This is a genomic window from Burkholderia sp. SRS-W-2-2016 (assembly GCF_001931485.1).
Taxonomy (GTDB): domain Bacteria; phylum Pseudomonadota; class Gammaproteobacteria; order Burkholderiales; family Burkholderiaceae; genus Paraburkholderia.
On the sequence record NZ_MSDV01000052.1, the window covers coordinates 56,273 to 171,615 of the forward strand.

Here is a 115,343-nt window from a genome sequence, read left to right on the forward strand (position 1 = left end):
CGGACCGGTACGACAGCTGTAACGGTCGATGTTTCGCGCTGTAACAACATTAAGCGTTTGAAAAATAACTCGAATTAGCGCGGTCGATCCCGATAATGAAGCTAAGGGATAACCCGATACAGATTCGGCTCACCCCCGGGCGGGGGCACACCGCGCCCAACCGTCCGTCCGGCATTCGCTGCGCGCTAATCGAGCGCCACCGCGCGAAGCCCTGGCAAAAAACAGGAGAAACCGTATGCGAATCGCACAAATCGCGCCGCTTTATGAAGCAGTCCCCCCGAAACTCTATGGCGGCACCGAACGCGTCGTGTCGTATCTGACTGAAGCGCTGGTCGACCTCGGCCACGACGTGACGCTGTTCGCGAGCGGCGATTCGGTCACCTCGGCGAATCTGGAGGCCTGCTGGCCGCGCGCGCTGCGACTCGATCCGACGATCCGCGACGCCTTGGCGCCGCACGTGCTGATGATGGAAAAGGTCCGCAAGGTCGCGCACGAATTCGACGTGCTGCACTTTCACCTCGACTACATGCCGTTCCCGCTGTTCACGACCATGGACACGCCGTTCGTGACGACGCTGCACGGCCGTCTGGACCTGCCGGAGTTGCAGCCGGTATTCGATGCGTTCTCGCATGTGCCGGTCGTGTCGATTTCCGATTCGCAGCGTCTGCCGCTGCAACAGGCCAACTGGCTCAACACGATCTATCACGGTCTGCCGGAGCAACTGCTGACGCCGCAAACGCACAAGAAGCCCGAGTACCTCGCGTTCCTCGGCCGCATCTGTCCGGAAAAGCGCGTCGATACAGCTATCAGGATCGCCGCGCAAAGCGGTCTGCCGCTGAAGATCGCCGCCAAGGTGGACAAGGTCGACATGGAGTACTTCAAGCGCGAGATCGAGCCGCTGCTGTCGATGGCGCATGTGGAGTTCGTCGGCGAGATCAACGAGGCGCAGAAGCCCGAGTTTCTGTCGGGCGCGAAGGCGCTGCTGTTCCCGATCGACTGGTCGGAGCCGTTCGGCCTTGTGATGATCGAGTCGATGGCGTGCGGCACGCCGGTGATCGCGTACAACCGCGGTTCGGTGCCGGAAGTGATCGACCACGGCGTGACCGGTTATATCGTCGAGGACGTGCAAGGCGCGGTGGCCGCGCTGCAGCGTCTGGACGAACTGTCGCGAACGGAAATACGCGCGCAGTTCGAACGCCGCTTCAGCTCGAAAACGATGGCGCAGAACTATGTCGACGGCTATACGGCATTGATTGAAACGCAGCGGCGCCCGGTATTGCGCCAGGTGGCGGTCGGCTAACTCGCGTGAAAGCGGCTTGTCATTTGCGACCGGCCGCTTTCCATCCGCTTTGAACCGGCGCTTTGAACCTTCGCTTTGAACGGTCATTAGCCGGACGAATCCGCCAGCTGAATCGTTTGCGCGAGCGCAAATTGCGAATTTCGCCCCAGCCGACGAGAAAAAGCCGCCCCGCATGGGCGGCTTTTTAATACGCGATTGACGACACTCGATCTCGTATTAGTACGCGGCCAATACGCATCGCCATCTAACGATCTTCAGCCCGCTTTCACGCTTCCCACGTGGCTGACAGTCGCGGCGTTCATGCCGAACCGATCAAAAAGCGTTCGCGATTCTTGCCGACGATCCATTTCGGCGGCTTGCCGCGCCCACTCCACGTATTGCCCGATTTCGGATCCTGGTACTTGGCCGGCAGCGGCGTCTTCTTCGGCGGCCGGCCGCGCTTGGCGGCGACCGCAAAGCCGAGGTCCTGCGCCGTCAGACCATATTCGGCGATCTTCTGGCGGATGTCAGCGATTACGTTGTCGACTTCGGTGCGCCGCGCTTCGTCCGCTTGCGCCTGCAATTTGGCGATCTGCGCTTTCAGATCTGCATATTGAGACATTCGGTTCTCCCTTTTCCAGAACTCATTTGACCGCAGACTAGCTGCAATTATAAAAATCCGCAATGGCTAATAATACCGGCATAGCAAATTTCCTCTGATAATTATTAAAAATCAGGGAAATGTTAAAGCGACACTTTATCGCGCAATAGTTTCTAAATGCTGTTCACATTGACAATCCTTGACACCCGATTTGGCACTGCCTACCTAGAATTGCGCGCTCAAGGTGCGTACTCGTCGTTATCGATGCGCGCTACCGGCGTCGCCAATTCTTTTCGGGAATACCAATCATGCAGTTGTCAAAACGCCTCGTCGCCGAACTGTTCGGCACTTTCTGGCTCGTGCTCGGCGGTTGCGGCAGCGCGGTCCTCGCCGCGAACTTCGCCGGACCTGTTCACGGTCTGGGCATCGGCTTCGTCGGCGTGTCGCTGGCGTTCGGCCTGACGGTGCTGACGATGGCTTATGCGATCGGGCATATCTCGGGCTGTCACCTGAACCCGGCCGTCAGCGTCGGCCTGACCGTCGCCGGCCGCTTTCCCGCCCGCGACCTGGTGCCATACATCATCGCCCAGGTGATCGGCGCGGTGCTCGGCGCGTTCGTGCTGTCGCTGATCGCGTCGGGCAAGCCCGGCTTCGATCTGGTCGCCAGCGGCTTCGCGACGAACGGCTACGGCGAGCAATCGCCCGGCCATTACGCGCTCGGCGCGGCGTTCATCTGCGAAGCGGTGCTGACCGGCTTCTTCCTGTTCGTGATTCTCGGCGCGACCGACCGCCGCGCGCCGGCCGGCTTCGCGCCGATCGCGATCGGCCTGTGCCTGACGCTGATCCACCTGATCTCGATTCCGGTCACCAACACGTCGGTCAACCCGGCGCGTTCGACGGGCCCGGCGCTGTTCGTCGGCGGCGCTGCGATCGATCAGCTGTGGCTGTTCTGGCTCGCGCCGATCGTCGGCGCGGTGATCGCCGGTATCGTGTATCCGCTGATCGCGGAAGACCGCAGCGAGAATGCGCGGACGCTCGCGCTCGATTGACGCGGTGGTTTGAGCGGACGGCCGGGTGGTCTTTACTACACGGCCGGTGAAAAAACGGGTGCCGCGGCACCCGTTTTTTATTGACGAAACGGTGTGGGATGCGGGCGATGACGAAGCCGGTTCGATTCGCGAGCGCTGCTAGAATCGGGCGACTTCCAGCCTCGTACAGGTGCTAGCGATGAACCGCTTTCGCGTATTTCTGCATGGCGTCGCACTGTCGCTCGTCGGCTTGTGTGTGGGTATGGGCGTGAACGCGCTGGTGGTGCGCGGCGCTGAGGCGGCCACGGTTGTGGTCGCGAATAGCGCGGCTGTCGTTGCTAACGGCACGACGCCGGCCGCGACTTCCGCCGCAACTGCCGCTGCGGTCGACGGCAACATCGAGACGCTGGTGTTCGTGCGGCACGGCGAGAAACCGCGCGAAGGCTATGGCCAGTTGAACTGCCAGGGGCTTAACCGGGCGCTCGCGTTGCCGGCCGTGATCGCCGCCAAGTTCGGCAAGCCCGATGCGATCTATGCGCCGGATCCCGGCCAGCAGAAAAACGATAACGGTCATCCGTACTACTACGTGCGGCCGCTCGCGACGATCGAGCCGACCGCGATTCAATTCCAGATGCCGGTGCAAACGCCGTACGGTCTCGAACAGATCGACCAGCTCGGCAACGCGCTCGTCGCGCCGGCCAATCGCGGCAAGCTGATCGTGATTGCTTGGGAGCATCGGCTGATCGAGCAGTTGCTGCGGCAGATGCTCGCCGCGCACGGCGGCAACGCCGCCGACGTGCCGAAGTGGCAAAGCGACGATTTCGACAGCATCTATATCGTACGGCTCGACTGGCGCGACGGCACGCCGCGCGCGAGTTTCAGGCATGAGCATCAAGGGCTCGACGGGCGTCCGACCGATTGTCCGTGCGCGGCTTTGCCGGGGGTGGCGGCGTCGGAGCCGGCGGCCGTGTCTAATTAGGCGGTGGGTTTCGCTTCCGCTTCTGCTTTTTGTGACTTCTACGACTGCCGCGATTCGGGCTGCTTCCGCAGAGGCATCGGATTAATCGGGTAATACAGATGTAAGCCTCGATTACGCGCGGGCTGACGCAAATCGCCGCGCATCGGCGAGAAACCGCTTGGTCCAGCTGGGCCAGTCGTCGCAAAGCCTTATAAGACGGGATTTAGCGATAAGCGGCGCATCTTCGCACCGCGAACCCGCAATCTTTTCCATCCCCTTTCATTGCTGCGACGATGCTTGCAGTCCGTAACATCTCGTCGCAGTCCACCTGGCAGCGAGTGCGTACATTGGTCCTGTGCGACAAACCTACGTCGCTTCACAGGAGAGCTACATGAAACGCATCGTCACTCACTTGCTGGTTGCTGGCGGTCTCGCGGCGGGCGCATGCGGCGTCGCGCAGGCGCACACGGGTCTGAACGTCGGGCTGTCGATCGGCGCGCCGGTTTATGCGGCGCCCGCGCCGGTCTACGCGGCACCGCAGCCGGTGTACTACGGCGGCTGGCATCAGCGCTACGGGCGCGGCGACTACTATCGCGACTATCACCGCAATGACCGTTACGGCCGCGGCTGGGGGCACGACAACGGCCGGTGGGGACATGGCGATCGCGGCGAGCATCGCGGCTGGCGCGATTGACGGCGGACGGTTCGCGTCCCGCGCCGAAAGTCCCGGCGCTGCGTGACGCGCGCCATGCTAAACGGCCCGCATCCACTCAAGTGGCTGCGGGCCGTCTTCGTTTCCGGTTGCGTTAAGGCGCCGGGCGCTCAGGACGCCAGTTCGTCGTCCAGCGAGAACAGCTTGCGCAGATGATGCGCGACACCCGCCTCGAAGTTGTTGCCGATACGCGGCACGTTCGGCAGCCGCGTGATCAGATCGGGGTTCGCGTTGTTCATCATGAACGGATGGCCGGCCGTCTCGAGCAGATCGATGTCGTTCATGTTGTCGCCGAACGCGACGCAATCCGCGGCATCGACGCCGAGACGTTCGAGCACGATCTGCAACGCGCGGCCCTTCGACACGTTGGCCGTCATCACTTCCAGACAGTCCGGCAGCGAATACGTCACGTACAGGCGCTCGCCGAATTCGCGCTCGAGGTTGGCGGCGACCTGCGCGAGGTCGGCGGGCTCGCCGATGTACAGCGCCTTCGCGATGTCGTCGCCATTGTGAGCGGGCAGATCGGTGACTTCGTAAGTGAAGCCCGAGTCCTGGTGAAACTTCAGCAGATCCGGCGCATCGCGGTCGATCAGCCACGCCTGATCGGCGAACAGATTGACGATCACGCGGCCATGCGCGCCGACGATTTCGGGCTGCACCAGACGCTGGACGATCGGCGGCGGCAGGTCGTCGGCATGGATCACCGTGTGGTCCGGCGCGTGGACGCGGGCGCCGTTCGACGTAATCAGATACGGGCTGATGCCGAGCAGATCGCGGATGCCCGCGACGTCGCAGTAATGCCGCCCGGTGGCGATCACGAACCGCAGTCCGTCGCTTTCGAGCTTGCGCACCGTGGCGATCGTGAACGGGTCGACCTGGTGGTCGGCGTTGAGCAGCGTGCCGTCGAGATCGGTGGCGATGACTTTGTACATGGTGAAGGCCGACGGGGAGAACCGCCGAGGCAGCGTCAAAGTGCGTATTTTACAGATCCGCGGGTAGCGGCCGGCGTTGCCGCTGCCCCAGCCTTGGCCGAAACACTGGCCGCGGGCCGTTACAGTTCCTGCCCTCATCGCCCGCCAAGCCGCTGCAACTCCAGTCGCGCGAGGTACAGCCCGCCATGCGCCGAATCGGCCAACGGCTCGCGCAGGCGCCGCTGATACGCGCGCGGCACGTAGTCGCGCAGCGGCGCGCCGAGGCCGCCGCACAGCGCGACCGGCAACTTGCCGGTGGGGTCCAGCGCCGCGATCATCTTGCCGATTTCGACGCCGGCCTCGTCGAGCAGGCGCGCGACGAACGGATTCTTGCGATGTTCGATCGCTAGCGGCGCGAGCCGCGCGTAAGCGGTCTGATTGGCCTCGCACGACCACACGACGAGGCCGTCGTGATCCTGCACGCCGGTATAGGCGAGCAGGTCATGCACCAGATCGTCCCGCGGTCCGCGGCCGTCGAGCGCATGTTGCGCGTGAACGATCAGCCGCAGGCCGAGCCACGCGCCGCTCGCTTCGTCGCCCGACGGAAAGCCATAGCCGCTGACCGCGCGGAAGTCGCCCTCGTCCGACAGCGCGGCCGCCACGCTGCCGGTGCCGAGCGCGACCATCACGCCCGGCGCGCCGCCGTGCGCGCCGAGCAGCGTCGTGTACGCGTCCCATTCGATCGCCAGCGCCGCGGTCTTCGGCGCCTGCGCCTGAAACGCGTTGAGCCAGTCGCGATTATTGACGCCGGCAAGTCCGCAGCCGATCACGCAGCGCGACCAGTCGAGCGCGATGCCGGCGCGCCCGAACGCGTCGGCGCAGGCGGTCTGAATGGATTGCCATGCGTTGGTCACACCGAGCCCGAGTCCCGACGGGCCGGCCGTTGCCTGCGCGAGTTCGCGTCCCTGGATGTCGCCGAGTACGACGCGCGTACCGGTCCCGCCGCCGTCGACGCCGATCAGATAGAGGTGGTCTTGGTTCATCGAATCGAATGCTCTTGTGAGTAAGGAACGGGTAGCGTCGCAGGTCCGTTTCGATCCCGCAATTAGCCGAACGGCCAGGCTTGCGGCGCCGGACGCTTCCGCTATGCTGGCGAACGACATTGCCATACGGGAGCGCGACAGTGACACAACGATGCAACTGGGTATCGAGCGAAGCGCTCGCACAGTACCACGACGACGAATGGGGCGTGCCGTCGCACGACGACCGGCATCTGTTCGAGATGCTCGTGCTCGAAGGCGCGCAGGCCGGGCTGTCGTGGTCGACGATCCTCAACAAGCGGGCCGGCTACCGGCGCGCGTTCGCGAACTTCGAGATCGACAAGGTCGCGCGCTTCACGCCGCAGCAGGTGGACACGCTCGTCACGGACGAAAGCATCGTGCGTCATCGCGGCAAGATCGAGGCGGCCATTCTGAACGCGCGCGCGGTGCAGCAGATCCAGGCCGAGCATGGCTCGCTGGCGAACTTCGTGTGGTCGTTCGTCGACGATACGCCGATCCAGAACGAGTGGGCGTCGTACAAGCACGCGCCGGCATCGACCGAAATCTCGGACGCGTTGAGCAAGGCGCTCAAACGCTATGGCTGCAAGTTCGTCGGCTCGACGATCTGCTACGCGTTCATGCAGGCGGTCGGCATGGTCAACGATCACGAGACGACCTGTATGTGCCGCGCGCATTGCGCGTCGCTCGGAAAAAAACGGCAACGGCGCAAGGCCGGTTGACGCGGCAGCGGTCTCTCACGGCGTCTGGTTTTGGTTCTGGTATAGCCCCTCTACGCTTTTCGCGCAGCTCGGCCGTTATACGGTTATGAGCGCCGCGGCACCGCTCGCGCTAAATCGCGCGAGCGTGACGGCTCAACCGGCAAAGGTGCGAATTGAAGCCTCTTTACGGCGCTAGTCCGCCCTTCGCCGGGCGACGCACGCCGGATACTGGCGATGATCCGCACACACGATGCGCGCTCAACTACAAAGAACCACCGCTCGATGCGCGGGAGACCAACCATGACATCACTGAGCTTCCTGACCCATCAGGACATCTTCGATCGCGCGGTCGCGCACCTGTTCGGCCAGAAGCGCGCCGCATTGCTGCCGCGCGGCGGCGGCGCGTATCGCGGCTATTGCGGCGGCTGCCCGGTCGGCAGTCTGATCGCGCCGCGCGACTATATGACCGCGATGGAAGGCGTGCCGGTGCGCTTCATCGGCAAGCCGCCGGGCGAAGTGCCCGCCTATATGGACGTGGGTGTCGCCGCGCTGAAGAAAGCGCTGCTGCGCGCCCGCGTGAACGTGTACGACCGGGCGACCATCGATCTGCTCAGCTGCCTGCAAAACGTGCACGACGTATTCGGCACCTGGGAATGGCGCGAGCGGCTGGGATCGATCGCGAAAGAATTCAACCTGTCCGCCGAACGACTGAAAAGCGCGGCGTAATACCCAAAACGGCACCCCAAAAAGCAAAACGGCGATGTGGCTTCTTGCGAAGCTCACACCGCCGTTTGGCGTGCGTGAAAAGCGTGCTTAGTGCAGCTTTTTCGGCAGCATCTGGCTACGCAGACGCTTGTGCAGACGCTTGACGGCTGCTGCCTTCTTGCGCTTGCGAGCCGTGGTCGGCTTTTCGTACGACTGGCGCTCACGCAGTTCAGCGATCAGGCCATTCTTTTCGATTGCGCGACGAAAGCGGCGAATTGCCACTTCGAACGGCTCGTTTTCCTTCAGAAGAATCGTCGTCATGTAATTCCTAACTCAATCACTAGATACGGGTTTAATTGCGTGGCGATAACCGCTTTTGGTACCACTCACGCGCCGGCCCTCCGGTCGCTCCGATTCATGGCCAGTAACAGGCAAACGCGAGGAAGATGGACAACCCCGGCCAAACCACGAATGAAGCGAGAGGCTAACGGCCACGGAGGCCGGAAAAGAGAGGTGGGGAGTTCACCGCGGAACGCGGACAGACGTAATGCAAATGCCGCGTCTGTTGCCGTTTCGCCAACCTTTCATCAATGCGAACACTGACGAAACAGGCAAAGATCTCAATTCACTCCCGATGATATCAGGAAACTCTCCATCCTACCAGGGGTTTACCGATTACGCCAGGCTTTTCCCTGGCCATCGCGCCGCCACTTCCGTGACAAACCGCCTCTCCCCCGAGCCCCGCCCGTACCCGGCCGCTCAGGCGCTTGCCGCGTCCAGTTCGCGGACATCGTCGGCGCTCAATTTGAGCCGGACGGCGTCGGCGAGACTGCGCAGTTGCTCGACCGAGGTCGCGCTCGCAATTGGGGCCGTAACGCTCGGTCGCGCGATCAGCCACGCGAGCGCGACCGCCGCCGGCGTGCTGCCGAGCCGCTCGGCAACGCGGTCGAGCGCACCGAGAATCCGCAGGCCGCGCTCATTCAGGTATTTTTCGACCCGGCTACCGCGCGCCTTGCCGGCCAGATCCGCCTGGCTACGGTACTTGCCGGACAGGAAACCGCTCGCGAGGCTGTAATACACAACCACGCCGAGCCGGTTCGCGAGCGCCACCGGCTCGGTGTCGCGCTCGTATTCGGCGCGGTCGTACAGGTTGTATTCGGGCTGCAGCAGCTGGTACTCGGGCAGCCCGTGCTGGCGCGAGACCGCGAGCGCCTCCTCGATGCGCGCGCCGCTGTAGTTCGACGCACCGATCACCCGCACCTTGCCCGCGTCGATCAGCTTCTGGTACGCGCCCAGCGTTTCGGTGAGCGGCGTCGCGGTGTCGTCGTCGTGGGAGAAATAGACGTCGATGTAGTCGGTTTGCAGGCGGCGCAGCGAATCTTCGACCGCGGCCTCGATGTTCGCGGCCGACAGCCCCTTGCGCTGCGGATGCTTCGACACCTTGGTCGCGAGCACGATGCGCTCGCGCTTGCCGCTGCGGCGAAACCACTTGCCGATGATCGTCTCCGACTCGCCGCCCGAGTTGCCCGGCACCCACGCGGAGTAGACGTCGGCGGTATCGATGAAATTCAGGCCGGCGTCGACGAACGCATCGAGAATCGAAAACGACGTCGCTTCGTCGGCGGTCCAGCCAAATACATTGCCGCCGAACATCAGCGGGGCGACCTGCAAGGAGGAAGTGCCGATCCTGCGTAGTTCCATGATGGCTCCAGGTGTGAGTGGGCTGACTCGGGATGGGGACCGGGTGCGAACCCGGGAGCGTCGAGGATACGCCGCCTCGCACTTCGTTGCTGGCGGCAAAGAAAACGAAAAGCAAAAAGAAAAAGCCCGCACAAGGCGGGCTCGAATACGCACTTGCGCCGCGAACGGCGCAATAAATCGCGGCTCCTGCTTCAGTACCGCGCCATGTTCAGATACTGCCCGGCATTGCGGCTCGCCTGCATGCTCGTCCGATACTCCGCGCCCAGCACCTGCTGCGCGGCCTGCGCGGCTTCGACGATGACGCTGTCGATCGCGTGGATCTGCTTGAGCCGCGCCATCACTTCCGGCGACTGCGGCGTACCGAGCGCCGTCAGAAGCGGCGAGCGTTCGTCCGCGAGCTGCGCGGCCCGCTCCCACTCGCCGACGGCGACCGCCAGCTCGAGGTCTTTCGTGATCTGCCAGATACGCTCGATCGGGGCTACGTTCTGCATCGCTCTCTCCTCGTTGCGCTCAGCTCTTGTTCGATTCCAGCGCGCCCGCGCTGTTGGTGCCGCCGAACAGTTGCGTGAGGTACTGCGAGTTGTTGTTCATCGTGGCCATCAGCGTGTTGAGCGCGGTGAACTGCGCGGTGTAGGTGCTGGTGAGCTGGGCCTGCCACGCGGTGAGCACCGTCTGCTGATTCGTCAGACTCGTGAGGTCGTTGTTGATCGCATCCGTGCGGTTCTTGATGATGCCGCTGGACGACGTGTAATTCGTGATGTTGTTGTTCAGTTGCGCGGCGATGCCGTCCGTCGAGTTGAACAGCGAGGCCACCACCGACTGGTTGCTCTGCAACGCATCGCTGAGCGTCGTGTCGTCGATCGACAGCGTGCCGTCCGCCTGCAGCGTGATGCCGATCGACGCGAGCGTCGTCTTCGTGCTGCCGCTGCCCACACCGCCGCCGACGATCTTGGCGAGCTGATTCTGGATCATGCCCAACGTGGAATCGCCGAGCAGCACGCCCTGCGACGTCGAATCCGCGTTGTACGAGGTCAGCGAACCCATCGTCGTGACCAGCGTGTTGTACAGGCTGACGAAATTGTTGATCGCCGACGACTCCGCGCTCGTGTTCTGCGCGATCGTGAGCGCCTGCGTGGTGCCGACGGCCGCCGACGTGAGGTTCAGCGTCACGCCGGACACGGCCGACTTCACGCTGTTCGTCGAGCTGGTGACGCCGACGCCGCCCAGCGTGAAGTACGCATCCTCGGCGGCCTGGGTCTGGGTCCAGCCCGAACCGCTGATGGTCGACTGGCTGGGGTTGTAGGTCTGCGTGTTGCCGCTGCTGTCGAGCACCGGGTCGCCATTGCTATCCACGACCTGTGCGCTGAGGTCGCTCGCGTCGGTGATCGCGCCGCCGTTCGTCGTCGACACCGCGAGCTTGTTCAGGTCGTCGCTCGAGTTCGTATCGCTGATCGTGATGCTGATGCCGTTCGAGCCACCGGTCGACGTCGATTGCAGCACGAGGTACGCGCCGTTCGCGCCGTTCACCACGGTCGCGGCTACGCCGGGATTGTCGCTGGCGGAATTGATCGCCGACGCGATGTCGGAAATCTTGCTGTTCGAGCTGCCGAGGGAAATCGTCGTGCTTTTGCCGTTGACCGACAGGGTCATCGACGCCGTGCCGGAAGCCAGGTTTTTGGTCGCGCTATAGGCCGACGAGGTCAGCACCTGCGACGTCGCAACCTGCGACACGTTCAGCGAGTACGAACCCGCCACCGCGCCGGTGCTGGCCGTTGCGGTCACGCCGCTGCCGCTCAGCGTGGAGGAAAAACTGTTGAGTGTGGTGCCGTCGCTGAGCGGCTCGACGGCTGCCTGCAACGCGGACAGTGCCGCGGAGAGCGTGCCGTACGCCGAAATCAGCGTGTTGTCCGCGGTCTGCTCGGCGGCGATGGTCGCGGCCTGACCGGCGGTCTTGGAATTGACGAGCGCGGTGACGAGCGAACTTGTGTCCATCGACGAATTGGTCGAGCCGCTGATGATCGACTGTGCGGCGGCCTGCACCGTGGCGTTGGCGCTGGCGGTCGTGGTGGCGACTGCACTCGCGATCGCGCTGGAGGTGGATCCGGTTACGGTGGACATGAAGAGGCTCCGTGCATCGGCAATGCCGGTTAAAGCGATCTGATACGCGCTTTAACGCTGGAAATGACAATCGGGAGGCAAGCCTCCCGAAGGGTTTTCGTCCGGCGCGCATCAAGCCGCGCGCCGGACGTCTGCAGCGGGAAGCGTCTTACTGGAGAAGCTTCAGGATCTGCTGCGGCTGCGAGTTCGCTTGCGACAGAACCGAGATACCGGCTTGTTGCAGAACTTGAGCCTTCGACAGGTTGGCCGTTTCTTGCGCGAAGTCGGCGTCCTGGATCGACGATTGTGCCGACGACAGGTCGGTCGATTGCGCTTGCTGCGCCGTGCCGATCGCGGTGAAGCGGTTTTGTGCGGCGCCCAGCGTTGCCTGCAGGTTGTTGACCGCGTTCAGCGCGTTGTCGATGGTCAGCATTGCTGCCGATGCGCCGTCCTTGGTCGAGATGTCGATCTGCGAAACCGTGTTCGACTTGCTCAGCTTGTCGATGGTCGCGCCGACAGCGTCGGTCGCCTTGCCCGCTGCGTCGAGGTTCACGTCATCGCCGGCCACTTGGGACGCGACCGCGATACCACCCGTGATCGTTTCGATGTCGGTCGCCATCGAAGCACCGGTTTCGCCGGTCAGCGTGGTATTGCCGTCGCTGTCCGTAGCAACAGTACCGCCCGCGAAGACTGCGGTAGCAACAGCGCTATCCAGGGCCTGACCGTTCTGGTCGGTGAGCGTGAAACCGCCCTTACCGTCGGCGATCACGTTGATCTGGGAGACAGTAGCGTTCTCGCTGCCGTCGGTAGCAAGCGTGTACGTAGCCGAGGCCTGGCCCGCTGCAGTCGGGGCCGTAGCCTTGGTGCCGAAGAAGGTAATCGTGGATGCGTCGGTGATCGAGTTGCCGTTCTGGTCCGTGTACGAGACCGCATTCGTGGAGTCATCCCACGAAGCCGTGATCGACGTAATGCCCGCGGCAGCCACTGCGGCGCCGGTGTCATCCAGCGAGACCGAGAACGAGCCGAGCGTGTTGCCAGCTGCCGGGACGCCGCCGCCGATCGAAGCAGCGGACATCGACTGCGACAGATTCAGCGAGATCGACTGACCGACGTTTGCGCCGACCTGGAAGCCCACGGTGCCCAGCGAGCCGTCGAGGACGTTCATGCCGTTGTACGTCGTTTGCGACGCGATACGGTTGATTTCCGAGACTTGCTGGTTCACTTCCTGTTGAAGTGCAGCACGGTCGTTGTCGGTCATCGAGCCGTTCGACGCTTGCGTCGCCAGCTGGCGGATACGTTGCAGGCTGCTGGTCAGCGACGACAGGCCGCTCGACGCGGTTTGCACCATCGACACGCCGTCGTTCGAGTTCGACACGCCCTGGTTCAGACCGTTGATCTGGGTCTGCATGATGTTCGAGATCGCAAGACCTGCCGCGTCGTCTGCTGCGCTGTTGATACGCTTACCCGACGACAGACGCGTGATCGCTTGCGACAGCGCGCTACCCGAACCGGTCAGGTTTTGTTGCGCGACGAGCGAGTTGATGTTGCTGTTGATTCCGAGCATTGAGATTCTCCTGATGGGGCCACTGGCCCAGTAACGGCAGCGGTTCGTTAGCCGGCCGCCTTGTTTGTGATAACGACCCCACCTGGAGAAACTTTAGCTACGTGTTGATGCGCTGTTGCACGGGCGCGCTTCGCGGCGCGATGCCGGTCGCACAGCGGATTGCCCGCGATGGACGCCCGGCCCGCGCCCGGCCTTACGGCTTCGCAAGACGGCCAGCGCGGCACGCCATCGGTCGAATTGAGCCGCGTTGCCCGCTCAGTTCCGGCCGTCACCGCGGCGGCGCATCGCTTAAGCTGCCAGTCCACCGCCCTTCCACGACCACCGTGACCGCTACGAGCCCACTCGCCCCCGCGCGCCCGCACGTTCTTCTGAGCGAAGCCACCGCCCTCAGCGCCGCCGGCCAGTTCGCCGACGCGCTGGCGCTGCTCGCCCCGCTCGTCGGCGCGAACGCCGGCGCCGAAGATGCGGAGCACACCGATGCGCTCAATCTCGCGGCGATGTGCGCGATGGGTACAGGCCAGCCCGCGCACGCGCAGGCGCTATGGCTGCGCTGCATCCACGCGAAGCCGGATTTCGCCGACGCGTATCTGGGCCTCGGCGCGATGCTCGCGACGCTCAACCAGCTTGCCGAAGCGGAAGCGGTTTACGGCCAGCTTGCCGCGCTACGTCCCGCCGACGCCGACGTCCACAGCAATCGCGGGATCGTGCTGCACCGGCTCGGACGGCACGACGCGGCCGAGACCGCGTACCGCGCGGCGCTCGCACTGCGTCCGGATCACGTCGACGCGCACTACAACCTCGGCATCGCGCTTCACGAACAGCGCCGTCTCGACGACGCGGAGGCGGCCTATCGCGCGGCGCTCGCCGCGAATCCCCAGTTTGCGAAAGCGCACAACAACCTCGGCAACCTGTTGCGCGAACGCGGCCGCATCGAAGACGCTGAAGAAGCCTATCGGCAGGCGCTGCTCGCGCACCCTCACTACCCGGAGGCACTGAACAACCTCGGCGCTCTATACAGATCGCTCGGCCGCCTCCGCGAAGCCGAACTCGCCTGCCGCCTCGCGCTGCAAATCCGCCCGGCCTACCCGGAGGCGCTCAACAATCTCGGCTGCGTGCTCACCGAGCTCAAGCGTCTGCCCGAGGCCGAAAGCGCGTACCGGCAGACGCTCGCGTTGCGCCCCGCGTTCGCCGACGCGCATTACAACCTCGGCTGCGTGCTGCACGCACTGGACCAGCCGGTCGATGCCGAAGCCGCGTATCGGGAAGCGCTCCGGCTTGCGCCGGACCGCGTCGAAGCGGCCAATAACCTCGGCTGCGCGCTGCTAACGCAAGCGCGCCTGCCCGACGCACTCGCGGCGTTTCAGCACGCGCTCGGCTTGCGCGACGACATCGCGGAAACGCACTTCAACATCGGCAGCATCGTGAAAGAACTCGGCGAGCTGGAGCAAGCCGAAGCCGCCTACCGCCGCGCGCTCGCGTTGCGCCCCGACTACGGCGACGCGAAGTTCCGTCTCGCTACGCTGCTCATCGGCATGGGCCGCTTCGAGGAAGGCTTTCTGCTGTATGAATGCCGCTACGAGATGGTCGGGTTCGCGCATCACGCCACGCAGTCGATGCTGCAATGCCCGCGCTGGCGCGGCGAGCCGCTCGCCGGCAAATCGCTGCTCGTCTGGCAGGAAGATGGACTCGGCGACATGCTGCAGTTCGGACGTTATCTGCGCCTGCTGAAAGCTCAGGGCGCCGCGCACGTCGCGTTTGCCTGTACGGCGCCGCTCCAGCGCCTGTTCACCGAGGTCGATGGCGTCGACGCCGTGCTCACTCACGACGAAGCCGCGGCGCGCGCCGGCACGTTCGATTACTGGACCAGCCTGCTCAGCGCACCGCTGTATCTGGGCACGACGCCCGACACGATTCCGCCGCCGCTGCGCGTCACCGTCGATCCAGCGCGCATCGAGCATTGGCGCGAGCGCCTTGCCGCGCTAGGCGCGGGACCCCGGGTGGGTCTCGTCTGGAAGGGCAACCCGAAGCACCACAACGACGCGCACCGTTCGCTGCCGTTGCTGAACACGTTGGCGCCGCTCTGGAGCGTGCCGGGCGTGAAGTTCGTGAGCCTGCAGAAAGGCGCGGGGGAAGACGAAGCGCTGTCGTTTCCCGCGAGCCTGCCGATCCTGCCGCTGGGCGCCGATCTCGCAGACTTCACCGACACCGCCGCGGTCATCTCGCAACTCGATCTGCTGATCTGCGTGGATACATCGACGGCGCATCTGGCCGCCTCGCTCGGCAAACCGTGCTGGGTACTGCTGCCGGCGCGCGATGTGGACTGGCGCTGGATGCACGACCGCGACGACTCGCCGTGGTATCCCGGGACGGTCCGGCTGTTCCGGCGAGGCCTGGATGAACCGTGGCTCGCCGTCGCGGAGCGCGTGCGGCAGGCGTGCGCCGCGTGGTTCGACGCGCGGTTCGACGCGTGACGGCAGCGCCGCGTTTGCCGCAGCGCCCGGTCACGCGACCGCTGCGAAGACGCCGCTGAAACCATGCTTGATCAGATCAGCGGCGAGACTTCAGCCAACGCGGCCGCACGCGCTCAACGCGTCAACGTCACCGCCAGATACGTCGCATACAACACGCCGCACACCAGCAACGCCCACACCCTCACGCCCTGTTCGCGCACGTTGATACGCAGCCACGCGGACGCGGCCAGCGTGATCATCACGCCGGTCAGCACTTCGATGCGCGGCGTCCACGGCGTCAGCAAAATGCCGATCGCGGGCAACAGCGTGCCCTGAAACACCATTGCGCCGGTGATGTTGCCGAACGCGAGCGTGTCCTTGCCGCGGCGGATCCACAGAATGCTGTTGACCTTCTCGGGCAACTCGGTCGCGATCGGAATGATCAGCAGCGACAGCAGCAGCGGCGACACCTGGAACACCTCGGACACGCCCCGCACGCCTTCGATAAAGCCTTCCGCGCCCCACACCAGCAAGGCGACCGCGAGCACCAGCTGCACGCCGATCGTCGCGAGATTGGTCGGGATGCCGAAGCGCGCGAGAAACATCTTGCCGGGCGCCTCGGTGCCATGACCGGCATCGACCAGCCCGCTCGACGCGCGGAACGTCTTCACGACATACATCACATAGACGCCGACCAGCGCGATGCTGAACAGCGCGCGCACGATCATCTGCTCGTGCGGCACGTACATCGCGACGGCCGCGAGCGCGAATGCGCACAGGAAGTAGTTCAGATCGCGCGTGAAGCCGCTGCGCTCGGGCGCGACCCAGCCGTTGACGCCGCGCGTGCGCAGGATCGCGAGCGTCATCAGAAACGTGGAGAGCGTGGACAGCATCAGCGGCGCGCCGAGAATCGCGCCGACGCCGATTTCCTGATTGACGGTGCCGCCGGTCTTGCTGCCGGCGATCGCGAGCAGCGGCACCAGCGTTTCGGGCAGCGCGGTGCCGACCGCCGCGAACAGCGAGCCGGTCACGCCTTCGGAGATTTTCAGACGCTCGCCGAGATGTTCGAGCGCATTGGTGAAGAGTTCGGCCGCCACCAGGATGACGACCAGCATGATTGCGAGTTCGAGCAGCAGACCTGTCATGCGGCGCTCCCGGCCGACGTGCGGCAAACACGGCAATTCACCGACACCGGCCGGCGGCTCGAAGCGAAAGCAAAGGGGAAAACGGCTGACGTGCAACGGTGATTCACAGGGCAACTCCGCGGTCGGACGTAAGTGACGAACCATGACGCACCGCCACCCGTCCGACCAGAACGAGGCAGTACGTCAATGGTCTCGCCAAACCGACCCGGTCGAACGCGCCATGACCCGCAGGCCAAGTATGTTGACGCGCTCTCCTCCATGCGATGAAGGAAGGCTACTCCCCAGTGACCGGTGGATTCTAAAGGCTCGCCCGCCTTTCAACAAGCTTGAACGTGTGACCGGTTGGTCAACAATTGTGAGATAGCGCGGCGGCCGCGCGGCGCCGTCGATGCGCTCCGCCTGCCGCCAACCGCGCTCAACCGAGCGCCACGGCCTCGTCGATCGCGGCCACCGCCACTTTCTCGCAGAACGCCAAAGCGGCGCCCACCACCTGATGCATATCGTAGTAACGATATTCGCCGAGACGGCCGCCGAAATGCACGCGCGGCGCGAGTTCGTCGGCCTGCGCGCGATACCGCTCGAACAACGCTTCGCTTTCCTCATTACGTGCCGGGTAGTACTCGATATCGCCCTGACGCCACTCCTGCGGATATTCGCGGGTAATCAGCGTGACCGGCTCCTTCGTGTTCATGTCGAAGTGCTTGTGCTCGAGAATGCGCGTCCACGGCACGTCGGCTTCCGTGTAGTTGACGACCGCGTTGCCCTGGTAATCGGCGACGCCGACCAGTTCGCGCTCGAAGCGCAGCGACCGATATTCGAGCACGCCGTGCCGGTAGTCGAAGAACGCATCGATCGGGCCGGTGTAGATGATCCGGTCGTAGTCCGCGATCCACGCGTCGCGATTAGCGTGGAAATCCACCCCGGTCTCGACCGTCACGCCGTCCAGCAACTTGTCGACGATCGCGGTATAGCCGCCCACCGGAATGCCCTGATAGCGGTCGTTGAAATAGTTGTCGTCGAAGGTCAGCCGCACCGGCAGGCGCTTCACCGCGTCGGCCGGCAAATCGCGCGGATGCCGTCCCCACTGCTTGGTCGTATAGCCTTCGATGAACAGCCGGTACAGCGTCGGCCCGATCACCGAGCAGCAATACTCTTCCATGTTGGCGGGCGCGGGATTGTCGATGATGTCCGCCGCGAGGCGCGCGCGGGCCGCTTCGGGCGTGCGCACGCCGAACACCTGATACAGCGTGAACAGGTTGATCGGAAAGCTGTAAAGCTGCTCGCCGTGCGCAACCTTCACGCGGTTCACGTAGTGGTTGAATTCGGCGAACTGGCACATGTAGTCCCAGATCCGCTTCGAGTTCGTATGGAAGATATGCGCGCCGTACACGTGCTCGTGGCAACCGGCTTCCGGCACGTGCCGGGTGTAGATATTGCCGCCGACGTGGGTGCGCTTTTCGATCACGTGACAGTGATGACCCGCGCGCGTCAACTCACGCGCGCAAACGGCGCCATACAGGCCCGCGCCGACGATTAGAACCCGCATGTCCTCGTTTCCTTCTGTTTGGTCGATAGCCGTTGCGCTGTGTCGAGCGACGGCTTACACGTTGTTGAGGACGAAGATCTGCGATTCGTACGCGCGCAGCCGGTTCGCGAAAATGAACGCGCTGGTGAAGCGCTCGGCCAGATAGCCCGGATAGCGAAACGGCTGATAGCGCGCGCCGGGCACCTCGTCGTATTCGCCGACGCGCTGGAACACCCGGTCGATCACGAAGAACAACTGCTTGCAGTAGTGATCGAAAACGTCCTTCCGGCAGATCAGCATGTTGCCGTAGATATTGCGGTTCTCGACGCGCAGCGGATGGTTGTGGCGGCCGTACAGGAAGTCGACTTCATCGACGAACACGTCCCATTCTTTCGCGGACTGCGTCGCCAGATAGCTTTCGCGCAGCGTCAGCGGGCACGGGTCCGAGCGCGGCACGATGATGTCGTAGGTTTGCAGGATCCGCTCGATCGATTCGGCCTGACGCGGGTCCGCAAGAATCGATGCGATGTTGTTGTCGTACGCGAGTTCGAGCCAGCCGCTAGCGAAATGCGTGGTCGGCACGAAGTTGAAATAGCGCCGGTAGTGGCAGATGCCGACGAAGTCCGCGTTGATGTTCTTCCACACCCAATACGTGGCGGTGAGCTCGCAATAGAAGCGGTTCAGGTGGGCGATGTTGTCCTTGCCGAGATCGTCGCGATATTTCGCGCCGTCGAATTTATTCGGGCCGACGGCAATCGGCCAGTAAAGGTCGGACTCGGGAAACGAGGTGTTCTTGTGACTGACGACGCAGATTGGCATGCTGATTCCTGGAGTCGATCCGGGCGTCGCGCGACGCGGCCCGGATCCTGATGTACGGGTGTGGAGCGCGGACGCGCGATCAGGCGACGAGCGCCTTCTTCGCGTAGAACTCCATCAGGGTCGGCTGGCGGTCGGGAATGCGGAAACCGGCCAGCTCGAAGCCGCATTCGTTCAAGAGGCGCGCGAGCGTCGCGCGGCTGAACAGATGGCTGTTGCCGATCTCCTGCCAGAACGGGTTCGCGTTCTGGCTTTCCAGCACCTTCCACACCGAAGAATTGAATTGCGGCGCGCTCACCACCAGCAGACCGCCCGGCCGCAGCACCTGGTGCGCTTTGAGCAGCACCGCGCGCGGATCGGTCATTTGCGGCAGCACGTCCATCATCGTCAGCACGTCGACGACGATCTCGATCTGCAGCGTCATGAAGTCGTGGTGCATCGCCATCAGCCCGCGCTGGCGCATCCGGTTCACCGCGTCCGCATTCGTGTCGAGACCGATCGCGGTGAAGCCGTAGTCCGCCGCGCCCATCACGAGGCTGCCGCTGCCGCAGCCGACATCGACCCAGTACGCGGGCGCGTCGCGGCGCGCGAGCGCCGGGCCATAGCCGCCGAGCAGGTCCACCACCTTGTCGACGACCGGCAGCCACTTCGCCGGATCGATCTCCGCGCCGGCCGGCGGGGTCGCGTTCAGCAGCGCGCGGCCCGCGTCGGTCCAGTGGTAGCGCGAGTGCACGTGCCGGCAGGCGGGCGACGTGCACTGCATCCACGTGAATTCGGTCGGCAGCGGCGCGCGCCACGCGGGCAGCGGGCGGCAGCTGATCGCGCCGAGCGTCGTGCTCACGCTCTGGCACAGCGGGCACGCGGTGTACAGCGTGCGCAGCGCGGCGTTCTGGCTCGGCGGCACGGCCGCGCGCTCCGCTTCGGCGATTTGTCCGCAGTCGCTCACGTCGAGGTGAGCGAGCGCGCCGCCGTCGCGTTGCTGCGCGATCATCGCTTCGATGCCGCGCTCGAAATTACGCGTGAAGCGCAGCGTGTCGAACAGCGGTTCACTCAGGCGATTCGCTTCGACGCGAGCGCGCAACGCGCTGCGATAGCCGGCGTCGCTCGCGATTCGCTTCGCGATCCGAACCATCTGGTCGCGATCGTCGCCGACCAGCTCGGGCACGCCGAGCGCATTCAACAGGCTCTCGCTCACGCGCGACGAAAAGTGCTGGCCGCGCGCGGTGATCACCGGCACGCCGGCCCACAGCGCGTCGGAGGTGGTCGTGTGACCGTTGCAAACCAGCGTGTCGAGCACCGCGTCGACCAGTTGCAGGCGGGTCAGATGGTCGTGCGGATCGGCGAACGGCGCGAAGATCACGCGCGCCGGATCGACGCCCATCTGCTCGGCGTAGCGCGCCAGATTGGCCATCTGCGCTTCGCTCTGGCCGAGCAGCCACAGCACCGCGTCGGGCACTTCGGTCAGCACCCGCATCCATACTTCGAAGCTGCCGCGGTCGATCTTGTACGACTGGTTGAACGCGCCGAACACCACCTTGTCTTCCGGCAGTCCGTGCGCCGCGCGCGTGCCCGGCCGCGGCGGCACGAGGCGCTTGCGGTCGTTGCACTGGTAGGTGTGCGGCAGGCGGCAGAATTTCTCCGGGTAGTACGGCGCGCTCGCGTCCGGCGTGACGAAGCGGTCGGACACGATGTAGTCGATATACGGGCTGCCCGCGCTGCCCGGAAAGCCGATGAACGCAGCCTGTAGCCGCGCGGCCCGGTACGCCATGATCCCCGAGCGGCCGCCGCCGGTGTACAGCTTCAGGTCGAACAGGATGTCGAGGTCGTCGGCGGCGATCCGCTCGGCGGCCTGCTGATCGCTCAGCGTATGAATCTCGACGTGGTGCTCGACCGCGTCGAGAAAGCGCTGCCGGTAATCGGACACATCGGGCGCCGTGTAGTCGTACGCGAAAATCTCGAAGCGCTCGCGGTCGTGCGATTCGAGCAGACCGGCCATCAGATGCATCGTCGCGTGGTTGCGGAAATCGCTCGACAGGTAGCCGACCCGCACCCGCTCGCCGGGGCGGCGCGCGGCGCGCGGCGCGGCGAGCGGCGGCCCGTCCGCGGGCGGCACCGTGCGCGCCACATAGGCCTCGGTCACCGCCAGGTTCACCGCTTCGTTCGCGCACCAGGTGAGATTGGTCAGCGGATATTCCTGCGCGCCGCCGAATTCGCCGCGCGCATACCAGCCGAGCAGTTTCTGCTGCAGCGGCTCGATGCTGTCCCAGTCGCAGGTGTAGCGCATCGCGACCAGCGACGAACCGACGATCGCCGCATCGTCCGGCGCGAGTTCGAGCAGTTTGCGGAACGCGCGCGCGGCGTCGTCGAACTTGCCGATGTTTTGCAGGAACAGCGCCGCGCGCGACAGATAGGTTGGATTGCTGCTGAGTTCGAGCTGTCGATGCGCGGCGTCCGCGCCGTCCTTGAAGCGGCCGGCGTTGAAGGTGGTGGTGACCAGCGTGTCGAGGATCGTGTCGTCCTCCGGCGCTTCGGCGCGCGCCCGCGCGAGACAGTCGAGCGCCGCGTCGATTTCGCGCTCGCCGGTCAGCAGCATCCCGGCGACCAGCCAGTTGCGCGAGCCGGCGCCTTTCTCGCCGGCCTCGCGATACGCGGCGATCGCGTCGCGCGCGCGGCCGCAGATACGCAGCGCCTCGGCCTTCAGGGTCAGCAGGCCGGGATTGCCGGGGTGCAGCGCGAGCCATTGCTCCACTTCCGGCAGCGCCTCGGCGGCCTGGCCGCCATTGATCCGCTCCAGCAATTGCGCGACAACAATTTCGCCGTTAGCCATTTCAAACGTCACAGAGGTTGCAGATTACGCAGACAAAAAAAGACTGGGCGAGCGGCGCGGATTAGTGCGCCACTCGTCCAGTCGGCAGTGCCTGACACACTTTGTCCATCATGTTACGGACGCGATGTGCCGGGCAACGTCGGGATCTAAGGCCCGTTTGTGCTTCTTTTCTACAGATTGAGGTACGAGAACTGCGTCGGCGACAGCGCCGCCATCTGATTCGAGGTCAGCGAGATGATCTGGGTCGTATTCAGGCCCGCGATCTGCGCCGTCGACAGCGCCGCGACGTTCAGGTTGCTGATCTGATCGCTCGACAACGCGTTCAGGTCGTTCACCGACAGACCCTGAATCTGGGCCGTCGACATCCCGCTGGCGAGTTCGGACGTCGCCAGGTTTTGCGCCTGCAGCGTCGTCAGCGCGCCAACCTGGGTGCCCGAGAAACTCTCGATCAGCGCGCCGATCTGCGAGTACGACATCGCCGCGACCTGGCCGGTCGACAGCATCGCGGTCGTCAGCGACGTCACGTCGGTGCCGAGCGCGACGATCGTCGTCGTCGAGATCGCCTGCGTCTGCACGGTGCTCAGCCCGCTCAGCGATTCGATCTGGATCGTCGACATCGACGCGACCTGCCCCGTCGTCAGCATGCCCACCGTCAGCGACGCCACGTACGTCCCCATCTGCTGGATCGTGTTGCTCGTGAGCGTCTGCGTCTGCGCGGTCGTCATGCCGGTCAGCGCCTCGATCTGCGTGTACTGCATCGCGGCGATCTGCGACGTGGACAGCATGGTCGTGGTCAGCGACGCGACGTTGGTGCCGAGCGACTGGATCGTCGAACTCGTGATCGCCTGGGTCTGCGCGGTGCTGAAGCCGCTCAGCGATTCGACCTGGATCGTCGACAGCGCCGCGACCTGGGCGGTCGACAGCATCGCGACGTTCAGCGACGCGACGTTGGTGCCGAGCGCCGAGATGTTCGACGTCGAGATCGCCTGGGTCTGCGCGGTGTTCAGCGAGCCGGTCAGGCTTTCGAGCTGCGCGGTCGACATCGTCGCGACCTGGGCCGTGGTCAGCATCGTGGTGGACAGCGATGCGACCGCGGTACCGAGCGCCTGAATGTCCTTCGTATTCAGCGCCTGCGACTGCACGGTGGTGAGACCGGACAGCGCCAGACCCGCGACCGCCGTGCTGGCAAGCGCGCCGATCTGCACCGACGACAGCTGCGACGTGCCGTTCGAGTTCAGCGACGCGACCTGATCCGACGACAGATTGGCGACCTGCGCGGTCGACAGCATGCCCGCGGTCAGACCCGCGACGTTGGTGCCGAGCGACTGGATCGTCGCCGACGTGATCGCCTGCGTCTGCGTGGTCGTGAAGCCGCTCATCGACTCGATCTGCGCGGTCGACAGCGCGGCAACCTGCGCGGTCGACAGCAGCGACGTGGTCAGCGATGCGACCGCCGTGCCGAGCGCCTGGATGTTCGACGTCGAGATCGCCTGGGTCTGCGCGGTGTTCAGCGAGCCGGTCAGGCTTTCGAGCTGCGCGACCGACATCGCCGCGACCTGGGCCGTGCTGAGCATCGCGGTGGACAGCGAACCGACGGCCGTACCGAGCGCCTGAATGTCCTTCGTGTGCAGCGCCTGCGTCTGCGCGGTATTCAGCCCCGACAGCGCCAGACCTGCAACCGACGTGCTGGCGAGCGCGCCGATCTGCACCGACGACAGTTGCGAGGTGCCGCCCGAGTTCAGCGACGCGACCTGATCCGACGACAGGTTGGCGGCCTGCGTGGTCGACAGCATCCCGGCGGTCAGAGCCGCGACGTTGGTGCCGAGCGACTGGATCGTGGACGACGAAATCGCCTGCGTCTGCACGGTCGTGAAGCCGCTCATCGACTCGATCTGCGCGGTCGACAGCGCGGCAACCTGGGCAGTCGACAAGAGCGACGTGGTCAACGACGCGACCGCCGTGCCGAGCGCCTGGATGTTCGACGTCGAGATCGCCTGGGTTTGCACGGTGTTCAGCGAGCCGCTCAGGCTTTCGAGCTGCGCGGTCGACATCGTCGCGACCTGCGCGGTAGTGAGCATCGCGGTGGACAGCGAAGCGACCGCGGTACCGAGCGCCTGGATGTCCTTCGTGTTCAGCGCCTGCGACTGCGCGGTGTTCAGGCCCGACAGCGCGAGACCTGCCACCGCCGTGCTGGCGAGCGCACCAATCTGCGCCGACGACAGCTGCGACGTGCCGTTCGAGTTCAGCGACGCGACCTGATCCGAAGACAGATTAGCGGCCTGCACCGTCGACAGCATGCCCGCGGTCAGCGCCGCGACGTTGGTGCCGAGCGACTGGATGTTCGCCGTCGTGATCGCCTGCGTCTGCGCGGTCGTGAAGCCGCTCATCAGCTCGATCTGCGAGGTCGACAGCGACGCCACCTGGGCGGTCGTCAGCATCGCCGTGGTCAGCGCGGCGACGTTGGTGCCGAGTGCCTGGAGGTCGATCGTGGTCAGCGCCTGGGTGTCGGCCGTGTTCAGGCCCGACAGCACGAGACCGGTCACGCCCGCGCTGCTCAGCGCGCCGATCTGCGTCGACGACAGATCCGACGAAATCGCGCCGACCTGCTGCGCGTTCAGCACGGCGACCTGGGCGGTCGACAGCATGCCCGCGGTCAGACCTGCGACGTTGGTGCCGAGTGCCGCGATGTTCGACGTCGAGATCGCCTGCGTCTGCGCGGTCGTGAAGCCGGTCATCGACTCGATCTGCGTGGTCGACAGTGCGGCAACCTGCGCGGTCGACAGCAGCGACGTGGTCAGCGATGCAACGTTGGTACCGAGCGCCGAGATGTTCGACGTCGAGATCGCCTGGGTCTGCGCGGTGTTCAGCGAGCCGGTCAGGCTTTCGAGCTGCGCGGTCGACATCGTCGCCACTTGCGCCGTGGTCAGCATCGCGGTGGACAGCCCTGCGACGGCCGTGCCGAGTGCCTGGATGTCCTTCGTATTCAGCGCCTGCGACTGCGCGGTATTCAGACCCGACAGCGCGAGGCCCGCGACCGCCGTGCTGGCGAGCGCGCCGATCTGCACCGACGACAGCAGCGACGTGCCGCCCGAGCTCAGCGACGCGACCTGATCCGACGACAGGTTGGCGGCCTGCGTGGTCGACAGCATCCCGGCGGTCAGACCCGCGACATTGGTGCCGAGCGACTGGATCGTCGCCGACGAGATCGCCTGGGTCTGCACGGTCGTGAAACCGCTCATCGCTTCGATCTGCGTGGTCGACAGTGCGGCAACCTGGGCGGTCGTCAACAGCGACGTGGTCAGCGATGCGACCGCGGTGCCGAGTGCCGCAATGTTCGACGTCGAGATCGCCTGGGTCTGCGCGGTGTTCAGCGAGCCGGTCAGACTTTCGAGCTGCGCGGTCGACATCGTCGCCACTTGCGCCGTGGTCAGCATCGCGGTGGACAGCCCTGCGACGGCCGTGCCGAGTGCCTGGATGTCCTTCGTATTCAGCGCCTGCGACTGCGCGGTATTCAGACCCGACAGCGCGAGGCCCGCGACCGCCGTGCTGGCGAGCGCGCCGATCTGCACCGACGACAGCAGCGACGTGCCGCCCGAGCTCAGCGACGCGACCTGATCCGACGACAGGTTAGCGGCCTGCGTGGTCGACAGCATCCCGGCGGTGAGACCCGCGACGTTGGTGCCGAGCGACTGGATCGTCGCCGACGAGATCGCCTGCGTCTGCACGGTCGTGAAACCGCTCATCGCTTCGATCTGCGTGGTCGACAGTGCGGCAACCTGGGCGGTCGACAGCAGTGAGGTGGTCAGCGACACGACCGCGGTGCCGAGCGCCTGGATTTTCGCGGTCGAGATCGCCTGGGTCTGCGCGGTGTTCAGCGGGCCGGTGAGGACTTCGAGCTGGCTCGTCGACATCGCGGCAACCTGCGCGGTCGTCAGCATCGACGTGGTCAGCGCGGCGACGTTGGTGCCGAGCGCCTGGATGTCGATCGTGGTCAGCGCCTGGGTGTCGGCGGTGTTGAAGCCGGCGAGCGACAGGCCGGTCACGCCCGAGCTGTTCAGCGCGCCGATCTGCGCGGCCGACAGATCCGCTCCGACCAGGGTGACCTGCGGCGCCGACAGCACGGCGACCTGCGCGGTCGACAGCATGCTGGTGGTCAGCGACGCGATGTAGGTGCCGAGCGACTGGATGTTCGCCGTCGAGATCACCTGGGTCTGCGCGGTCGTGAAGCCGGTCATCGACTCGATCTGGATCGTCGACAGCGCGGCAACCTGCGCGGTCGACAGCAGCGACGTGGTCAGCGACGCGACGTTGGTGCCGAGCGCCGAGATGTTCGAGGTCGAGATCGCCTGCGTCTGCGCGGTGTTCAGCGTGCCGCTCAGGCTTTCGAGCTGCGCGGTCGACATCGTCGCGACCTGCGCGGTAGTGAGCATCGCGGTGGACAGCGAAGCGACCGCCGTACCGAGTGCCTGGATGTCCTTCGTGTTCAGCGCCTGCGACTGCGCGGTATTCAGACCCGCCAGCGCGAGGCCCGCGACCGCCGTGCTGGCGAGCGCGCCGATCTGCACCGACGACAGCAGCGACGTGCCGCCCGAGTTCAGCGACGCGACCTGATCCGACGACAGGTTAGCGGCCTGCACCGTCGACAGCATGCTGGTGGTCAACGCCGCGACATTGGTGCCGAGCGCCTGGATCGTCGAGCTCGTGATCGCCTGGGTCTGCGCGGTGCTGAAGCCGGTCAGCGATTCGATCTGGATCGTCGACAGCGCCGCGACCTGGGTGGTCGACAGCATCGCGACGTTCAGCGACGCGACTGCGGTGCCGAGCGCCTGGATCATTTTGGTCGACAGCGCCTGGGTCTGGGCGGTGTTGAAGCCGCTCATCGCTTCGATCTGCGTGCTCGACAGCGCGGCGACCTGTACGGTCGTCAGGAACGAGACGGTCAGCGAAGCCACGCCCATGCCCAACGCCTGAAGATCGGAGCTGTTGAGCGCCTGCGTCTGGCTCTGGTTGAACAGCGCGAGGGAGGCGGAGCTGAGCGAGACGATGTCGGCCGAAGACATCACCGCAATCTGGGTGGATGTCAGCGCCGCTGTCTGCAAAGTGGTCAGGCTGGCAATGTCGCTGGTCGCTAGCTGGCCGATCTGCTTTGTGGTCAATAGCGCGATCTGCGTCGGGCCCATTGCCGATACGACAGAGGTCATTTTGGTTGGTCCTATTTAAATATTGTTTCCCGGCGCGGCAACAGCCAGCCCCCCGCCAAGGCACCCACGTTTTGTTTGCAACAGCCGAGACCCCCTTGCCCCTGGTGGCACCGCGAGTCCTGCATGACCTTTAGCCGTGGAAGAGCTTTTCCGGTCCATACCGATAACGGCGAAAGCCTTTGAAACTTGACGTGATAATTGGAAATATTTGGTCAGGTCGGATGGCGCGTTTTCGTCTGATAATTGACGCTTAAGAGAATTAACCGTTAATGGCGTGAAATCGCCATCTGGCAAACGATTGCCGGATGGAGAAGGACCGGATCGACTGGAATTCGGAAAATAAGCGGGGTATTTGCGGGGATTTTTTTAGCCGGGATATTCTGTAATATGCTTTGAATATTGTTGTTAGCATATTGCAAAAATTGGCAGGCGGAATTGGCTCCAGCCTGCCGCCGATCGCGTGTGCGGAACGGCGATTTTTCGGCTCGAAGAATGGGCCGCGACAGTTAAAGCAAAAAGGCCCGATGCAAGCATCGGGCCTTTTTTGTTTCGGCGCACATTCAATGGACTGCGATATCGCGAACCAGACTTGGGGTCGCGACTGGGTCACGCAACGCTACGGCGCTGTTCCAGAGCTGGAAAAGCCGAGCATGTGCAGTTACGCCACTGACGTCGCGAAGTACACCCTACCCGTGTCGTTTACGCGGCTTTTCCGACCAAATTTAAGGGTTTTTGACGAGCGTTTAGAGCGCTGTGCACTCTACTAATGTCGCGCACATACCTGAGTGCACCCTACGGCTGTCGTACTTGGATTTTCCCCCAAAGCCTTATCGGACAAGGCTAAGCAACTGTTCTCGGCCGTTCATTCACGTCGGCGGTGGCGGCGCGGCGCCCCGCTACGGCGGCGAAGTGCTAAACACGCAGCTTTATCTTGCTCACGACGCAACGCAGACGGTCTCTTACCCATGAAGCGACAAGTGTTATACGATTACGCCCCGGAACGACCGGTCATCCTTACTGACTAATCGAATATTTACTGTATGCATATACAGTATCGCTGTCGTCAATTACACGTCAACTCAGGCGAGGCTTTCGGGCAACTGTGAAGTTACTCGATTCCTGTACGCCGCAATTTGCTCGCAAGGTTGTCCCCCTTCGGTAGTAACCAAGACCGGCATTGGGGCAAGGAGAGGACACTGATGAAAACATCCACGTTACGCCTGCGCTGAACGTGCGGTCGGTTAACGCTAGCGAATGAGATTGCCGTCAAGCTGACGCGCATGCCCATCCGCTTTGACCGCCGTAGTACCCTTTTTCGCCCGTCATCACACTCTCCCGGTTATTGCCCCGAGTTGTTCGTCGGAATGTTTTCGAGCGCCAGTTCGCGAACATAATCCGCAACGACGACACTCTTGACGTCATCAATTTTGGCAAAGGGCGCCGAGTGCGTTTCATCGGCGACTGCATTCACGGGCTGATTTGTGAAGGAACCGCGCAAACGACCGACGAAATCGCAACGGTACCTTACTCGTTTGTGCGAGGCCCACGACGTGACGCGCTGGACACTTACCAACACAATCGTCGGACCGGCAGCGGAAGAACTTCTGCACGTCAGCGGCGCTAGGATGAGCCGGGATATCGGCCGAGCGGCATACAACCTCAATGTCTCGAGCCTGACGGAACAAGCGAATCGCTGGGCTCAAACCCTCAACTACCTGACCCATCGCAACAACCTGCAGCTTTGTACCTTGTTGCCGCTCAAAAGCCTCGTGTCCGAATTCGTGCTGCTGTCCGAGAAGGAGCGCTTTTGCCCCGGTTGCCACGAAGATGACGCGCGGCTAGGCCGCGACTGCTACGAGCGATTGTTATGGAGCATTGACGCGGCGAAGGCGTGCCCGTTGCATCGGCTACAGCTCGTCAGCCGACCTCAGGCGAAGCAACGCCGCACCTCGAAACGGCGGAACGGGAGCCTCGCTCACGAGGTTGCTGCACAGTACAAAATCGGAGAGACGCCAATCCATATACCAGCATCAGACTTCGAGGTCGAAACCTCTCGTCTTATTGCGGAGCTTCTCGACGACGCCGTCTATTTTTCCAACGCAGGCTATTCGGCCACCGCTCAGTCTGTCTTTCTCACTCATGCAATTAATCTTTTATTCGATGGCGTGTCAGCGCGCTTCGCGGCTCATCTGGGTATCAGCAAATCCCAAGTCCACGGATGGGTGAAAGATAGCGTGCAAATGAGCTTCCCGCGTCTAGTGCAGACCGCGTATTGCTGCGGCTGCGCCATCGCTGACATCCTGCTCGGAAACAGCGTGATGCTTTCGCTCCGGCCCGCGCCGAGTGAGCAATGCCGTCGCTTGGTTCTACGCGGGGGGACCAGGGCCCGGCGACCGAACGAAGACTTGCGAGCGGAACTTGACGCATTGATTCGCAGCGGCCGCGCGAACAACGCAACCGAAGCGGCGCGAGCCGTTGGGATTTCGCTGAAATATCTGAAGAACAATTTCCCTGAGCAACAGGAGTTTTTGGTCAGACACGGCCGCGAGCTGTCCACGTCTCTCCGTCGGGAAGAGACCGAGACCTTCAACGACATGTATTTGACTGAGCACAACGCGCTCCGCGCGGCGGGCGAGTATCCCTCACGAAGGCGGGTGGTGGCCCGATTAAGGGGAAAAATCGGGCTCGGGTCACGACAGCGCGTGCAAAGAGCCTACCTCAAAGCGTTTGCTGAGACAGGTATGAAAATCGCGGGGTCATGCAGAAGGAGGATGACTGACCGTCCAGATTTGGGACGGGAAGACCGAAGAGTCTAAATCTGTACTACGTGTGGTAGCCACGGGTGTCGTTTACGACATCTGTGGCGAAAACTCACAGAGCATGAAAACTTGGGGGAATTTGTCACAGATGGCGCGCCCGGCTGGGATCGAACCAGCAACCCCTGCCTTCGGAGGGCAGTACTCTATCCATTGAGCTACGGGCGCTTCAACGCAAAACTGCGTGGACTACGCGAGAGCGCGGCAACCAGAACGGACGCGACGCCAAAGCGAGAGACCGCAAGGATACCCGGTTTCCGTCGAAGCGTCCACCGGCCGGCGGCCGGCCCATCTCCGCAAGCCTTGCACACGGCCCGTCGCCCGCCGCTTCGCTCCGGGTAAACGCCTGCTGAACAGCCTCCGGGGCCCCTCGCCGCCGCTGAAATCTTGCGTCTATAATCGTCCGTGGCTGATAAAGAACAAGAAGTTGCCGTCGCGCTGTACCGCTCACAATACCCACGGAGACGAGACAAGCATGAGCGAAGCACCACACGGAGCCCCGATCAAAACCCCAGCACAGCTCATCGCCGCGGTCATCGCCGGGTTCGCTGTGCCGATCATCATCATCATTCTGCTCGCGGTCTACGTCGATAACTCGACCCGCACCGGCGCCGGCACCGACTCCCTCTCCGAAGCCGATGTCGCTTCCCGGATCCATCCGCTCGCTCAGGTCGAAATCCGCGACGCCAACGCGCCGCGCGTCTACAAGAGCGGCGAGGAAGTCTACAAGGCGGTCTGCTCCGCGTGTCACGCGTCGGGTGCGGCAGGCGCGCCGAAATTCACCAATACCGCCGACTGGGCGCCGCGCCTCGCGCAAGGCTTCGACACGCTGCTGCACACCGCGTTGGCCGGCAAGGGTGCGATGCCGCCGCGCGGCGGCACCAGCCCCGACGACTACAGCGACTTCGAGATCGCCCGCGCGGTCGCCTATATGGCGAACAACTCGGGCGGGAGCTTCCCCGAACCGGCCCAGCCGGCGGCCGGCGCGGCCGCGGCATCCGGCGCGGCGGCAGCTTCGGGCCCGGCCGCAGCAGATGCCGGCGCGGCCCAGCAGGCCGCCGCGGCGGTAGCGGCATTGGCCAGCGTGCCGCAAGCGGCGGCTCCCGCGGCGGCTGCCGCAGGCGGCGCGGACGCGGCGCAGGCCGGCAAGGCGCTGTATCAGGCGGTCTGTCAGGCCTGTCACGCAGCCGGCGTGCTGAACGCGCCGAAGTTCGGCGACAAGGAAGCCTGGGCGCCGCGCCTGAAGGAGTCGATGGACACCGTCTACAACTACGCGCTGCACGGCAAGGGCGCGATGCCGCCGAAGGGTGGCTCGAACGCGTCGGATGCGGATGTGAAAGCCGCCGTCGACTATATGGTCAGCGCGGTGAAGTAACCAGAACGTAGAACGGCCGGCGCGGCGGTCGCCGGTTTCACCCGCCCAATAAAAAATCCCTGCAGGCGCGCAAGCGCTGCAGGGATTTTTTCATGCGCGTTGCGCGGAAAGCGTGAGGGATGGGCCGCGTCGTAACTTACCAGCCGTGAGCCACGCAGCCGTGAGCCCCTTCAAGCCTTCTGCAACAACGCCTTCAAACTGGCCAACCGATCCTTCGGCGACATCGGCGCCTCTTCGGCCGTCGGCGGCGGCGCATCGTCGAGCAGCATCTCATTGATGAAGCGCGACGGCTCGCAGACGATCGTCTCCCGCGCACGCTTGCGCTTCTTGCACCAGTTCAGATGCAGACTGCGCTGCGCACGCGTAATCGCCACATACATCAGGCGCCGCTCTTCCTCGATGCGCGAGTCGTCGATCGGTTCGTCGTCGGCGCCGCCGCGATGCGGCATGATCCCTTCCTCGACGCCGACCAGGAACACGTGCGGATACTCGAGCCCCTTCGACGCATGCACGGTCGACAGCCGCACCGCATCCGGATCTTCCTCGCGCCCTTCGAGCATCGACATCAGCGCGACGGTCTGGATCAGGCCAAGCAGGTTCTTGCCGGTATCGGCGAGGCCGTCGGCGGTGTCATAGCCGGTCGCATCGCTGCCGGCTTGCGGCTCTTCCTTGGTGCCCTTGCGCTTGAGCCACTCGATGAACTCGAGCACGTTCTGCCACTTTGCCTGCGCCTGACGTTCGTCGAACGCGTCGTACAGATACGCCTCGTAGTGGATCGCCTCCATCAGCTCGTTGAGCAGCGTGCCGGCCGCGTCCCGTTCCGCGCGATCGGTCAGGCGCTGCATGAAGTCGCAGAACACGCGCATCGGCTCGATCTGGCGCGGCGACAGACGCGCCTCGATACCACCCATATAAACCGCCTCGAACAGCGACACCTTCGCCTGCCCAGCGAACGCGCCGAGCGCCTCGAGCGTCGTATTGCCGACGCCGCGGCGCGGCGTCGTGATCGCGCGAATGAACGCGGGGTCGTCGTTGGCGTTGGCGATCAGCCGCAGATACGCGCAGATATCCTTGATCTCGGCCTTGTCGAAGAACGACTGGCCGCCCGACAGCACGTACGGAATCCGCTCGCGGCGCAGCACCTGTTCAAAGATGCGCGCCTGGAAATTGCCGCGATAGAGGATCGCGTAGTCGCGGAAATTCGTGCGCCGCTCGAACTTGTGCGCGGACAGGCGGAACACCACGGACTCCGCTTCGTGCTCCTCATCGTTGCAGCCGGTCACGGTGATCGTGTCGCCCATCCCGTGCTCGGACCACAGCTTCTTCTCGAACAGCTTCGGATTGTTCGCGATCACGTTGTTCGCGGCGGTCAGGATCCGCACCGTCGAGCGGTAATTCTGTTCGAGCTTGATCAGATGCAGGTGCGGAAAGTCCTTGCCGAGCTGGCCGAGGTTTTCCAGCGTCGCGCCGCGCCAGCCGTAGATCGCCTGATCGTCGTCGCCGACCGCGGTGAACGCCGCGCGCTTGCCGGCCAGCAGCTTCACCAGTTCGTACTGGCACGCGTTGGTGTCCTGATATTCGTCGATCAACAGATAACGCAGCTTGTTCTGCCAGCGGTCACGGACCTGTTCGTTGCTCGCGAACAGTTCGGCCGGCAGCCGGATCAGGTCGTCGAAATCGACCGCCTGATACGCGTGCAGCGTCGCCACATAGTTGCGATAGACGATCGCGGCCTGGTGCTCGTCCTCGGTCGACGCGGTCGCAATCGCCTGCTCCGGCATGATCAGGCCGTTCTTCCACAGCGAGATGATCGATTGAATCTTGCGGATGAAGCCCTTGTCGGTCGAGCCGACCTGCTCCTGGATCATCCCAAAGCAGTCGTCGGAATCCATGATCGAGAACTGCGGCTTCAGGCCGACGTGCTCCGCCTCCTGGCGCAGGATCTGCACGCCGAGCGAGTGGAACGTACAAACCGTCAGCTGGTTCACCGGCACCTTGCGGCCTTCCTTGCCGGGCGTCGTCAGCGTCTTGCCTTCGAGCAGCTTGCCGACGCGCTCGCGCATTTCCGCGGCGGCCTTGTTCGTGAACGTGACGGCGGCGATGTGGCGCGGTTCGAAGCCTTTCGCTTCGATCAGGTGAGCGATCTTCTGCGTGATCACGCGCGTCTTGCCGCTGCCCGCGCCGGCGAGCACGAGACAGGGACCGTCGAGATAACGGACCGCTTCACTTTGAGCGGGATTCAGGCCAGCGGACATCGTGTGTGGATGGGTAAAACGGTTGAGGACGGTCGTGGCTACCGGCGGGAGACGCCGGCCCGACAGCCCGGGGGCATGCTGCGCGGCGGCGCGGGGCCGGAGTCGCGGATCGCGTTCCGGCGCGGCGCGTTTTGCGCGAGAGGAGCGATGTTAACACGGTTACCTTCGACGGTTACCTTCGACGGTTACCTGCACCGGTTACCGTGGCGCTTGCCCGCGATGGTTCGCGGCACGACTGCGCCCCCAGTCCATCCCACAAATGCCACAATACCGGCATTGCGCGCCGCCGCCGCGGTGGCAAGGCAGCGCGCCGCTCCTGCAGGAAGACACGCATGTCCGCATCGTTGAAGATTGGATTGATGGGCTACGGTTTCGCCGGCGCGACCTTTCACGCACCGGTGATCGAGAATTGCGGACGCGCGAGCGTCGCCGCGATCGCCACCAGCCAGACCGAACACGCGCACGCGGATTATCCGCACGCGAAGATCGTCGCCGATTTCGACGCGCTGCTCGCGCTCGACGACATCGACTGCATCGTGCTCGCGACGCCGAACGACACCCACTTCGACCTCGCGCGCCGCACGCTCGAAGCCGGCAAGCACGTGGTCGTCGACAAGCCGGTCACGCTGAACGCGGCCGACGCGCACACGCTCGCGAACATCGCGCTCGCGCGCGGCAAGCTGTTCGTGCCGTTTCACAACCGTCGCTGGGACGGCGACTTCCTGACCGTGCGCGACCTGCTCGCGCGCATCGAACTGGGCCGCGTCACGCACTACGAATCGCACTTCGACCGCTTCCGCCCCGGCGTGCGCCAGCGCTGGCGCGAGGACGTGACGCGCGGCGGCGGTCTGCTGTTCGACCTCGGCCCGCATCTGATCGACCAGGCGCTCGCGCTGTTCGGCCCGCCGCAAACGGTGTCGGCGACGGTGCGCGCGCATCGCGACGACGCCAGCGCGCCCGACTACGTACACATCCAGCTCGGCTACCCGGACTTCGAAGTGGTGTTGCACGCGAGCGCGCTGACCGCGATGCCCGGTCCGCGCTTCGCGATCCACGGCACCCGCGGCAGCTACCTGAAGTACGGGCTCGATACCCAGGAAGACCAGCTGAAAGCCGGCTTGCGCCCCGGCGACGAAGGCTTCGGCGGCGGCAACACCGCCGGCCGCTTGCGCGTGCTGGAAGGCGAGCAGGAAGTCGAGCGCGAACTGCCGACTCGCGACGGCGACTACGCCGGCTTCTACATCGCCCTGGCCGACGCGATCCAGAACGGTGTCGCGTTCCCGGTCAGCGCTCAGGACGCGGTCGACGTGATGACGATCATCGATCTCGCCGCGCGCAGCTCAGAACAGGGCGCGCGGCTGCCGTTCGAGCGCATCCGCTGAGGCCGTCGCGGACCCGTGTCCGCGTGGCGTCGCGCCGTTTTGTGTACCAAAAACGGCGCGACCCGCCAGGCCTCGAAAGCCCGTCCCACCGGGCTTTTCTGACATTCCCGAAAGGAACATAACGTTACAAATTCGGCCGCTGCCGGGTCAGCGAACTGCCGCCATCAGCCGTTGCTACCGACGTAGCTTCCACCCAATCGACAACGACTCCGGGAGAATTCATGTCTCGTTTCATCCGTGCCCTTGCCGCGTGCGCGCTGCTCACGTCCGTCGCCGCCTGCGTGGTGACGCCCCCGCCGCCCGCGCATCCGGGCCCGACCGCCCAACAGATCGCCGATCAGCGCCTGCGTCAGGTCAATGGCCGCATCGACAGTCTCGCGCGCCGCATCGACAACCGCGTGAATCAGGGCTACTACCCGCCGTCGCAAGGCGCGTCGCTGCATCACCGGCTCGAAACGATCCGCCAGGAAGCGCGCGATATGGCCGCGCAGCACGGCGGCGGTCTGACGGCCGAAGAACAGCGCGTGCTCAATCAGGAGCTGGACAACGCGGCTCACGCGATCGGCGAGTAAAGCGGGCCAATACGGCGACCGCAGCAATTCCCAACGGTAAGAAGCCGACAAAACGCCGATCAAAACGGCTAAAACAGCGCGGGCCTTCCGGTCCCGCGCTTTCTTTTTTGACATCGGTCAACGCCGCCAACCCGCGCGACGCCCGCCCCTCAAAGCCCAAGGCCTTTATTTGACAAGCCCCCGGCCGTCGCGTAAATTCGCCGCACGCGTCGGGAGAGCGCGCTGGCCGCTGAAAAATCGCAGGCCGCGCCGCCGAAGGGGCACACCCGCAAACTCTCAGGCAAAAGGACCGACCGCGTCGAAAAACCCGCTTTCAAGGCGGTTTTTTCGCACTCTGGAGAGCGGCAGTAGCCATCCGCGTCGCACGTCGTGCACCGCAGGCAGGCTGCCCACCGAAGGGGCGCGCGTTTCACCGTGATGTGACAAAGCAGGCTCGCTAGCGAGCACGCCACCGTCCCGGCAGCGCAATCTCTCAGGTATCGAGGACAGAGGGGTCATGCACAAGCAAGCACGCTCGCTGGCACACCGCCGCGAGGTGTTGCGCCGCATGGCCTTTTTTGTTTCGCGAGACGCCCGAGGCCCCATGACCGAACTCAAACACACCCCGCTCAACGCCGCTCACCGCGCGCTCAATGCCCGCATGGTCGATTTCGGCGGCTGGGACATGCCCGTCAACTACGGCTCGCAGATCGAAGAACATCGCGCGGTACGCACCGACGCCGGCATGTTCGACGTCTCCCACATGTGCGTGGTCGATTTCACCGGCGAGCGCGTGCGCGCGTTCTTCGAATTCGCGCTGGCCAACAACGTCGCGAAACTGCAAACGCCGGGCCGCGCGCTCTATTCCTGCATGCTGAACCCGAACGGCGGCGTGATCGACGACCTGATCGTCTATTACTTCGCCGAAGATCATTTCCGCGTGGTCGTCAACGCCGGCACCGCCGATAAAGACATCGCATGGTTCGGTCAGCTCAACGCCGAAGGCGAATACGGCCTGACGATCACGCCGCGTCGCGACTTCGCGATCGTCGCGGTGCAAGGCCCGAACGCGCGCGAAAAGCTCTGGCAAACCGTGCCGGCCGCGCGCGCCGCGACCGAAGCACTGAAGCCGTTCAACGCGGCCCGCGTCGACGGTACGCCGTTCGGCGAGCTGACCGTCGCGCGCACCGGCTATACCGGCGAAGACGGCTTTGAAGTGATCGTACCGGCCAGCCACGTCGAAGCGCTGTGGAACGCGTTGCAGGCGCAAGGCGTGCGCCCGGCCGGTCTCGGCGCGCGCGACACGCTGCGCCTCGAAGCCGGCATGAACCTGTACGGCCAGGATATGGACGACAACGTCTCGCCGCTTGACGCCGGCCTCGCCTGGACCGTCGACCTCGCCGCGCCGCGCGACTTCGTCGGCAAGGGCAAGCTCGAAGCCGACGGCTCGCGCGCCGCCTTCGTCGGTCTGATCCTGCTGAAGGACAACGGCAAGGCCGCGGGCGTGCTGCGCGCGCATCAGAAGGTCGTGACCACGCACGGCGACGGCGAAATCACCAGCGGCACTTTCTCGCCGACGATGCAGGAATCGATCGCCTTCGCGCGCGTGCCCAAGGGCGTGCAGCCGGGCGACACCGTGCACGTCCAGATTCGCGACAAAGCCTGCCCCGCAAGCGTGGTAAAACTGCCGTTCGTGCGCAACGGCAAAGTGCTGGCGGTCTGAACGGCCGGCGCACGCCCCCCTAATTCCAATCAATACCGAACAAACCGCATAGGAGCATCCGATGAGCATCCCGGCCGATCTGAAATACACCGAATCGCACGAATGGGTCCGCACCGAAGCCGATGGCACGCTGACGGTCGGCATCACCGACCACGCGCAGGAAGCGCTCGGCGATATCGTCTTCTTCGAAGTCCAGGAACTGAACAAGTCCGTCACGGCCGGCGACACCGTCGCCGTGATCGAATCGGTGAAGGCCGCCTCCGACATCTACGCGCCGGTCTCGGGCGAGATCATCGAAGCGAACACCGCCGTGTCCGATTCGCCGGACTCGGTGAACAGCTCGCCGTACGACAGCTGGCTGTTCAAGATCAAGCCGGCCGCCGGCGCGACGCTGGATCGCCTGATCGACGCCGACGCGTACGCGAAGTCGATCGGCGCGTAAGTCAGCCTCTGACGCAGCGCCTGAGTCACATTCTGTTTTAACCGTCAGGTGCGGCGCCCGCGAAAAGCGCGCGCCGCATCGCCAGGAACACCCATGAAGCTCGAACACCCGGATCGTCTGATGAACCGCACTCCTCTCTCGCTCGCCGCGCTCGAAGTGCACGACGCCTTCGCCGAACGGCATATCGGCCCGGATGCGGCCGACCAGCAAGCGATGCTCGAAGCCCTCGGCTTCGCGTCGCGCGCGGCATTGATCGACGCCGTCATCCCGAAGACGATCCGCCGCACCGAAACGCTGCCGCTCGGCCCCTTCGCACAACCGAAGAGCGAAGCCGAAGCGCTCGCCGCGCTGCGCGAGCTGGCGGACAAGAACCAGGTGTTCCGCTCGTACATCGGCCAGGGCTATTACAACGCCCACACGCCGACGGTGATCCTGCGTAACGTGCTCGAAAATCCGGCGTGGTACACCGCGTACACGCCGTATCAACCGGAAATCTCGCAAGGCCGTCTCGAAGCGCTGCTGAACTTCCAGCAGATGGTCACCGACCTGACCGGCCTCGCCATCTCGAACGCATCGCTGCTCGACGAGGCGACCGCCGCCGCCGAAGCGATGACGCTCTTGCAACGCGTCGGCAAACCGAAGTCGAACGTGTTCTTCGTCGCCGACGACGTGCTGCCGCAAACCATCGAAGTCGTGAAGACGCGCGCGACGCCGGTCGGCATCGAAGTGAAGGTCGGCCCCGCCGCCGAAGCCGCGAATGCGAACGCGTTCGGCGTGCTGCTGCAATACCCGGGCGTGAACGGCGACGTGCGCGACTACCGCGCGCTCACCGAAGCGATCCACGCGGCCGGCGGCCACGTGGTCGCCGCCGCCGACCTGCTCGCGCTGACGCTGCTGACGCCGCCGGGCGAATGGGGCGCGGACGTCGCGGTCGGCAACACCCAACGTTTCGGCGTGCCGGTCGGCTTCGGCGGCCCGCACGCCGCGTACCTCGCGGTGCGCGACGAATTCAAGCGGCAGATGCCGGGTCGCCTCGTCGGCGTGACCGTCGACGCGCAAGGCAACCCCGCACTGCGTCTCGCGCTGCAAACGCGCGAACAGCACATCCGCCGCGAGAAGGCGACCTCGAATGTGTGTACCGCGCAGGCGCTGCTCGCGATCATGGCCAGCATGTACGCGGTCTATCACGGCCCGCGCGGTCTGAAGACGATCGCGCTGCGCGTGAACCGCGTCGCCGCGCTGCTCGCCGAAGGCGCGAAGCAACTCGGCTACAAGCTCGTCAACGACACCTTCTTCGACACCCTCACGTTCGACACCGGCGCCCGCACGCAAGCGCTGCTCGACGCGGCGACCGCGAAGCGCATCAACCTGCGCCGCGTGAGCGCGACGCAAGTGGGCCTGTCGGTCGATGAAACCACCACGCGCGGCGACCTCGCCGACCTGCTCGCGGCGTTCGCGCAAGCGGCCTTCTCGAACGACGTGCCGCAAATCGACGCGCTCGACGCCGCGCTGAGCGCGTCGAATAGCGCCTCGGTGCCGGCCGCGCTCGAACGCACCAGCGCGTACCTGACGCATCACGTGTTCAACCGCCATCATTCGGAAACCGAAATGCTGCGCTATCTGCGCAGCCTGTCGGACAAGGATCTCGCGCTCGATCGCTCGATGATCCCGCTCGGCTCCTGCACGATGAAGCTGAACGCGACGTCGGAAATGCTGCCGGTCACGTGGCCCGAATTCGGCCAGATTCACCCGTTCGCGCCGGCTGAACAGACGGTCGGCTACCGCGAAATGATCGATCAGCTCGAAGAGATGCTGGTCGCCGCGACCGGTTATGCGGCGGTGTCGCTGCAACCGAACGCGGGCTCGCAGGGCGAGTACGCGGGTCTGCTGATCATCCACGCGTACCACGCGTCGCGCGGCGAAGCGCATCGCAACGTCTGCCTGATTCCCGCTTCGGCGCACGGCACCAACCCCGCGTCCGCGCAGATGGCCGGCATGCAGGTGGTGGTCGTCGCGTGCGACGCGCAGGGCAACGTCGACACCGAAGATCTGAAGAAGAAGGCCGCCCAACACGCGGACAAACTCGCGGCGATCATGATCACGTATCCGTCGACGCACGGCGTGTTCGAAGAGAACGTCCGTGAAATCTGCGAGATCGTGCACGCGCACGGCGGCCAGGTTTACGTGGACGGCGCGAACATGAACGCGATGGTCGGTCTGTGCGCACCGGGTCAGTTCGGCGGCGACGTCTCGCACCTGAACCTGCACAAGACCTTCTGCATCCCGCACGGCGGCGGCGGACCGGGCGTCGGTCCGGTCGCGGTCGGCGCGCACCTCGCGCAGTTCCTGCCGAACCAGACTTCGTCGGGTTACCAGCGCGCGGAAAGCGGCATCGGCGCGGTATCGGCCGCACCGTTCGGCTCGGCGTCGATCCTGCCGATCTCGTGGATGTACATCGCGATGATGGGCGCGAAGAACCTGAGCGCCGCGACCGAAATCGCGATCCTCAACGCGAACTACGTCGCCAACAAGCTCGCGCCGCACTATCCGGTGCTGTACTCGGGCCCCGGCGGCCTCGTCGCGCACGAGTGCATTCTCGATCTGCGCCCGATCAAGGAAACCAGCGGCATCACCGTCGACGACGTCGCCAAGCGTCTGGCCGACTACGGCTTCCACGCGCCGACGATGAGCTTCCCGGTGCCGGGCACGCTGATGGTCGAGCCGACCGAGTCGGAGTCGAAGGAAGAACTCGACCGCTTCATCGAAGCGATGATCGCGATCCGCGAGGAAATCCGCGCGGTCGAGGAAGGCCGCGCCGATCGCGAGGACAACCCGCTGAAGCACGCGCCGCACACCGCGGCGGTGGTCGTCGCCGACGACTGGAAGCACGGCTACTCGCGCGAAGCTGCCGCGTATCCGCTGCCCACGTTGATCGCTAAGAAGTACTGGCCGCCGGTCGGGCGCGCGGACAACGTGTACGGCGACCGCAATCTGTTCTGCTCCTGCGTGCCGATCGCCGACTACGAGTAAGCGGGGTAGCGCGCGGCGCCCGGCGCCGGTCCCGGCAGCTGTACGCCGGGGCGGGCGGCGGGCGCTTCTGTCGTTCGTGCCCGCAACCGGCTAACATCACACACCGAATCAGCCTAACGAGGAGTTCCGCATGGCGCGACAGGTGCGATCGATGCAAAGCCGGCCCGAAGCCATCCCAGCCCATTCGTGGCGGTCCACCTGCGCGGTGCTGCTGGCCGGCGCGGCAACGCTGCTGCCGTTGCGCGAAGCGCAGGCCGCGATGAATTTCTGCGCGGCGCCCGCGTTGCAGACCAGCGAGCGCACCAATGCCGATCCCGGCGTGAAGGCGCTCGTCAGCAACGTGCAGGCCCGTCTGAACGAGCAGCCGCACGCGCTCGCGAAGCTGCACACCGAGGGCACGCTGCCGCACGAGGGCATCTACGATCAGAGCGTCGAAGCGGAAAAGGATCTCGATCTGCTGCGCGACGCCGCGCTCGCATGGCGCGCGACCAGCGACGAGCGTTTCCTGAAACTGGTCGACCGGCTGCTGTATGCATGGGTCACGACCTATCAGCCGAGTTTCAATCCAATCGACGAAACCCATTTCGAAGGTCTGATCCTCGCGTACGACATGACCGCGAGCGCGCTGCCGGTGAAAACGCGCAACGCGGCGATGGCGTTCCTGACGAAACTCGCGAACGGCTACATCGCGCAAATCGATGCGCAACCGCGGCCGCTGACCGGCACCTTCCGCAACAATTGGCAGAGTCACCGGATCAAGCTGATCGCGATGGCCGCGTTCACGCTCGATAACCGCAAGATGATCAACACCGCGCAGCGGCTGTTCGTCGAGCATATCGGCGACAACATCGCGCCGGACGGCACCACGATCGACTTCAGCGAGCGCGACGCGCTGCACTATGTGACCTACGACCTGCAGCCGCTCGTGACCGCCGCGCTCGCCGCGCGCCGCCACAACCGCAACTGGCTGCAGGAAAAGGGCGCGAACGGCGCGACGCTGCTCGCCGCGCTGAACTGGCTGGTGCCGTTTGCGACCGGCAGCCAGAGCCACGAGGAATTCGTGCATTCGAACGTACCGTTCGATGCAAAACGTCGCGAAGCCGGCTTGCCCGGCTATTCGGGTCCGTGGGACCCGAAGAACGCGACGGAACTGTTTCACCTGGCGGCGCGTCTCGATGGACGCTTTACGCCAGTCGCGCTGCAGCTAGCACCGACGCCGCCCGCGTGGCTCGCCGTGTGTTTGCCGCTGCCGGCGCGCTAACCCTTTATTTATCGGCAGGAGCAGTAAATGGCAGTCAGCGTTTTCGATCTCTTCAAAATCGGCATCGGTCCGTCGAGCTCGCACACGGTCGGACCGATGCGCGCCGCGCTGATGTTCGTCCAGGGACTCGAGCGCGACGGACTGCTCGATCAGGTCGCGTCGGTCAAAGCGGAGCTGTACGGCTCGCTGGGTGCGACCGGCAAGGGCCACGGCACCGATCGCGGCGTGATGCTCGGCCTGCTCGGCGACGCGCCCGACACCGTCGACCCCGACACGATCGCGCAGCGGCTCGACGCGGTGCGCACGTCGCGCAAGCTCGCGCTGCTCGGCACGCACGAGGTGCCGTTCGTGCAGAAGGAGCACATCGCGTTTTATCGTCAGGCGCTGCCCGAGCATCCGAACGGCCTGAAGCTGTACGCGTTCGACGCGCAACGCGCGACGCTGCGCGAAGCGACCTATCTGTCGGTCGGCGGCGGCTTCGTCGTGACGGCCGGCGCGCCGAACACCAAGGTGTTGTCCGCGGTCGACCAGTTGCCGCATTCGTTTCGCAGCGCGAACGAATTGCTCGCGCTGTGCGAGTCGACCGGCAAGAGCATCGCGCAACTGATGTGGGAAAACGAGCGGGTGTGGCACTGCGAGGAAGAAACCCGCGCGGGCCTGCTGAAGATCTGGGACGTGATGCAGTCGTGCGTGTCGCGCGGCTGCGGGATCAACAATCCCGATGCCGACGGCAATCTGCCGGGACCGTTCCAGGTGAAGCGTCGCGCGCCGCAGTTGTATCGCGCGTTGACCGGTCATCCGGAGCGCGCGTTGCAGGATCCGCTGTCGATGGTCGACTGGATCAATCTGTACGCGATCGCCGTCAACGAGGAAAACGCCGCGGGCGGCCGGGTCGTCACCGCGCCGACCAATGGCGCGGCCGGCATCATTCCGGCGGTGCTGCATTACTACACGCGCTTCATGCCGAGCGCGAACGAACAGGGCGTGATCGACTTCCTGATGACCGCCGCCGCGATCGGCATTCTGTACAAGCTGAACGCGTCGATTTCCGGCGCGGAAGTGGGCTGTCAGGGTGAAGTCGGCGTCGCGTGCTCGATGGCCGCCGGCGCGCTCGCCGCGGTGATGGGTGGCACGCCGAGGCAGGTCGAGAACGCCGCTGAGATCGGCATGGAGCACAACCTCGGGCTCACCTGCGATCCGGTCGGCGGGATGGTGCAGATTCCGTGTATCGAGCGCAATGCGATGGCGTCGGTGAAGGCGGTCAACGCCGCGCGGATGGCGTTGCGCGGCGACGGCAGCCACTACGTGTCGCTCGATTCGGTGATCAAGACGATGCGCGAGACCGGCGCCGATATGAAGACCAAGTACAAGGAAACGTCGCGCGGCGGGTTGGCGGTGAATATCGTCGAGTGTTGAGCGTCGTGCGCGGCGTTTGAGTGCAGGTGATAAACGCGGACCTTCGGGTCCGCGTTTTTGTTTATGCGCTGCGCCATGACAGCGCCCGTGTCCGCGGCGTAAGCTGTCGAAGCGCCGATCGGCCGCGGCAACACGTCGCGCCGATGCGGCTCCATCCCATCGCACTCATGCACTGCCAGGAGGCTTCTCCGCAATGTCGCTGCCGAATGCTCCCACTGCAAATTCCGCTACCTCTTCCCACGATGCTCGCACGACCGGCGCGCGCCTCGTCGTCGATGCGTTGCTCACGCATGGCGTCGAACGCGTGTTCTGCGTGCCCGGCGAAAGTTTTCTCGCGGTACTCGATTCGCTGCACGACGAGGCCGAACGGATTCAGACGATCGTCTGCCGTCACGAAGCCGCGGCCGCCAACATGGCCGAAGCGGTCGGCAAGCTGACCGGTCGCCCGGGTATTGCGCTGGTCACGCGCGGGCCGGGCGCGACGCATGCGTCGATCGGCGTGCACACCGCGTTTCAGGATTCGACGCCGATGATCCTGCTGATCGGCCAGTGCGCGCGCGAGCATCTCGATCGCGAGGCGTTTCAGGAGATCGACTATCGACGCATGTTCGGGCAGATGGCGAAATGGGTCGCGCAGATCGACGACCCGAAACGGATCCCCGAATATCTGAGCCATGCGTTTCACACCGCGACATCGGGACGGCCCGGACCGGTGGTGCTGTCGTTGCCGGAAGACGTGCTGAGCGATGCGTGCGACGCGGTGCCCGGCGCGCCTGCTTATCAGCGCGTGGCGGCGTCGCCGTCGGCTGCGCAGATCGGGAAGCTGCGTGAGCTGCTCGAACGCGCGCAGCGGCCGATGGTGATCGCCGGCGGCAGCGGCTGGACGCCCGCCGCATGCGCGGACCTGCGGCGCTTTATCGAAACATGGCAACTGCCGATCGGCCTCGCGTTCCGCTTCCAGGATACGTTCGACAATGAGCATCCGAACTACGCGGGCGATGTCGGCCTCGGCATCAATCCCGCGCTCGCGCAGCGCATCCGCAATGCCGATCTGCTGTTGACGCTTGGGCCCCGTCTCGGCGAAGCGACGACCAACGGCTACACGCTGCTCGACATTCCGAAGACGAAACAGACGCTGGTGCATGTGCATCAGGGCGCGGAGGAATTGGGACGCGTGTATGCGGCCGATCTGCCGATCGTCTCCGGCATGCCCGAACTCGCGGCAATGCTCGCGGAGCTGAAACCGGCGACATCGTCCGGCCAGCTCGCGTGGGCTGGGGCCGCTGAAGAAGCGCATCGCGCGTATCTGGAATGGCGCAAGCCGCGCGCGATTCCCGGCGACGTGCAGATGGGCGAAGTGATCCAGCAACTGCGCGCGCATCTTCCCGACGACGCGATCCTGACCAACGGCGCCGGCAATTACGCGACGTGGCTGCATCGGCATTTTTCGTATCGGCACTTCCGCTCGCAGCTTGCGCCGACCAGCGGCGCGATGGGCTACGGCGTGCCGGCCGCGATCGCGGCAAAGTCGCTGTATCCGCAGCGCGCGGTGGTCGCGCTGGCCGGCGACGGCTGCTTCATGATGGCCGCGCAGGAACTCGCGACCGCGATGCAGTACGACCTGCGGGTGCTGTTCATCGTCGTCAACAACAGCCACTTCGGCACGATCCGCATGCACCAGGAGCGGCATTATCCGCATCGCGTGCATGGCACCGGTCTCACCAATCCGGACTTCGCGGCGTTCGCGCGCTCGTTCGGCGCGCATGGGGAAACGGTCGAGCGCACGGCGGATTTTCTGCCGGCGCTGGAACGCGCGATCGCGTCGCAATTGCCGGCGTTGATCGAGATCCGGATGCCGCAGGAAGCGAGTACGCCGGCGGCGACGCTCGAACAGATTCGCGAGCAGGGGAGGAAGATGCGGGGGGAGTAGTGGGGTGAGGGTTGTCGCACGCGGCGCTTGCGGTTTAAACACCCGTGGGCGCTTTCGTGAGCCCTGGATGGACGCTACGCGTAGATGATCGACAACATGCAAAGTTCCTTCATCAGCGCGGGTTTCTGGCCCTCGATCACGTCGGATTGAATCTGAAAAATCACTGCTTTGATCACGTCCGTCTGACTCAGGGTCGTATCGTGCATCAGGATCTTCACATCTTCCGCAATGCGCGGCGTCACCTTCATCGAAAGCCGTCTGCGAGCGGCTCCGCGCTGCTCCGTGAAGCGTTCGATCGCCGCCCGGTGCGCCTTCACGAGCCTTGCACGCGGATATTCGCCCGAAGCAAACCGATGCAAATAGAGCATCATGAGCACCTTGCGAAATTCGGTCGAGCTTGCACTGTCGACCATATACGCAGCCAGATCGAGAATGTCGAGGTAGATCGCAGGTAGTTGTGCTTCGATAGGTCTGACCTGCTTTTGCCGCGCTTCGCGGATGGCAGGAGTCGACTGGGCCGGCACGGCGACAACTCGATCACAAACGTCGCAAACCGCCGCCAGAATATTCTTCACTTCGCCTCGGCCGTCACTGAAGGGCACGTCGCGCCGACGGAACGTCGTGCCTACCAGTTGCTTGCAGTGAGAACAGATCGCGTTGCTCTTTTCGCCCTCTTCATAAAGCTTGATCTTCATCGGTTCACTCATTGATGGACGCTAATAAACACGGTTTCCGGATCGCCTACGAAGTAAAACTTCACGTACCAACCGCCTGTCAAGATGATGTGAACGTCGACTGACGGTGCGTGGTGATGAGGCGACGAGCTGTATTGCGTGCCATCGCTTCTCGCAATGAGCGCCTCCACGAACTCGGCGGTAACCTGACCTGTCGCAAGAAGATTCTTTACGTTAATGCCCGCACGGGCCTCGTGCTGGAATTTTCCGGAGCGCAGCGCGGACATGACCGCGCGCTTCACCCCTTTATATTTACTCTGTATCGGCAAGACACCTCCCATTATACGAGAACTCTCGTACAAGAACATTACGAAGATCTTCGTGATGTCACCGGAGATTGTCCCCGAACTTTTTTTCGGGAGAAGCCGAATATCGGAGGTGATGCGAACAACGCCCGCACACCCAGCCAACCAATAAAAAAACCCCGCCGAAGCGGGGCTTTTTCATCATCGCCAAAGCGACCAGCGCAACAAACCTTACTTGCCGCCCACGCTCTGCAGCGTCGTCCACTTGCCGTCGACCACCTTGTACAGCGTGATGCCGCCGTTCTTCAGATCGCCGCGCGCGTCGTACGCGAGGTTGTTGGTCGTCACCGCCGGCATCGAGGTCTTCGCCAGCACCGGCAGGTACTTCGCCGGATCGGTCGAGTTCGCGTTCTTCATCGCGGTGAACATCGCCATCGCGCCGTCGAATGCGTACGGCGAGTAGGTCTGCACGTCCTCGTTGAAGCGCTTCTTGTACTTCTCGACGTACGCCTTGCCGCCCGGCATTTCGTCGAGCGGCAGACCCGCCAGCGAAGCCACCGTGCCGTTCGCCGCGTCGCCCGCGAGCTTGATGAAGGTCGGCGTGTGCACCATTTCGCCGCCCATCAGCGGCGCCTTCACGCCGAGCTGCTTCATCTGCTTGACCATCGGCGCCGCTTGCGAATCCGCGCCGCCGTAGTAGATCAGATCCGGGTTCGCCGCCTTCAGCTTGGTCAGGATCGACTTGAAGTCGACGGCCTTGTCGTTCGTGTATTCACGATCGACGATCGTCGCGCCAGCCGCCTTCGCCGCCTTCTCGAACTGATCGGCCAGACCCTGGCCGTAAGCGGTGCGGTCGTCGACGATCGCGATCTTCTTCATGCCGAGCGTCTTCACCGCGAACGTGCCGGCCACCGAACCTTGCTGCGTGTCGGACGTCATCATCCGGAAGGTCGTCTTGAAGCCCTGCTGCGTGTATTCCGGCGCGGTCGCCATCGCGATCTGCGGGATGCCCGCGTTCGCGTAGATGCGCGAAGCCGGGATCGTGGTGCCCGAGTTGAAGTGACCGAGCATGCCCTTGATGCCGTCATCCACGAGCTTCTGCGCGACCGTCGTGCCGGTACGCGGGTCGGCCTGGTCGTCGGCCGAGTCGAGCACGATGCGAACCTGCTTGCCGCCGATCGTCGGCTTGGTCGCGTTGAATTCCTCGACCGCGAGCACGATGCCGTTCTGGAAGTCCTTGCCGTAGTGAGCCTGCGCGCCCGTCATCGGACCGGCGAAACCCACCTTCACGTCTTCCGTCGCTTGAGCGTAGGCCGTCCCCGCCACCGACATAGCCGCAACCAGCGCCGCGCCTGCCAGCTGTTTCATCTTGTGTTGCATAGCTTCTCCTTGATACCAGGTGTGGATGAAGCGGTGTCGGGGTCGCCGTTCCGCTTCCGTTCTATTGAGTGATCGCCGAGGTTCGCTCAACCGATCGTCATCAAATTCGCATTGCCGCCCGCCGCCGCGGTGTTCACGCTGACCGAGCGCTCGGTCAGCAAGCGTTCGAGCGCGTAGTCCTCGTCGCCGCTCGCCAGTGCGCCGGCCGCGACGCCCTGCACCGAGACGATCGGGCCCGCGCGTTTCGCGACTTCCTTCACCAGCGTCAGCAGCTCGTCGCTGTCGCCTTCGAACAGCACCGCGTCGAACGTCGCGTCGGCGCTCTTCTTCACGCTCGCATACGACTTCAGCGACGCGGGCAGCTGCGATACCAGTTGCTCGCCGGCCGCGCCTTCGAACAGCGCGCGGTTACCGGTCGCGAGCGCGGCAGCCAGCTGCACGCGCGCGCCGCTCGCGGTCGATGCGATACACAGCACCGTGCCGCGCGGGCCGAGCGTATACGTGTTGCGCTCGCCGGTCGGTCCCGCCAGCACCGCGGTCGCGCCCGCCGGCACGTGCGACAGATAACCGTCGCAACGCGCGGCCAGCTGCGGCTCGCGTTCGGCGATCAGCCAGTCGCGCAGCGCGGTCAGCGCGGCGCCCGGATTGTCGCCTTTTTCCGCGGCCTGCGGTACTTCGACGACCAGCGACTGCGCGAGCGACTTCGGCAAACCGGCCGGCCGCGTCGCCAGCAGACGCTGCAGATACAGCGCGCCGCCCGCCTTCGGACCGGTGCCCGACAAGCCTTCGCCGCCGAACGGCTGTACGCCCACCACCGCGCCGATCACGTTGCGGTTCACGTAGATGTTGCCGACGTGCGCGCGGCTGATCACGTGCGCAATCGTCTCGTCGATCCGCGTGTGGATGCCGAGCGTGAGCCCGTAGCCGGTCGTGCGAATCTGTTCGAGCAGCTTGTCGAGCTGGCTGCGGCGATAGCGCACCACGTGCAGCACCGGGCCGAACACTTCGCGCTTCAGTTCGTCGATGCTATCGAGTTCGATCAGCGTCGGCGGCACGAAGGTGCCCTGCGCGGCGCCTTCCGGCAGCGGCAGTTGCTCGATCTTGCGGCCCTTGTCGCGCATCGCCGCGATGTGCGAGTCGATCCCGCGCTTCGCGTCGAGGTCGATCACCGGGCCGACGTCGGTCGACAGGCGGTCCGGATTGCCGACCGTCAGCTCGCGCATCGCGCCCGTCAGCATTTCCAGCGTGCGGTCCGCAACGTCCTCCTGCAGACAAAGAACGCGCAACGCCGAACACCGTTGACCGGCGGAGTCGAACGACGATTGCAGCACGTCGGCGACAACCTGCTCGGCGAGCGCCGACGAGTCGACGATCATCGCGTTCTGGCCGCCGGTTTCGGCGATCAGCGGAATCGGCTTGCCGTCCGGGTCGAGCCGGCCCGACAGCGTTTTGTTGATCAGGCGCGCGACTTCGGTCGAGCCGGTGAACATCACCGCGCGGGTGCGCGGGTCGGCGACCAGCGCGGCGCCGACCGTCTCGCCGTCGCCCGGCAGCAATTGCACCGCGCCCGCCGGCACGCCGGCTTCGCGCAGGATCCGCACCGCTTGCGCGGCGATCAGCGGGGTCTGCTCGGCCGGCTTCGCGAGCACCGTGTTGCCGGCCGCGAGCGCGGCGGCCACCTGGCCCATGAAGATCGCCAGCGGGAAATTCCACGGGCTGATACAGACGACCGGACCGAGCGGCCGGTGCGTGTCGTTCGAAAACTCGTTGCGGATCTGCGTCGAGTAGTAGCGCAGGAAGTCGATCGCCTCACGGATTTCCGACACCGCGTTCGCGAGCGACTTGCCCGCTTCGCGCACCACGAGGCCCATCAGCGTGTGCATCTGCGCTTCGAGCAGATCGGCGGCGCGCGCGAGGCAGTCGGCGCGCGCTTCCACGGGCGTCGCCTGCCAGATCGGCGCGGCGGCGACCGCGTAGCCGAGGGCGGCGCTCACGTGTTCGGCGCTCGCCTCGACGACGGTACCGACGAGGTCGCGCTGATCGGCCGGATTGCGCACGTCGCGCGCGGTCCCGGCGATGATCTCGTTGTCTTCCAGCATCGGCGCCGCGCGCCACGGATGATGCGCGCTCGCCAGCAGCGCCGACGACAGCGACGCCAGCCGATGCTCGTTCGACAGATCGAGGCCCATCGAATTGACGCGCTCGGCGCCGTACAGATTGCGCGGCAACGGAATGCGCGCGTGCGGCGCGCCGAGCGGCACGATCTTCGATGCTTCTTCGACCGGGTCGGCAACCAGGTCCTTGATCGCGACGGATTCGTCGGCGATCCGGTTCACGAACGACGTGTTCGCGCCGTTTTCCAGCAGCCGGCGCACGAGGTACGCAAGCAGCGTTTCATGCGTACCGACCGGCGCGTACACGCGGCACGGACGGTTCAGCTTGTCGCGGCCGGTCACTTCTTCGTACAGCGGCTCGCCCATCCCGTGCAGGCACTGGAACTCGTACTGGCCCGGGTAGTAGTTGTTGCCGGCGAGGTGATAGATCGCCGCCAGCGTGTGCGCGTTGTGCGTCGCGAACTGCGGATAGACCGCGTCGGGCGCGCCGAGCAGCTTCTTCGCGCAGGCGAGGTACGACACGTCGGTGTAGATCTTGCGCGTATAGACCGGATAGCCTTCGAGGCCGTCGACCTGGGCGCGCTTGATTTCGGTATCCCAGTAAGCGCCCTTGACCAGACGCACCATGATCCGGTGACGGCTGCGGCGCGCCAGATCGATCAGGTAGTCGATCACGAACGGGCAACGCTTCTGGTAGCCCTGCACGACGAAGCCGATGCCGTTCCAGCCGGCCAGTTCCTGGTCGAAGCACAGCGCTTCGAGCAGATCGAGCGACAGTTCCAGCCGGTCGGCTTCTTCCGCGTCGATATTCAGGCCGATGTCGTAGCGGCGCGCGAGGATCGCGAGCGAGCGCACGCGCGGCAGCAGTTCGCTCATCGTGCGTTCCTGCTGCGCGCGCGAGTAGCGGGCGTGCAGCGCCGACAGCTTGATCGAGATGCCCGGGCCTTCGTAGATACCGCGGCCGCCGGCCGCCTTGCCGATCGCGTGGATCGCCTGCTCGTAGGACGCGTAGTAGCGCTGCGCATCGGCCTCGGTGGTCGCCGCTTCGCCGAGCATGTCGTACGAGTAGCGGAACCCGCGCGCCTCGTATTTTCGGCTGTTCGCGAGCGCTTCGGAGATGTTCTCGCCGGTCACGAACTGCTCGCCCATCAGGCGCATCGCCATGTCGACGCCCTTGCGGATCAGCGGCTCGCCGCCGCGGCCGATCAGCCGCGTCAGCGCCGACGACAGGCTCGTCTCGCTATTGGTCGTCACCAGCTTGCCAGTGATCATCAGGCCCCACGTCGCCGCGTTGACGAACAGCGACGGCGCCTGGCCGACGTGCGAGCGCCAGTCGCCCTTGCTGATCTTGTCGCGGATCAGCGCGTCGCGGGTCGCGCGATCGGGGATGCGCAGCAGCGCTTCGGCGAGGCACATCAGCGCGACGCCTTCCTGGCTCGACAACGAGAATTCGTGGATCAGACCTTCGACGCCGCCGCCCTTGCTCTTCGAGCGCAGCGTCTCGACCAGCGTCGCGGCGAGCGCCTGCACGTCGCCGGCGAGGTTGGCCGGCAGCTTCGCCTGACCGAGCAGGAACGGCACGCATTCCGGCTCCGGGCGGCGATACGCGGCGGTGATCGCCGCGCGCAGCACCGACTGCGGTTGCACGTTCTGCGCGAAATCGAGGAACGGGTGCGACGCACCGTCTTCGTCGTTTTCGACTGCCGCGCCGTCGGCCAGATCGGCGTTGCCGGTCGCGCCCGACAGTTCGGCCGGCAGCTGACCATGCTCGATCTTCTCGAGATACGCGAAGATCGCCTGCTTGATCAGCCAGTGGGGAGTGCGCTCGAGGCGGGTGGCGGCATCTTTCAGCCGGGAACGCAGGAGGTCGTCGACCTTGACGCCAAGGGTGGTGCTAGCCATGTTTCCTTCTTCGATGCCGGGCGCGAGCCCGCGAAAGACCAAAAGTTGGCGAATCGTACGCCTCCAAATAAAAAGGTGCAACCAAATGCCGCACACGGTTGCACCCCCGCCAACGCCTTATGCGACAAGGCTTTGCGGCCGACGACCCGCCTCGCGGCGAGCGCGGTTGCGATCGGTACTTTCCCTGGCGTGATTCTTTTTGCATTTGGTCTTATTAAACGACTGCACGCGCCGATATATAGATGCATGGCGACGGGTAGCCCGAAACGGGGTTTCAGGGCACGCAAAAAGATAAACGGGGTTATCGAGGGGTCGGTGAGATGGAAAAGTGGCTGGTGATACTGGGCATCTGGGTGATGTGCGCGGCCTGCGCGGTGTTTTTCATTCGAGGTGCGACCGGCGGCTCGAATCGGCAGGCGGCGGACGAAAAGCCCGGGCGCGCGGGCTCGCGTGAGTCGGGGCGCAAGGCGCGGGCTGCGCTGAACGATTGAGCGGCTGAGGGCGGCGGGCGCGACACGCTGTTGCGGCGGTTGCGTGCGTCAGCTCGGGGCTGGCTACGGGCCAGCTGTGGGCCCCCGGCGGGCTTGGGGGCGCGCGTGGATCGGCGCGTGCCGCGTTTGGGGCGCCGCCCCTTGCCGCGAAGATACGGATCAGCGCGGCAGAACGGCCGCGCGGACCACGTCATAGATGGCGCACTAGGAGCGCTCGAACTTTGCCTCGAAGCGCGCGCAACTGTCGCCCGGCGACACCAGCTGATCGTGCAACCGGCACAACCGGCTCGCCGCGACGCTGGCCCCAAATCCCGAACTGAACGCGACGAGTCCCGGAATGCGCTGCTCGAGCGCCCCCCGTTCTTCGACCCGATGCCGGCATGCCGCGCAGCACCGCGCCTCCCGGAAAACGCGTTGGCCGTTGCGGGCAGGCAACGCCACGCCGCAAAAACGCTCGATCAACGATCTCACTTCGGCTCACCCAAGACTGTTCCAGTACGACGCAAACACGTGCGCGGATAGCAGATAGCCAATCGCAATATTGACCACCACGCCGGCCGTAAACGCGACAAACGGCTTCACGCCGGTCGCCGCGAGCGAGCGAAAACGCGTGGTCAAACCGATGCTCAGAAAGCAGAACGTGAACGCCCAGGTGCGCAGCACGGTGATCGGCGCAACGAAATCGGGCGTCACGACCTTGCGGTAATCGGCGAGCGAATAGTGGCTCGCGATCCACGTGACCAGCGCCGACGCGATCACGAAGCCGATCACGAACTTCGGGAAACGCGCCCAGATCTCGCCGGCATTCGCGCGGGCGTTCACGCCGCTGTCCTGCGCCTCCCAGCGCGTGGTTGCGACGATCGCGAGCACGAACGCCCAGATGCCGATCCAGATGTCGCGGCCGACCACCTTCATCAGCGTGAACGCCTGCAACGCGGCGTCCGGCGCGCCGGCGATCGCACCGCCCGCGTGCCGCGCGAAATCGCCGTAGGCCTGCGCGGCGGCGATACCGGCGGCGTCGGCGAACTCGGACGTGCCGATCCATGCGCCGGCGACTGCGGTCGACAGTCCGAGCGAACGGGACGCGAACGGCAGCACGAAAATCATCACGATCGCCCACAGCACGACCAGCGTGATTGCGACCGACGCCTGCTCGCGCTTTGCGCGCACCGCGCCGGCAATCGCGATCGCCGCCGACACCCCGCACACCGCGCCACCGACGCCCAGCACCGCGGCGAAGCGTCGATCGAGTCCGAACCCGCGCGCGGCGAAGAAGATCACGAAGAACGTCACCAGCGACACGATGCTCGCCTGCGCGACCGCGACCGGGCCGGCCCACACGAGCAGCGTGAACGGCAGCGTCGCGCCGAGCAGCACGATGCCGACCTTGATGTAAAACTCGACCCGCAATCCCGCCGCCAGCCACGCCGGCAGAGTAAACAGATTCGACACGATCAGGCCGAGCGCGAGCGCGACCAGCGGCGGTTCGAGGTTGTACTTCGACGCATCGACCCACGCGCCCAGCGTGAGGATCAGCGCGGACGCGACGAACACGACGACGAAGCCGGCCAGAAACGCACCGATACGCTGCTTCAACAGGGCGACACTCGCGCCGAATAGCAATGCGAATACAGCAAATAGCGCGACGTAGTTAGTCAAATGCCGGCCGATGTCCTGCGCCGCCTGAGCAGCGCTGGACCATTTGGCCGGCGCCACCGCCAGCCATCTGATACTGCCGCCCGACGCGAACAGCGCCCACGCGATGACGATCAGCAGCAGTCCGACGCCGGCCGCGAGCCAGTCCTCAGTTAACGAAAAGCCGTTGCCGCGGGCGCTTTGCGCCGCGGCCCCGCCGTTGTCCTGCGCGCTTTGTGTACCTTCCCGCCGCGCCGGCGCGGCGCCGGCCGGCACGCTGTGTGGAGTGTCGCTCATGATGGATGCCCCGAGAAAATAGAAGTGGCATCGGCGCGGAGATATTGTCGTTTTGCCCGAAGATGCGCCGATTTCGCGACTATAGGCGAGCGCCCGCGCAAAGCGAAACGACCATTCGCTCTATGGATATGACGCAAAGAAGTATGGTGCGCGCGGGCTGGCCGGCTGGCGTCAGATGTCGAGCGGATCGACTTCGAGGTTCCAGCGCAGCACGCCCTTGAGCCCGCGCAACAGCGGCTGCCATGCGCGCAGCGTCGCTTGCAGCGCGGCCCGCGACGCGCTTTCGATCAGCAGCTGCGCGCGATGCACGTGCATCACCTTGACGATCGTCAACGGCACCGCGTCATAGACGGTCACGCGCGCGGCGGCGGGGATCTGCGTGAGTTCGGCGGCGGCCTGCTGGAGAAACGCGAGCGCCGCTTCGAGCGTGCGCCCCTCGGCGCGCAGCAGCGCCTGATAGACGAACGGCGGCAGATGGGCGTCGCGCCGTTCGGCCAGCGTGGAGTTCGCGAAGCCCACGTAGTCGTGGCGGCTCAGCGCGTGGTACAGCGCGTGACGCGGATAGCGCGTCTGGATCAGCACCTCGCCCGGCAAACCGGCGCGACCGGCGCGACCGCTCACCTGCATCAGCTGCGCGAACAGCCGCTCGCTCGCGCGGAAGTCGTGCGAGAACAGCGCGGTATCGGCGTTCAGCACGCCGACCAGCGACACGCGCTGGAAATCGTGCCCCTTCGCGATCATCTGCGTGCCGACGAGGATATCGATCTCGCCCGCGTGCACGTCGGAGAACAGCGCCTGCGCGCTGCCTTTGCGGCGCGTGCTGTCGGCATCGATGCGCAGCACACGGGCGCCCGGCACCGCGCTCGCGAGCGTCTCTTCGACGCGCTGGGTGCCGCGCCCCATCGGCGCGATATCGACGTTGCCGCATTCCGGGCACGAGCGCGGAATGCGCGATTCCCAGCCGCAGTGATGGCAGCGCAGCGCGCGCTCGGGCTTGTGCAACACCACGTAGGCGCTGCAACGCGGACATCCGGCGACCCAACCGCACGCGTCGCACGCGAGCTGGGGCGCGTAGCCGCGCCGGTTCAGGAACACGAGGCTTTGCTCGCCGCGTTCGAGCCGCGCCTTCAGCGCGGCGACCAGCGGCCCGGACAGCCCCTCGAACGACGCGCGGCCACGGCGCCGCTCTTCTTCGAGATCGACCAGCCTCACCGTCGGCAGCACCGCGTCCGCGACCGCGCGACGCGACAGCGTGAGCCGCTTGTAGCGACCCTGGTCGGCCTGCCACCAGCTTTCCAGCGACGGCGTCGCCGAGCCGAGCACGACCGGCACGCCGAGCTGCTTCGCACGATAGATCGCCAGATCGCGCGCCGAGTAGCGCAGCCCTTCCTGCTGCTTGTAGGCCGGATCGTGCTCCTCGTCGACGACGATGATCGCCAGTTGCGGCAGCGACGCGAGCACCGCGAGCCGCGTGCCGAGCACGATGCGCGCGCGGCCGCTGTGCGCGGCGAACCAGTGGCGGGCCCGTTCGCCTTCCGCGAGGCCGCTGTGCAGCGTGACGATCGCGCTGCTGTCGAGCGCCGCGAAGCGGGCGCGGAACGCGGCTTCGAACTGCGGCGTCAGGTTGATTTCGGGGACCAGCACCAGCGCCTGCGCGTCGGGCTTCGCGGCCAGGATTTCGGCCAGCGCGCGCAGGTACACCTCGGTCTTGCCACTGCCCGTCACGCCGTGCAGCAGGAACGGCGCGAAGCCGTCGGCGTCGCGAATCGCTTCGACGGCAGCGTCCTGTTCGTCGGTGAGCGTCGGGAGGGCCGGCGCGGGTGCGTCCGGCAAGGCGGCGGCAGGCACCGCGGCTGCTTCGATCACGTCGAGTTCGACCCATCCGGACGACTGCCACGCGTCGAGCGTCGCCACCGCCTTCGGATGCAGCCCGCGGGCATCGGCCGCGAGCAGATAGTCGCTGTCGACGAGCGCCTGCGCGAGCTTTCTGAGCGCCGACGCGCGGGCGGGCAGCGCCTCGGGCAATGCCGCGCGACCTTCGGGTGTGAGCCGGTAACGTTCTTCGGGGGCGAATAGCCGCGACCAGCGCGACGCATCGCGCAACGCCTGCGGCAATGCGGGCAGCGCGACTTCGCCGAGACCGCGTTGGTAGTAGTCGGCGGCAAACGCGGCGAGCGCGAGCCAGTTTTCCGACAGCGGCGGGCAGGCGGTGCAGATTTTATCCACAGCCTTCAGACGCTCGGCCGGCACCTCGCTGTGAGCAGTCACTTCGCAGACGAGCCCCACCACATGCCGCTTGCCGAACGGCACGCTGACGAGCGCGCCCGGCACAGCCGCTGCGGCGACTTCCGGCGTCGCGCAGCGATAGTCGAACAGGGTCGGCAGCGGATGGTCCAGCGCGACGCGGACGAATACTTCGTTCACGCGGCGCGGGCAAGCAGGCAGGGGGAGGCGGCGTGGAACCGCGGCGCGCGAAGTGACGCACAGGAGGCGACGGGGTCGAAGTTAAAGTAGTACTTCAATTTCGCCGCTAAGTTTTGGATTCCGCTGAACAATTGCACTCGGCCCCGCGCCCTGTGGATAACTTTGTTAAGAACTTCCCTTCCGAAGCCCGCAAACCGCGTGGCGACGGCCTTGTGTGGGGTTTCGCACATTTCCTCTTGACTCCGGCAAAGCCTTGCCAGACAAGGCTTAGATCAAATTCGCCGAGAATTTGCAAGGGTCGGGGCACGATTAAATGCTCTACCGCGCCGCAGCGTGGCCAATGTGTATAAGTCAAGCCTTGACAATCACAAGATCGCCATCTGACGGCGGATGTAGCGAGTTTTTAACCTTGGCCCCGGATCCCGTTTCGCTGCATCGCACCAAAAAGTGGTAACGATTACAGCTTTACGCCGGTTTATGCGCGCCGCTTCGAATCGCGCGGCTGTGACGATGTACTTCGTCGACCAGTTCGGCCACATGCTCGGGCGGCGTGAACTGCGAAATGCCGTGGCCGAGATTGAAAACGTGGCCCGGGTGGTTGCCGAAGCTGTCGAGCACCGCGCGCGCTTCCATGCGGATCACGGCGGGCGGCGCGAACAGCACCGACGGGTCGATATTGCCCTGAAGCGCGACCTTGCCGCCGACGCGCTCGCGCGCGCGGCCGAGATTCACGGTCCAGTCGAGGCCGACCGCATCGACGCCGCTCGCGGCGATCTCGTCGAGCCACAGGCCGCCGCCCTTCGTGAACGCGATCACCGGCACCTTCTCGCCGTCGTGCTCACGCTTGAGCTGGCTGACCACCTGCTGGATGTAATGCAGCGAGAAGCGTTGATAGATGCCGTCGGCGAGCGCCCCGCCCCATGTGTCGAAAATCATCACTGCCTGCGCGCCGGCTTCGATCTGCGCGTTCAGATACGCGGCGACCGACTGCGCGTTGATTTCGAGGATTCGCTGCAGCAGATCGGGGCGCGCGTACAGCATCGATTTGACGGTGCGGAAGTCCGCCGAGCCGCCGCCTTCGACCATGTAGCACGCGAGCGTCCACGGGCTGCCCGAGAAGCCGATCAGCGGCACCCGCTGGCGGCCCTGCGCGTCCTTCAGCGCGGTGCGGATTTCGCGCACCGCGTCGGTCACGTAGCGCAGCGTGGCGTCGATGTCGGGCACCGCGAGACGCGCGACGTCGTCTTCGGTTCGCACCGGCCGCGCGAATTTCGGCCCCTCGCCGTTCACGAACTCGAGACCGAGGCCCATTGCGTCGGGCACGGTCAGGATGTCGGAGAACAGGATCGCGGCGTCGAGCGGATAGCGGTCGAGCGGCTGCAACGTGACTTCCGTCGCGTAAGCCGGATTCTTCGCGAGGCCCAGGAAACTGCCCGCGCGACCACGCGTAGCGTTGTATTCCGGCAGGTAGCGGCCCGCCTGGCGCATCAGCCAGATCGGGGTGTAATCGGTCGGCTGGCGCAGCAACGCGCGCAGGAAGGTGTCGTTCAGGAGTTGATTGGCCACGTTGCGTACGACTGAAGAGCTGAGGACAAGCGGGCATTTTACCGGACCCGGCTCGCCCCATTGCGGGTGATCGAGGCAATAACGCTTGCGCCGGCGCACCCGCGACGCCGGATTCACCACGCGCGCCCTGGCTGAATGGCCGATGTTCAAGCGCGCGCTGCCAAGCTACTATCCGACAGCCTTATCGACTAAATACACACATCACAAGGAGACTCGATGAACAAGGCAGCACTCGCACTGCTCGGCGCACTCGCCGGCGTTCTGATGCACAGCGGCGCGGCCAGCGCGCAAACCGCCACGGCCACTGCAGCCACTGCAGCCACCCCGACCGCCGCCGCGCCGTCCCGGCTCGACGAGGTCATCAGCCGCGGCACGCTGCGCGCGTGCACGACCGGCGACTACAAGCCCTATTCGTTCTACAAGGGCGACGGCCAGTTCGAAGGGATCGACATCGACATGGCGGAGTCGCTCGCCAAGTCGCTCGGCGTGAAGACCGAGTTCGTGAAGACCTCGTGGTCGAATCTGATGAACGACTTCGTGGCGAAATGCGACATCGGCATCGGCGGCGTGTCGCCGATCCTCGAGCGGCAAAAGCGCGCGTTCTTCACGCAGGCTTATATGATCGACGGCAAAACGCCGATCGTCCGCTGCGACGACGTCAGTAAATTCCAGACCGTCGCGCAGATCGATCAGCCGAACGTGCGCGTGATCGTCAATCCGGGCGGCACCAACGAGCGCTTCGCGAAGCAGTTCTTCCAGCACGCGAACGTGACCGTCTATCCGGACAACGTGACGATCTTCAAGCAGATCCTCGCCGGCAAGGCGGACGTGATGGTCACCGATGCGTCGGAGACGCTGCTGCAGCAGAAATTGAATCCGGGGCTGTGCTCGGTGCATCCGGACAAGCCGTTCCAGTACGGCGAGAAGGCCTGGCTGCTGCCGCGCGGCGACGTCGCGTTCCAGCAGTACGTCGATCAGTGGCTGCATCTCGCACGGGCCACCGGCGAATATCAGGCGATTTCCGACAAGTGGCTGAAGTAGTCAGGTAAGCAATGGTCGCCTGCCTCTGGTTACGTTTACCGGACGCAGGCGGCCAGCCGGGACTCGAACGATCGTGTAACCAGGCGCGACGTTGCAGGTTGCATGCACGAGGCCCGCACAAGTCCGCTCATACTCAATGCGACCCTATTTCGTACGGCGGCCCACGCAGACAAAACTATTGCGACGCACCACTTTCGTCTGCTCTGACCGACAGAAATTCGGGCCAGTTTTGCGACTCTTGTAACAGCGCAAACCCGCGCTGCAACCGATGCATATGCAACCATTTAATGCGCAATCCACTGATCTATTTATGCCGCATTATGCGTCGCGAATAGCATCAATCGGCCGTATGAGATTGCGCGATAGTCATCGGTAAATGTTACGTTTCAAACATTTTATTTTGGCAATAAATCCCGCAGCGCCTTATCTGGCGGGCGTTACAACCTGAAACACTTTGTTACGGCCTTCCTAGAGTAATTCGCCCACAATGCCCTCAACGGTTTCAACACGGATGTGGCTGGGTGCGTGGTGTGAGCGGATACGATGCACTTGCCGGTCGGCGCATGCCGAAGCCCTGTGAAGGGGCATCCCTGCTGGGGCCGTAATTCGACGCAGGGTCGTCGTGATAGTCGGTCCCATCTTTGGTCTCCTCGCGCTAACCCCGTAGCGTGTGGTTTTTAGCGGGCTCCAGGCCCGCTTTTTTTTCGCCTGTACAAACGTTTGCGAGGCGGAAATAGCCCCCACGTCGCGACGTTTGGCTACCCCTTCTTTCCTGTCGCAGCGGGCCCCGGTACAAGCGGCGCGCCTCGCGTCACGCGGTCTTGTCCTGCTTCAGCTGGAGCTCACCGATCATCCGTTCGCGCATCACGAACTTCTGCACTTTGCCGGTCACCGTCATCGGCAATTCGTCGACGAAGCGGATATAGCGCGGGATCTTGTAGTGCGCGATCTGCCCCTGGCAGAACTGCTGGATTTCCTCGGCGGTCGACTGTTCGCCGGCTCGCAGCACGACCCACGCACACACCTCCTCGCCGTACTTCGAGTCGGGCACGCCGAACACCTGCACGCTCTGGATCTTCGGATGCCGGAACAGAAACTCCTCGATCTCGCGCGGATAGATGTTTTCGCCGCCGCGAATCAGCATGTCCTTCAGGCGGCCGACGATATTGCAGTAGCCCTCGCTATCGAGCGTCGCCAGATCGCCGGTATGCATCCAGCCATCGACGATGCTCTCACGTGTCTTCGCTTCGTCGCCCCAATAGCCGAGCATCACCGAATAGCCGCGCGTGCACAGCTCGCCGGTTTCGCCGACCGGCACGATGTTGCCGAGCGGATCGACGATTTTGACTTCGAGATGCGGCTGGATACGGCCGACGGTCGTGGTGCGCTTGTCGAGCGGGTCGGTGGTCGAGCTCTGGAACGACACGGGGCTCGTCTCGGTCATCCCGTAGGCGATCGTGATCTCGCTCAGGTGCATCTTCGACACGACCTTCTTCATCGTTTCGATCGGACACGGCGAGCCCGCCATGATGCCGGTGCGCAGACGCGAGAAGTCGTAGGACGCGAAATCCGGGTGATCGAGTTCGGCGATGAACATCGTCGGCACGCCGTGCAGCGCGGTGCACTTTTCCTCCGCTGTCGCCGCGAGCGTCGCGGCCGGATCGAAGCCTTCGCCGGGGAACACCATGTTCGCGCCGACCGACACGCACGCGAGCACCGCCAGCACCATCCCGAAGCAGTGATAGAGCGGCACCGGAATGCACAGGCCGTCCTGCTCGGAGAGCCGCATCGCCATCGCGATATAGCGCGCGTTGTTGACGACGTTGCTGTGGGTCAGCGTCGCGCCCTTCGGATTGCCGGTCGTGCCGCTGGTGAACTGTATGTTGATCGGGTCGCCGCACGACAGCGTCGCGCCGATCGCATCGAGCCGGGCGACGTCGAGCGAGGCGCGACCGCGTTCGACCAGATCGGAAAAGCTCAGCATCCCCGCGGTGTCCGTATCGCACATGCGGATCACGTAGCGCAGCTCGGGCAGCCGCGCCGCACGCAGCTCGCCGGGTGCCTGGCTCGCCAGTTCGGGCGCGAGTTCCTGCAGCATCTCCAGGTACATCGAGCTCTTGAAGCGCTCGGCCGCGATGATCGCCTTGCAACCCACCTTGTTCAGCGCGTATTCGAGTTCCGCGAGCCGGTAGGCCGGATTGATGTTAACGAGGATCGCGCCGATGCGAGCGGTCGCAAACTGGGTCAGCAGCCATTCGACACGATTCGGCGACCAGATACCGACGCGATCGCCCTTCTCGATGCCGAGCGCGAGTAGCCCGGACGCCAACACGTCCACTTCGTCCGAGAACTCCCGCCATGTCCAGCGAATTCCCTGCTCACGAAACACCACCGCCGGCCGTTCGGGAAAACGCGCGACGGTGTCGCGCAGAAACTCGCCGACGGTCGCGCGACTCAACGGATTGTCGGTCGACCCGCGTACGTACGACAGTCCGTCTTTGGGTTCGATCAGTGCACCTTCGCCCGAACTCTGCGTTGCCATGGTGTTGTCTCCGTGAGCGCGAGCGCGCCCGCTTGAAATGAATTTGAAATCGATTGTGCACCGGCGACTGGGTGACCGGCATCAAGTGTTACCCGCAGCGCATCGCCGCACGACGGGTGACCTGCAACCTGTTCGTCCTCCAACCACGTGGATTGTGCTTACCTTTCCGTAAACGTCAACTGGGTATCAAAAAAAAGCAGCCGCGAGGGCTGCTTTCTTCTACTACGTATTGCTTCAGTGCTGACCGCGCAGCTTGCGCAGACGCTGGATCGCTGCGAGCTGAGCCGTCGCGTACGCGAGTTCCGCTTGCGCGGTTGCGTACTCGAGGTTCGATCCCGTGTTCTGCAGCGCCTCTTCCGCGCGCTTGCGTGCGTCTTCAGCCTTGGCTTCGTCGAGATCCTTGCCGCGGATCGCGGTGTCGGCGAGAACCGTCACTGCGCCCGGCTGGACTTCGAGAATGCCGCCGGCGACGAACACGAATTCTTCTTCGCCGTTTTCGGCTTCGATGCGCACCGCACCCGGACGAATCCGCGTGATCAGCGGCGTGTGGCCCGGCAGAATGCCGAGTTCACCCGCTTCGCCCGGAAGCGCGACGAATTTCGCCTGGCCCGAGAAGATTTCCTCTTCCGCGCTGACGACGTCTACTTTAATGGTTGCCATAAGTGTCGACTCCTGTCGACGAGAGCCAGTGCGTGAGCGCCGACTCTCGTCCCATTCAAGGCGGGGTGAGCGTTGTGAGAGGCGCGGCAAGTCACGAATGACTTACCGAAACCGGCGAAAAATCTTACCGCGCCCGCTTCGTTACACCCGACCTTTACTGGATCTTCTTGGCCTTTTCGAAGGCTTCGTCGATCGTGCCGACCATGTAGAACGCCTGTTCCGGCAGGTGGTCGCACTCGCCTTCGACGATCATCTTGAAGCCGCGGATCGTTTCCTTCAGCGGCACGTACTTGCCCGGCGAACCCGTGAACACTTCAGCGACGTGGAACGGCTGCGACAGGAAACGCTGGATCTTACGAGCGCGCGCAACGGCGAGCTTGTCTTCCGGTGCGAGTTCGTCCATGCCCAGAATCGCGATAATGTCGCGCAGTTCCTTGTAGCGCTGCAGCGTTTGCTGCACGCCGCGCGTGATCGAGTAGTGCTCTTCGCCGATCACGTTCGGGTCGATCTGACGCGAGGTCGAATCGAGCGGGTCCACTGCCGGGTAGATACCCAGCGAAGCGATGTCACGCGACAACACGACGGTTGCGTCCAGGTGGCCGAAGGTCGTAGCCGGCGACGGGTCGGTCAAGTCGTCCGCAGGGACGTACACGGCCTGCACCGAGGTGATCGAGCCGGTCTTGGTCGACGTAATACGCTCTTGCAGCTTACCCATTTCTTCAGCCAGCGTCGGCTGATAGCCCACTGCCGACGGCATACGGCCGAGCAGTGCCGACACTTCCGTGCCTGCCAGCGTGAAACGGTAGATGTTGTCGACGAAGAACAGCACGTCGAGGCCTTCGTCACGGAAGTGCTCGGCCATCGTCAGGCCGGTCAGCGCGACGCGCAGACGGTTGCCCGGCGGCTCGTTCATCTGGCCGTACACCAGCGCGACCTTGTCGAGAACGTTCGAGTCCTTCATTTCATGATAGAAGTCGTTCCCTTCGCGGGTACGCTCGCCAACACCGGCGAACACGGAGTAACCACCGTGCTCCTTAGCGATGTTGTTGATCAGTTCCATCATGTTCACGGTCTTGCCCACGCCGGCGCCACCGAACAGACCAACCTTACCGCCCTTTGCGAACGGGCAGATCAGGTCGATAACCTTGATGCCGGTTTCCAGCAGTTCCGTCGACGGCGACAGTTCGTCGAACGCCGGAGCCTTCTGGTGGATCGAACGCGTGGTTTCGCTCGAGATCGGGCCAGCTTCGTCGATCGGACGACCCAGCACGTCCATGATCCGGCCGAGGGTCGGCTTGCCGACCGGCACGCTGATCGGGTTGCCGGTGTTCTTCACGATCGTGCCGCGGCGCAGACCGTCCGAAGCACCCAGACAGATGGTACGGACCACGCCGTCGCCCAGCTGCTGCTGGACTTCGAGCGTCAGTTCCGAACCTTCGAGAATGAGCGCGTCGTAAATCTTCGGCATGGTTTCACGCGGAAATTCCACGTCGATCACCGCGCCGATGCACTGTACGATCTTGCCTTCTACCAAAGCAGTAGTACTCATCGCTTTTCCTTTAGATACTCAATTCTTCACTCGCGCAAAGGCGCAGGTTCTTCGATGGGTGCGCCGCAAGGGCGCACGCGCTGCGACATGCCTGATTAAGATCAGACCGCCGCCGCTCCACCGACGATTTCCGACAGTTCTTTCGTGATCGCGGCCTGACGGCTCTTGTTGTACACGAGCTGCAGATCGTTGATGACCGTCTTCGCATTGTCCGAAGCGGCCTTCATCGCCACCATCCGGGCCGACTGCTCCGATGCCATGTTTTCCGCGACGGCCTGATAGACCAGCGCTTCGACATAACGCACCAGCAGTTCGTCCACCACGGCCTGTGCATCCGGCTCGTAGATGTAGTCCCACTGGGTGCTCGGCGTCGTACCGTCTTCTTCCGTGCGCTCGAACTGGTCTGCCGACAGCGGCAGCAGTTGCTCGATAACCGGCTCCTGCTTCATCGTGTTGACGAAGCGCGTGTACGCGAGGTACACCGCCGAAACCTTGCCTTCCGAGTACAGGTCGAGCTGCACCTTCACCGCGCCGATCAGCTTTTCCAGATGCGGGGTATCGCCCAGCTGCACGACGTTCGACACGACCTTCGCCTGCAAACGGTTCAGGAAACCCAGACCCTTGCTGCCGATCGCCGTTGCTTCGACGGTCTTGCTCTGGCCTTCCAGTTCCTTGAACTTCTGCAGCGTCGCGCGCAGCACGTTGGTGTTCATCCCGCCGCACAGACCCTTATCGGTCGTGACGAGGATGAAGCCGGCCGCCTTCGCGCCGTCGTTCGCCACCATGAACGGGTGACGATACTCCGGGTTCGCGCGGCTCATGTGCGCAGCGATATCGCGGACCTTGTCGGCATACGGGCGAGCAGAGCGCATACGCTCCTGAGCGCGGCGCATCTTCGATGCGGCCACCATCTCCATCGCTTTCGTGATCTTGCGCGTGTTTTGCACGCTCTTGATCTTGCCGCGAATTTCCTTCATTCCAGCCATTGCTTGCTCCTTGTCGGCCCGAGCCGGCGCTTTCGCGCTTACCCGGACCCCGTGCCAAGCGGATCGAAACAGCGCGGGGGCATTCGCATGCGGCCCGCGCCGCTTCAAAATCCGTTTATGCCTTGCGAGTCACTCGCGGATCAATAAGCGCCGGACTTCTTGAAGTCTTTGATGGCCGTATGCAGCAGGCCTTCGTCGTCCTTCGAGAGTTCCTTCGTATCTTCGATGCGCTTGATCAGGTCAGCACGGCTCGACTTCAGGAATTCGCGCAGGCCCTTTTCGAACGACAGGACTTGACCGACTTCGAGATCGTCGAGGTAGCCGTTGTTCGCTGCGAACAGCGACACCGACAGTTCCCACACTTGCAGCGGCTGATACTGCGGCTGCTTGAGCAGTTCCGTCACGCGGCGGCCGCGCTCGAGCTGCTTGCGGGTCGCTTCGTCGAGGTCCGATGCGAACTGCGCGAACGCTGCGAGCTCACGGTACTGCGCGAGGTCGGTACGGATACCGCCCGACAGCTTCTTCACGACCTTGGTCTGAGCCGCACCACCCACACGCGAGACCGACACACCGGCGTTAATTGCCGGGCGGATACCTGCGTTGAAGAGGTCGGTTTCCAGGAAGATCTGGCCGTCGGTAATCGAGATCACGTTCGTCGGAACGAATGCGGTCACGTCGCCTGCCTGGGTTTCGATGACCGGCAGTGCCGTCAGCGAACCGCTCTTGCCCTTCACTTCGCCGTTGGTGAACTTCTCGACGTACTCTTCCGAGACGCGAGCAGCACGCTCGAGCAGACGCGAGTGCAGATAGAACACGTCACCCGGGTAAGCTTCACGGCCCGGCGGGCGGCGCAGCAGCAGCGAGATCTGACGGTATGCCCAAGCCTGCTTGGTCAAGTCGTCATAAACGATCAGCGCGTCCTGGCCGCGGTCGCGGAAGTATTCACCCATCGTGCAGCCGGCGTACGGTGCGAGGTACTGCATCGCAGCCGAATCCGAAGCCGAAGCGGCGACCACGATCGTGTATTCGAGCGCGCCCGATTCTTCGAGCTTGCGCACCACGTTCATGATCGACGAAGCCTTCTGGCCGATCGCGACGTAGATACAGACGAGGTTCTTGCCCTTCTGGTTGATGATCGCGTCGACAGCGACTGCGGTCTTGCCGCACTGGCGGTCGCCGATGATCAGCTCGCGCTGGCCACGGCCGATCGGCACCATCGCATCGATCGACTTCAGACCGGTCTGGACCGGCTCCGAAACCGACTTACGCCAGATCACGCCCGGAGCGATCTTTTCGATCGCGTCGGTCATCTTCGCGTTCAACGGACCCTTGCCGTCGATCGGGTTGCCCAGCGCGTCGACCACGCGGCCGAGCAGTTCCGGACCCACCGGCACTTCGAGAATGCGGCCCGTCGTCTTGACGATGTCGCCTTCCGAAATGTGTTCGTACTCACCCAGAATCACGGCGCCGACCGAGTCGCGCTCGAGGTTCAGTGCGAGACCGAAGGTGTTGCCCGGGAATTCGAGCATTTCGCCCTGCATCACTTCCGACAGGCCGTGGATACGCACGATACCGTCGGTCACGGAGATCACGGTGCCCTGGTTGCGAACGTCTGCGCTCGCGTCAAGGCCCTGGATCCGGCTCTTGATCAGCTCGCTGATCTCAGAGGGATTGAGTTGCATTATTCGCTCCTGATAGTCAATTCTGTTGCGTGCCAGCCGCTAAAGCGCGAGGCGCTTCAGGCCGTCAGAGCCGTCTGCATGCTGGCAAGCCGCGCGCGGACCGAGGTATCGAGCACTTCGTCGCCGACCGTCACGCGCACGCCGCCGATCAACGACGGGTCGACTTCGACCGTCGGCTTCAGCTTGCGTTTGAACTTGCGTTCGAGGCTTGCGACGAGTTCGTTCAACTGCGCGCCTTCGAGCGGGAATGCGCTGGTGATCAGCACATCTGCCGCCCCTTCGCGGGCGTTCTTCAACTCTTCGAACTGCGAGGCGATTTCCGGCAGCAATTGCAGGCGATGGTTGTCGACCAGCATCTGCACCAGGTTCTTCGCTTGCGCGTTGTCCTTGAGCGGCGACTTGACCGCGGCCAGCAGCAGATCGCTAACCTGGGCACGGCTCACTTTCGGGCTCGAGGCGATCGACAGCACTTCGGGCAGACGCGCAACCTGTGCCAGCTCCTGCACGAGCGTGGACCAGGCGGCGATGTCACCAGCTTCGGCCACGCCAAACAGCGCTTCCGCGTACGGGCGGGCGATGGTTGCAAGTTCGGCCATGATCAGAGCTCGGCTTTCAGTTGATTCAGCAGGTCAGCGTGAGCTGCCTGGTCGACTTCGCGCTTCAGGATCTGTTCAGCGCCCTTCACGGCGAGTGCGGCAACTTCACCGCGCAGCGTTTCGCGCGCCTTCACGACCTGCTGGTCCGCATCGGCCTTGGCCTGAGCGATGATCCGTGCGGCTTCGGCTTGCGCTTGAGCCTTGATTTCGTCGGCGACTGCGACCGCGCGCTTTTCAGCGTCGGCAATGCGTTGCTGACCGTCGTTGCGAGCCTGGGCGAGTTCCTGGTCGACGCGCTTGTGAGCGGCTTCCAGTTCCTGCTTGCCCTTTTCGGCGGCGGACAGTCCGTCCGCGATCTTCTTCGCGCGTTCGTCGATGGCGTTGATCAGCGGCGGCCACACGAATTTCATCGTGAACCACGCGAGGATCAGGAACACGACCATTTGCGCAAACAGAGTTGCGTTGAGATTCACGGTGTTTCCTTAAACGTTGCTAGTTCGGAAAGTGAAACGGCAAGGCGCTCATCGATTCTGTTCGATCAGCGCCCCAGTACCCGTTCCGCCCTGCGCCTTTACCAGTTATAGCTCAGGCGCAAACCTCCGAGGAACCTCAGCCTGCCAGCTTCGAGAGCAGCGGGTTCGCGAACGCAAACAGCATTGCCACACCAACGCCAATCAGGAACGCCGCATCGATCAGACCAGCCAGCAGGAACATCTTGGTTTGCAGCGGGTTCATCAGTTCCGGCTGACGAGCACATGCTTCGATGTACTTGCCGCCCATCAGACCGATACCGATACAGGCGCCGATTGCACCCAAGCCGATGATGATGCCGATACCGATGGCGGTCAGACCCTGGATGTTGGCGATGAAAGCTTGCATGATCACTCCTTTGTGAAAAGTCTTTTAGAACTGGTTGGAACTGGGATTTAAAAAACTACGATTCTTTGCTCGACGACGCCGGTTAGTGCGTGTCGTGTGCCTGGCCGATATACACCAGCGTCAGCATCATGAAAATGAACGCCTGCAGCAGCACGATCAGGATGTGGAAGATAGACCACACCGTGCCGGCGAACACGTGGCCGATGAAGCCAAGCACCGTCGTGTCCGCGCCGAAGCTCCACAGACTGCCGAGCAGGGCAATCAGCAGGAACAACAGTTCGCCCGCGTACATGTTGCCGAACAGCCGCATGCCGAGCGAGACCGTCTTCGCGACGAACTCGATGATGTTCAGTGCAAGGTTCGGGATCCACAGCAGCGGATGCGCGCCGAACGGAGCGGACAGCAGTTCATGCACGAAGCCGCCGGCGCCTTTGATCTTGAAGTTGTAGTAAATCATCAGCACGAACACGCCGAGCGCGATGCCGATGGTGCCGTTCAGGTCGGCGGTCGGCACGAGGCGGTGGTGCGGGATGGCTTCCGACAGACCCAGCCAGCCGATCACGCGGCCCGGCAGATCGACGGGGATAAAGTCGAGGGAGTTCATCAGCGCGACCCAGACGAACACGGTCAGCGCGAGCGGAGCGATGAAGGTGCGCGAGCCGTGGATCATCGCCTTCGATTGATCCTCGACCATTTCAACCAGCATTTCGATTGCGCACTGGAAACGGCCCGGCACGCCGGACGTTGCCTTGCGGGCTGCCAGATGCAGCACGAAGATCGTGACGAGACCGCACACGATCGACCAGAAGAGGGTGTCGAGATTCCACACATGGATGTCGAAAATCGACGTCTGGTGCGCGGTGGAAAAGTTCTGCAAGTGGTGCGCGATGTACTCGGACGGATCCATTGCGCGCGTGCCTTCGCTAGCTGCCATATCGTTAAAGCCACCCAAATTGTCGAAAATCGTCTCAGGCCGTTCCCGCCGAAATGCTCTGTTGCGGGAACGCGCCGGGTGTGGGCCATGTCATAACCGCACACCGGATACCGGCGCCACGCGCCGGCCTTAAATTCTTTTTGCCGCTATTTTTGTGCTGCTACCTTAGCGCCACGCCAAGGCGATCCAGTAAGTCTTCAGCGCGATGAGGTAGGTCACGAGTAGCGGAATCCAGCGTACGTCGTGATACCAGAAGGCGATCGCGACAAACATCGCAATCGTTGTCCCCATCTTGAGCGCTTCGCCGACCATCCATCTCATCACGGTCTCGGCGCCGCGCAGTTTCTTCAAACGTGCCGCGAACAACGCGCCCGGCACCCAGCAGATTGCTCCCCCCAGGAACGCGGACAGCGCAGCAGCGCCCGGCGGCTTGTAAAACAGCCACCACACCAGCGTAGCAACCAGGGACAAAACCATTTGCGCTGCGACGACCCTGAACGGCGTCACACGCGATGGACGACCCACGTCAGGACCAAACAGCTTTTCCGCTTCGGCCCGCGTGAGCGGAACGATATTGTTGTCTTCCTGCGCGTCATCCCACGCTTCACCGGGGTCGAACTCTCGACTGGCGGATGGACCGGGTGCGGAGCGTTCAGCGCGGTGTCTGTCGTCACCATGCTCCGGCGACAGATTCGACGTTTTGAGCGCCATCGCAGTATTCCGAAAGTCTCGTGCCAGCCCGCGAGTTTACGCGGTGCTTACGGGGTTGCCGTGCAATTAAATCGGGGCGATTGTAAGCGATAGTTGCAGGCAATTCAAGACTTTAGGCCGCGCTATAAGCCGCGTGAAAAGCCCCTTCACGATACGGTAAAGCGCTCGTGGAGCACCCAATACACGTCAAATGTAAGGCAGGCGGGGGGCGGCAAATTTGATATTGCGGATCGCATTAGTCAGAGCCCACGAACCGACCTTTGCGATGCTGTGGCAGACGTGTCGAAAATGCAACAATTGCCGCTTTTTTGCGACGCGTACTGTACAGGCTGGCGGCTACCCGGGATGCCGTCTGATTGGAATGCGATGTGGATCCATCGTACGCCGATAGTGAGGCGTAAGGATGTTTACCTCGTCGCGATTCATTTCGTCACTATTCGGATTCCTGATTATCTGGAATCGAATTATTTAGGAATCCGTGATAGAAGATTTAGGGCGGGACGGTGGGATCGGTTGAACGACGGGTGAAAACGCGTCGGCTCGAAAACCGGAGCGCCCTCTCACCGTCGTATACGTAGTACCCGGAATGAAGCGAAAGCTTGCGGCACTCGTCATGCCCCGGCCGCAAGCCAATTCACGTTTACACGTTGGCGTTGCCGCGCAGACGCAGAAGAATCCCTTCGAGCGCATCGAGATCGCCGAAGTCCACCATCACCTGGCCACGACCGCGTCGGCCGAGCTTGATTTTGACCGTTGCCGACAGCAGGTCCGACAACTCCTCTTCGAGCCGCCGCGTATCGCGGCCGCCGTCCGGATTCGCGCGCGCCTTCACCGCGGGCGTCACCTTGGTGGTCATTGCCACCAGCTTTTCGGTCTCGCGCACCGACAGGCGCTTATTGACGACCTGGTTGGCCAGCGTGATCTGCGTCGCCGCATCGACGGCGAGCAGCGCGCGAGCGTGCCCCATGTCGAGATCGCCGGCGAGCAGCATCGTTTGCACCGGTGCCGCGAGATTCAGCAGACGCAGCAGGTTCGACACCGCGCTGCGCGAACGCCCGACCGACTCCGCCGCCTGCTCATGCGTGAAATTGAATTCGTCGAGCAGGCGCTGGATACCCTGCGCTTCTTCGAGTGGATTCAGATCTTCGCGCTGGATGTTCTCGATCAGCGCCATCGCCGCGGCCGCCTGATCCGGCACATCCTTCACGAGGACCGGCACCTCGTCGAGTCCCGCCAGACGCGCCGCGCGAAAACGCCGTTCGCCCGCGATGATCTCGTAGCGATCCGCACCGATCGGACGGACCAGGATCGGCTGCATCAGTCCCTGCGCGCGGATGCTCGCCGCGAGCTCCTGCAGCGCGCCCTCGTCCATCCGGGTACGCGGCTGATATTTGCCCGCCTGCATCTTGCCGAGCGGCAGCACATTCGGCGCACCTTCGATCACGACCGCTTCGGTGATATCCGCGGTGCCGCCGAGCAATGCCTCCAGACCGCGGCCCAATCCCTTCTTTCTTGCAACTGCGTTCATCGTGCTTCCTCGATCCGCTTAGGATGCCTGGGGCGCGTCGTTCAACGCGCGCACCCGCTCAATCATTTCGGCGCCGAACTGCACGTACGCTTGCGCACCGCGCGATGCCCGGTCGAACACCACGCCCGGCAAACCGTAACTGGGTGCCTCGGCAAGCCGCACGTTACGCGGAATCACCACGTCGAACACCTTGTCGCCGAAATGCTCTTTCAACTGATCCGAGACCTGCTGTTGCAACGTGATGCGCGGATCGAACATCACGCGCAGCAGACCGATCACCTTCAGGTCGCGATTCAGGTTCGCGTGCACCTGCTTGATCGTATTGACGAGGTCGGACAGGCCTTCGAGCGCGAAGTATTCGCACTGCATCGGAATCACGACGCCATGCGCGGAGCACAAGCCGTTGAGCGTCAGCAGCGACAAAGCCGGCGGGCAATCGATCAGCACGAAATCGTATTCGTCTTCGACCGCCGCGAGCGCCGTTCGCAAAACCCGCTCGCGATTCTGCACGCTGACGAGTTCCACCTCGGCGCCGGCGAGTTCACGGTTCGCGGGCAGCACGTCATAACCGACCGCCTCCGGCCGCACGCGCGCGCCGGCCACGGAGACGTTGTCCACCAGCACTTCGTAGACGGTGTTCTCGCATTCGGCCTTGTCGATACCGCTGCCCATCGTGGCGTTGCCCTGCGGGTCCAAGTCGATGAGAAGGACTCGCTGTCCCTGCGCTGCCAGGCTTGCGGCCAGATTGACTGTGGTGGTCGTCTTGCCGACACCGCCCTTCTGGTTCGCAACGCAGAAGATTTTTGCCATCGTTGGTGTGTCCCTTTTGCTGCTTGAATAAAGTGAAAATCGTTGGTGGTACTGCGCGGCCCTCGAAGGCCGTCAGCTTTCGGCGTCCACCCGCACCTTGATCAGATGGCGCTCCGCATCGAGCGACGGCACGTTCAGGCGAATCACCTGTTCCACGTGGGCGCCCGCCGGCAAACGTTCGATCTCGCCGTCCGGCTGCACGCCTTTCATCGCCCAGATCGCGCCCTGCTCCGCAACCAGATGACGGGCCAGTGTAACGAAATCCGTGAGTTCTGCGAATGCGCGCGAAACGATTACGTCGAACTTTGCCGGTACTTCGGCGCCGGGTTGCAGCGTCTCGACCCGGCCGGTCACGACCGACAGATTCGTCAGACCCAACTCCGCCTTGGCCTGCGCCTGGAACGCAGTCTTTTTGTGAACGATGTCGTTGGTCGTGATGGTCCAGTCGGGCAACACGATCGCCAGCACGATGCCCGGCATGCCACCGCCCGAACCGACGTCGAGTGCCGACGACGGCCCCAGCGGCGCCAGATGCGGAACGATCGACAGCGAATCGAGGATGTGCTGGATCAGCATCTGGCGCGGATCGCGGATCGCCGTCAGGTTGTAGACCGCGTTCCACTTCGCCAGCAACGCGACGTAATCGAGCAGCTTGCGCTGCTGCGCGTCGCTCAGTTCGAGCCCCAGCTCACGGATACCGTCCGCCAGCAGCAGCGCCAACGCCTGCTGGTCAATACCCCTCTGCCCTGCCGTCATTGCACCACCGGCGTGTTGTCCGCGCTGGGTTCGGCGGGTTTCGACGGACGGCGGCCGAGGCCGCGCTTCAGATGAACCATCAGCAGCGAGATCGCCGCCGGCGTGATCCCCGCGATACGCGACGCCTGACCGATCGTCTCCGGCCGGAACTGCGTCAGCTTCTGGCGCGCCTCGAACGACAAGCCGCGCACTTCGGCATAGTCCAGCCCTTCCGGCAGACGGGTGTTCTCATGCGCCTCATTGCGCTCGATCTCGCCGGCCTGACGGTCGATATAGCCCTGATATTTGACGCCGATTTCGATCTGCTCCTTGATCTGCGCGAGCAGCACCGGGTCTTCCGCCAACGCTTCCGGTGCACCACACGCACCTGCGCGCAAACCGCACACGCCGTCGTAGCTGACACCCGGGCGGCGCAGCAGATCGGCGAGGCTGTATTCGTGATCGATCGGCTTGCCGAGCAACGCGGTCGCCTCGTCCGCGGGTAACGTCTTAGGATTGACCCACGTGGTACGCAACCGCTCTGTTTCACGTGAAACAGCGTCACGTTTACGGCTGAATGCATCCCAACGGGCGTCGTCGACCACGCCAAGCTCACGACCGATCTCGGTCAACCGCATATCCGCGTTGTCTTCGCGCAGGCTCAGGCGATACTCGGCGCGGCTCGTAAACATCCGGTACGGCTCCGACACACCGCGCGTGACCAGATCGTCGACCAGCACGCCCAGGTAAGCCTGATCGCGGCGCGGGCACCATGCGTCCTTGCCCTGCACGAACAGCCCCGCGTTGATACCGGCCAGCAGGCCTTGTGCGGCCGCTTCTTCATAGCCGGTCGTGCCATTGATCTGCCCGGCGAAGAACAGCCCGCTGATCACCTTGGTTTCCAACGATGCCTTCAGCCCACGCGGATCGAAGTAGTCATATTCGATCGCATAGCCCGGGCGCAGGATGTGCGCGTGCTCGAGGCCGCGCATCGAGCGCACGAGCGCCAGCTGCACGTCGAACGGCAGGCTGGTCGAAATCCCGTTCGGGTAGAACTCGTTCGTCGTCAGCCCTTCCGGTTCGAGGTAAATCTGATGCGATTCCTTCGACGCGAAGCGATGAATCTTGTCTTCGATCGACGGGCAATAACGCGGCCCTACCCCTTCGATCACGCCCGTATACATCGGCGAACGGTCGAGACCGCCGCGAATGATGTCGTGCGTTTGCTGATTGGTATGCGTAACCCAGCAAGGAATCTGACGCGGATGCTGCTCGACGCGGCCAAGGAACGAGAACACCGGTACCGGATCGAGGTCGCCCGGCTGCTCTTCGAGCTGCGAAAAGTCGATCGTACGGCCATCGATACGCGGCGGCGTCCCGGTCTTCAGCCGGCCCTGCGGCAGCTTCAGCTCCTTCAGACGCGCGGACAGTGACACCGCGGCGGGATCGCCCGCGCGGCCGCCCGTGTAGTTGTTCAAACCCACGTGGATCTTGCCGTCGAGGAACGTGCCGGCGGTCAGTACCACCGCACGCGAGCGGAAGCTAAGGCCGACCTGCGTGACAGCGCCGACCACCCGATCACCTTCGACGATCAGATCGTCGACCGCTTGCTGGAACAGCCAGAGGTTCGGCTGGTTCTCCAGCCGATGGCGGATCGCCGCCTTGTACAGCACCCGGTCCGCCTGAGCGCGCGTCGCGCGGACCGCCGGCCCCTTCGACGAATTCAGGATACGGAACTGGATGCCGCTTTCATCGGTGGCGGCCGCCATGGCGCCGCCGAGCGCATCGACTTCCTTGACCAGATGGCCTTTGCCAATACCGCCAATCGACGGATTGCAGCTCATCTGGCCGAGGGTTTCGATGTTGTGGGTCAGCAGCAAGGTCTTGTTGCCCATGCGCGCCGACGCCAAAGCGGCTTCGGTGCCGGCATGACCGCCGCCAACGACGATTACGTCAAATTCTGAGGGAAAAAGCATCGCGAGATCTCACGCCAGATCGTCGCGTGAGCCTTCAAAGGAAAAGTATGGGCGAATTATAGCGGGTTCAGTTTCGGCCCGAATTCCGTCGGAACGGTGAAACAAGAAAAAAGCGGTGTGTTTCACGTGAAACACACCGCTTCTAAAGACCGCCGGTATCCGAAAAGGTGCCGGACCCAGCCCCGAGCTACGCGACTTTTTTCGCTAGCCCGAGATACGTTTCGATCACGCGAGGATTCTGCGCGAGGTCAGCCGCCTGCCCTTCCAGCGCCAACTCGCCGGTTTCGAGCACGTAGCCGTAGTCGGAGATTTGCAGCGCGGCGCGCGCGTTCTGCTCGATCAGCAGCGTCGCGACTCCCGTCTGTCGCAGCGCGCTGATGATATGGAAGATCTCCTTCACGATCAGCGGCGCGAGACCAAGGCTCGGTTCGTCAAGCATCAGCAGATCGGGTTTGCCCATCAGCGCGCGGCCGACCGCGAGCATCTGCCGCTCACCGCCAGACAACGTGCCGGCCGCCTGCTTGCGGCGCTCCTTCAAGCGTGGAAACAACCCGAACACCGGTTCGAGCTGATCGAGGAAGTTACGCTCCCCTGCCCGCTTGCGCCGGTAAGCGCCGAGCACGAGATTGTCTTCGACCGTCATCGACGCAAACAGCTCGCGCTTTTCCGGCACCAGGCACATGCCGAGCGCGACGCGCTTTTCGACCGGCACCGCGCTGACGTCGTCGCCCTGGTAAACAACCTCACCTTTCGCGTGACCGGTGGTCGGCAACGCACCCATGATTGCGTTCAGCAGCGTCGATTTACCCGCGCCGTTCGGCCCGATCACCGACACGATCTGCCCGGCCCGCACCTTGATCGCCGCGTTGTGCAGCGCTTCGACCTTGCCGTAGCGAACCGACAAGCCGTTCACTTCGAGAATCGGCGCGGCCGCCGCCACGCCCGTCGTCATCGTGTTGTTCATTAATCCACCCCACCCAGATACGCTTCGAGCACCGCTGGGTCCTGCTGGACCTCCTGCGGCAAACCTTCGGCGATCCGCGTGCCGAATTCCATCACCACCAGCCGGTCGGTCAGATTCATCACGAAATCCATGTCGTGTTCGACCAGCAGGATGCTCATTCCTTCCGCCTTCAGGCGCCGCAACAGATCAGCCAGTTGCAGCTTCTCCTGATAACGCAGACCGGCCGCCGGTTCGTCGAGCAATAGCAGAGTCGGATCGCAGCACAGTGCGCGGGCGATTTCGAGAATCCGCTGCTGCCCGAGCGCGAGGCTGCCCGCTTCGTCGTACATATGCTGTTCGAGCCCGACGCGACGAATCTGCCGCGCGGCCTCGGCCATCAGCCGCGCCTCTTCCGCGCTGTTCAGGCGCGCAACGCTGCGCCACACGCCCGCATGGCCACGCAGATGCGCGCCGATCGCGACGTTCTCGAGCACCGTCATGCCGGGCAGCAGCTTCACATGCTGGAAGGTCCGGCCGATCCCGCGCTTGACGATTTCACGTGAACTGAGCGAATCGATCCGCTCGCCGCGGAACGTGATCTCACCGCTGGTCGCCTGCAATACCCCGGTGACGAGGTTGAACGTGGTCGACTTGCCCGCGCCGTTCGGCCCGATCAGCCCGATGATCTGCCCCGCTTTCACCTCGAAGCTCACGTCGTTCACCGCGACGAGCCCGCCGAACTGCTTGCGCGCCTTGTTAACCGTCAGCAGATCCTCGCCGGCCTGCGGCTTGTTGCGCTGCGGCAAAGGCTCCGCGTGATCGGCCAGATGCGCGCGCGGCCCACGCGGGAAAAAGCGCGCGACGAACGGCCAGACGCCCTGCCTCGCGTATTGCAGCAGCAGCACCATCACGATGCCGAACACGATGATCTCGAAATTGCCGTTTTCGCCGAGCAGCTTCGGCAGCAGCGTTTGCAGATAGTCCTGCAGCACGGTCAGGATCGCCGCGCCGAGCACCGCGCCCCACACGTGCGAGACGCCGCCCACCACCGCCATGAACAGAAATTCGATGCCGTGATTCAAGCCGAACGGCGTCGGATTCACCGCGCGTTGCAGATGCGCGTACAGAAAGCCCGACACGGACGCCAGCACCGCCGCGTAGACGAAGATCACCACGCGCATCCAGCCGGTATTCACGCCCATCGCCTCCGCCATCAGGCCGCCGCCGCGCAGCGCGCGAATCGCCCTCCCCGGCCGGCTATTAAGCAGGTTCTGAACGGAGATAACCGCGCCGAGCACGACCAGCCAGATCAGGTAATAGATATGGCGACCGGACTCGAGGTTTATCCCGAAAACATTCAGTACCGGAATACCGTTGATGCCGTCGTACTTGCCGAGCATTTCGAGATTGCCGAACAGATAGAACAGCGCGAGCCCCCATGCGATCGTGCCGAGCGGCAGGAAGTGGCCGGACAGCCGCATCGTCACGAGGCCGAGCATCAGCGCGATCAACGCGGTGACGATCACGCCCGCGATCAGCGCGAGCCACGGCGACACACCGTAGCTCGTCGTCAGATACGCGGTCGCATACGCGCCGATGCCGACGAACGCCGCCTGCCCGAAGCTCGTCATCCCGCCGATGCCGGTCAGCAGCACGAGGCCGATCGCGACGATCGAATAGAGGCCGATGTAGTTCAGCAGCGTGACCCAGTACTCGGGCACCCGCAGCGGCTGCGGCAGCACCGGCAACGCGAACAGCACCACGAGGAACAACCAGAAGAACTTCTTTTGCATGATCCGTTTCATCGCGTCACTCCTCTTCCTCTTCGGCATGCGGGCTCGCGAGACTGCGCCACAACAGCACCGGGATGATTAGCGTGAACACGATCACTTCCTTATAAGCACTGGCCCAGAACGACGAATACGACTCCAGCAGCCCGACCAGAATCGAGCCGGCGGCCGCGAGCGGATAGCTGACCAGACCGCCGATGATCGCGCCGACGAATCCCTTCAGGCCGATCAGGAAGCCCGAGTCGTAGTAGATGGTGGTGAGCGGCGCGACGAGGATCCCGCACAGCGCGCCGAGGCCCGCCGCGAGTGTGAACGCGAGGCGCCCCGCCTGGGTCGTGCCGATACCGACAAGGCGCGCGCCGAGCCGGTTCACCGAGGTCGCGCGCAACGCCTTGCCGGAGATCGAGCGATCGAAGTACAGATACAGCGCGCCGATCAGCACGACCGCGGTGCCGATCACCCACAGACTCTGGCCGGAGATCGTCAGACTGCCGATGTTGAAGGTCGCATCCGAGAACGCGTTGGTGCGCGAGCCTTCCGCGCCGAACATCACGAGCCCGAGGCCGACCATCGCGAAGTGCACCGCGACCGCGACGATCAGCAACAGCAGCGTGGTCGCCTCCGCGATCGGCTCGTACGCGAGCCGGTACACGAACGGGCCCATCGGAATCACGATCAGCAGCGTCAGCGCGATCTGCACGATCATCGGCAGCGGCTGCATGAAGATGCCGCGCGTGAGCGCGTAGACCGCGATCGGAAACAGCAGGTATTTACCCGCCAGTACCGGCAGCGTGCGCGCCGCGTAACGGCGCCGCTCCGCGTGCCGCAGCACCGCCGCCGTCTCGACGACGAAGCAGGCCGCGCCCATCGCCATCAGCAGCCAGCAGGTGGCTGGAAACTTCTGCGTCTGCAGTGCGGCGAGCGTTAGCGCGCCGTACGAAACAAACTCCCCCTGCGGGATGAAAATCACCCGCGTCACGGAGAACACCAGCACCAGCGCAAGCGCGAGCAGCGCATAGATCGCGCCGGTGGTGATGCCGTCCTGCGCGAGGATCGCCGCAATTGATAGATCCATACTTCCTCGTCCTGAAGCGTCGAAATCGAAAACCGGGAAACGGTCGTGACGGTGCGGCCGGGTGGCCGTCCATCGACCCGCAATGCTGAAAAGGCAACCGCCGCGCCGTGTTCCGGCGCGGCGGTCGATGCCATTGTCGTTCAAGCCAATGGCAATGCGGCGTCAGGCACCGCGAGAATGCGCGAGAGGCGCGTACCGCTTGTTGTTTGTTATCGCTGGCTGACTGCTACGGTCTGTGCCGTTTAGTCGTTCTGCAGCTTCCACTTGCCGTCGACGATCTGCACGATCACGCGGGCGCGTTGATCGAGACCGTTGTGGTCGGTCGCGGTGGTGTTCATGATGCCGTGCGAGACCGGCAGCTCCTTGAGGTTTTCGAGCGCGCCGCGCAGTGCCGTGCGGAACTCGGGCGTGCCCGGCTGCGCGGTCTTCAGCGCGACCGGAATCGCGGCCTGCAACATCTGGCCGGCATCCCATGCGTGACCGCCGAAGGTCGCGACCGAGCCCGCGCCGTAGGCCTTCTCATACGCGTTCTTATAGGCTTCCGACGACTTCTTCACCGGGTTCGAATCCGGCAGCTGATCGACCACCAGAATCGGGCCGGCCGGCAGCAGCTCGCCTTCGCAGTCCTTGCCGCACACGCGCAGGAAGTCGTTGTTGGCGACGCCGTGGGTCTGATAGATCTTGCCCTTGTAGCCGCGCTCCTTCAGCGCCTTGGCCGGCAGCGCCGACGGCGTGCCCGAACCGGCGATCAGCACCGCATCGGGATTCGCGCCCATCGTCTTCAGCACCTGCCCGGTCACCGATGCATCGGTGCGGTTAAAGCGCTCGTTCGACACGACCTTCAGGTTGTGCGCTTTCGCCGACGCCGCGAACACGTTGTTCCAGCTGTCGCCGTACGCATCCGAGAAGCCGATGAAGCCGACCGTCTTCACGCCGTGACGCGCCATGTAATCGGCGATCGCTTCGGCCATCAGGCTGTCGTTCTGCGGCGGTTTGAAGGCCCATGCGCGCTTCGCGTCCATCGGTTGAATGATGGCCGCCGATGCCGCGAGCGAGATCACCGGCGTCTTGCCTTCGGCGGCGGGATCGAGCATGGCCAGCGAATTCGGCGTGACGGTCGAACCGATGATCGCATCGACGTGGTCTTCGTCGATCAGCTTGCGGGTGTTCTGCACGGCCTTGCTGGTGTCCGACGCATCGTCGAGCACGATGTAGGTGACGGTCTTGCCGCCGATCTCTTTCGGCAGCAACGCGATCGTGTTTTTCTCAGGAATCCCGAGCGATGCGGCCGGCCCCGTGGTCGACAACGTCACGCCGATCTTCACCTGCGCGATCGCCGCCCCCGCCCCGCACATCAGCGCCATTGCGATGCCGGTGCGTACCCATTGCCTTGTGATTTTCATTGCGAGTCTCCTAACGCCTTGAAAAGCGCCTATCTATAAGCCGGCTTCAGGGGCCGGGTGTCTGATCCAGTTATCCGGTCTGGGTACGCGGATGCCAAGCATGGTTTTCCCTGCCCGGCGCGGCTACCTTCGCGGTTCTGTTGGCTACCGCTCCTCTCACATGGATCGGATTCGCGTGCACGTGAAACGGGGCGCCCTGCCCCGTCCGCTGCTTACTGCTCGCTGCTCGCGAATCGCCCACGATGTGCCGCGGTTTCTGCGCCGCGATCTGTATGTCGTTCAACTACCGGCAAACCACTAATATGTTAGTAGTTTGCGTTGTGCATTTTTGGCGGTCAAGTGAGCTAGCCCAAAATGCGGGTTTGTCCTGAAGCAGCGAAACCACATTTTGTCGAGATACGTCCGCGCACGAAAACCCCGGCCGCGGGCAATAAAAAAGACGCGTCAACTGCACGCGTCTTTTTTGCTGGATTTGCGTAGCGCTGCGCCTCCGCTCAGTCGCCCGCGAGCTTCCACTTGCCGTCGACGATCTGCACCATCACGCGGGCGCGTTGATCGAGACCGGCGTGGTCGTTCACGCTCATGTTGAAGATGCCGTGCGACGCCGGCAGATCCTTGGTGCCCTCGAGCGCGGCGCGCAGCGCCTCGCGGAACGCCGGCGTACCCGGTTGACCCTTCTTCAGCGCGAGCGGGATAGCATGCTGCAACAGCAGGCCCGCGTCCCACGCGTGACCGCCGAACGTCGACACCGAACCGGCGCCATAAGCCGTTTCATATGCATGCTTGTATGCGAGCGCGGACTTCTTCACCGGGTTCGCATCGGGCAATTGATCGGCGACCAACAGCGGACCGGCCGGCAGCCACGTGCCTTCGCAATCCTTGCCGCACACGCGCAGGAAGTCGTTATTGGCGACGCCGTGGGTCTGGTAGTACTTGCCCTTGTAGCCGCGCTCCTTCAGCGTTTTCTGCGGCAGCGCGGCCGGCGTACCCGCGCCGGCGATCAGCACCGCGTCCGGGTTCTGCGACATCATCTTCAGCACCTGGCCGGTGACCGATGCGTCGTTGCGCGCGAAACGTTCGTTGGCGACGACCTTGATCTTCGCGAGCCCGGCGGCCTTGCCGAATTCCTTGAACCAGCTCTCGCCGTACGCGTCGGAAAAGCCGATGAACGCAACCGTCTTCACGCCATGATTGGCCATGTGCTGCGCGATCGCGGTGGCCATCAGGATGTCGTTCTGCGGCGTCTTGAAGACCCACGCGCGCTTCGCATCCATCGGCTCGACGATGCCGGCGGCCGCGGCCATCGAGATCATCGGCGTGGTGGTTTCGGCGGCGACGTCGATCATCGCGAGCGAGTTCGGCACGACGGTCGAACCGATCATCGCGTCGACGTGGTCTTCGCTGGTGAGCTTGCGGGCGTTCTTGACCGCCTGGGTGGAGTCGGTCGCGTCGTCGAGGACGATGTAGTCGATTTTCTGGCCGGCCACTTCCTTCGGCAGCAGCGCAATCGTGTTCTTTTCGGGGATGCCGAGCGACGCGGCCGGGCCGGTTGCCGACACCGTGACGCCGATTTTCACGTCCGCGAACGCATGGCCGCTCCATCCAGCCGAAACCCCGGTAGCGACCAATGCCGCACTGATCCAACGCAATGCCGACTTCATCCTGCTCCTCTATTAACCCCGTTATTCAATTGAATTTAAATCCGTGGATTTAAATGCCGACCCAGCGGTCGGTGAAAAGCGAGTTTAGCGGAGGCTTACGGCGCGCTGCAAGCGTTTTGCAGGCTTTTGACGTTTAAAAACAGCGTTATGGAGCGAATAAAAAATGGCTACCGGATTAGCCGGTTTATTTCGCCATCGCGATTTGAAAGTACAAATAAAAAGCGCTGTTGGATATCAATCCAACAGCGCTTTCGTCTGGGCACTGAGTGCCTCAATTGTCTCCTCGTTCTCCACCTGCAAATTCGTGGTGCATCAGAACTGCATGAAGATTAAACGACCGCCTAAGCAGTCACAACTAGCAATTACCCTAGTGGTGCACTGCGGCACTAAATTGGGGCACATTCGGAGAACGCTGGCCCCGCGGTTTATCACCGCTTCGCGCGGCGGCCTGATGCATCTGAATTCCAGCGTATCGACGGTTAAATCGGAGACCGAACTAATTCGATATCGCAGTGCATCAAGCTAACCCTAACCAGCGCAATCTCACGCCCTCAACGGCCGCACCCGCGCAACGATCTCACCGACGATCCCGCGCCGGAACGCCAGCACGCAGGCGATGAAGATCAGCCCCGTGACGATCGTCACCGACTCGCCGAGCGAGCGGAACCAGTCAACGCCAGTGACCGACGCGAGCGCCCCGCCGATATCGCCGAGCCGGTCTTCGAGCGACACGATCAGCGCGGCGCCGAGCAGCGGCCCGAACAGCGTGCCCATGCCGCCCACCAGCGTCATCAGGATCACGAGGCCGGACATCGTCCAGTACGCATCGCTCAAGGTCTCGAAGCCCTGCACCAGCACCTTCAGCGATCCCGCGAGCCCGGCAAGACCCGCCGACAGCACGAACGCGAGCAGCTTGAAGCGATCGGTATCGTAGCCGAGCGACACCGCGCGCGGCTCGTTCTCCTTGATCGCGACCAGCACCTGACCGAACGGCGAATGAACGATCCGCACGATCAGCAGGAAGGCCGCGACGATCACGAGCAGCACGACGAAATACAGCGCAACGTCCGACGACAGATCCACGAGCCCGAACAGCTTGCCGCGCGGCACCCCTTGCAAACCGTCCTCGCCATGCGTGAACGGCGCCTGCAGGAACACGAAGTAGACCATCTGCGCGAGCGCGAGCGTGACCATCGCGAAGTAGATCCCCTGACGGCGAATCGCGAAGATGCCGACCACGAAGCCGAGCAGCGTTGCCGCAGCGGTGCCGGCCAGCACGCCGAACTCCGGCGAGAAGCCGAGCGTCTGCATCGCGTAGCCGGTCACGTAGCCGGCCGACGCGAGAAACATCGCGTGACCGAACGACAGCAGCCCGGTGTAACCGATCAGCAGATTGAACGCGGCCGCGAACAGCGCGAAGCACAGCACCTTCATCACGAACAGCGGATAGATGCCGAGCACCGGCACCGCGAGCAGCGCGACCAGCAGCAGTCCGTAAAGGAATTTTCTCTGCATCATTTTTCCCTGCCGAAAAGGCCCGCCGGACGCACCAGCAGCACCAGCGCCATGATCACGAACACGACGGTCGCCGACGCTTCCGGGTAGTACACGCGCGTGAGCCCTTCGATCACGCCGAGCAGCAGCCCGGTCAGAATCGAGCCCATGATCGAGCCCATCCCGCCGATCACGACCACCGCGAACACGGTGATGATCATCGGTTGCCCCATCAGCGGCGACACCTGGATCACCGGCGCGGCGAGCACGCCGGCGAACGCGGCGAGCGCGACGCCGAAGCCGTAGGTCAGCGTGATCATCAACGGCACGTTCACGCCGAACGCCTCGACCAGTTTCGGGTTCTCGGTGCCCGCGCGCAGATACGCGCCGAGCCGGGTCTTCTCGATCACGAACCACGTCGCGAAACACACGATCAACGACGCGACCACGACCCACGCGCGATAGTTCGGCAGATACATGAAGCCGAGATTGGTCGCGCCGGCGAGCGCCGACGGCACGTCGTACGGCTGGCCCGACGAGCCGTAGATCGAGTGGAATACGCCTTCGATCACGAGCGTAATGCCGAACGTCAGCAGCAGCCCGTACAGATGATCGAGCTTGTAGAGCCAGCGCAGCATCGAGCGTTCGATCGCGATGCCGAACACGCCGACCAGCAGCGGCGCGAGCACCAGCATCGCCCAGTACGGCAGACCGAAATACGACAGCCCCATCCACGCGAGCATCGCGCCGAGCATGAACAGCGCGCCGTGCGCGAAATTGATCACGTTGAGCAGGCCGAAGATGATGGCCAGCCCGAGGCTCAGAATCGCGTAGAACGAACCGTTCACGAGCCCGAGCAGAAGCTGGCTCAGCATCGCCGGTAGCGGAACGCCAAAGATATCCATTGGAGCCTTTCGCCCTTCAAGCGATCGTCAAGGTGAGGCCGGTCCCGAAGGACCGGCGGCGCTTACTTCCACAACGCGCAGCGGGTCTGCGCCTTGGTCGTGTACGCCTGCTCGCCCGGAATCGTCGCCGTGATCTTGTAGTAGTCCCAGGGCTCTTTCGATTCCGCCGGCGTCTTCACCTGCATCAGGTACATGTCGTGGATCATGCTGCCGTCCTCGCGGATGTAGCCCTTCGCGTAGAAGTCGTCGATCTTCGTCTTGCGCAGCTGCGCCATCACCTTGTCCGGATCGTTCGAGCCGACCGCCTGCACCGCCTTCAGATAGTTCATCGTCGCCGAGTAGTCGGCGGCCTGCAGGCTCGACGGCATCTTCTTCATCTTGTCGAAGTAGCGCTGCGCCCATTTGCGGGTGTCGGCGTTCTTGTTCCAGTACCAGCTGTCGGTCAGCACCAGACCCTGGGTGGTTTCGAGGCCGAGGCTGTGCACGTCGTTGATGAACATCAGCAGCGCGGCGATCTTCATCGTCTTCGGAATGCCGAACTCCTTCGCGGCCTTGATCGAATTGACCGTGTCGCCGCCCGCGTTCGCGAGGCCGAGCACCTGCGCCTTCGATGCCTGCGCCTGCAACAGGAACGACGAGAAGTCCGACGCCGACAGCGGATGACGGACCGCGCCGAGCACCTGGCCGCCGTTCGCCTTGACGACGTCCGAGGTGGCTTTTTCGAGCGCCTTGCCGAACGCGTAGTCGGCGGTCAGGAAGTACCACGTCTTGCCGCCCTGCTTGGTCACCGCCGAGCCGGTGCCGTTCGCGAGCGCGGTCGTGTCGTACGCGTAGTGGACCGTGTACGGCGTGCACTGCTCGTTGGTCAGCGTATCGGCGCCCGCGCCGACGTTGATGTAGACCTTGTGCTTTTCGCCGGCGACGGTGTTCATCGACAAACCGGTCGCCGAGTTGGTGCCGCCGATCAGCATGTTCACGCCTTCGCGGTCGAACCATTCGCGCGCGCGCGACGCGGCGATGTCCGCCTTGTTCTGGTGGTCCGCGTACAGCACGGTGATCGGCTTGCCGTTGACCTTGCCGCCGAAGTCCGCGACCGCCATGCGGATCGCTTCGAGACCGCCCTGCCCGTCGATATCCGCGTATAGCCCCGACATGTCGGTGATGAAGCCGATCTTCACCGCGTCATCGGCTGCCTGCGCGCCCGAGAACGTCAACGCGGTGCCGGCGGCGACCGCGAAACAGAGTGAGGCAAGCCGTGCGAGTGGGTTCTTGGTCATGCGTGTCTCCAGTTCTTCGTTTGTGGTTATCAGAGGCAATCGGGTCTCGGCACGTGGGTCCGGTTATGTGCCGCCGCCCCGCTCATACGCCCAGTAAATCGTGCAACACCGGCATCTTGCCTTCGAGCTCAGCAGCCCCGAAATGCTCGACGATCGTGCCGTGCTCCATCACATAGAAACGGTCCGCGAGCGGCGCGGCGAAGCGGAAGTTCTGCTCGACCATCACCACCGTATAGCCGCGCGATTTCAGCGTGACGATCATCCGCGCGAGCGCCTGCACGATCACCGGCGCGAGCCCTTCCGAGATCTCGTCGAGCAGCAGCAGACTCGCGCCGGTACGCAGGATTCGAGCGACCGCCAGCATCTGCTGTTCGCCGCCCGAGAGCCGCGTGCCCTGGCTCATGCGCCGCTCGTGCAGATTCGGGAACATCGCGTAGATTTCCTCGAGCGACATCATGTGCGCCTTGTCGCCGACCGGCGGCGGCAGCAGCAGATTTTCCTCGCACGACAGGCTCGAAAAAATCCCCCGCTCTTCCGGGCAATAGCCGACCCCGCAATGCGCGATCCGGTGCGTGGACAGGTCGATGGTTTCGCGTCCGCCGATGCGGATCGAGCCGGTGCGGCGCCCGGTCAGTCCCATGATCGCGCGCAGCGTGGTGGTGCGGCCCGCGCCGTTGCGTCCGAGCAGCGTGACGACCTCGCCGCGGCCGACCGTCAGATCGACGCCGTGCAGAATGTGGGATTCCCCGTACCAGGCTTGCAGTCCCGCGATTTCCAGCGCGGGTGCGCCGCTTTTCGTGTCGCTCGCTTCGAGCCCTTCCCGCTCGACCGTCGTATTCATGCGTGCGCTCCGGCGAGCGCCGCGTCGGCGCTGCCCATATAGGCTTGCATCACCAGCGGATTCTTCGACACTTCCGCGTAGCTGCCTTCGGCCAATACTTCGCCGCGTTGCAGTACGGTGATCGTGTCGGAGATGCCGGCGATCACGTTCATGTTGTGTTCGACCATCAGAATGGTGCGACCCGCCGATACTTTTTTGATCAGCGCGGTCACGCGATCGACGTCCTCGTGGCCCATCCCCTGAGTGGGTTCGTCGAGCAGCATCAGTTCGGGTTCCATCGCGAGCGTGGTCGCGATTTCGAGCGCGCGCTTGCGGCCATATGCAAGCTCGACCGTCTGCACGTCGGCGAAATCGGTCAGCCCGACCTGAGTCAGCAGATCCATTGCGCGATCGTTCAGACGCCGCAACGAGCGTTCGCTCTTCCAGAAGTGAAACGCGGTGCCGAGCGAGCGCTGCAAACCGATGCGCACGTTCTGCAATGCTGTCAGATGCGGAAATACCGCGGAAATCTGGAATGAACGGATGATGCCGCGCCGCGCGATCTGCGCGGGACGCTCGCCGGTGATGTCGACGCCGTTGAAGACGATCTGACCCGCGGTGGGTTCGAGAAATTTGGTGAGCAGATTGAAGCAGGTGGTCTTACCCGCTCCATTGGGGCCGATCAGCGCATGGATCGAGCCACGGCGCACGCGCAGGTTCACGCCGTTCACGGCGACAAAGCCTTTGAACTCACGGGTGAGGCCGCGCGTTTCGAGAATCGTATCGCCGAGAATCATGTTCCCTTCCATACGGAGTTAGGCGAAGCACTACGATCTTTCCGCGCGAAGCTCTGCGCGACTTGTTATGACGGCGGCACCCCATGCCGCTCGTTGGCGTACTGCACCAATCGGACGGTAATCCACGGTGCGGCACGCAGCATGGCTGCCATTGTCGCGCCAATGATGCAGCGCATTCATTGGGATTTGCACTTAGTGGATGAGGCCCGCGCCGTGCGTGCGCAACGCGCGCTCATCGACGACGCGGCAAACCTGACCGATGCGATGCGTCAGCGACGCGTGCGCGTGTCGGTTAGCGACTTGCGCTGCACCTCGTGCATGCATTTTTGCGCGCTCGCGGTGCAGCCGTTGTCACACAGCGGACATCGACGCGACACTGCTCGCCGGCGCGCCAACACTGCCGCTCACGCGCGCGCGACGATCCTCGCGAATCATCTCGCTCGCGCGCTCGGCGATCATCAGCGTCGGCGAATTGGTGTTGCCCGACGTGATGTTCGGCATCACGGACGCATCGACCACGCGCAGGCCATCGACTCCGAGAACTCGTAGGCGGTTATCGACCACGGAGCCCGGATCGTCGGTCGTGCCCATCCGGCAGGTGCCGACCGGATGGAAGATCGTCGTGCCGACCGCGCCCGCGGCCTGCTGCAATTCTTCTTCACTCTGATACTGCGGGCCCGGCAGAATCTCCTGCGGCTGGTAGCGCGCGAGCGCAGGCGCCGCCGCGATCCGGCGCGTCAGACGCAAGGCGTTCGCGGCGACGTGACGGTCGTAATCGGTGGACAGGTAGTTCGGCGCGATCGACGGCGGCACGGCTGAATCCGCCGACGCGATGTGAATGCTGCCGCGCGAAGTGGGCCGCAACTGGCACACCGACGCGGTGAACGCATTGAACCGATGCAGCGGCTCGCCGAAGCGATCGAGTGACAGCGGCTGCACGTGATACTCGAGATCGGGACGCGTGAGCGAGCGATCGCCGGGATCGGACTTCGCGAACGCGCCGAGCTGCGACGGCGACATCGACATCGGCCCGCTTTGCAGCAGCGCGTACTGCACGCCGATCATCAGCTTGCCCCACCAGTGCGCGCTCATCGTGTTCAACGTGCGCACGCCCTGCACCTGATACGCCATCCGCATTTGCAAGTGGTCCTGCAGATTTTCGCCGACGCCGCGCAGATCCTTGACGACCTCGATACCGAGATCATCCAGACGCGCACCGTTGCCGACGCCGGACAATTCGAGCAGTTGCGGCGAGTTGACCGCGCCCGCGCTCAGGATCACTTCGCAGCGCGCCTTTGCGATGTAATCGACGTCGCCGCCGCGATATTCGACGCCCACGCAGCGGCGTCCTTCGAACACCACACGCTGCGTGTGCGCGCCGGTGATCACGGTCAGGTTGGGACGCTGCATCGCAGGCCGCAAAAACGCCTTCGACGCATTCCAGCGAATCCCGCGCTTCTGGTTGACGTCGAAGTAACCGACGCCGCTGTTGTCGCCGCGATTGAAGTCGCCGGTCGCGGGAATGCCGGTTTGCTGCGCGGCCTGCGCGAACTCTTCGAGAATCTTCCATTTGAGGCGCTGCTTTTCGACGCGCCACTCGCCGCCCGCGCCGTGCGCCGCGCTGGCGCCGCCGTGGTGATCCTCGCTGCGTTTGAAGACCGGCAGCACCGCGTCCCACGACCATGAGCTGTCGTTGGTCACGCGCGCCCACTCGTCGTAGTCCTCGCGCTGACCGCGCATATAGATCATGCCGTTGATCGACGAGCTGCCGCCGAGCACGCGGCCACGCGGATACGACAACATGCGGCCGTTCAGACCCGGCTCGGCCTGGGTCTTGTACAGCCAGTCGGTGCGCGGATTGCCGATGCAGTAAAGGTAGCCGACCGGCACGTGAATCCAGTGGTAGTCGTCCTTGCCGCCGGCTTCGAGCAGCAGCACGCTGATATCGCGGTCCGCGCTCAGCCGGTTGGCCAGTACGCAACCGGCGGTGCCGGCGCCGACGATGATGTAGTCGAACTCGCCTTCGAGCCGCCGCGCGGACGCGGACGTGCTATCGCCGTGACTCATCGTTCAGTCTCCTAAGCATTTTTACCGGCGCGCGCGTGGCGATGCTTTTGCTATTTGCGCTCACGCGCGCGGCGATGTGCCTGTGATTGTTTTTCGTGACCGCGTGCCCGATGCAGCACGCGGCCATTCGAGCCGCCCGGTTAGCCCGGTTATTTGGCGACCGGCATCGTGAATTCAGCGCCCTTCGCGATGCTGTCGGGCCAGCGCTGCATGATGCTCTTGTAGCGCGTATAGAAGCGCACGCCTTCCTCGCCGTACGCATGGTGATCGCCGAACAGCGACTTCTTCCAGCCGCCGAACGAATGCCACGCCATCGGCACCGGAATCGGCACGTTGATGCCGACCATGCCGATCTCGATCTGCCGCGAGAACGCGCGCGCAATCCCGCCATCGGACGTGAACAGCGACACGCCGTTCGCGAACTGATTCGCATTGATCAGCTCGACCGCGCACGCGAAGTCCGGCACCCGGACCACGCACAGCACCGGTCCGAAAATCTCTTCGCGATAAATCTTCATGTCGGGCGATACGTCGTCGAACAGCGTGCCGCCGAGGAAGAAGCCCTGTTCATGACCGGCCACCTCGTGACCGCGTCCGTCGACCACCAGCTTCGCGCCGGCCGCGACGCCGGCATCGATATAGCCGACCACCTTGTCGCGATGCGCGCCGGTCACGAGCGGGCCCATCTCGGCCGCCGCTTCCATCCCGTTCAGAATCTTCAGGCTCTGCACGCGCGGCGTCAGACGTTCGATCAGCTCATCGGCGATATGACCGACCGCGACCGCCACCGAGATCGCCATGCAGCGCTCGCCGGCCGAACCATAGGCCGCGCCGATCAATGCATCGACCGCCTGATCGAGATCGGCGTCGGGCATCACGACGAGGTGATTCTTGGCGCCGCCGAGCGCCTGCACGCGCTTACCGTGTTTCGTGCCTTCCGTGTAGATGTATTCGGCGATCGGCGTCGAGCCGACGAATGACAGCGCGCTGACGTCCGGATGCACGAGCAGCGCATCGACCGCGACCTTGTCGCCGTGCACGACGTTGAACACGCCGTCCGGCAGGCCCGCTTCCTTCAGCAATTCGGCAAGCCGGTTCGCCGCCGACGGGTCGCGTTCGGACGGCTTCAGCACGAAGGTATTGCCGCATGCGATCGCGACCGGGAACATCCAGCACGGCACCATCATCGGGAAATTGAACGGCGTGATGCCGGCGACCACGCCGAGCGGCTGGCGCAGATTCCAGTTGTCGATGCCGCCGCCGATCTGATCGGTGAAATCGGTCTTCAGCAGATTCGGGATGCCGCACGCGAATTCGACGATCTCGATGCCGCGCATCACCTCGCCCTTCGCGTCGGAAAACACCTTGCCGTGCTCGCGCGTGATCAGCTCGGCGAGTTCGTCGTGGTGGCGGTCGAGCAATTCCTTGAACTTGAACAGCACACGCGCGCGTTTGATCGGCGCGGTTTCGCTCCACGCGGGGAACGCGGCTTTCGCGGCGGCGACCGCGGCGTCCACCTCGGCGACGCTCGCAAGCGGCACGCGGGCGCTGACGCTGCCGAGCGCCGGATTGAAGACGTCGCCGAAACGGCCGCTGGTGCCTTCGACCGCCTTGCCGTTGATCAAGTGAGCCAGCGCGCGGGCGCTCGCCGCAGTCTGCTGGACGCTGTCGTTCTGATCTGTCTCGCTCATCTCGTTCCTCTTGCCATGAAATCCTGCGCGCGGCATCGCAGCGGTGCCGGCGGCGTATTGGACGTTAAGCGTAAGGTGCTTCGGGTCGACAAATCCAATGAGAATTGCTCAACTGGGCTATAAGCCGCGCTAATATCAGCGGATGGATCTCACTTTGCTCCGGGCCTTCGTCACCGTCGCACGCGAGGGCAACCTCACCCGTGCGGCGGTACATCTGCACCTGACCCAACCCGCCGTCAGCCTGCAAATCAAGCATTTGCAGGAGACGCTCGGCGTCACGCTGTTTACGCGGACCTCGCACGGACTCGTGCTGACGCGCGACGGTCAGGCGCTGCTGCCGCACGCCGAACGCGCGGTCGGCGCGGCGGCCGATGTGCAGCGCGCGGCGCTGGCGCTGCGCCAGGAAGTGCGCGGCCGGCTGCGCATCGGCACGATTCTCGACCCGGAATTCCTGCGCCTCGGCGGCTTCCTGAAGCAGCTGGTCGAGACGTGGCCGCAGATCGAAACCGCGCTGCGCCACGGAATGTCGGGCTGGGTGCTCGAACAGATTCGCGCGGGCGAGCTGGACGTCGGCTACTACATCGGCCTGCCGTCCGACGACGAGAGCCGCGACGGCGCCGCGTTTCACGCACTGACGCTCACGCAGTTCCAGTACCGGGTGCTCGCGCCGGCCGGCTGGAAAGATCGCGTGAAGGGCGCGCGCGACTGGCGCTCGCTCGCCGCGCTGCCGTGGATCTGGACCCCGCCCGCGTCCGCGCACAACCGGCTGCTGTCGCGCTGCTTCGGCGCGGCGGGCGTGAAACCGGTGAAGGTGGCCGAGGTCGATCAGGAGCCTTCGATGCTCGACCTGGTCAAATCGGGCGTCGGCCTCACGCTCGCACGCGACGCGACCGCGATCGCCGAAGCGCATGCGCACGCGTTGACGATCGTCGAGGGCATTACGGTGCCGACCCAGTTGAGTTTCATCACGCTCGACGAACGCAAGGACGAGCCCGCGATCGCCGCCGCGTTGAAGCTGATCGAGCAGCAGTGGATGAATTAAGTGGCGGGCGCTGAGCGACGCGCGTTTAGCGCCGTGCGCGGAGCAGCGTTCACCGAGCGAGGTGTTTGGAGTGGCGTGCGCTGAGCCGGGCGCGTTGACCGACTTGCGTGGAGCGACGCCCGTCTAGCGGCGTGCATCGAACGGCAGGATTTGCCGCGCTGCGATATGAGCCGTGCTAATGGCATACAGGCAGCCCCACCGCTCCGGTTCTCCCCGCAGCCGCTGCCCGCTGAAACCATCCGGTCACGAAGTTTTTGCTAGATTGGCGGTTTGCGCTTCGCGCATCGACCGTCCCGTTTTCCCGTTCCGCCTGACTTTGTCTTTCCCTCTGGCGCTGCCGCCACAAGCCGGCCAGCCCGCCAGCCGCCGCTCACCCGCTCAACCGACAGGAGCCTGACAATGGCACGCAACATCGAAATCAAAGCCCGCGCCCAGCACTTCGAGCAACTGCGCGAGCGCGCCGCGCAGCTCGCGCCGGACGCGCCGCTGATCTTCCGCCAGCAGGACTTTTTCTACGACGTACCGCGCGGCCGCCTGAAGCTGCGCCAGTTCGACGACGGCACGCCGGCCGAGCTGATCTTCTACCAGCGCGACGATCGCGACGGCCCGAAGGCGTCGTACTACACGCGCAGCCCGGTGACCAATCCCGAAGCGATGCATGCGCTGCTGGCGACCGCGTTGACCACCCGCGGCATCGTCACGAAGGAACGGCATGTGTACCTAAGCGGCCGCACGCGGATTCATCTGGATCGCGTCGACGGTCTCGGCGACTTCGTCGAACTCGAAGTGGTGCTCGCGCAGGACGACGACGAGGAAGGCGGTCACGCGGAAGCGCAGGCGACGTTCGAACGCCTCGGCGTGACGGAAGCGGATCTGGTGCCGGTTGCTTATGTCGATCTGCTGAACGCCGACGGCGAGCCGAAACAGGCCGCGTAAATCCCGTATCACCGGCTGGACCGCGCACGCGCCATGCGCGCGGTCCACGCGTCTGCAATCCCCCTCACCCAGCCGCCGCCCCCGGCGCCAGATGCCCAAGCGGCAACGGCCCGTTGCGCTTGAACGTGGTCAGCACGATATTCGAGCGCACGCTATCGACGCCCGGCACGCGCATCAGCTTTTTCATCACGAACGTGGACAGGTAATTCAGATCCGGCGCGACGATTCGCAACAGATAGTCCGCATCGCCGACCACCGCATGGCATTCGAGCACTTCGGGCAGTACGTCGATCTGCTGCTGGAACTGCTCGATGATCGAATCGCCGTGATGCTTGAGCTTCAGGCTCGTAAAAGCGGTGACGCCGAGGCCGAGCTTCTCGGGCCGCAGCACGACGCGATAGCCGTCCACGACGCCCACCTGCTCCAGCCGCTGCAAACGCCGGCCGATCTGCGACGGCGACAGCGGCACCTGTTCGGCGAGCTGCTGATGAGTGGCACGGCCGAAGCGCTGCAACACATCGAGCAGCGCGAGATCGAAGTGATCGAGTTCAAGCATGTTGATAATCCGCATTAAATAACATTTCAATGCACGATTATTGCATGCAGAAGCACTTCTAAGCCAATGTTGCGCCCTTCCCGCGCGTCCACCGCTTTACACTTGCATTCACCGATTTCATCCGTTTGCGCTGTAAAGCCGCTAGCCATGTCCACCGCCACCCGCACCGCCGCCACGGCCAAACTTCAGGAGCAATTCGACGCCGGCCTCGAGACCCGCGCCGACTTCACAATCGATCAACCGCTCGAGCGCTACCGCGCGGTCGATCACGCAGTCTGGCGGCAACTGTACGCACGACAAAGCGCGTTGCTCGAAGGCCGCGTCTGCGACGAATTCCTCGCGGGGCTCGCGCGCATCGGCATGCCGTCCGACCGCGTGCCCTCGTTCGACGAGATCAACGCGAAGCTCACACCCGCAACCGGCTGGCGCATCGTCGCGGTGCCCGGCCTCGTGCCCGATCAGGTGTTTTTCGAGCATCTGGCGAACCGGCGCTTTCCGGTCACGTGGTGGATGCGCCGGCCGGACCAGCTCGACTACCTGCAGGAGCCGGACTGCTTTCACGATCTGTTCGCCCACGTGCCGCTGCTGATCAATCCGGTGTTCGCCGACTACATGCACGCATATGGTCGCGCCGCGCTCGCGGCCAACGACGCCGGTGCGCTACCGCTCCTGGCACGACTTTATTGGTACACAGTCGAGTTCGGCCTGATCCGCGACGCCGCCAGTCCGAACGGCGTAAAGATCTATGGCGCGGGCATCGTGTCGAGTCAGGGCGAGACGCTTTACAGCCAGCAGAGCGGCTCTCCGAACCGTCTGGGCTTCGAGCTGGAACGCGTGATGCGCACCCGCTACCGGATCGACACGTTCCAGAAAAGCTACTTCGTAATCGATGACTTCGAGCAACTGTTCGGCGTCGCACAAACCGATTTCGCGCCGCTGCTGGACCGGCTCGCCACGGCCCCCGCATTCGCGGCCGGCGACGCGCTGGCAAGCGACCGCGTGCTCACCCGCGGCTCTCGCGAGGGCTGGCAGGACGACGGCGACGTATAAGCGGTAAGCGTAAAGCGCGCGGCAACGCCAATTACGCATCCATGAAAAAATAACGGATTGCGCGCGCCGAACCGCGCGCGCGTCTGATCAATGAGGTCCCACGATGATTCAGAAACTGAGTTCCGAGCAACGCACGCAGGCGCTGGCGAAGCTGAACGGCTGGCAGAGCGTCGCCGATCGCGACGCGATTCGACGCAGTATCGAGTTCGCGGATTTCAACGAAGCGTTCGGCTTCATGACGCGAGTGGCGATCAAGGCGCAGGAAATGGATCACCACCCGGAGTGGTTCAACGTCTACAACAAGGTCGACATCACGCTGTCCACGCACGAAGCGAACGGCGTAACTGAACGCGACCTTACGCTCGCCTCGTTCATCGACAGCATTACCGGGTAATACAAAAAATTCACCGCGCTTTGCGCGCGTTTATATGTCGTCTCTTGGGCAATCCGCGCGAAATGAAAGGCCAATGCAGGCATTTCCCTGGGCAAACCTTCAGTTCTACAGGCTATTATTAAGTCGAACGTAAGATTCCCACGCCTGCTTTGCAATCGGGTCCAAACGATCCGGCGATAGCGACGTTCGACGCTGTACAATCAGCAGCGCATACGGCTTGGAGAGCGCGCTTGCCTCCTTGCACAGAACGAGTTCGTCGCCGCTCGAAGGTGAGCGGGCCCGCCAGAAGTTGATCGCGGCTTCCAGTTCGTGAATGCTGATCTCGGACATGAGTTCGTGATGGCTCGGCTGGTGCGACAGCGCGGCTCGATCGCTGCATCGTGGCCACGTCTTCGGTGTCCGCCGCGTTTGCCACGCGGCACGCTGGCTGTGCAGCAGGCGCCCCGGCGAACCGCTTGCCCAAACGCCTAAACCCATTGTACTTGAGCGAATTCCATGCGACTCCTTCTGATCGAAGATGACCGCCCCATCGCACGCGGCATCCAAAGCAGTCTCGAACAAGCCGGCTTCACCGTCGACATGGTCCATGACGGCATCTTTGCCGAGCAGGCCCTCACGCAAAACCGCCACGAACTCGTGATCCTCGACCTCGGTCTGCCGGGCATCGACGGCATGACGCTGCTGTCGCGTTTCCGCCAGAGCAACCGCCACACGCCGGTGATCATCCTGACCGCGCGCGACGAACTGAACGACCGCGTGCAAGGCCTCAATTCCGGCGCCGACGACTACATGCTCAAGCCGTTCGAACCCGCCGAACTCGAAGCGCGGATTCGCGCGGTGATGCGCCGCAGCGGTCCGCACGGCGACATGCCGCGTCCGGAGGTGTCGCTCGGCGGTGTGCGTCTGTCGGGCGTCGATCGCCGCATCTTCAACGACGACAAGCCGCTCGAACTGTCGCCGCGCGAATTCGCGGTGCTCGAAATGCTGCTGCTGCGTCATGGCCGCGTGGTCAGCAAGGCGCAACTGCAGGATCATCTGACGCACTTCGGCGGCGACCTCGGCGATACCGCGATCGAAGTCTACGTGCACCGCGTGCGCAAGAAACTCGAGAACTGCCGTGTCGAAATCGTCACCGTGCGTGGCTTCGGCTACCTGCTGCAGGAAATCCGCCAGGCCGCGTAATCGTCGTGCGGGCCGCGCATCGCGTCGCGGCCTGACGGCGCCGGTCCGGCGCCGCGTCGCGGTTGCGCCGAACGCAGCCGGCGCGCGCGGCGCCGGATCCGCAACCTTCCAGGGCGCCCCGCGCCGTTCCCTCCCTTCCCGCGCGTACGACCATGCCCCAGCCGGCCGCCACTAGTCTGCGCCGCACGCTGCTGCGGCGCCTCGCTGCTCCCCTTTCGCTGCTCGCGCTGATGAGCGGCCTGATCGCTTACTGGCTCGCGTGGCAGTACACGCAGCACGTGGTCGACCGTTCGCTCGCCGACCTCGCGACCGCGATTTCCAAACAGATCCAGATTGCCGGGCCCGATGCGCCGATCACGGTGCCGCCGCTCGCCCAGGCGATGTTCTCCGATCCGGTCGAGCACCTCGTCTACCGGATCAGCAACGGCGAAACCGAAATCGCCGGCGATCACAATCTGCCGCTGCAAGGCACCAACGTGCGCCGCATGCATTACGCGTATGTGTTCGAAACCCAGCATGAAGGCGTGACCGTGCGCGTCGCGCAGGTGCGGGTCGATCAGCCGACCGGCAATCCGATCGTCGTCGAAGTGGGGCAGCCGGTGCATCACCGCTTCCGGATCGCCGCCGAGTTTCTGGTCGCGATCATGATGCCGCTGCTGTTGCTGCTGCTCGCCGGCTGGGTGATCGTGTGGCGCGTCGTCAATCAGCAGCTCAATCCGCTGACCGCGCTCGCCGATTCGCTGAACCGCCAGACCCACACGTCGCTCGAACCGGTCGACGAAAGCTATGTGCCGGTCGAAATCCGGCCGCTGACCGGTGCGTTGAACGCGCTGCTCGATCGCCTGAAGTCCGCGCTCGATGCGCAGCGCAAGTTCATCGCCGACGCCGCCCATCAGCTGCGCACGCCGCTGACCGCGGTCAAGCTGCACGCGGAACAGGCGGCCGTCGCGCGCGATCCGCAACAGACGCTGGCCGCCGTGCGCGAGCTGCGCGCCGCTGCCGATCGCGCGGTGCGGCTGTCGAATCAGCTGCTGTCGCTGGCGCGCGCTGAGCCGGGCGAACAGGCCGCGCGTTTCGTCAACGTCGACATGGCCGCGCTCGCGTTCGATACCGGCGCCGAATGGGTGCCGCGCGCGCTCGCGGTGCACGTCGACCTCGGCTTCCAGCGGCTCGACGATCCCGGCAACGAGCATCCGCTGATGGCTCGCGGCAATCCGGTGCTGCTGCATGAAGTGATCGCGAATCTGCTCGATAACGCGCTGAAGTACGTACCGCCGTCGCGCGTGGATGGCGGGCGGATCACGGTGACGGTGTCGCAAACCGTGATCGACGAGCTGCGGATGGCAGAGATCGTCGTCGAAGACAATGGGCCGGGCGTGCCGCATGCGCAGCAGGCCGATCTGTTCAAGCGCTTCTTCCGCGGTGACGGACAGGCCGACTCGGGTGTCGATACCGGTGCGGGTCTCGGTCTCGCGATCGTTCACGACATCATGGTGCTGCACCATGGCAGCGTGCATTACGAAGATGCGCCGGAAGGCGGTGCGCGCTTTATCGTGCGGGTTCCGTTGCTGCCGGCGGCCACTGCCACCGTGAGCGGCTCGCCTATCCCCGCCGCCGACGATACCGATGCAACGCGCGGCGCAAAAAAACCGGCGCACTCGGCGCCGGTTGATCTGTAGCAATGCGAAACGGATGTGAGTGCCGCTGCAGCGCAGCTGCGGCGGCACTGAAGCCGGTGGTTCATATGGAGCGCTCGCTGCGCCGGGCAAGTTAGCCTCACCCCGCCCTCGCGGCAAGCGCCGCCGCCGCTCACTTCTTCTTTGCTTTCTTCGACGATTTGCCGGATTTATCGGCCTTCGCAGCCTTCTGCGCTTTCTCCGCCTTGCCGCCCTTGCCCTTCTCCGGCGGCGCCAGCATCGTGCCGCGGCACTTGCGCGCGCCGCAGCGGCATTCGTATTCCTTCTTCAGCTTCTTGGTCTGACGCGCATCGATCACGAGACCGTAGTCGTAAAACACTTCCTCGCCTTCGGCGATATCGCGCAGCGCATGCACGTATACGTGCCCGTCGATTTCCTCGGCTTCGCAGTTCGGCGCGCACGAATGATTGATCCAGCGCGCGCTATTGCCATCCACCTTGCCGTCGATCACCTTGCCGTTGTCGAGCGCGAAATAGAACGTGTGATTCGGCTCGGCCGGATTGTGAGGATGCCGGCGCAACGCTTCTTTCCACGAGATCCGCTCGCCCTTGTATTCGATCAGCCGTTCGCCGGCCACGATCGGTTCGAGGGCAAACACGCCTTTGCCGTGCACACCCGAACGGCGCACGGCGATCCTGCGTGAATTCATTGAATGAATCCTTGTGAAGAACTGGGGGATGAAATCGGGCAATCGTCAGGTGCGTCTCGCGCGCGGCTTTTTCTGACGCGGATAGCAAACGCGGCGCCTTGCGAGCGCCGCGTCGACTTGTGACGCGCAATGCGGCACATCCGGCATCCTACACGGTGTCGACGGCTTCGTTCAACCGTCGACCGGTGCGTCCATTTAACGTGCGACGGGCGTCAGCGTTGACCGAACGAGATGTCGCCGAACAGCGCTTTCTGCTCGCGCGGCTGCGAGCGCCAGTACTGCGGCGGCGCTTCGACGGTGGCGCCCAGTTGCGCGGCCGCATGCCACGGCCAGCGCGGGTTGTAGAGCAGCGCGCGGGCGAGCGCGATCAGGTCGGCATCGCCCTTCTCGATCAGTTGCTCCGCATGCAGCGGATCGGTGATCAGGCCGACGCCGATCGTCGTCAGGCCGGTCGCGTGCTTGACCGCCTTCGCGAACGGAATCTGATAGCCCGGTTCGAGCGGAATTCGCTGCAACGGCGACACCCCGCCCGACGACACATCGATCCAGTCGCAACCGCGCTTTTCGAGTTCATGCGCAAACGCGATCGTGTCTTCGAGGGTCCAGCCGCCTTCGACCCAATCGGTTGCCGACACACGCACGCCGACCGGTTTGTCGGCCGGAAACGCGGCGCGCACGATGTCGAAGATTTCGAGCGGGAAACGCATGCGGTTTTCGAGCGAGCCGCCGTACTCATCGTCGCGTTGATTCGCGAGCGGCGACAGGAACTGATGCAGCAGATAGCCGTGCGCCGCATGCACTTCGAGCGAGTCGATACCGAGCCGCGCGGCACGCCGAGCCGATGCGCCGAACGCTTCGCGAATCCGGTTCAGACCGGCGACGTCGAGCGCGAGCGGCGGCTCCTCGTCGGTTTTATGCGGCAACGCCGACGGCGCATGCGGCAGCCAGCCGCCTTGCGCGACCGGGATCAGCTGCCCGCCTTCCCACGGCACATGGCTCGACGCCTTGCGGCCCGCGTGCGAGAGCTGCATCGTCACGTTGATATGCGAATGCTTGCGGATCGCGGCCAGCACCGGCACGAGCGCCGCTTCGGTCGCGTCGTCCCACAAACCGAGGTCGCCCGGCGTAATGCGGCCATCCGGTTCGACCGCGGTCGCTTCGATGAACAGCATCGCCGCGCCCGATAGCGCCAGACTGCCGAGATGCATGATGTGCCATGCGGTGGCCTCGCCGCGCTCGGCGGAGTACTGGCACATCGGGGACACGACGATACGATTGGGAAGCGTCACGCTACGCAGCGTGAGCGGAGAGAAAAGCGCGCTCATGGATTTGCCCAGTGAAAACCCGAGAGCGATCGAGCATAGCACCGCGAGCGCTTTAATGCATGCAGGCGGGGGCTCAGGCGCGCGGCTCGACGCTATCGAGCCATTCGCCGAACATCCGGCGCGCAGAGGTTTCGAGCGCGGGACCGTGGCGCGCGGTGTCGGCGCGCAGGGTGCGCGCGTCGACGCCGTGGCCGGCCAGTTCGTTCGCATTACCGATTAGCCAGGGCTCGAAGCGGTCGGTCCGGATCTCCGGATGACACTGCAAACCGAGCACGTGGCCGCCCCACGCGAACGCCTGATTTTCGCAGTCGGGTGTCGATGCGAGCCGGGTCGCGCCAGTGGGCAGGTCGAAGGTGTCGCCGTGCCAGTGCAGCATCGACGTGTGCGCGCCGTCCAGATGACGCAGCGGCGAAGCGCGGCCGGCATCGGTCAGCGCGAGCGGGGTCCAGCCGAGTTCGGCCTTTGCGGCCGGATAGACGCGCGCGCCGAGCGCCCGCGCGATCAGCTGCGCGCCCAGGCAAATGCCGAGGGTCGGCAGACCGGCCGCGATGCGTTTTTCAATCAGGGAGAGGAGCGGCGCGAGTGTCGGATAGCACGCGTCGTCGGTGGCGCTGATGGGTCCGCCGAGCACCACCATCAATGAGGCTGAAACCGGATTCGGCGCCTCGATACGGGCGACGCCGACGTCGAGATAACGGACCGGACGGCCGCGCTCGCCGAGCACGAGCTCAAGACTGCCCAGATCCTCGAAGTGCACATGGCGAATGGCCAATACTTCGCGATTCATCGGCCTGCCCCACCTTCAGGTTAACTAACGACTTGCCGCCCAAGCGGGTCATTGCACAACACAAGCCGGCGGGCAGGCGGCGTTGCCGCCCGCCGGTGCCGGCGAGGCCATGTTAGCGGATGACGCCAGAAACCGCCGCCTTACGCAGCGAAGATCTTCCAAGTCTTCTTCTGGGTCAGGACGTCCGCCGTTTCATGCACGGAGCAGTCCAGACGCAGATCGGTATCCGACATGTTCAGGTCGAGCAGCGCGCAGTGATGCGGCGTCTTCTTCGGATTCTTGCTCGGCTGGAAATGCGTGCAGCTCAGGCACATGCGATGCGACGGGATCGTCTCCTGCGCTTCGAGCTGATAGATGGTCTTGAGCAGCGTGCGATAGAGCATTGCCTGCTCGTCTTCGCGCAGCGTGCCGACTGCCTTGCTCAGGAAGTCGGGCCATTGCGACGCGCGCTTTGCCGCGGTGCGGCCACGCGAGGTCAGGCGAACGGCGAGAGCACGGCCGTCGTCGAGCGCGCGGCGCTTTTCGACCAGACCCTTGGTTTCGAGCGTGCTGACTGCGTCGCTGGTGGTGGCGGCGGTCAGTGCCGTTTCACGCGCGATTTCGCCGAGGCGCATCGGCCCTTTGCGCTGCATCAACAGCACGAGGATTTCGCCCTGGGTCGGCGTGAGGCCAGCGCCTTCCGCCCATTCCCAAGCCTGGCTTCGCATCGCCGTGCTCAATCGCAAGAGGCTGTGGGTCACTCGCCCGGTTGCCTGTTCTCCGTATACGCCTTCGCTCATAATCTTCGATTCGTTTATTTACCGCTTTCGTGCACTTCCGGCGACCTGCATGCCGGGCGTGTCCGTTGCGTGTGTGGGGTAGTTCCGTCCAACCGCGGACGAAACGGTTTCTACTACTCAGAAATTGACCGCCTACGAAGCCACGCAGGCGGCGAAAACGACATTCTATGCGAGACCGGCAAATCGTACAGCTAACTTATCCAACGACTACTGTGGATAACCAGGGGAAAACGTTTGGACAGCCTGTGTACCGTTTTGAGACAAGTACTTGCGGCCGCTCGAACGTTTCTTCGGTCCTGCTTGCCACGCTCGCCCGGGGCCTGCTTTTCAAGCCTACTTATCATTTCCCCAGCGCGTTGACTTTGCAAGAAATTATTCAGTTGTCCACAGACATCCGCGCGGCTTGTTAGCGACTACTACGTTTGTATACGTAAACTTTTAAGAAACCTGAAGGGCCGCGCGGACAAAAAATTTCGAAAATTTTTTACGAAAAAAAACCCGCGCGCGGCGGGTTTCGTCGAAAACGTCACGTTGTGACGCATATGGCAGGTGTCTCGCGATGCCGCGCGACTATGCGCACCACCCAGCGCACCACTATGCGCGCCACAGCAGACACTGCTGCCGCACCGCTTCGTGCAAGGACTTTTCCTGCGCGAACAGGCTGCGCAGCCACGTCGCATCATTGACCTGACCGCGGGCAATTGCGCCGATTTCCGCGAGTGCGTTGGTCGAGCCGAGCGCTTCCGCATGCGGTCCGATCCGCTCGAGCGTTTCGAGGATGTCTTCGGAAATGGTCTTGCGTTCGCCCGTCTGCGGATTGATGCAGGTGCCGCCGAGTCCGAACCGGCACGCTTCGAAACGGTTGAATGTGTAGACCAGATAGTCGTCTTCCTGCGGCGCGATCGGTTTGTCGAGCAGCAGATGGCGCGCGAGCGTCTGGATGTAGCAGGCGATCGCCGCGGCGCGATCGACCGAGAACGGCGTATCCATCACGCGTACTTCGATCGTGCCGAAACCGGGCTTCGGCCGGATATCCCAGTAGAAGTCCTTCATGCTGTTGACCACGCCGGTGTGGACCATTTTCGAGAAGTACTCCTCGAAGCTGTCCCACGTCAGCACGAACGGCGCGCGGCCCGACAGCGGAAACGCGAACACGGAATTCAGGCGTGCCGAATGAAATCCGGTATCGACGCCCTGCACGAACGGCGACGACGCCGACAGCGCGATGAAATGCGGAATGAAGCGCGACATCGAATGCAGCAGATACAGCGCGCTGTTCGCATCCGGGCAGCCGATGTGCACGTGCTGGCCGAACACCGTGAACTGCTTGGCGAGATAGCCGTACAACTCGGAAAGATACTGAAAACGCGGGGTATCGACGATCTGCCGTTCGCTCCATTGCTGGAACGCATGCGTGCCGCCGCCGCACAGGCCGACGTTCAGATGATCGGCGGCGGACACCAGCGTGTCGCGAATCTTGCGCAGATCGGCGACCGCCTGTTCGTGCGACGTGCAGATGCCGGTCGACAGCTCGATCATGCTTTCGGTGATTTCCGGCGTGATGTTGCCGGGGATCTGTTCATCCTTGATGAGGCGCAGCAGATCCGTGCCGGCTTTGGTCAGATCATAGTCATGCGTATTGACGATCTGCATCTCCAGTTCGATCCCGAACGTAAACGGTTTCGAATCGATGAAGGCTTCGAGTGACATGGCGTCCCCTGAGTCAGGTCGTTTTTAAGCGAGAGTGTTGAAACGGCTTCTTCAAGCGCGGGTTCGAGCGATGCGCGTTTACTCCTCGCGCCGCTCCGCGACCAGCGCAAGGCTGCGATAGACGAGCCACGGCCCGAGAATCTGCAGTACGAAGATCGAGCACATGACGATCGCGCGCAGTTGCGGATCGAAGTTCGGGTACATGTTGTAGGTATCGTCGACGAGCAGATACGCGAGCGCCGACATTGGCGACAACGACAATCCGAGCGCCATCCCCTGCTTCCAGTTCAGCCCGCTCGGTTTAGCGAAGGCAAGCACGCCGACCAGTTTCGCGATCAACCGCGCAACGATCAGACCCAGCGCCGCGACGCCGCCGAGCGCGATGTGTTTCCATTCGAACGAGGTCAGCGTCAGCACGAACAGGATCACCGTCAGCAGCCAGCCGGCGGTGCCGAAATGCTGCGGCCACAGCTGCGGACGCGCTTCGTGATTTTTCACGATGATGCCGGCCGCGAGCAGCGCGAGAATCGTCGACAGCTTGAACAGATGCGCGATCGCGATTGCGAGCAGCACCATCCCGAACAGCGCGACGAACGAATGCTCGTCCTGCATGTTCAGACGACGATAGAAGAACGTGCAGGTGCGCGCGAGCACATAGGCAAGCACCAGCGAGCCGACCAGCAGATACAGCGGCTGCAGGATCGTCGCGAACACGTTGCCGTATACCTCCTGATGCAACCAGCTCGACACCAGCTTTTCGATCACCACCGCATACATGCTGTTCAGCGCGGTGAGCGTGAGCAGCCGCTGGGTCACCTGGCCTTCGGCGCGCAGTTCGGTTTTCAGCTGGATCACCATCGCGGGCGACGTCGCCATCGCAATCGCCGCGAGCACGGTCGCGACCATCAGCGGCACGTTCAGGAACAGCAGCACCGGCAACACCAGGGCGAATGTCAGCGTTGCTTCGGCCACGCTCGACAGGATCAGCCACGGGTTACGGCGGATCCAGCGCAGATCGAGCCGGCTGCCGAGTTCGAACAGTAGTAAACCGAGCGCAACGTCGAGCAGCGGACGCGCGGCATTCGCGGAATCCGCGTCGATCACACCGAAACCGGCCGCGCCGGCAATCAGACCGATCACCGCATAACCGGAAATGCGCGGTAAACGCCATGCGCGATAACAGAGTTCGCCGCACAAACCGGCGGCGAGCAACGCAAGCCCGGCCCAGAAAATAGCGTCGGGAGAAAGCGGCCACGCTGGCAGAAACGAAAACGCCGAATTCATCGTAATGGGTTCTCCTTGGCAGCAACGGCAGACGACACGAACCGGCGCACACGCACACCGGTAAACGAGCGAGCGGTTAACACCGTCGCTGTCGCAAGCGCTTCGCGACGTCAGCGTTGCGTTTTATCAATGATCGGATGATCGGGAATGCGCCGCGGCCGCAAAGAACCGCCGTGAGTCCAGCGTTTTCACGGCTGCGGCAGAGGCAACCGGAACGGTGAAAGAACGCCGTCGACCTTGAATCAGATTCTGTTTGACCGGCACCGTTCCGTCGCTGCGCGTGCCGCCTGATGCGGGGGCACGACGCGCAAAAGAACGGCGATTGTGCCATAGCTTGTCCGGTCCCGACGGAAAAGCGGTTAACTCACTGGCAAAACGGTAAAAACGTACGTTAACTTCTTCGGAAGCGGCAAAAGCGACCTTTTGCCCCGTTTCTCCTACGTTAACCGCCGAGCCTACGTAAACGCGGTAAGTGTGATTTCGGTGTGCGACTTCAAGGTTAACGGGAGACGCTTTGGCGAGGTTTTGACGGAAATCAGCCGCTCGATAGCCGGGGCGTAAGCCCCTGCCGCTGTTGTTTACTGGTTTACCGTATGTATACGTAGTAACAGTTAACAAGCTGCCTCGGTTTCTGTGGATAACTCAGGTTTACCGAAACAAATCAGCAATTTGCCGGCCGCATAACCGGATGCACAGCATGTGCGGTGGCAATGGGTATACGCGGGTAACTTTTTGAGCTTTTTCGCGATCGTCGAGTTACCCCGTTTACGTCCACAACGGTTCCACACGACTTGCGCCGGTTAACCGCGCGGTTATCCACAGGTTGCGGTGGATAACGGTGGCGGCAGGTTTACGCGGTTTACGTTGCGGCGACGTTAACTTCCGGCAGCTATGCGGGGTGGCCGCCGACGTAAACCTGGTAAACCTCAGTACCGAAGCCTTTGCTTTGGTTAACCGAGCGTCCCTTGCCGTAGCTCACGTAGCAGAAAACGTGCTGGGTCGATGTCTTCGGCAAGATCGCGCTCGAGCGGCCACGGCTCGCCTTCGATCTGCGACGCGATCAGCTCCGCGCCGAGCGCGGCCCACACGAGCCCGCGCGAGCCGTACGCGACCGCGCCGTACAGTCCGTCGATGCGCGGCAGATCGAGCGGCCATGCGCCGCGCAGACGGGCCGCATCGCGGGCGGCCGCGGTTTCGTCGGCGAGCTGGCCGATCATCGGCATGCGGTCGCTGGTCACACAGCGAAATGCGACGCGGCCGGCGAGCGTCGCGACGGGCGCACTACTTAGTGCGCTGCCGAATGCCGGCAACATCTGCGCGACCCGTTCGATGTTTTCGCGATGACCGTCCGCGCGCAACGACGTGTCGGAGTCGTCGAGTTCGTAGGTGGCGCCCGTCAGCGTGACGCCGTCCGCGAGCGGCACCGCATAACCTTCACCGATTACCGGCAAGCCGAGCGGCGCGACCGTGCCGGCCGGCAGCAGGCTCAACTGGCCGCGAATGCTGCGCGTCGGCGCATGCCGCAAGCCGGCGATGCGCGCGGCCTCATGCGCGCCTGCGACGATCACCACCGGCGCCCGCGCGAGCACCTGGCCGGCGGCATCGAACACGTTCCACCCGTCGCCGTCGCGTTCGATGCGCGCGACCTCGACGTTGAAGCGCCGTTCGAGCCGGTCGCCGGCCGCGGCGAGCTGCGCCGCGCACAGCGAGGCCGGCGCGATCCAGCCGCCGTGTTCGAACCACCAGCCGCCGCGCGCAAGCGGCATGCCGGCGAGCCGCGCCGCATCGGCGGCCGTGACCGGCGTCACATACTCCCGCGGGTAGCGGAAGGCGGCGATCGCTGCGCTCATCGCATGAGCTTCATCGTCGTCAGCGGCGATCTGCAGCAGGCCGCCGTTGCCGCGCACCAGCCGGTGCCCTGCCCGCTCCAGCGCGTTCCAGCGATTGAGCGCGTACAGAAAGCCCGCTCGCGTGACGCGTGAGGCGACGCTGTCGTCCCGCGAAATCATCGGGTGGAATACGCCGGCAGGATTGCCCGACGCATCCTGCGCGACCTGCGCATGCCGTTCGAGCGATGTCAGGTGCCAGCCGCGCGCCGCGAGTCGTTCGATTACCGCGCAGCCGGCGAGCCCGGTGCCGATCACGACCGCGTGTCGTTCCGGATGCGCGAACGGGGCCGGCGGTTCATAGCGGCGCACCCGCCAGCGCGGCGCGAAATGGCCGACCAGCATCGCGCGTTTCCAGCCGAAACCGTCGACTTTTCGATACTCGAAGCCGCATTGCGTCAACGCGCGTTTGATCTCGCCCGCGCTGCTGTAGGTGGCGAAGGTCGCGTCGTCGCCCGCACAGCGCGCGAGCGACTTGAAGATCGCCGGAGTCCATAGCTCGGGGTTTTTCGCCGGCGCGAAGCCGTCCAGATAGAACGCGTCGGCGCGCAGCCTCAACGCGGGCAGGCTCTCGGCCGCATCCGCGAAGATCAGCGTCAGCACGACGCGGCCGTTGTCGAACTCGAGACGATGGCTGCCGGGCACGAGCATCGGCCATGCATTCGCGAGCAGGTCGGCAAGCTCGGCGATCAGCGGGTCGCCGGCCAGCAGCGCGTGCGCGCGGCGCAGATCGGCCGCGCTGAACGGATGCTTTTCCGTCGATACGAAATGCAGCCGCTCGCAGCGCGCGGGATCGGCGCGCCACGCGGCCCACGTGACCAGAAAGTTGATGCCCATCCCGAAGCCGGTTTCGAGCACGGTGAAGTGGCGGCGGTTTTGCCATCGGGCGGGCAGGCAATTGCCGCCCAGGAACACGTATTGAGCCTGTTCGAGCGCGCCGACGGCGCTGTGATAGATGTCGTCGTAGAGCGGCGAAAACGGGCTGCCGTTGTCGCGAAAAGCGAGGACGGCGGGGATCAGCGGTTCGGTCATGCGCGGCGAAAAAGGACGCTAGAAAGAGCGGGTTTGGATCGCGGCACCGGTGCGCTCGAATTGCGAGATGCCGGAATGGACCCGCGAGGACGCTCGTCGAGCGTTTGCTGCGTTGGCGAAAACCAACGCCAGGCCCCGTCAGGACTGGGTTTCAGCCCGCGTTTGGGGGTGAAAAGCGGGGAAATTTCGATTTCCTTGCAATAACGGCCTGAGAACCGCGCAATTCTTCGAAACCCTTATCCTGATTGGGTTTGCGCTGCGCTATCATAGCAAGCGCCGCGAAGGGAGCGGGAGCACGGCTGGCGGACGGTTTTCTCGCCGTCACGACAGATCTTCTCGATCGGGGCCGCAGCTGCTCGACGGCGCGGTGCGCGCACGTATAATCGGCGCGTTCGCGCTGTTCGTGTCAACCTAAACACAAAGAGGAACCTTAATGAACAAACAGGAACTGATCGACGCTGTCGCAGGACAGACGGGCGCCAGCAAGGCTCAAACCGGTGAAACGCTGGACACGTTGCTTGAAGTGATCAAGAAGGCTGTGTCGAAGGGTGAAGCGGTCCAGTTGATCGGCTTCGGTAGTTTTGGTTCGGGCAAGCGCGCAGCGCGTACGGGTCGCAATCCGAAGACCGGCGAAACTATCAAGATCCCGGCTGCAAAGACTGTCAAGTTCACGGCAGGCAAGGCATTCAAGGATTCGGTCAACAAGCGCTAAGCAGCATGCTGCCAGGCAGTTGACACTCGCGAGAAACCCGCCGGATGGCGGGTTTTTTTTGCCCGTTTTTCGGGCGTGAGCGGCGCGCGGCGCGATGAAAAAAGGCCGCAACGCGCGGTTGCGGCCTGCTTCGGTCATGCGCGGCGGACGCCGTGTGCGGTTCGGTCAGTCGTGACGGTGTCCGCCGTTGCCGTGCGCGTGACGGTGATCGTGGCCGCAATGCTCGCAGTCGTCGCCGTGTGCGTGGTCGTGATGATGGTGATGACCGTGTGCGTCGTCGTGGTCATGATCGTGATCGTCGAAGTCCCATGCGGGGAACGGGTCCTCGAAGTTCTGCCATCCCTGCGGGCCGAGTGCGTATTCGGCGTCGCTGAGCAGGCACGCGTCGAACTTTGCGCGCCACTGCGCCGGGTCGATATCGACGCCGATCAGCACCAGTTCCTGACGGCGATCGCCGATGCTCATATCGTCCGCATCGCCGTACCAGTCGGCGGCGATTTCCGCGCTCAGTTCGTCGTCGCCTTCCGGCCATTCGCTGCGGTCCTGCGCGGCCCACCACATGCCGGCCGGCGCCGGACGGCAGGCGCCGCCCGCCTGGGATAGCGAACCGCCGATGTCGTTGCGCGTCGCCAGCCAGAAAAAGCCCTTGCTGCGCAGCACGCCCTTCCACTCCTGATGCAGCAGTTCCCACAGCCGTTGCGGATGAAACGGCCGGCGCGCGCGGTAGACGAAGTAGCCGATTCCGTATTCGTCCGCGTCGCTGTGATGGCTGTGGCCTTGCTCGTTATCTGCTTCTTCCTGCTCGTGTTCGAGCGCTGCGAGCCAGCCCGGTGCGCCTGCCGTTGTCTCGAAATCGAAGCGGCCGGTGTTCAGCAACTGGTCGAGCGGGGCGTCGCCGAAGCGGCTCACCAGTTGCTCTGCGCGCGGATTGACGCGCGCGAGGATGCGTTGGAGTCGCGCGAGATCGTCCGCGCCGACGAGGTCGGCCTTGTTCACGATCAGCACGTCGCAGCATTCAATCTGTTCGACCAGCAGCTCGGCGAGCGTGCGGTCGTCGTCTTCGTCGGTCGCGAGGCCGCGTTCGGCGAGCGCATCGGATGAGCCGTAGTCGCGCAGGAAGCTGGATGCGTCGACCACGGTGACCAGCGTATCGAGTCGCGCGAGGCCGGCTAGCGGTGTGCTGTCTTCGTCATCGTCGAAGGCGAGCAATTCGGCCAGCGCCAGAGGTTCGGCGACGCCGCTCGCTTCGACCACCAATGCATCGAAGCGGCCGGTTTGCGCGAGGCGGCGAATGTCGCCGGGCAGGTCATCGCTCGACGCGCAGCAAAGGCAGCCGTTCGACAGTTCGATCACCTGAGCGTCGGCGGCGGACGAGCCGGTCGCGGCGTGCACGAGCGTCGGATCGAGCTTGACCGCGGCCAGATCATCGACGATCACCGCGACGCGCAGGCCGGCGCGATTCGCGAGGATGTGGTTCACGAGCGTGGTCTTGCCGGCGCCCAGAAAACCGGAGAGCACGGTGACGGGCAATAGCGGCTGGTTCATCGCGGTAGGAAAACAGGAAGATTGGAGAACGGGCCGGGCGCGGGACCCGCTGGACCGCGCGGCTGGCGCGGCGCCCGGCGGCAACATGAAGCCGCATTGTGCATCAAAACCGGCGCGGCCCGCGCGAGCGCGCTATTCAGAATGCCGAGCCGAGATAGCGAGCACAACGCGCAGTAGCCGCAGCGATAAATGCGAGCCGGGCGAGCGCGCTATTCAAAGAGCGAAGCCGGGATGGCGAGCGCAACGCGCGGCGGCCACAGCTATAAACGCGGGCCGCGCGCGCGGACTATTCAAAGAGCGGAGCCGGGATGGCAAGCTCAATACGCGGTAGCCGCAGCGATAAACGCAAGCCGGGCGAGCTCACTATGCAGGAAGCGGGGCTGCGATAGCGGGAGAAACGCGCGGCGACTAAAGCCATAGTAACGGCGCGAATACTGCGCGGGAAAAGCGCAAAAACATGGAGACGAGAGCGGAAAAAAGCAGGCGAAATTACCAGAAGCGCGTGTCAGCCGAACAATCGCCGAACAGTCACAGAACAGTGCAAGAAAGCGCCTGACAGTGCAGCAAAGCAGCAAAGCATCAACCGCAGCAGCTACCCCACCCCACCCTCACCGCATCAACTTCCAGCTCCGCAGAATCCCGGCAATCTGCTGCGCATACTTATCACGCAACGCCGGCGTCTCGGAGTGATACGCACCGACCGCCTGCCAGGTATTGCCGTATTTATTCATCTGGCGACGCAGATGCCACGCGGCGATATACACGTTCTTGCACGGCTCCATCAGCGTGCCCTGCGAGATCCCGTACTGGGCGAGCACCGGCAGATGGATCGAATTGATCTGCATGACCCCGTAGTCGATCGAGCCGTTCGCATTCTTATGCTGCGCGTCCGGCCGGTTGTGCGACTCCTGCCACGCGATCGCCCGCAGGATCAGCGGGTTCACCTTCTGATATTTAGCCGCTTCGTCGAAGCAGTCGGCGCGCGCGGATCCGGCTGCGGCGAGCAGCGCGAGGGTGGCGGCGACGGTGACTAACGGACGCTTCATCGGTCAAGATGACTAAGTAAAATCGCGAGGTAAGAATCGGTAAGGCACGAGGCTCGCCGGGACCCGACCGCGACGGCATGCTGGCTGGGGGTTTCATCGAGCATCGGGGAAAACCCGCGTCAGCAAACGCATAACAGCAGGTCGAACGGCTCGTATGATACCGGCAGTCCGGGCACCGTCAAGTTGGCTAACCGACATAAGCCAGTACAAATCCCGATATTCGTCGTTCGCCCGTTATGCCGATTTCCTTTCAATCGACTAACGGCAGCACGAACTTTTTACGGAATCGGATCTGGTCGAGTTTTTTGTTTCAATTTCGACATGAAAAGCTGGTACTGTTCGTTTTTTTCGAACGTCGGGCGGTCGCCTTAACCGGCTCGCAGACCGCTCGGGCGGTGGCCTGGTGCCGAATCCGCATCGCATGACCGCCAGCGGCGACAGCTGTTGGTATCGATATCACATTCCATGAGAAGAAATTGTATGGCTTTGCGTCGAGTCGCAACGGCGCTGCTGGTGGCTGGCTTGATCACCGCGCAGACAGCACAGGCAGAGGTGACACTGAATTTCGTCAATGCCGACATCGATCAGGTCGCCAAAGCGATCGGCGCTGCGACCGGCAAGACGATCATCGTCGATCCGCGGGTCAAGGGGCAACTGAACCTCGTTTCCGAAAACGCGGTGCCTGAAGATCAGGCGCTCAAGACATTGCAATCGGCGCTGCGCATGCAGGGCTTCGCCTTGGTCCAGGATCACGGCGTGCTGAAGGTGGTGCCCGAAGCCGACGCGAAACTGCAAGGCGTACCGACCTACGTCGGCAATGCGCCGACCGCGCGCGGCGACCAGGTCGTCACGCAGGTCTTCACGCTGCGCAACGAATCGGCCAACAATCTGCTGCCGGTGCTGCGGCCGCTGATCTCGCCGAACAACACCGTCGCGGCCTACCCGGCCAACAATACGATCGTCGTCACCGATTACGCGGACAACGTGCGCCGCATCGCGCAGATCATCGCCGGTGTCGACAGCGCGGCGGGCCAGTCGGTCGCGGTCGTGCCGTTGCGAAACGCCAATGCGATCGACATTGCCCAGCAACTGAACAAGATGCTCGACCCCGGCTCGATCGGCAGCACCGATGCGACGCTGAAGGTGTCGATCACCTCGGACTCGCGCACCAACTCGCTGCTGATCCGCGCATCGAACGCCGCGCGTCTGGCCGCCGCGAAGGAACTCGCGAAGCAGCTCGACACGCCGACCACGATGCCCGGCAACATCCACGTCGTGCCGCTGCGCAACGCCGATGCAACCAAGCTCGCGCGCACGCTGCGCGCAATGCTCGGCAAGGGCGGCGGCGGTGAAGGCGGTTCGTCGGCCGGCTCGAACGAGGCCAATTCGTTCAACCAGAATGGCGGCGGCGGTGGCGGCGGCAGCAACACCTCGACCGGCATTTCCGGCACCGCGCCGTTGCCGTCGGGTGGCCTGGGCGGCGGCAGTTCGATGAATTCGCCGATGGGCGGCGGCTCCGGCTCGGGCAAGGATTCCGGCGGCTTCCTCGGCGGCGACAAGGACAAGGGCGGCGAAGACCAGGGCGGCGGCATGATCACCGCCGACGCGGCGACCAACTCGCTGATCGTCACCGCGCCCGAACCGGTGTACCGCAATCTGCGCGCGGTGATCGACCAGCTCGACGCGCGTCGCGCGCAGGTCTATATCGAGGCGCTGATCGTCGAGTTGAACTCGAACACCAGCGGCAACCTCGGCATTCAGTGGCAGGTCGCGAACAGCTCGATCTTCGCCGGCACGAATCTGCAGACGGGTTCGAGCAACAGCATCGTCAATATCACCGCGACCGCGGCGGCGGCCGCCGCCGGCGGGGCTACCGGCGGCGCCGCGCTCGCGTCGGGACTCAGCAATCTGCAACAGGGCTTGAACGTCGGCTGGATCCGCAACATCTTCGGCGTGCAGGGCCTCGGCGCGCTGCTGCAGGCGCTGTCGCAAACCGCCGACGCGAACGTGCTGTCCACCCCGAACCTGATCACGCTCGACAACGAGGAAGCGAAGATCATCGTCGGTACCAACGTGCCGATCCAGACCGGCTCGTATTCGAACCTGACCAGCAGCACGACCAGCACCGCGTTCAATACGTATGACCGCGTCGACATCGGTCTGACGCTGCACGTGAAGCCGCAGATCACCGACGGCGGCATCCTGAAGATGCAGCTGTACACCGAAGACTCGGCGATCGTGAACGGCACCAACAACGCATCGACGAATCCGGCAGGCCCGGAATTCACCAAGCGTTCGATCCAGTCGACCGTGCTGTGCGACAACGGCGAGATCATCGTGCTCGGCGGTTTGATGCAGGACAACTACCAGGTCAGCAACAGCAAGGTGCCGCTGCTCGGCGACATTCCGTGGCTCGGCCAGCTGTTCCGCTCGGAGCAGAAGACCCGCGACAAGACCAACCTGATGGTGTTCCTGCGTCCGGTGATCCTCACCGATCGCGACACCACGCAAGCGGTCACCGCGAATCGCTACGACTACATCCAGGGCGTCCAGGGCGCGTACCGTTCGGATAACCGCGTGATGAAGGATCGCGACGATCCGGTGATGCCGCCGATGCCGATCGGCCCGAGCCAGGGCGGCGTGCCCGCGATGAACCTGTTCAATCTGGATCAGATGCGCCGCCAGCAGGCGACCCCGCCTCAGGCGCCGCAACAAACCACGCAGCCGGCGGTCGACCCCGCCAACGGCGCGGTACCGAACACCGTGGCGCCGGGAGCGCGTCCGTGACGCAGACCCCCGCGCAAACCGCGCCCTCGTCACGCCCGTCCAACGGCGACGCCGCTGCCGCCGGCGAGCGCGCGGCGCCCTCGCCGCTCGCCGCCCGGATGGTGCCGTACGGCTTTGCGCGCAGCGGCCAGATTCTGGTCGCGCATCAGCATGCCGACAGCCTCGAAGTGTGGATCAGCGAGCGCACCAGCGAAGCCGCGCTCGCCGAAGTCGCGCGCAATTACGGCGCGGTGTCGGTGGTGCGGCTGCCGGCCGACGAACTCGCGCAGGCGATCAATCAGGCGTACGCGCGCCAGGACGGCAGCGCCGCGCAGGTGGTCGGCGAAGTGGAAGGCGAAGTCGATCTGTCGCGTTTGATGCAGGACATCCCCGAGGTCGAGGATCTGCTCGAATCGGAAGACGACGCGCCGATCATCCGCATGATCAACGCGCTGCTCACGCAAGCGGCGCGCGAACAGGCATCGGATATTCACATCGAGCCGTTCGAGAATGCATCGGTGGTGCGTTTCCGTGTCGACGGCACGCTGCGCGACGTGGTGCGGCCGAAAAAGGCGCTGCACGGCGCGCTGATTTCGCGGATCAAGATCATGGCGCAGCTCGACATCGCCGAGAAGCGTCTGCCGCAGGACGGCCGGATCACGCTGCGGGTCGGCGGCCGGCCGGTCGACGTGCGGGTCTCGACGCTGCCGACCGGCCACGGCGAGCGCGCGGTGCTGCGTCTGCTCGAAAAAGACGCGTCGCGGCTGAACCTCGAAGCGCTCGGCATGGCATCCGACACGCTCGGCCAGTTCGACAAACTGATCGGCAAGCCGCACGGCATCGTGCTGGTGACCGGGCCGACCGGCTCCGGTAAGACCACCACGCTGTACGCATCGATGTCGCGGCTCGAGACCGAGACCACCAACATCATGACGGTGGAAGACCCGATCGAATACGACCTCGCCGGCATCGGCCAGACCCAGGTCAACGAACGGATCGGCATGAGCTTCGCGCGCGCGTTGCGCTCGATTCTGCGCCAGGACCCGGACGTCATCATGATCGGTGAAATCCGCGACCTCGAAACCGCGCAGATCGCGGTGCAGGCGTCGCTGACCGGCCACCTCGTGCTCGCGACGCTGCACACCAACGATGCGGCATCCGCCGTCACGCGTCTGACCGACATGGGCGTCGAGCCGTATCTGCTCGCGTCGTCGCTGCTCGGCGTGCTCGCGCAGCGGCTGGTGCGGCGGCTGTGCCCGGTGTGCCGCGAAGAGCGCACCGAGGAAGACGGCAGCAAGCGCTGGCATCCGGTCGGCTGCGAGCGCTGCGGCCAGTCCGGTTACGCGGGCCGGCGTGGTGTCTATGAACTGCTGCTGATCGACGAATCGATCCGCTCGCTGATTCACCGCAACGCGGCGGACGCGGAAATTCTCGCCGCCGGCCGCGCGCAGGGAATGCGCACGCTGCGCGAGGATTCGGACCGCTGGCTGGCATCGGGGCTGACCTCGCTCGAAGAAGTGATTCGCGTGACGGGCGGAGTGTAAGCGCATGCCGGCATTTCGTTTCGAAGCGATCGACGCGGCGGGCAAGGCGCAAAAAGGCGTGCTCGACGCGGACAGCGCGCGCAGTGCGCGGACCAATCTGCGTTCGCAGGGACTCACGCCGCTGGTCGTCGAACCGGCCGCGTCGCGCACCCGCGGCGAGCGCAACCAGCGGCTCGCGTTCGGGCGCCGGCTGTCGCAGCGCGAGCAGGCAATCCTCACGCGCCAGCTCGCGAGTCTGCTGATCGCCGGCCTGCCCCTCGACGAAGCGCTCGCGGTGCTCACCGAGCAGTCGGAGCGCGACTACATTCGCGAGCTGATGGCGTCGATCCGCGCGGAAGTGCTCGGCGGTCATTCGCTCGCCAATGCGCTGCAACAGCATCCGAAAGACTTTCCCGAGATTTATCGCGCGCTGGTCGCGGCCGGCGAGCACACCGGCAAGCTCGGTCTGGTGCTGTCGCGCCTTGCCGACTACATCGAGCAGCGCAACGCGTTGAAGCAGAAGATCGTGCTGGCGTTCACGTACCCGGCGATCGTCACGCTGATCGCGTTCGGCATCGTCACGTTCCTGCTCAGCTACGTGGTGCCGCAGGTCGTCAACGTGTTCGCGAGCACCAAGCAGCA

Annotated in this window: 89 protein-coding genes, 1 tRNA gene and 3 riboswitches (1 of these 93 cut by a window edge); of the genes, 29 read left to right on the forward strand and 61 right to left on the reverse strand. The window is 64.1% G+C overall.

Going from position 1 to position 115,343, the window contains the following annotated elements:
• The first annotated feature begins 235 nt into the window (after nt 1-235).
• Nucleotides 236-1,300 (forward strand): glycosyltransferase family 4 protein, encoded by a 1,065-nt coding sequence (locus BTH42_RS22790; RefSeq protein WP_075303426.1) that lies wholly within the window; start codon nt 236-238, stop codon nt 1,298-1,300.
• A gap of 298 nt (nt 1,301-1,598) precedes the next feature.
• Here the strand turns inward: BTH42_RS22790 and BTH42_RS22795 are convergent, their stop codons facing one another.
• The gene (locus BTH42_RS22795; protein WP_075303427.1) at nt 1,599-1,901 is read right to left on the reverse strand and encodes an H-NS family nucleoid-associated regulatory protein; all 303 of its coding nucleotides are present in this window, start codon (nt 1,899-1,901) and stop codon (nt 1,599-1,601) included.
• A 287-nt stretch (nt 1,902-2,188) separates the two neighbouring features.
• Between BTH42_RS22795 and aqpZ the strand changes: the two genes are divergently transcribed.
• The 3 genes from aqpZ (at nt 2,189) to BTH42_RS22810 (ending at nt 4,560) form a co-directional block, all read left to right on the forward strand.
• On the forward strand, nt 2,189-2,929 hold the full coding sequence (aqpZ, locus tag BTH42_RS22800; protein ID WP_075303428.1) for an aquaporin Z: 741 nt from the start codon (nt 2,189-2,191) through the stop codon (nt 2,927-2,929).
• Nucleotides 2,930-3,107: 178 nt separating this feature from the next.
• Entirely contained in the window at nt 3,108-3,887 is a 780-nt protein-coding gene (locus tag BTH42_RS22805; RefSeq protein WP_075303429.1) for a histidine phosphatase family protein, read from the forward strand.
• 370 nt (nt 3,888-4,257) lie between these two features.
• Entirely contained in the window at nt 4,258-4,560 is a 303-nt protein-coding gene (locus BTH42_RS22810; RefSeq protein WP_075303430.1) for a hypothetical protein, read from the forward strand.
• Nucleotides 4,561-4,688: 128 nt separating this feature from the next.
• On the opposite strand, the gene BTH42_RS22815 is transcribed toward BTH42_RS22810, so the two are convergent.
• Together BTH42_RS22815 and BTH42_RS22820 are read right to left on the reverse strand one after the other, a co-directional pair.
• The gene (locus BTH42_RS22815; RefSeq protein ID WP_075303431.1) at nt 4,689-5,510 is read right to left on the reverse strand and encodes a Cof-type HAD-IIB family hydrolase; all 822 of its coding nucleotides are present in this window, start codon (nt 5,508-5,510) and stop codon (nt 4,689-4,691) included.
• A 134-nt stretch (nt 5,511-5,644) separates the two neighbouring features.
• Complete coding sequence (locus BTH42_RS22820) at nt 5,645-6,532, reverse strand: BadF/BadG/BcrA/BcrD ATPase family protein (protein WP_075303432.1); 888 nt, start codon at nt 6,530-6,532, stop codon at nt 5,645-5,647.
• 140 nt (nt 6,533-6,672) lie between these two features.
• Here BTH42_RS22820 and BTH42_RS22825 point away from each other — a divergent pair, with 140 nt between their 5' ends.
• Nucleotides 6,673-7,269 (forward strand): DNA-3-methyladenine glycosylase I, encoded by a 597-nt coding sequence (locus tag BTH42_RS22825; protein ID WP_075303433.1) that lies wholly within the window; start codon nt 6,673-6,675, stop codon nt 7,267-7,269.
• 279 nt (nt 7,270-7,548) lie between these two features.
• Nucleotides 7,549-7,974, forward strand: coding sequence for a hypothetical protein (locus BTH42_RS22830; protein ID WP_075303434.1), 426 nt, complete (start codon nt 7,549-7,551; stop codon nt 7,972-7,974).
• Between the two features lie 87 nt (nt 7,975-8,061).
• Here BTH42_RS22830 and rpsU read toward each other — a convergent pair whose 3' ends face one another.
• The 5 genes from rpsU to BTH42_RS22855 all read right to left on the reverse strand — a co-directional run bounded on the left by rpsU (nt 8,062) and on the right by BTH42_RS22855 (nt 13,315).
• Nucleotides 8,062-8,274 carry a 30S ribosomal protein S21 gene (gene rpsU, locus BTH42_RS22835; RefSeq protein WP_006050883.1) on the reverse strand — a complete coding sequence of 71 codons (213 nt, stop codon included), beginning with the start codon at nt 8,272-8,274 and terminating at the stop codon, nt 8,062-8,064.
• A gap of 438 nt (nt 8,275-8,712) precedes the next feature.
• The gene (locus tag BTH42_RS22840) at nt 8,713-9,654 is read right to left on the reverse strand and encodes an aldo/keto reductase (RefSeq protein WP_075303435.1); all 942 of its coding nucleotides are present in this window, start codon (nt 9,652-9,654) and stop codon (nt 8,713-8,715) included.
• A gap of 191 nt (nt 9,655-9,845) precedes the next feature.
• Complete coding sequence (gene fliT, locus BTH42_RS22845) at nt 9,846-10,145, reverse strand: flagellar protein FliT (protein WP_075303436.1); 300 nt, start codon at nt 10,143-10,145, stop codon at nt 9,846-9,848.
• Nucleotides 10,146-10,164: 19 nt separating this feature from the next.
• Nucleotides 10,165-11,772, reverse strand: coding sequence for a flagellar filament capping protein FliD (fliD, locus tag BTH42_RS22850; protein ID WP_075303437.1), 1,608 nt, complete (start codon nt 11,770-11,772; stop codon nt 10,165-10,167).
• A 148-nt stretch (nt 11,773-11,920) separates the two neighbouring features.
• Nucleotides 11,921-13,315 carry a flagellin gene (locus tag BTH42_RS22855; protein ID WP_075303438.1) on the reverse strand — a complete coding sequence of 465 codons (1,395 nt, stop codon included), beginning with the start codon at nt 13,313-13,315 and terminating at the stop codon, nt 11,921-11,923.
• A 323-nt stretch (nt 13,316-13,638) separates the two neighbouring features.
• On the opposite strand from BTH42_RS22855, the gene BTH42_RS22860 reads away from it, so the two are divergent.
• Nucleotides 13,639-15,786, forward strand: a complete 2,148-nt coding sequence (locus BTH42_RS22860; protein WP_256702152.1) for a tetratricopeptide repeat protein — start codon at nt 13,639-13,641, stop codon at nt 15,784-15,786.
• A gap of 113 nt (nt 15,787-15,899) precedes the next feature.
• Here the strand turns inward: BTH42_RS22860 and BTH42_RS22865 are convergent, their stop codons facing one another.
• The 6 genes from BTH42_RS22865 to BTH42_RS36110 form a co-directional block, all read right to left on the reverse strand.
• Nucleotides 15,900-16,910: a sodium:calcium antiporter gene (locus BTH42_RS22865; protein WP_075303439.1), complete on the reverse strand. Its 1,011-nt coding sequence runs from the start codon at nt 16,908-16,910 to the stop codon at nt 15,900-15,902.
• A 124-nt stretch (nt 16,911-17,034) separates the two neighbouring features.
• Nucleotides 17,035-17,205: riboswitch (yybP-ykoY riboswitch) on the reverse strand.
• A 120-nt stretch (nt 17,206-17,325) separates the two neighbouring features.
• Nucleotides 17,326-18,456: a UDP-galactopyranose mutase gene (gene glf / locus BTH42_RS22870; RefSeq protein ID WP_075303440.1), complete on the reverse strand. Its 1,131-nt coding sequence runs from the start codon at nt 18,454-18,456 to the stop codon at nt 17,326-17,328.
• A 54-nt stretch (nt 18,457-18,510) separates the two neighbouring features.
• Nucleotides 18,511-19,254, reverse strand: a complete 744-nt coding sequence (locus tag BTH42_RS22875; RefSeq protein ID WP_075303441.1) for a DUF4422 domain-containing protein — start codon at nt 19,252-19,254, stop codon at nt 18,511-18,513.
• Between the two features lie 79 nt (nt 19,255-19,333).
• Nucleotides 19,334-22,078 carry a methyltransferase domain-containing protein gene (locus tag BTH42_RS22880; RefSeq protein WP_075303442.1) on the reverse strand — a complete coding sequence of 915 codons (2,745 nt, stop codon included), beginning with the start codon at nt 22,076-22,078 and terminating at the stop codon, nt 19,334-19,336.
• 170 nt (nt 22,079-22,248) lie between these two features.
• Complete coding sequence (locus BTH42_RS22885; protein ID WP_143752174.1) at nt 22,249-27,279, reverse strand: hypothetical protein; 5,031 nt, start codon at nt 27,277-27,279, stop codon at nt 22,249-22,251.
• 1,339 nt (nt 27,280-28,618) lie between these two features.
• The gene (locus BTH42_RS36110; protein ID WP_256702155.1) at nt 28,619-28,750 is read right to left on the reverse strand and encodes a hypothetical protein; all 132 of its coding nucleotides are present in this window, start codon (nt 28,748-28,750) and stop codon (nt 28,619-28,621) included.
• Between the two features lie 154 nt (nt 28,751-28,904).
• Here BTH42_RS36110 and BTH42_RS22895 point away from each other — a divergent pair, with 154 nt between their 5' ends.
• Nucleotides 28,905-30,095 carry a hypothetical protein gene (locus BTH42_RS22895; protein ID WP_372237278.1) on the forward strand — a complete coding sequence of 397 codons (1,191 nt, stop codon included), beginning with the start codon at nt 28,905-28,907 and terminating at the stop codon, nt 30,093-30,095.
• 92 nt (nt 30,096-30,187) lie between these two features.
• On the opposite strand, the gene BTH42_RS22900 is transcribed toward BTH42_RS22895, so the two are convergent.
• Nucleotides 30,188-30,263: transfer RNA gene (locus BTH42_RS22900), tRNA-Arg, on the reverse strand.
• Between the two features lie 307 nt (nt 30,264-30,570).
• Between BTH42_RS22900 and BTH42_RS22905 the strand changes: the two genes are divergently transcribed.
• A complete protein-coding gene (locus BTH42_RS22905) occupies nt 30,571-31,470 on the forward strand; it encodes a cytochrome c5 family protein (RefSeq protein ID WP_075303446.1) in 900 nt (299 codons plus the stop codon).
• Nucleotides 31,471-31,640: 170 nt separating this feature from the next.
• Here BTH42_RS22905 and BTH42_RS22910 read toward each other — a convergent pair whose 3' ends face one another.
• The gene (locus BTH42_RS22910) at nt 31,641-33,725 is read right to left on the reverse strand and encodes a UvrD-helicase domain-containing protein (RefSeq protein ID WP_075303447.1); all 2,085 of its coding nucleotides are present in this window, start codon (nt 33,723-33,725) and stop codon (nt 31,641-31,643) included.
• A 332-nt stretch (nt 33,726-34,057) separates the two neighbouring features.
• Here BTH42_RS22910 and BTH42_RS22915 point away from each other — a divergent pair, with 332 nt between their 5' ends.
• The 8 genes from BTH42_RS22915 (at nt 34,058) to BTH42_RS22950 (ending at nt 45,460) form a co-directional block, all read left to right on the forward strand.
• The gene (locus tag BTH42_RS22915) at nt 34,058-35,107 is read left to right on the forward strand and encodes an oxidoreductase (protein ID WP_075303448.1); all 1,050 of its coding nucleotides are present in this window, start codon (nt 34,058-34,060) and stop codon (nt 35,105-35,107) included.
• A gap of 221 nt (nt 35,108-35,328) precedes the next feature.
• Nucleotides 35,329-35,679 (forward strand): hypothetical protein, encoded by a 351-nt coding sequence (locus BTH42_RS22920; RefSeq protein WP_075303449.1) that lies wholly within the window; start codon nt 35,329-35,331, stop codon nt 35,677-35,679.
• 200 nt (nt 35,680-35,879) lie between these two features.
• Nucleotides 35,880-35,982: riboswitch (glycine riboswitch) on the forward strand.
• Between the two features lie 21 nt (nt 35,983-36,003).
• Nucleotides 36,004-36,178, forward strand: a riboswitch (glycine riboswitch).
• Nucleotides 36,179-36,262: 84 nt separating this feature from the next.
• Complete coding sequence (gene gcvT, locus BTH42_RS22925) at nt 36,263-37,381, forward strand: glycine cleavage system aminomethyltransferase GcvT (RefSeq protein ID WP_075303450.1); 1,119 nt, start codon at nt 36,263-36,265, stop codon at nt 37,379-37,381.
• Nucleotides 37,382-37,442: 61 nt separating this feature from the next.
• The gene (gcvH, locus tag BTH42_RS22930) at nt 37,443-37,823 is read left to right on the forward strand and encodes a glycine cleavage system protein GcvH (RefSeq protein ID WP_075303451.1); all 381 of its coding nucleotides are present in this window, start codon (nt 37,443-37,445) and stop codon (nt 37,821-37,823) included.
• Nucleotides 37,824-37,916: 93 nt separating this feature from the next.
• Complete coding sequence (gene gcvP / locus BTH42_RS22935; protein WP_075303452.1) at nt 37,917-40,853, forward strand: aminomethyl-transferring glycine dehydrogenase; 2,937 nt, start codon at nt 37,917-37,919, stop codon at nt 40,851-40,853.
• 130 nt (nt 40,854-40,983) lie between these two features.
• Entirely contained in the window at nt 40,984-42,114 is a 1,131-nt protein-coding gene (locus BTH42_RS22940) for an alginate lyase family protein (protein ID WP_075303453.1), read from the forward strand.
• Nucleotides 42,115-42,141: 27 nt separating this feature from the next.
• On the forward strand, nt 42,142-43,530 hold the full coding sequence (locus BTH42_RS22945) for an L-serine ammonia-lyase (protein WP_075303454.1): 1,389 nt from the start codon (nt 42,142-42,144) through the stop codon (nt 43,528-43,530).
• Nucleotides 43,531-43,723: 193 nt separating this feature from the next.
• Nucleotides 43,724-45,460, forward strand: coding sequence for a thiamine pyrophosphate-binding protein (locus BTH42_RS22950; protein ID WP_075303455.1), 1,737 nt, complete (start codon nt 43,724-43,726; stop codon nt 45,458-45,460).
• A gap of 74 nt (nt 45,461-45,534) precedes the next feature.
• Here BTH42_RS22950 and BTH42_RS22955 read toward each other — a convergent pair whose 3' ends face one another.
• The 4 genes from BTH42_RS22955 to putA form a co-directional block, all read right to left on the reverse strand.
• Nucleotides 45,535-46,155 carry a hypothetical protein gene (locus BTH42_RS22955; protein WP_083654869.1) on the reverse strand — a complete coding sequence of 207 codons (621 nt, stop codon included), beginning with the start codon at nt 46,153-46,155 and terminating at the stop codon, nt 45,535-45,537.
• Nucleotides 46,156-46,163: 8 nt separating this feature from the next.
• Nucleotides 46,164-46,421 (reverse strand): hypothetical protein, encoded by a 258-nt coding sequence (locus BTH42_RS22960; RefSeq protein WP_256702158.1) that lies wholly within the window; start codon nt 46,419-46,421, stop codon nt 46,164-46,166.
• Between the two features lie 249 nt (nt 46,422-46,670).
• Nucleotides 46,671-47,819: a branched-chain amino acid ABC transporter substrate-binding protein gene (locus tag BTH42_RS22965; protein ID WP_075303456.1), complete on the reverse strand. Its 1,149-nt coding sequence runs from the start codon at nt 47,817-47,819 to the stop codon at nt 46,671-46,673.
• Nucleotides 47,820-47,905: 86 nt separating this feature from the next.
• On the reverse strand, nt 47,906-51,835 hold the full coding sequence (putA, locus tag BTH42_RS22970; protein WP_075303457.1) for a trifunctional transcriptional regulator/proline dehydrogenase/L-glutamate gamma-semialdehyde dehydrogenase: 3,930 nt from the start codon (nt 51,833-51,835) through the stop codon (nt 47,906-47,908).
• Between the two features lie 320 nt (nt 51,836-52,155).
• On the opposite strand from putA, the gene BTH42_RS35565 reads away from it, so the two are divergent.
• A complete protein-coding gene (locus BTH42_RS35565; RefSeq protein WP_178392219.1) occupies nt 52,156-52,326 on the forward strand; it encodes a hypothetical protein in 171 nt (56 codons plus the stop codon).
• Between the two features lie 477 nt (nt 52,327-52,803).
• On the opposite strand, the gene BTH42_RS22980 is transcribed toward BTH42_RS35565, so the two are convergent.
• From BTH42_RS22980 to hemE, 3 genes are all read right to left on the reverse strand, one after another.
• Complete coding sequence (locus tag BTH42_RS22980; protein WP_075303458.1) at nt 52,804-54,258, reverse strand: YeiH family protein; 1,455 nt, start codon at nt 54,256-54,258, stop codon at nt 52,804-52,806.
• A gap of 171 nt (nt 54,259-54,429) precedes the next feature.
• Nucleotides 54,430-56,682, reverse strand: coding sequence for a primosomal protein N' (locus BTH42_RS22985; protein ID WP_075303459.1), 2,253 nt, complete (start codon nt 56,680-56,682; stop codon nt 54,430-54,432).
• 465 nt (nt 56,683-57,147) lie between these two features.
• Nucleotides 57,148-58,248 (reverse strand): uroporphyrinogen decarboxylase, encoded by a 1,101-nt coding sequence (hemE, locus tag BTH42_RS22995; protein WP_075303461.1) that lies wholly within the window; start codon nt 58,246-58,248, stop codon nt 57,148-57,150.
• Between the two features lie 216 nt (nt 58,249-58,464).
• Between hemE and BTH42_RS23000 the strand changes: the two genes are divergently transcribed.
• Complete coding sequence (locus BTH42_RS23000; protein WP_075303462.1) at nt 58,465-59,289, forward strand: transporter substrate-binding domain-containing protein; 825 nt, start codon at nt 58,465-58,467, stop codon at nt 59,287-59,289.
• Nucleotides 59,290-60,100: 811 nt separating this feature from the next.
• On the opposite strand, the gene BTH42_RS23005 is transcribed toward BTH42_RS23000, so the two are convergent.
• From BTH42_RS23005 to BTH42_RS23130, 26 genes are all read right to left on the reverse strand, one after another.
• Nucleotides 60,101-61,831: an AMP-binding protein gene (locus BTH42_RS23005; RefSeq protein ID WP_075303463.1), complete on the reverse strand. Its 1,731-nt coding sequence runs from the start codon at nt 61,829-61,831 to the stop codon at nt 60,101-60,103.
• A 234-nt stretch (nt 61,832-62,065) separates the two neighbouring features.
• Nucleotides 62,066-62,491 (reverse strand): F0F1 ATP synthase subunit epsilon, encoded by a 426-nt coding sequence (locus BTH42_RS23010; protein ID WP_075303464.1) that lies wholly within the window; start codon nt 62,489-62,491, stop codon nt 62,066-62,068.
• A gap of 154 nt (nt 62,492-62,645) precedes the next feature.
• Entirely contained in the window at nt 62,646-64,040 is a 1,395-nt protein-coding gene (atpD, locus tag BTH42_RS23015) for a F0F1 ATP synthase subunit beta (RefSeq protein WP_075303465.1), read from the reverse strand.
• Between the two features lie 101 nt (nt 64,041-64,141).
• Nucleotides 64,142-65,026, reverse strand: coding sequence for a F0F1 ATP synthase subunit gamma (gene atpG / locus BTH42_RS23020; RefSeq protein WP_075303466.1), 885 nt, complete (start codon nt 65,024-65,026; stop codon nt 64,142-64,144).
• Nucleotides 65,027-65,166: 140 nt separating this feature from the next.
• A complete protein-coding gene (gene atpA, locus BTH42_RS23025) occupies nt 65,167-66,708 on the reverse strand; it encodes a F0F1 ATP synthase subunit alpha (protein ID WP_075303467.1) in 1,542 nt (513 codons plus the stop codon).
• A gap of 56 nt (nt 66,709-66,764) precedes the next feature.
• On the reverse strand, nt 66,765-67,304 hold the full coding sequence (locus BTH42_RS23030) for a F0F1 ATP synthase subunit delta (protein WP_075303468.1): 540 nt from the start codon (nt 67,302-67,304) through the stop codon (nt 66,765-66,767).
• Between the two features lie 2 nt (nt 67,305-67,306).
• Nucleotides 67,307-67,777, reverse strand: a complete 471-nt coding sequence (locus BTH42_RS23035; RefSeq protein WP_062125160.1) for a F0F1 ATP synthase subunit B — start codon at nt 67,775-67,777, stop codon at nt 67,307-67,309.
• Nucleotides 67,778-67,913: 136 nt separating this feature from the next.
• The gene (atpE, locus tag BTH42_RS23040) at nt 67,914-68,183 is read right to left on the reverse strand and encodes a F0F1 ATP synthase subunit C (protein ID WP_007180033.1); all 270 of its coding nucleotides are present in this window, start codon (nt 68,181-68,183) and stop codon (nt 67,914-67,916) included.
• Between the two features lie 82 nt (nt 68,184-68,265).
• Entirely contained in the window at nt 68,266-69,117 is an 852-nt protein-coding gene (gene atpB, locus BTH42_RS23045; protein WP_075303469.1) for a F0F1 ATP synthase subunit A, read from the reverse strand.
• Between the two features lie 165 nt (nt 69,118-69,282).
• Nucleotides 69,283-69,828: an ATP synthase subunit I gene (locus tag BTH42_RS23050; RefSeq protein WP_075303470.1), complete on the reverse strand. Its 546-nt coding sequence runs from the start codon at nt 69,826-69,828 to the stop codon at nt 69,283-69,285.
• Nucleotides 69,829-70,468: 640 nt separating this feature from the next.
• Nucleotides 70,469-71,356: a ParB/RepB/Spo0J family partition protein gene (locus BTH42_RS23055; protein WP_075303471.1), complete on the reverse strand. Its 888-nt coding sequence runs from the start codon at nt 71,354-71,356 to the stop codon at nt 70,469-70,471.
• A gap of 18 nt (nt 71,357-71,374) precedes the next feature.
• Nucleotides 71,375-72,166 (reverse strand): ParA family protein, encoded by a 792-nt coding sequence (locus BTH42_RS23060; protein ID WP_075303472.1) that lies wholly within the window; start codon nt 72,164-72,166, stop codon nt 71,375-71,377.
• A gap of 72 nt (nt 72,167-72,238) precedes the next feature.
• Complete coding sequence (rsmG, locus tag BTH42_RS23065; RefSeq protein WP_075303473.1) at nt 72,239-72,922, reverse strand: 16S rRNA (guanine(527)-N(7))-methyltransferase RsmG; 684 nt, start codon at nt 72,920-72,922, stop codon at nt 72,239-72,241.
• A complete protein-coding gene (gene mnmG / locus BTH42_RS23070; protein ID WP_075303474.1) occupies nt 72,919-74,877 on the reverse strand; it encodes a tRNA uridine-5-carboxymethylaminomethyl(34) synthesis enzyme MnmG in 1,959 nt (652 codons plus the stop codon). The genes rsmG and mnmG overlap by 4 nt, the downstream gene beginning before the upstream one ends.
• A gap of 187 nt (nt 74,878-75,064) precedes the next feature.
• A complete protein-coding gene (locus BTH42_RS23075; protein WP_075303475.1) occupies nt 75,065-75,841 on the reverse strand; it encodes an ABC transporter ATP-binding protein in 777 nt (258 codons plus the stop codon).
• On the reverse strand, nt 75,841-77,625 hold the full coding sequence (locus BTH42_RS23080; protein ID WP_075303476.1) for an ATP-binding cassette domain-containing protein: 1,785 nt from the start codon (nt 77,623-77,625) through the stop codon (nt 75,841-75,843). Before BTH42_RS23080 ends, BTH42_RS23075 begins: the two co-directional genes overlap by 1 nt.
• Nucleotides 77,626-77,629: 4 nt before the next feature.
• Nucleotides 77,630-78,685: a branched-chain amino acid ABC transporter permease gene (locus BTH42_RS23085; RefSeq protein ID WP_075303477.1), complete on the reverse strand. Its 1,056-nt coding sequence runs from the start codon at nt 78,683-78,685 to the stop codon at nt 77,630-77,632.
• A 242-nt stretch (nt 78,686-78,927) separates the two neighbouring features.
• A complete protein-coding gene (locus BTH42_RS23090; RefSeq protein ID WP_075303478.1) occupies nt 78,928-80,088 on the reverse strand; it encodes an ABC transporter substrate-binding protein in 1,161 nt (386 codons plus the stop codon).
• Between the two features lie 494 nt (nt 80,089-80,582).
• Nucleotides 80,583-81,749, reverse strand: coding sequence for an ABC transporter substrate-binding protein (locus tag BTH42_RS23095; protein WP_075303479.1), 1,167 nt, complete (start codon nt 81,747-81,749; stop codon nt 80,583-80,585).
• Between the two features lie 543 nt (nt 81,750-82,292).
• Entirely contained in the window at nt 82,293-83,264 is a 972-nt protein-coding gene (locus BTH42_RS23100; RefSeq protein WP_075303480.1) for a branched-chain amino acid ABC transporter permease, read from the reverse strand.
• The gene (locus tag BTH42_RS23105; protein WP_075303481.1) at nt 83,264-84,148 is read right to left on the reverse strand and encodes a branched-chain amino acid ABC transporter permease; all 885 of its coding nucleotides are present in this window, start codon (nt 84,146-84,148) and stop codon (nt 83,264-83,266) included. Before BTH42_RS23105 ends, BTH42_RS23100 begins: the two co-directional genes overlap by 1 nt.
• Before the next feature lie 62 nt (nt 84,149-84,210).
• Nucleotides 84,211-85,425 (reverse strand): ABC transporter substrate-binding protein, encoded by a 1,215-nt coding sequence (locus BTH42_RS23110; protein WP_075303482.1) that lies wholly within the window; start codon nt 85,423-85,425, stop codon nt 84,211-84,213.
• An 82-nt stretch (nt 85,426-85,507) separates the two neighbouring features.
• Entirely contained in the window at nt 85,508-86,266 is a 759-nt protein-coding gene (locus tag BTH42_RS23115; protein ID WP_075303483.1) for an ABC transporter ATP-binding protein, read from the reverse strand.
• On the reverse strand, nt 86,263-87,042 hold the full coding sequence (locus BTH42_RS23120) for an ABC transporter ATP-binding protein (protein ID WP_075303484.1): 780 nt from the start codon (nt 87,040-87,042) through the stop codon (nt 86,263-86,265). The genes BTH42_RS23115 and BTH42_RS23120 overlap by 4 nt, the downstream gene beginning before the upstream one ends.
• A 351-nt stretch (nt 87,043-87,393) precedes the next feature.
• Nucleotides 87,394-89,109 (reverse strand): GMC family oxidoreductase, encoded by a 1,716-nt coding sequence (locus BTH42_RS23125; RefSeq protein ID WP_075303485.1) that lies wholly within the window; start codon nt 89,107-89,109, stop codon nt 87,394-87,396.
• A 149-nt stretch (nt 89,110-89,258) separates the two neighbouring features.
• Complete coding sequence (locus BTH42_RS23130) at nt 89,259-90,800, reverse strand: CoA-acylating methylmalonate-semialdehyde dehydrogenase (protein ID WP_075303486.1); 1,542 nt, start codon at nt 90,798-90,800, stop codon at nt 89,259-89,261.
• A gap of 142 nt (nt 90,801-90,942) precedes the next feature.
• Between BTH42_RS23130 and BTH42_RS23135 the strand changes: the two genes are divergently transcribed.
• Together BTH42_RS23135 and BTH42_RS23140 are read left to right on the forward strand one after the other, a co-directional pair.
• Nucleotides 90,943-91,842, forward strand: coding sequence for a LysR family transcriptional regulator (locus tag BTH42_RS23135; protein WP_075303487.1), 900 nt, complete (start codon nt 90,943-90,945; stop codon nt 91,840-91,842).
• 399 nt (nt 91,843-92,241) lie between these two features.
• Nucleotides 92,242-92,778 (forward strand): class IV adenylate cyclase, encoded by a 537-nt coding sequence (locus BTH42_RS23140; protein ID WP_075303488.1) that lies wholly within the window; start codon nt 92,242-92,244, stop codon nt 92,776-92,778.
• Between the two features lie 64 nt (nt 92,779-92,842).
• Here the strand turns inward: BTH42_RS23140 and BTH42_RS23145 are convergent, their stop codons facing one another.
• Nucleotides 92,843-93,334: an Lrp/AsnC family transcriptional regulator gene (locus tag BTH42_RS23145; protein WP_008917944.1), complete on the reverse strand. Its 492-nt coding sequence runs from the start codon at nt 93,332-93,334 to the stop codon at nt 92,843-92,845.
• Between the two features lie 147 nt (nt 93,335-93,481).
• Between BTH42_RS23145 and phhA the strand changes: the two genes are divergently transcribed.
• Nucleotides 93,482-94,384, forward strand: a complete 903-nt coding sequence (gene phhA, locus BTH42_RS23150) for a phenylalanine 4-monooxygenase (protein WP_075303489.1) — start codon at nt 93,482-93,484, stop codon at nt 94,382-94,384.
• Between the two features lie 103 nt (nt 94,385-94,487).
• Nucleotides 94,488-94,778: a 4a-hydroxytetrahydrobiopterin dehydratase gene (locus BTH42_RS23155; protein ID WP_075303490.1), complete on the forward strand. Its 291-nt coding sequence runs from the start codon at nt 94,488-94,490 to the stop codon at nt 94,776-94,778.
• 105 nt (nt 94,779-94,883) lie between these two features.
• Here BTH42_RS23155 and BTH42_RS23160 read toward each other — a convergent pair whose 3' ends face one another.
• Nucleotides 94,884-95,108, reverse strand: a complete 225-nt coding sequence (locus BTH42_RS23160; RefSeq protein WP_075303491.1) for a DUF3717 domain-containing protein — start codon at nt 95,106-95,108, stop codon at nt 94,884-94,886.
• A gap of 165 nt (nt 95,109-95,273) precedes the next feature.
• Here BTH42_RS23160 and BTH42_RS23165 point away from each other — a divergent pair, with 165 nt between their 5' ends.
• Nucleotides 95,274-95,960, forward strand: a complete 687-nt coding sequence (locus tag BTH42_RS23165) for a response regulator transcription factor (protein WP_013090980.1) — start codon at nt 95,274-95,276, stop codon at nt 95,958-95,960.
• A 152-nt stretch (nt 95,961-96,112) separates the two neighbouring features.
• Entirely contained in the window at nt 96,113-97,639 is a 1,527-nt protein-coding gene (locus tag BTH42_RS23170) for a sensor histidine kinase (protein WP_075303492.1), read from the forward strand.
• Nucleotides 97,640-97,769: 130 nt separating this feature from the next.
• On the opposite strand, the gene BTH42_RS23175 is transcribed toward BTH42_RS23170, so the two are convergent.
• The 8 genes from BTH42_RS23175 to mnmC all read right to left on the reverse strand — a co-directional run bounded on the left by BTH42_RS23175 (nt 97,770) and on the right by mnmC (nt 107,109).
• Entirely contained in the window at nt 97,770-98,306 is a 537-nt protein-coding gene (locus BTH42_RS23175) for an SET domain-containing protein (protein WP_075303493.1), read from the reverse strand.
• Nucleotides 98,307-98,518: 212 nt separating this feature from the next.
• A complete protein-coding gene (locus tag BTH42_RS23180; RefSeq protein WP_075303494.1) occupies nt 98,519-99,631 on the reverse strand; it encodes an NADH:flavin oxidoreductase/NADH oxidase in 1,113 nt (370 codons plus the stop codon).
• Between the two features lie 73 nt (nt 99,632-99,704).
• Complete coding sequence (locus BTH42_RS23185) at nt 99,705-100,418, reverse strand: glutamine amidotransferase (RefSeq protein WP_075303495.1); 714 nt, start codon at nt 100,416-100,418, stop codon at nt 99,705-99,707.
• A 140-nt stretch (nt 100,419-100,558) separates the two neighbouring features.
• Entirely contained in the window at nt 100,559-101,197 is a 639-nt protein-coding gene (locus BTH42_RS23190; RefSeq protein WP_075303496.1) for a MarR family winged helix-turn-helix transcriptional regulator, read from the reverse strand.
• A gap of 594 nt (nt 101,198-101,791) precedes the next feature.
• Complete coding sequence (locus BTH42_RS23195; RefSeq protein ID WP_075303497.1) at nt 101,792-102,907, reverse strand: YbdK family carboxylate-amine ligase; 1,116 nt, start codon at nt 102,905-102,907, stop codon at nt 101,792-101,794.
• A 78-nt stretch (nt 102,908-102,985) separates the two neighbouring features.
• Nucleotides 102,986-104,191, reverse strand: coding sequence for a cation:proton antiporter (locus BTH42_RS23200; protein ID WP_075303498.1), 1,206 nt, complete (start codon nt 104,189-104,191; stop codon nt 102,986-102,988).
• 126 nt (nt 104,192-104,317) lie between these two features.
• Complete coding sequence (locus BTH42_RS34945) at nt 104,318-104,809, reverse strand: hypothetical protein (RefSeq protein WP_143752180.1); 492 nt, start codon at nt 104,807-104,809, stop codon at nt 104,318-104,320.
• Between the two features lie 332 nt (nt 104,810-105,141).
• Nucleotides 105,142-107,109 carry a bifunctional tRNA (5-methylaminomethyl-2-thiouridine)(34)-methyltransferase MnmD/FAD-dependent 5-carboxymethylaminomethyl-2-thiouridine(34) oxidoreductase MnmC gene (gene mnmC, locus BTH42_RS23205; RefSeq protein WP_075303499.1) on the reverse strand — a complete coding sequence of 656 codons (1,968 nt, stop codon included), beginning with the start codon at nt 107,107-107,109 and terminating at the stop codon, nt 105,142-105,144.
• A 433-nt stretch (nt 107,110-107,542) separates the two neighbouring features.
• Here mnmC and BTH42_RS23210 point away from each other — a divergent pair, with 433 nt between their 5' ends.
• The gene (locus tag BTH42_RS23210; protein WP_075303500.1) at nt 107,543-107,821 is read left to right on the forward strand and encodes an HU family DNA-binding protein; all 279 of its coding nucleotides are present in this window, start codon (nt 107,543-107,545) and stop codon (nt 107,819-107,821) included.
• Nucleotides 107,822-107,986: 165 nt separating this feature from the next.
• Here BTH42_RS23210 and BTH42_RS23215 read toward each other — a convergent pair whose 3' ends face one another.
• Both BTH42_RS23215 and BTH42_RS23220 read right to left on the reverse strand, forming a co-directional pair.
• On the reverse strand, nt 107,987-109,366 hold the full coding sequence (locus tag BTH42_RS23215; protein ID WP_075303501.1) for a GTP-binding protein: 1,380 nt from the start codon (nt 109,364-109,366) through the stop codon (nt 107,987-107,989).
• A gap of 608 nt (nt 109,367-109,974) precedes the next feature.
• Complete coding sequence (locus BTH42_RS23220) at nt 109,975-110,412, reverse strand: lytic transglycosylase domain-containing protein (RefSeq protein WP_075303502.1); 438 nt, start codon at nt 110,410-110,412, stop codon at nt 109,975-109,977.
• A gap of 480 nt (nt 110,413-110,892) precedes the next feature.
• Between BTH42_RS23220 and gspD the strand changes: the two genes are divergently transcribed.
• The 3 genes in view from gspD to gspF are tightly spaced (at most 4 nt apart) and all read left to right on the forward strand, a layout consistent with a single transcriptional unit that may run on beyond the window.
• Nucleotides 110,893-113,199 carry a type II secretion system secretin GspD gene (gene gspD / locus BTH42_RS23225; RefSeq protein WP_075303503.1) on the forward strand — a complete coding sequence of 769 codons (2,307 nt, stop codon included), beginning with the start codon at nt 110,893-110,895 and terminating at the stop codon, nt 113,197-113,199.
• Nucleotides 113,196-114,722: a type II secretion system ATPase GspE gene (gspE, locus tag BTH42_RS23230; protein ID WP_075303504.1), complete on the forward strand. Its 1,527-nt coding sequence runs from the start codon at nt 113,196-113,198 to the stop codon at nt 114,720-114,722. The genes gspD and gspE overlap by 4 nt, the downstream gene beginning before the upstream one ends.
• A gap of 4 nt (nt 114,723-114,726) precedes the next feature.
• Nucleotides 114,727-115,343: the 5' portion of a type II secretion system inner membrane protein GspF gene (gspF, locus tag BTH42_RS23235; RefSeq protein WP_075303505.1), read on the forward strand. The gene runs 601 nt beyond the window's last position; the window shows 617 of its 1,218 coding nt (coding positions 1-617); it begins with the start codon at nt 114,727-114,729; its stop codon lies off the right edge, out of view.

What these genes read in the sequence shown, in the direction of transcription:
- BTH42_RS22790 (WP_075303426.1), top strand. Translation starts at nt 236, where the DNA reads ATGCGAATCGCACAAATCGCGCCGCTTTATGAAGCAGTCCCCCCGAAA.
- BTH42_RS22795 (WP_075303427.1), bottom strand. Translation starts at nt 1,901, where the DNA reads ATGTCTCAATATGCAGATCTGAAAGCGCAGATCGCCAAATTGCAGGCG.
- aqpZ (WP_075303428.1), top strand. Translation starts at nt 2,189, where the DNA reads ATGCAGTTGTCAAAACGCCTCGTCGCCGAACTGTTCGGCACTTTCTGG.
- BTH42_RS22805 (WP_075303429.1), top strand. Translation starts at nt 3,108, where the DNA reads ATGAACCGCTTTCGCGTATTTCTGCATGGCGTCGCACTGTCGCTCGTC.
- BTH42_RS22810 (WP_075303430.1), top strand. Translation starts at nt 4,258, where the DNA reads ATGAAACGCATCGTCACTCACTTGCTGGTTGCTGGCGGTCTCGCGGCG.
- BTH42_RS22815 (WP_075303431.1), bottom strand. Translation starts at nt 5,510, where the DNA reads ATGTACAAAGTCATCGCCACCGATCTCGACGGCACGCTGCTCAACGCC.
- BTH42_RS22820 (WP_075303432.1), bottom strand. Translation starts at nt 6,532, where the DNA reads ATGAACCAAGACCACCTCTATCTGATCGGCGTCGACGGCGGCGGGACC.
- BTH42_RS22830 (WP_075303434.1), top strand. Translation starts at nt 7,549, where the DNA reads ATGACATCACTGAGCTTCCTGACCCATCAGGACATCTTCGATCGCGCG.
- rpsU (WP_006050883.1), bottom strand. Translation starts at nt 8,274, where the DNA reads ATGACGACGATTCTTCTGAAGGAAAACGAGCCGTTCGAAGTGGCAATT.
- BTH42_RS22840 (WP_075303435.1), bottom strand. Translation starts at nt 9,654, where the DNA reads ATGGAACTACGCAGGATCGGCACTTCCTCCTTGCAGGTCGCCCCGCTG.
- fliT (WP_075303436.1), bottom strand. Translation starts at nt 10,145, where the DNA reads ATGCAGAACGTAGCCCCGATCGAGCGTATCTGGCAGATCACGAAAGAC.
- fliD (WP_075303437.1), bottom strand. Translation starts at nt 11,772, where the DNA reads ATGTCCACCGTAACCGGATCCACCTCCAGCGCGATCGCGAGTGCAGTC.
- BTH42_RS22855 (WP_075303438.1), bottom strand. Translation starts at nt 13,315, where the DNA reads ATGCTCGGAATCAACAGCAACATCAACTCGCTCGTCGCGCAACAAAAC.
- BTH42_RS22865 (WP_075303439.1), bottom strand. Translation starts at nt 16,910, where the DNA reads ATGACAGGTCTGCTGCTCGAACTCGCAATCATGCTGGTCGTCATCCTG.
- glf (WP_075303440.1), bottom strand. Translation starts at nt 18,456, where the DNA reads ATGCGGGTTCTAATCGTCGGCGCGGGCCTGTATGGCGCCGTTTGCGCG.
- BTH42_RS22875 (WP_075303441.1), bottom strand. Translation starts at nt 19,254, where the DNA reads ATGCCAATCTGCGTCGTCAGTCACAAGAACACCTCGTTTCCCGAGTCC.
- BTH42_RS22880 (WP_075303442.1), bottom strand. Translation starts at nt 22,078, where the DNA reads ATGGCTAACGGCGAAATTGTTGTCGCGCAATTGCTGGAGCGGATCAAT.
- BTH42_RS22885 (WP_143752174.1), bottom strand. Translation starts at nt 27,279, where the DNA reads ATGACCTCTGTCGTATCGGCAATGGGCCCGACGCAGATCGCGCTATTG.
- BTH42_RS22895 (WP_372237278.1), top strand. Translation starts at nt 28,905, where the DNA reads ATGAGCCGGGATATCGGCCGAGCGGCATACAACCTCAATGTCTCGAGC.
- BTH42_RS22905 (WP_075303446.1), top strand. Translation starts at nt 30,571, where the DNA reads ATGAGCGAAGCACCACACGGAGCCCCGATCAAAACCCCAGCACAGCTC.
- BTH42_RS22910 (WP_075303447.1), bottom strand. Translation starts at nt 33,725, where the DNA reads ATGTCCGCTGGCCTGAATCCCGCTCAAAGTGAAGCGGTCCGTTATCTC.
- BTH42_RS22915 (WP_075303448.1), top strand. Translation starts at nt 34,058, where the DNA reads ATGTCCGCATCGTTGAAGATTGGATTGATGGGCTACGGTTTCGCCGGC.
- BTH42_RS22920 (WP_075303449.1), top strand. Translation starts at nt 35,329, where the DNA reads ATGTCTCGTTTCATCCGTGCCCTTGCCGCGTGCGCGCTGCTCACGTCC.
- gcvT (WP_075303450.1), top strand. Translation starts at nt 36,263, where the DNA reads ATGACCGAACTCAAACACACCCCGCTCAACGCCGCTCACCGCGCGCTC.
- gcvH (WP_075303451.1), top strand. Translation starts at nt 37,443, where the DNA reads ATGAGCATCCCGGCCGATCTGAAATACACCGAATCGCACGAATGGGTC.
- gcvP (WP_075303452.1), top strand. Translation starts at nt 37,917, where the DNA reads ATGAAGCTCGAACACCCGGATCGTCTGATGAACCGCACTCCTCTCTCG.
- BTH42_RS22940 (WP_075303453.1), top strand. Translation starts at nt 40,984, where the DNA reads ATGGCGCGACAGGTGCGATCGATGCAAAGCCGGCCCGAAGCCATCCCA.
- BTH42_RS22945 (WP_075303454.1), top strand. Translation starts at nt 42,142, where the DNA reads ATGGCAGTCAGCGTTTTCGATCTCTTCAAAATCGGCATCGGTCCGTCG.
- BTH42_RS22950 (WP_075303455.1), top strand. Translation starts at nt 43,724, where the DNA reads ATGTCGCTGCCGAATGCTCCCACTGCAAATTCCGCTACCTCTTCCCAC.
- BTH42_RS22955 (WP_083654869.1), bottom strand. Translation starts at nt 46,155, where the DNA reads ATGAAGATCAAGCTTTATGAAGAGGGCGAAAAGAGCAACGCGATCTGT.
- BTH42_RS22960 (WP_256702158.1), bottom strand. Translation starts at nt 46,421, where the DNA reads ATGTCCGCGCTGCGCTCCGGAAAATTCCAGCACGAGGCCCGTGCGGGC.
- BTH42_RS22965 (WP_075303456.1), bottom strand. Translation starts at nt 47,819, where the DNA reads ATGCAACACAAGATGAAACAGCTGGCAGGCGCGGCGCTGGTTGCGGCT.
- putA (WP_075303457.1), bottom strand. Translation starts at nt 51,835, where the DNA reads ATGGCTAGCACCACCCTTGGCGTCAAGGTCGACGACCTCCTGCGTTCC.
- BTH42_RS35565 (WP_178392219.1), top strand. Translation starts at nt 52,156, where the DNA reads ATGGAAAAGTGGCTGGTGATACTGGGCATCTGGGTGATGTGCGCGGCC.
- BTH42_RS22980 (WP_075303458.1), bottom strand. Translation starts at nt 54,258, where the DNA reads ATGAGCGACACTCCACACAGCGTGCCGGCCGGCGCCGCGCCGGCGCGG.
- BTH42_RS23000 (WP_075303462.1), top strand. Translation starts at nt 58,465, where the DNA reads ATGAACAAGGCAGCACTCGCACTGCTCGGCGCACTCGCCGGCGTTCTG.
- BTH42_RS23005 (WP_075303463.1), bottom strand. Translation starts at nt 61,831, where the DNA reads ATGGCAACGCAGAGTTCGGGCGAAGGTGCACTGATCGAACCCAAAGAC.
- BTH42_RS23010 (WP_075303464.1), bottom strand. Translation starts at nt 62,491, where the DNA reads ATGGCAACCATTAAAGTAGACGTCGTCAGCGCGGAAGAGGAAATCTTC.
- atpD (WP_075303465.1), bottom strand. Translation starts at nt 64,040, where the DNA reads ATGAGTACTACTGCTTTGGTAGAAGGCAAGATCGTACAGTGCATCGGC.
- atpG (WP_075303466.1), bottom strand. Translation starts at nt 65,026, where the DNA reads ATGGCTGGAATGAAGGAAATTCGCGGCAAGATCAAGAGCGTGCAAAAC.
- atpA (WP_075303467.1), bottom strand. Translation starts at nt 66,708, where the DNA reads ATGCAACTCAATCCCTCTGAGATCAGCGAGCTGATCAAGAGCCGGATC.
- BTH42_RS23030 (WP_075303468.1), bottom strand. Translation starts at nt 67,304, where the DNA reads ATGGCCGAACTTGCAACCATCGCCCGCCCGTACGCGGAAGCGCTGTTT.
- atpE (WP_007180033.1), bottom strand. Translation starts at nt 68,183, where the DNA reads ATGCAAGCTTTCATCGCCAACATCCAGGGTCTGACCGCCATCGGTATC.
- atpB (WP_075303469.1), bottom strand. Translation starts at nt 69,117, where the DNA reads ATGGCAGCTAGCGAAGGCACGCGCGCAATGGATCCGTCCGAGTACATC.
- BTH42_RS23050 (WP_075303470.1), bottom strand. Translation starts at nt 69,828, where the DNA reads ATGGCGCTCAAAACGTCGAATCTGTCGCCGGAGCATGGTGACGACAGA.
- BTH42_RS23055 (WP_075303471.1), bottom strand. Translation starts at nt 71,356, where the DNA reads ATGAACGCAGTTGCAAGAAAGAAGGGATTGGGCCGCGGTCTGGAGGCA.
- BTH42_RS23060 (WP_075303472.1), bottom strand. Translation starts at nt 72,166, where the DNA reads ATGGCAAAAATCTTCTGCGTTGCGAACCAGAAGGGCGGTGTCGGCAAG.
- rsmG (WP_075303473.1), bottom strand. Translation starts at nt 72,922, where the DNA reads ATGACGGCAGGGCAGAGGGGTATTGACCAGCAGGCGTTGGCGCTGCTG.
- mnmG (WP_075303474.1), bottom strand. Translation starts at nt 74,877, where the DNA reads ATGCTTTTTCCCTCAGAATTTGACGTAATCGTCGTTGGCGGCGGTCAT.
- BTH42_RS23075 (WP_075303475.1), bottom strand. Translation starts at nt 75,841, where the DNA reads ATGAACAACACGATGACGACGGGCGTGGCGGCGGCCGCGCCGATTCTC.
- BTH42_RS23080 (WP_075303476.1), bottom strand. Translation starts at nt 77,625, where the DNA reads ATGAAACGGATCATGCAAAAGAAGTTCTTCTGGTTGTTCCTCGTGGTG.
- BTH42_RS23085 (WP_075303477.1), bottom strand. Translation starts at nt 78,685, where the DNA reads ATGGATCTATCAATTGCGGCGATCCTCGCGCAGGACGGCATCACCACC.
- BTH42_RS23090 (WP_075303478.1), bottom strand. Translation starts at nt 80,088, where the DNA reads ATGAAAATCACAAGGCAATGGGTACGCACCGGCATCGCAATGGCGCTG.
- BTH42_RS23095 (WP_075303479.1), bottom strand. Translation starts at nt 81,749, where the DNA reads ATGAAGTCGGCATTGCGTTGGATCAGTGCGGCATTGGTCGCTACCGGG.
- BTH42_RS23100 (WP_075303480.1), bottom strand. Translation starts at nt 83,264, where the DNA reads ATGCAGAGAAAATTCCTTTACGGACTGCTGCTGGTCGCGCTGCTCGCG.
- BTH42_RS23105 (WP_075303481.1), bottom strand. Translation starts at nt 84,148, where the DNA reads ATGGATATCTTTGGCGTTCCGCTACCGGCGATGCTGAGCCAGCTTCTG.
- BTH42_RS23110 (WP_075303482.1), bottom strand. Translation starts at nt 85,425, where the DNA reads ATGACCAAGAACCCACTCGCACGGCTTGCCTCACTCTGTTTCGCGGTC.
- BTH42_RS23115 (WP_075303483.1), bottom strand. Translation starts at nt 86,266, where the DNA reads ATGAATACGACGGTCGAGCGGGAAGGGCTCGAAGCGAGCGACACGAAA.
- BTH42_RS23120 (WP_075303484.1), bottom strand. Translation starts at nt 87,042, where the DNA reads ATGATTCTCGGCGATACGATTCTCGAAACGCGCGGCCTCACCCGTGAG.
- BTH42_RS23125 (WP_075303485.1), bottom strand. Translation starts at nt 89,109, where the DNA reads ATGAGTCACGGCGATAGCACGTCCGCGTCCGCGCGGCGGCTCGAAGGC.
- BTH42_RS23130 (WP_075303486.1), bottom strand. Translation starts at nt 90,800, where the DNA reads ATGAGCGAGACAGATCAGAACGACAGCGTCCAGCAGACTGCGGCGAGC.
- BTH42_RS23135 (WP_075303487.1), top strand. Translation starts at nt 90,943, where the DNA reads ATGGATCTCACTTTGCTCCGGGCCTTCGTCACCGTCGCACGCGAGGGC.
- BTH42_RS23140 (WP_075303488.1), top strand. Translation starts at nt 92,242, where the DNA reads ATGGCACGCAACATCGAAATCAAAGCCCGCGCCCAGCACTTCGAGCAA.
- BTH42_RS23145 (WP_008917944.1), bottom strand. Translation starts at nt 93,334, where the DNA reads ATGCTTGAACTCGATCACTTCGATCTCGCGCTGCTCGATGTGTTGCAG.
- phhA (WP_075303489.1), top strand. Translation starts at nt 93,482, where the DNA reads ATGTCCACCGCCACCCGCACCGCCGCCACGGCCAAACTTCAGGAGCAA.
- BTH42_RS23155 (WP_075303490.1), top strand. Translation starts at nt 94,488, where the DNA reads ATGATTCAGAAACTGAGTTCCGAGCAACGCACGCAGGCGCTGGCGAAG.
- BTH42_RS23160 (WP_075303491.1), bottom strand. Translation starts at nt 95,108, where the DNA reads ATGTCCGAGATCAGCATTCACGAACTGGAAGCCGCGATCAACTTCTGG.
- BTH42_RS23165 (WP_013090980.1), top strand. Translation starts at nt 95,274, where the DNA reads ATGCGACTCCTTCTGATCGAAGATGACCGCCCCATCGCACGCGGCATC.
- BTH42_RS23170 (WP_075303492.1), top strand. Translation starts at nt 96,113, where the DNA reads ATGCCCCAGCCGGCCGCCACTAGTCTGCGCCGCACGCTGCTGCGGCGC.
- BTH42_RS23175 (WP_075303493.1), bottom strand. Translation starts at nt 98,306, where the DNA reads ATGAATTCACGCAGGATCGCCGTGCGCCGTTCGGGTGTGCACGGCAAA.
- BTH42_RS23180 (WP_075303494.1), bottom strand. Translation starts at nt 99,631, where the DNA reads ATGAGCGCGCTTTTCTCTCCGCTCACGCTGCGTAGCGTGACGCTTCCC.
- BTH42_RS23185 (WP_075303495.1), bottom strand. Translation starts at nt 100,418, where the DNA reads ATGAATCGCGAAGTATTGGCCATTCGCCATGTGCACTTCGAGGATCTG.
- BTH42_RS23190 (WP_075303496.1), bottom strand. Translation starts at nt 101,197, where the DNA reads ATGAGCGAAGGCGTATACGGAGAACAGGCAACCGGGCGAGTGACCCAC.
- BTH42_RS23195 (WP_075303497.1), bottom strand. Translation starts at nt 102,907, where the DNA reads ATGTCACTCGAAGCCTTCATCGATTCGAAACCGTTTACGTTCGGGATC.
- BTH42_RS23200 (WP_075303498.1), bottom strand. Translation starts at nt 104,191, where the DNA reads ATGAATTCGGCGTTTTCGTTTCTGCCAGCGTGGCCGCTTTCTCCCGAC.
- mnmC (WP_075303499.1), bottom strand. Translation starts at nt 107,109, where the DNA reads ATGACCGAACCGCTGATCCCCGCCGTCCTCGCTTTTCGCGACAACGGC.
- BTH42_RS23210 (WP_075303500.1), top strand. Translation starts at nt 107,543, where the DNA reads ATGAACAAACAGGAACTGATCGACGCTGTCGCAGGACAGACGGGCGCC.
- BTH42_RS23215 (WP_075303501.1), bottom strand. Translation starts at nt 109,366, where the DNA reads ATGAACCAGCCGCTATTGCCCGTCACCGTGCTCTCCGGTTTTCTGGGC.
- BTH42_RS23220 (WP_075303502.1), bottom strand. Translation starts at nt 110,412, where the DNA reads ATGAAGCGTCCGTTAGTCACCGTCGCCGCCACCCTCGCGCTGCTCGCC.
- gspD (WP_075303503.1), top strand. Translation starts at nt 110,893, where the DNA reads ATGGCTTTGCGTCGAGTCGCAACGGCGCTGCTGGTGGCTGGCTTGATC.